We start from the raw sequence: 115343 nt of genomic DNA, 5'->3' as shown, positions 1-115343 counted from the left end.
CTGTCGCCTTTTGTGGCGGGCGTGTTGGCGCTGGCGATGAACAGCGGCGCATACGTGGCCGAAATAATCCGTTCAGGCCTGAAAGCCATTCCGCGCAGCCAGATGGAGTCCGCTTCGGCACTGGGCATGAGCAAAGGTGAAATTATGCGCCGCATCGTGTTGCCGCAGGTGTTTCGCATCGTGCTGCCGCCACTGACTAACGAAGCCATTTCAACGCTGAAAAATACTTCGCTGCTGTCGACCATTACCGTTGTCGATATCACCCTATACGCGCAAACCATCATTTCTGCCACTTTCCGCCCGTTTCAGTTTTACATTGCGGCGGCGCTGATTTATCTGCTGCTGACCACGCTGCTTACCGAGCTTTCTGACTGGCTTGAACGTCGTCAGGCACGCTTTAGCTGATTACTACGAGGTTTTTTATGAGCGTTTTACCAACAGATTCACTGGAAACTCCACGCTTTTGCGGCGTGCCAACCTTTATGCGCCTGCCAATGGCCACGGATCTTAGCCAGCTGGATGCGGCAATTATCGGGCTGCCTTCCGACTCGGGTGCGCCGTTTCGAACCGGCGCACGCTTTGGGCCGAATGCGGTGCGCGCGATGTCAATTATGCTGCGCCCGATAAATCCTTATCGTAACGATATCAACGTATTTGATGTGCTGCGCTGTGCCGACGCAGGGGATGCTGCCGTCGTGCCGGGCTATGAGGAGGAGTGCCTGGCGCGTATCGAGCAGGCGGTTTATGCCTTATCAAGTGCAGGGGTGGTCCCCTGCGGTATCGGCGGTGATCACTCCATTACCCTAGCGGAGCTGCGCGCGGTGGCTAAGGTACACGGCCCGCTGGCGCTGGTGCAGTTCGACTCGCACAGCGACACGTGGGACAAATATTTTGCCGACAAACGCTACAGCGCCGGAACGCCGTTTCGCCGCGCAGTAGAAGAGCAGCTGGTTGACCCGTCGTGTTCTATTCAGGTCGGGCTGCGCGGTTCACTGTTTCGCACCTCCGACATTACCCAGTCAATCGATCTTGGTTATGAGGTGTTTACCACCGATCAGATGTTTGAGCTGGGGCTAAAAGAGATGGCGCAGCGCATCGCCGAGCGCACTGCAGGTCGTCCGACCTTTATTACCTTTGATATGGACTTTATCGATCCGGCGTTTGCGCCGGGTGTGCAAACCCCAGAGGCCGGTGGCCCCAGCGCGCGTGAAGCGCTGCTGCTGCTGCGCGCATTGAAAGGCATCAACATGGTGGGTTGTGATGTAACCGAAATCAGCCCGATGTACGACGGACCGGGGCAAATTACCTCTTTGCTCGGTGCGACGGTAATGGCCGAACTGCTGGCGTTACTGGCCAGTGAACGTGCGGTATAAACGCGTAGTCAATATAAGCGAAGAGCCAAGCAAGGTTTTACCGCTTTAAACGCAGTTTTCGACAAGGTTTTAACAGTGTTTTTAACACTATTTTCAACACAGGCGATCTTCTTTCCATCTATAAATTGAGAGTGACATCATGAAAATTAAGCATTTTCTTAGCATTGCCACCGTTCTCGCTGCGATGGCTACACCTTGGTTTGCAACGGCTGCCGACGGCGCCGGAAAATTGGAACTGCTCACCCCGGGCAAGCTGAGCGTGGCGACCGAAGGGACCGATCCTCCGTTCAGCATGCGCGGCCCTAATGGTCAGCTCGACGGTCTGGAGATCCGCGTCATGAAAGAGGTGGCGCGTCGCCTGCATCTCGAATACACGCCGGTGATTACCAAATGGGACTCGATTCTGGTTGGGCTGCAGGCCAACCAGTTTGATATGAGCAGTGCTGCAATGGACATCACGCCTGCGCGTCAGAAGGCGATTGTCTTTTCAGATGGCTGGATTGAGTCAGGCGGCCGCATCATTATTCCTTTGAAATCAGATATAAAATCGGCCAAAGACCTGCAGGGTAAGCGCATTGGTGCACAGGTTTCTTCAACCTATGCCCAGTTGGCGGTAGACCACGGCGCGACGCTTAAAAACTATATCGACGTGACAGCCGCCGTACAGGACCTGGCCAACGGTAACATTGACGGTGTTATCAACGACTCTATCGGTAACGCCTATCTGATTAAGGATATGCATTTGCCGCTGACGCAAACGCCTGACTACGTTAGCGTTATTCAGAAAGGTTTTGCCTTCAAAAAGGGCAAACCGAATTTGGTTGCGGCGGTAAACAAGGCGCTGGCGGATATGAAGGCGGATGGCACCTATGCTAAACTCGTGACCCCGATTGTGGGCTTCGATCCGGCACCTAAAGATCCGGTACGCACGCTTGCTCAGTAAACTGTGTCATCAGCCATGGCGGGACATAGTCTGACTTTTCTCTCTGAAAGTGTTTATTTTTCAGAAACTCGTCGGGCGTGAGTTAAAGCATGGCAGGCATCCGTGCCTGCCTTTTTTATCAGTCTTGTTAATGTGAAATGACACCATGGATTCCATCAAAAGAGCCTCTGATTTGATTGGTGAGCGCGAGCAGAATCTCAGCACTAAAGCCTACGAAGTGCTGCTGAATATGCTGATTAATCGGGAGTTACCGGTCAATACCGTGCTGCAGGAGCGGCGGCTGGCGGAGCTGCTCAATATTTCACGTACGCCGGTGCGCGATGCGCTTAACCGGTTGGAAAACGAAGGGTTTATCATTCGCACCGGCGGTCGTACACCGGTGGTCAAAGAGTTTTCAATTCGTGAGCTGGTAGAAACGCTGCACGTAAGGCGCACGCTGGAGTCGGAAGCGGCCAGTCTGGCGGCCGGAAGGGTCCCTACGGCCGAACTGGATGCCATCGAAGCTGGAATTCGCAAGCTGCTGGCTGAGACTACTCCAAGCCCGCAGGAGGATTGGGAAGTTGACAGCCGCCTGCACAGTGCGTTGGCCCACTACAGCGGCAACATGCTGCTGATGCAGTACATTGAAAGCCTGCGTCTTAAAACGCGGATGTTCAACCTGCGTCAGGTTCCTGAGCGCTTTGTCAGCGGTCACCATGAACATTTGGAAATTATCGCCGCCCTGCGCAGCGGTGATGCCGACGGAGCACGCGCTGCGGCGGCAAAACATATTGATAACGTTCGCGAAAGTATCGTTCGACGTTTAAGCCAGCTGTAACCGCGTGTGAGCGTTATTGCAGCCGACGTACCGGCGCGCCGGCGATAAACGCCTGAATGTCTTCGATGGCTTCATTAAAGTAAATGCGATAGTTATCGTCTGTTACATAGCCCAGATGCGGCGTGGCGAGCACGTTGGGCAAGTGACGGTAGGGATGATTGTCGGGGAGTGGCTCAATATCAAAAACGTCCAGACCCGCACCGGCAATTTTTTGCGCGGTCAGCGCGTCAAGCAGGGCTGCCTGGTCGACCAGTGCCGAGCGCGAAGTGTTAATCAGAAACGCGCCGGGCCGCATGCAGGCCAGATCTTCTGCGCCAATAATGCCGCGACTACGATCGCTTAATACCAGATGCAACGAAACAAAGTCGCTGTGTTTCAGCAACGCCTGCTTCGACTCTGCCAAGGTTACCTTCAACTGGGCTGCGCGTTCAGCAGTAAGATTTTGACTCCAGGCAATGACTTTCATGCCAAAAGCCTGACCTATCAACGCCATTTTTTCGCCAATTTTACCTAATCCAATTAACCCTAACGTTTTACCACGCAGGCCAACGCCTAGCGTACTCTGCCACGGGCCGCGGTTACGTATTGAGCGGTTTTCAACGGTGAGATGACGCGCCAAACCAAGGATAAGCGACCAGGCTAACTCAACCGGTGCATCCGAGCCGCTGCCGGTGCCGCAAACGGTGACACCCTGCGCTGTCGCTGCCGCCAAATCAACCGAGGCGTTGCGCATTCCCGAGGTGATAAGCAGCTTGAGTTTCGGCAGTCGCGACAGTAACTGAGGAGTAATCGGCGTGCGTTCGCGCATGATTATCACAATATCGGCCTCAACCAAGGCCTCAACCAAACGCTCCTGATTCTGAATCGGATTATGCAACGCTACCGTTTCAACCTCTGGTGCCAGCACCGACCAGTTGGCCTGAGACAAAGCGACATTTTGATAATCATCGAGAATTACGCAGCGTAAAGTCATGATATTTTCCCTGAGGTTGAGACGGAAGTTCAATAAGTTAACACCAATAAATGTTATAGCAGTGTCCGCGCGAGGGGGAAAGTCGCCCGGCATTTGGAAATTGTCACATTGTATGACAATATGTGCTGGCAGAGGTTTGCATAACGCTATTTTTTACCTAATGTCTAACCGTACTGTTGGAATTACCCGCAGTTGCACGCCTGTCCCCCCTCATTCAGGCCCTTTTGAGCGGGCCTGAATGAGAGTGAGTATTAAGCTTTAGGGAAGATCCACACGTCCTTGGCCGGAAGCGTAAGGCGGCACAGCGCGGCGTCGCGCACGTCTGTTCCGTAGGCGCGAATGACAAAATCATCGGCCTGAGTGCGGAATAAATACTCCCAGCGGTCGCCGAGATACATGCTGGTCAGCAACGCAAGCTGCAGCTGATTATCCTCCGGGCCATCGGCCAACCGCACCCGCTCGACGCGAATAACTGCCGTACCCTCAGCCCCGGCCTGAACGCCTTCCCCTGCCTTACCCCACAGCACCCAGTCTTTGCCTTCGATTCGGGCCTGTCCGTCGCGCACTTCGGTGACTTTACCGTGCAGGCGGTTATTACTGCCCATAAACTCGGCGGTGAACAGGCTAGTCGGGGATCCGTACATCGACTGCGGCGTGCCTTCCTGCTCGATTTTGCCGTTGTTGAGCAGCAGAATTCGGTCAGAAATTGCCATCGCCTCGTTCTGGTCGTGGGTCACCATCAGTGCCGACAGACCCAGCTTGATGATTAGCTCGCGCAGGAACACGCGCGCTTCTTCACGCAGTTTGGCGTCAAGGTTCGACAGCGGTTCATCGAGCAAAATAACCGGCGGGTTGTAAACCAGTGCGCGGCCAATCGCCACGCGCTGTTGCTGACCGCCAGACAGCTGATGGGGATGACGTTTGCCTAAATGCCCCAAACCGAGCTGGTCGAGCACGCTTTGCACGCGTTGATTGGTCTCGCTTGAGGGGGTTTTTCGCAATTTCAGCGGATAGGCCACGTTTTCAAACACGGTTTTGTGCGGCCACAGCGCGTAAGACTGAAACACCAGACCCAGATTGCGCTCCTCTGCCGGAATTTCACTGCGCGCGGTACCGGCATATACCGTATTCTGACCGATGATAATTTTCCCCTGCGTGGGCTTTTCCAGTCCTGCTACTGCGCGCAGCAGCGTCGTTTTGCCACTGCCCGAAGGGCCGAGCAGCGAAACCACTTCACCCCGCCTCAGCTCCATCGATACCCCTTTAAGCACCGGATTGTCGCCGTACGTTAAATGCAGGTTTTCTACCTTCATTTCAATCATGTAATTTAACTCCAAAACGTAAGGCAATCCCCAGACCGAGCACTACCAGCAGAATATTGATAAACGAAAGTGCCGCGACGATATCAATCGCTCCCGCCGCCCACAGCGAAACCAGCATCGACCCGATAGTTTCCGTGCCCGGCGACAGGAGATAAACCCCGGTGGAATATTCGCGCTCGAAAATCAGGAACATCAGCAGCCAGGAGCCAATTAACCCATAGCGAGAGAGGGGAATAGTCACGTGGCGCGTAATCTGACCGCGCGTTGCACCGGTGCTGCGCGCCGCTTCCTCAAGCTCTGGCGCCACCTGCAGCAAAGTCGAAGAAATAAGCCGCAGGCCATAGGCCATCCACACCACGGTATACGCCAGCCAGACGCTAAAGATGGTGCTGCGCAGGGAACGGAGCCAGACAATAAAGTGCTCGCGCAGCCAGTCGGCCATCGGCAGCGCTGAAAACCAGCCGTCTTTGAGCGATTTGTCAAGCCACATAGGGACGAAAAGGAACACCCACAAAAACGCCAGACCGGCCAGCAGTCCCGGCACCGCGCGCGGAACCAGCACACTGTAGTCAAGAAAACGCGTGGAGCTGTCTGGCTTGCGGTGCATGGCGATACCAATAAACAGGTAACACACCACCGCCAGCGCGCCGCCGATCACCCCGATGGCCATCGAGTTGACGATCGCCCGCAGCAGGTTTGGTTGCTGCCAGATAGTGCGGAAGGTGTTTAGAGACAGCTCATCCCAGAGAGAAACGCCGACGCCCCAGTTAGAGATAAAGGCACGCAACACGACGCCAACCAGAGGTACACCGATGGTCACCGTTAACCAAAACACCACCACCGCACCGGCTACCCAGCGCCATTTGCCTAACGGCAGGGCGCGCGCCTGCGACGCTTTGCCTTTCATGGTCACAAAGCGGTTAGCCGTGCGCATCAATCGGCGCTGCAGCATCACCAGTGGAATAGTGATGCAAATAAGCACCACCGCCACCGCCGCCATCAGATGATACGAAGGCGTGCCGAGCTTGTTGGTTAGCTGATACAGGTAGGTGGCCAGCACCATGTTGCCTTCCGGGTCGCCCAATACCAGCATCAACCCAAACACTTCCAGCCCAAGGAAGAACAGCAGCACGCCCGCATAAAGAATGGAAGGGCGCACCATCGGCAGACTGACCGCGGTCATCACCTGAAGAGGAGAAGCACCGGCGGTTCTTGCTGCCTCTTCCACGTCAGAACCTACGCTGCGCAAGGCCGAAGAGATATAAAGGTAGGCATGCGGGACGTGGGTTAACCCGGCAATCACGACGATGCTGGACATCGAATAGATGTTCCACGGCACAAAGCCCAGCAGTGATTCGGCCCAAAGCGAGAAGAAGCCTACCGGTCCGGCGGCAACCACGTAACCAAAACCCAGCACCATTGGCGAGACGAAAATAGGTACCAGAATCAGCGGTTCGATAAAACGTCGTCCGGGGAGGTCGGTTCGGACCATTAAGAATGCCAGGATCCCACCCAGCGGTACGGCAATAATCACCAGTCCGAATGCCAGAATAAATCCGCTTTTCAGCGCCTTGTAAAAGTCAGGGTCGGTAAAAATAAAGGCAAACGACTCCAGACTGAACTCTTTGGAAGGCGAAAAAAAAGGGGCGGAAAGGAAACTCTGAATCACGATAAACGACAGCGGGACATAAATAGCCAGCGCCGTGATTACCACCACAATGCCACGCGGCAAGCTTTGCCACTTCCTGCTAAAACTGCTCATAACGAACCCTATATCCGCTAGAAAATCAGCCAGTTAAACCCTCCTCCCAGAACCGGAAGAAGGGGGGGGCGGGGAGCAAAAACCTTATTTCGCCGCAGCTTCACGCCACTGCTTGATGTAGTCCAGGCGTTTTTTCTGCTGCAGATATTCCAGTAGGCTTTCGTCTACCGGAATGGGCTTCAGCGCATTGCCCAGTATTTTAGTCAGGCCTTCGATGTCGTTTTTACCTTCGATATCGTTGCGAATAGAGGGGATATCTGCCTGATTCGCCAAAATGCTCTGGCCTTTTTCCGACAATACGTAGTCAAGCCACAGCTTGGCGGCGTTGGCGTTGGTCGTGTCTTTTGTGATAAAGCTTACTCGCGACAGCACTAGCGTATAGTCTTTCGGATATGAGATGCCCAGCGTAGGGTCCGTTTTGGCCCGCGCTTCGGCGTAGGAGCCGAGGATGTTGAAGCCGATGAGATTCTCACCGGATGAGACCCTTTCCATCATGGTGCCGGTGGATGACTGAACCGTCAGGCCGCCTTTGGCAATATCGGCCAGGCGTTTGAAGTACTCAGGATCGGCTTTGAAATCCTGAACCGATAGCATGAAGCCCAGGCCAGATTTTTCGATATCGTAGGTGGTGACTTTGCGTTTGAATTTATCGGTCTGGCTGGCAATCAGTTTTGCCAACGCGGCGTGAGAGTCCGGAACGTCGGCGGCGGGGATCAGACGTTTGTTATAGATAAAGACCACCGGTTCGTAGGTAGTGCCGTAGGCTTTTTCTTTCCACACCGCCCATTTTGGCAGTTGGCTTTGCTCTGGCGACGCGTATTCCTGGGCATAATCGGTGGCCAGTTTGAGTGCGGTGTCCATCGATGAACTCCACACCACGTCGCCGCTGGTGCCGCCCGCCGCCTGTTCGCTGATGTAGCGGTTATAAAGCTCGGTGCTGTTCATGTCGTTGTATTCAACTTTAACGCCTGGATAAGTCGCCTCAAAGCCTTGAATCAACGGACCCGCCGCCTTGGTGTCAGTGGTCGAATACACCACCACCTTGCCCTCTTTTTTGGCCGCCTCTACGGTTTTTTGATAATCAGCAGGATATTCTTTAGGAAACTCGGCAAAGGCCGGAGTGGAAACAACAACCGCCAAGGCAACCAGAGATACTTTGAATTTTTTTAACATGTATTTTAATCCTTGGTAACATAATGGAAACATTATGTAACTTATAGGGTATCGGATACGTGGCGCAATGACGTGACGGCGTTATCTTCTCGTTTTGTGAGGTTGGACGATTTTTCTTCGACAATCAGCGATTAAAAGTCCGAAGTAAGCTTCTCTGGTCTGGGCCGTTGAATCTTTCGCAGATCATCAGACCCTCGGAGTGATAGCAGGCAAAGAGTAATGGATACTCATTTCCCGACATAAAGGCTACGCTATTTATATGAGTAAAATTAAAATACATTATCAATAAGTGCTTCAATTTATTTTTTTAATAAGTGATGCCATGAAATCACATGAAAGTCATCTAGCCGAAATAATTAATATTATGCATGAGTTAAATAACAGCCTGAAGAGCCTGTCTTTTCTGATTTCTGAAGATACTGAAAGTGCTGTGTCGTGTAACGCCAGGCATTGTTTGTGTTTTAAAACTATCTCCCGTAGAGAGACGGAAGTAATATATTTAGTCAGCATAGGAAAAACTTATCCTGAAATCGCAATTGCTCTTGGTATTAAATTATCTACTGTGAAATTTCACATGAGGAATGTGGTGAGGAAACTGGAGGTGTCCAACGCTAAACAGGCCATCAGACGAATTGTTGAGTGGCAACTCATGGGATGTCCGTAGTTGTATTTTTTAACGTCTTTTTATTTTAAAATCCCTGAAAATAACTTTTCTGAGACGGTTTTTATCCTTCCCTTAATAAACTTAACGCTTCCGATTTCTTACAGACATTCAGAAGCGTGGGTAGGTTATCATGCCGTGATGACAGCATTATCCCATTATTTTTTCGTCAAAATCACCCTCGAAGCCTATTCTTTTATTTAACAATAATTTATGTGGGAGATAACGATGTAGATTACGACTTTCACAAAATTGACGGAAATCATCGAGATGATTGACTCCCGACCTTATATACATATTTGCCAGTCTATTTTCAATTGTTCTGGGAGAAAGATATAAGATATTGCCAATATCCTTGCTGCTCATACCCTGAAGTTTAAAGAAGATAATCTCACATTCTTTCTCTGTAAAAAAATCGTCTGGTTTAGTAAGAAGTAATGAGCCTGGCAACTTTCCTCTGATGAAATCATTAGGACTGAATACTTCTAAGTATCTGGCAGACACAGCCATGCCTATACATTCATTAGATTCATTATAGAAAGGCGTTTTTTTCGTAATATAAGGATAGTCAACAGAATCAGGATGCACTTCAAGTAATGTTAACTTTTCCTGAGTAGTTACAACATGCTTGACCTGATGTTGCCATAGCTTGGCAGCAACCTCATCTTCAAAGAGGGCCGCTTGAATCTCATTATCTAGCCGACCTATTATAGAATCAGGTGATTTTAAACCTGCCAGCTTTGCCATGGCCATGTTAGCGTAAATGTATCGGGTGCTTTTATCTCTAATCCAGAAGGGTGTCGGCAGCTGATTAAGCGTCTGCGTTAACATTTTAGGAAGTATTACAGAGTCGTTATTCATGGAAAGTATCCTCAATAACATAATGAACTATCATAGAGTAGCTTGTTATATCTTCGTTCAATAGAACGATGGACTGGCCAAACTCTTTGGCTAAGCATAAGTGCATCAGAATGGATATGATATTTAATGTCATTCCTGTGCGGAAAATACCTTAAAAGACCTTTTGATGGAATGTAAAATTTCATTCTGCAATTAAATAAAGTGTTAAATACTCATTGGTAATCGAATATATTCACCGAGAAGATAGAATATTAAAATAATATAGTTATTTTTAGTGAAAGCCCTTATCTAATAGAATGTCGTTTTGAAAGGTTAATTAATGAAAGTATTTAAAATCACGGATCAGCCACACATTTTATTCCTCTATTTGATAAATCAACCTTCCTTTGTATCTCTTACAATGGTTTATCTAAAAAGAGTGGGGTGATGCGACTTGCTGCAGCTGGCAAAATTTATAGCTTTAAAAGAAGTTGAACCAATGTTTCGTGATCATCAATCATCACATCATGTACCGCATCGAGTTCCTTATAATCCCAGCAAGGGTCGGCATGAATATGTTCTATATAACGTGTCAGTAAATCGCCAGGAGCCTGTAGTTCCCAACATCAAACGCCGTGCCATGCACCATGGACGAATAACCAGGCTGACTTGGGAAGAGGGGGTTGCGTCGTTGGCGGTGAGAATAGTTCCAGGTAAGGCTGTTTTTTAATCGCGTTTTTTTATCTTCATAAGTTGCACCCATGATTTGTGCTTTACTGACCCCGCAATCCCCGCTGCAAGCACGGCGGCATCTTGAAGGATAACCTGTAACTCATTATCATCTTTTCGCCCTGTTATTTATTTACTCAAGGAATGCTTCATGTTTGCTGGTTCAGTTGGTTATCTACGCGGATTCGTTGCCGCCAGCGTATTATTCATGTCGGCGTTCGCCCAGGCCGCCCCCATTGTTGTTACTGACATCGCTGGCCGCGAGGTTACGCTGGAGCATCCCGCCCAGCGGGTGATGCTGGCGGATTCGCGGGCCTTGCTGGCACTGAATATCATCCATCCTAAAAATCCATTGAAAGATATTGTTGCCTGGGACAACTGGCTGACCAAAAAATCAACTGACATCAAGCAAGCCTACGAAAAAAAATTCCCTGAAATTAATAAAATACCGACCTTCGATAACCCTTACACCACAGATTTTAGCGTTGAAAATGCAGTCACGGTGAAGCCGGATCTGATTATTTTCGATATCGGCTTACTGGGTAAATTGCAGGATAGCGGCACGCTGAGTTTGCTTGAGAAAGTGAAGATCCCCGTGTTGTTCATCGATTTTCGCCAAAAACCATTGGCCAATACCGTGCCGAGTATGATGCTGCTGGGTAAAGTGTTTGGCGAAGAGAAAAATGCGCAAAGCTTCATTGATTTTTATCAGCAGAGGCTAGAAACCATTCGCCAGCGCATCGCCACGCTAAAACCTGAGCAGCGTCCAAGCGTCTTTATCGAACGTCACGCCGGTTTGACGGGGGATGACTGCTGTTCAACGTTTGGCACCGGCAGCTTTGGTGAGTTTATCAACGTCGCCGGGGGCAATAATATCGGCAGCAAGCTGTTCAACGGCATGATGGGCGGGGACATTAACACCGAGCAGTTGATTGCCAGCAACCCTGATTTTTACCTTATGACGGGCGCGGATTGGAAACGAGGCGGCAAATCTTCACTGGCGGTGCCGCTGGGTTACACCACCGATGAGGCAACCGTGCAGAAAAGCCTGGCACACCTGACTCAGCGTAAAGAGTTAAGCGTACTCAGCGCGGTGAAAGAAAAGCGCGTATTGGCGCTTTACCATCAGTTCTACGACATGCCGTTCAATATTATCGCAGTGGAAGAAATTGCCAAATTCCTGCACCCGGACCTGTTTAAAGATATCGACCCACTGGCAGATATGAAGATGCTGCATCAGAAATTTACCTCAATCGACTACAGCGGAGTGTTCTGGGCAACCCCTCAGTAGTGCTACCCACAGACAAGGTGGAAGCTTTCCACCCTGTCTGACAGTAAACCGTCACTTGCCCCAAATGTTTCATTCCATTCATATTTGTCATTTTTTTGTGCCTTTTTGCTCACAATATCCTAACGTATATTTACAGTTGAAATAGTTATCATTATGATTCCGTTTCTCATAATAACGCCTGTTTACTTTCTCTAGGAAATTCTTAATGCCTCCGTTTTTTAAGGTATCTTTGCTGGCGGCCTCCGTTGCGCTAACTCTTCCTGTGCACGCTGATGACACCAAAACTCAAAATGATAAATCAGGCGATACCATTTCCGTCGTCGGGAACTGGTTGGACAATCCTGACACCAGCACAGTATTGCTCAATCATCCTGGTGCACGTTCCATCGTTACCCAAAAGCAAATTCACGAGCAGGGCGATCAGACTGTTGCGGATACGCTGCGCGGTGTACCCGGCGTTCAGGTCCGCGACAGCAACGGTACTGGCGGCAGTGACATTTCATTGAACGTTGGCGTTCGTGGTTTAACCTCGCGCTTGTCGCCACGTTCAACCATTCTTATGGACGGCGTTCCCTTAGCCGTTGCCCCTTACGGACAACCTCAGTTGTCGATGGCCCCTTTGGGCGTGGGTAACCTGCAATCGGTTGACGTCATTCGCGGCGGTGGGGCGGTACGTTACGGGCCACAAAACGTGGGGGGTGTGATCAACTTCGTCACCAAAGATATTCCAAAAGATTTTGCAGGGTCGGTCAGCGCGCAAACGCAGGGTGCCAGTCACGGTGGATTGAAAACGCTGAACAGTTTTTCACTGGGCGGCACGGCGGATAACGGCTTTGGTGCAGAGATCCTCTATTCTGGCTTGCACGGTCAGGGATATCGCGATAATAACGACAACACCGATATCGACGATTTTATGCTGAAAACGCGTTATGCGATTACCGACCATGACGAGCTGCTGGCCAATTTCCATTACTACGACGCCACGTCGGGAATGCCTGGCGGTTTGTCAGCTAAGCAGTATGCCCAAAACCCTTTCCAGTCGACGCGCCCGTGGGACCAGTTTGAAGGTCGCCGCAAAGATATGTCGTTTAAATACAAGCATCAGGAAGATGATAAACAGTTTGAGTTGTTGACTTATTTCACCGACAGCTTCCGCGGCAGCAGCATCGAATCGGTGGGGACGGGCAAAAATGCCGGACAGAATCGTTTAGCCGCCTATCCGCGCCACTACACGACCTATGCCATCGAACCTAGCTACTCGCAGCTGTTCCGCTTCTGGGATATGGCGCATGAAGTGACAGTGGGATACCGCTACCTGAATGAAACGATGGATGAAAAAGCCTTCCAGTCCGGCTGGTATGACCCATCAACCACTTTCTCGGTTCCAGACTCTGGCGAACGCTATTACCAACATACCTCGGGTGGCACGGCGGCCAATGCATTCTACATTGATGATGCAATAAACGTCGGTAACTGGACAATAACGCCAGGTATTCGCTACGAAAGTATCAAAACCCACGTTAACGACTCGTTTGCCAATATCAGCCGTGAGAAGCAGTATAGCCAGCCGCTGCCATCGCTTAACGTGATGTATCATTTGACCGATTCGTGGAATCTGTTTGCCAACGCCAACACCTCGTTTGGCAGTATGCAGTATTTCCAGTTGACCAAAGGCGGGAGTGGTAATCAGCCTGCGCCTGGCCTGACGCCGGAAAAAGCGCACACCTATGAAGTCGGTACGCGCTATGACGACACGATTATCAAAGCCGAGTTGACGGCGTTTTACATCAACTTCGACAATCAGCTCCAGTACATTGATAACACCGTTGGCTGGACTAATCTCGGTGCCACCAAGCATAAAGGTATCGAGACGGCGTTCAGCTATGACTTAAGCGGTCTGAGTCATAAATTAGACGGCGTGAGCGTCTATACCAGCTACACCTATACCAAAGCGGAAACCCAGGACGGGGCCTTTGCTGGCAAAGATTTGCCGTTCTATTCTCGTCAGGTGTTCACCGCAGGAACACGTTATGAAACCGGTAACTGGGTGTGGAATGTGGACAGCTATGCGCAGTCGAAACAGTCTTCACCGGGCACTGGAACGCAATATATTACTGATGAAAGCGCCGACGGCCAATACGGTAATATCATGGGTTACATGGTGTGGAACGCCCGTGGTGAATACCATTTTGGCAAGAAATTCTCGAATCTGACGGTTGGCGCAGGTATCAAAAACCTGTTTGACCAGCGTTACTTTACTCGCTCCAACGACAACAACTTCGGCAAGTACGTCGGTGAGCCAAGAACGTTTTATGTTCAAGGGTCTATCGACTTTTAAGCGAGGTCATAAAGCTTAAAAAGGCCCACACGGAGTCAATCCGGCGGGCTTTTTGACTCAGTACTACAACTTTTCAAAACAGTGTTCAACCACCCAGCTCACCGGCTTGATTTCTCCCTGAGGGCCAAAAACCAGCGGTCGCTGTGCCAACCTTGCTTGTGTTGTGGTAGCACCCACAAGATGCGGCCTGTCCCAAACGCCCCAGGTAATGACGGTTGACACTGCCTTGGTGGCGAGGACGGCTTCAAGATAACGTTTGTAGGTTGCCGCGACGATATCGTCACGCGCCGCGACAGAACCGGTGAGGTGACTGTCATCGACGTCCAGCTCGGTAACATACACCGCCATCCCCAGACGGTGTACGGCAAGAATGAACTTCGTCAACCCTGGGCCAAAGGTGTCTCCTGCGCGTAAATGAGACTGGATCCCCAGTCCGTGCACCGGCACACCTCGCTGCTTAAGCCCTTGTAACAGAGCCAATATCGCCGTTCGTCTACCTTCACCATAAGGCGTGTCCGTTTCCAGGCCATAGTCGTTATAGCAAAGCACGGCATCGGGGTCAGCCTTGTGCGCGGCGTGAAACGCGATGTCGAGATAATGCGGTCCGAGTACCTGATACCAAAAGGAATTACGTAGCCCACCCGGTTGACCGTCGCTGGGCTGAATAGCCTCATTAACCACGTCCCAGGAACTTATTTTTCCCCGGTAGTGGCCGGCAACGGTAGCAATATGCGCCGTCAGCACCGCCTCGGCGTTGGCGGAATTCACCGTTTTGTGAACCCATTCTGGCAGGGAGCGATGCCAACAGAATGTGTGACCGCGCATCTGCTGCTTATGTTCATCAGCAAAGTTGGCGATAGTATCGGCTGGACCAAAGTCGTAACGCTGTGGCTCAGGGTGTACCGTCTGCCATTTAAGCGCATTCTCGGGCACCAAAATACTTGCCTGACGCGCCACCACATCACGATAGGTGGCATTTGTAGTCAGCATTTTTGGGTCAATGGCGAAGCCAAACTGAACCCCTTTTTGCGTTGCAAGCTTGCGTAAGGGGATAAATGTTTCAGCGGCAAGCGCCAGTCGGCTGCCCATCAGCGGGACAACGACCAGAGCACGAATCAGTCCGGTAAGGAAAACGCGTCGGCTTGACGATTGCATGTGAACCTCAGGGCATATCTGAAGGGGAGTGTGTTAGGCAAACGGCGCCATCAAACACGCTTTTCACTTAAGCTCTGACAATCTGACAGCCTTCGTCCGTAAACGCCAAATAGAAATATGTAATTTATTATTTATGTCTAGATTATGCACTTATGTAACAGTGGCATATTTTGAAATATATTTATGAGTTCCGTAGGAGAGGTTGGTATAGATATTTATGGCGTAATGACTTTTTACGGATTAATATCTTTCTTTGACGTTAATAACCCCAGAGGATACAAGCGTGTTTATCATTAATGTGAAATACCATAGCCCAATAGACGAAATTAACGCGCATTTAGAAGCGCATCGTCAATTTCTTGACGCACAATACGATAAGGGCATTTTTATTGCTTCTGGACCACAAGTACCACGCGAAGGTGGAGTGATAATAGCCAACAGTAAAGTCACGCGTGAGGAATTGGACGTTATCCTCGCAGACGATCCGTTTAAGTCTCATGATTTGGCGAGTTATCATATAACAGAGTTCGCACCGCTGAAACACCACGCTGCCTTAGCCGATATACTTTAATAGGCGTCAATACACAAAAGCCGTATGTTGAAGAATATACGGCTTTTTTATTGTCTTTCTCATGGAGAGTCATTCGAAAAGAGTGAGTAAGGGAAGGGGGAGGGCGAACTTAATTCGTGATTTAAACAAAAAAAGCCAGCGTGCGAACACGCTGGAAATTAACGCACCAACACCAGGGAAATCGTTACGTCTTATTTGCTATATGTTTACTTTATAAACTTGGCTCGTGCAACCAGTAGACTTAATATAATACATACTGTTGCACTGGTAATAAACAATAAATTAACGGCAAGTAACAGGCTAGCATGATCAATAACCACGCCGAGTAAAATAGGGATCCAGTTGGCAATATAGGCTATAACATAGAATAAAGATATTAACCGTGCGTGACTGGCTTTAGGTGAAATCATATTCACCAGTGTCGCGCTACCGACAAAAATGGCGCCATAAGCATATCCGCCAATAATCATCCCTACGCAGGCCAGAATTACTGAGTGCAGCTCAATAGCGCCGGCAAACACTAATACAGACAATGTTTGTGCCAAACATCCGTACATCAGTGAATGGCGTGCGTTAACTTTACGACTTAGAATCTGGCTGATGCCTGCAATAGTAAGATAAGCCGCAATAACATAACCATAAACGCCACGGCTGTGAATACCCAATAGTGTTTCCGAAACACTAGGCCCTACGGCAAGAATACTCGCCGCAACTGCCCAGCAGGTAAACAGGGCAACGGAACACAAGAAGAAGTTTTTACCCGTAGCCTGCAAACCAGACAGCAGGCTGCTGTTTTTAGTGTCTGCTTGATCTTCCGATTTAGTCTGCACAATAATTGCTGGCGAAGACGGCCACTTGAGTATTACCCCCAATGCGGCAATAAATGCAATGGCCATGATAAACATGAAGGGCAGTGACGTCGTGTGGAATCCAGTTTGTAAAGCAATGCCGCTAAATATCGGCCCCAATGCCAAGCCTGACGTAAAGGATAGCGTGGCAATCAGTGCCGCCACTTTACCGCTGTCCTTGGGCCCAAAACGAACCAGAGCAATATTTGCTGCACCGGTTAAGGCACCGGTACCAATCCCGGCCAATAAACGGGCAATTAATAGCAGAGTAAATGAATCTGCTTTTGCAAATAGCAGCGCACCGCAAAAGACCATAAATAACGCCGGGACAATCATACTGCGTAAGTCCTGGACTTTGCCCGCCATGTTTCCTACGCCAAAGAGCGATATAAGAACACCCGCAGCATAGGCGCCATAAATAATGGTCAAACTCACCGCCGTAAGTCCTAACTCTTGTTGATAGAGCGGATACAAAGGCGTGGGGGCACTGCTGTTCAACAACGCAGCCATTAAGGCCAAAGCAAGAAAAAGCAAAATTGCAAAATGCGATGTGCGTGCAGGAGCTTCATTAATAGCAAGACTATCAGACATCTTTTTCTCCAGAATACTCGGTTTTCACCTTAATCATTTTATTAATAAATCTCATTCGGCCAGTCCGTTGATTATCAGAACTGGCGCTATCATAGCCGTTTGCCGCAGCGGTAAAAATCGATAAAACTGCATTGCAGTGGTTCAAAAATGCATTCATTGTTCATTGTTGATGCAAATTTATCGCATCAAGATGCCGCATCCTGGCGGGCAATGATTTTCTCTTGCGTCACTTCCACCACAGGAGCGGGTGAGCGCCTTACAATAGCGATGATGCCGGAGAGGACAATGAGTAAAATACCCAAAATTGATGTAGAAGTCAGAAGTTCGCCGAATAGGAAATAACCCAATCCGGTAGAGAAAATAATTGTGCTGTAGGAAAGAATACTGACAATGATTGCACTGCCTCTGCCGTAGGCGCGGGTCATCGAAATTTGTCCAAGACTGCCAAAAACACCAATCGCACAAACATTCATAAACGTCTTTATATTTAAAGGCGAATAGCCGTGAATGAGCAACAATGTACCACCAATGACACTACCCACCAGAGAGAAGTAGAACACCACTCGCAGCTCAGGCTCGCCTGCACGCACTAATTTACCGACATTAAAATAGGCTAATGCCGTTAATAGTCCTGAAAGTAATCCCACTGCGGCGGCACTGGTTTCATTATTTGACGTGTCGGGATGCAGGAGAACCAAGATGCCTGCAAACCCGATAAATACCGAAAGTAATAATGTTATACTGAGCTGCTTTTTATTGGTGATAAAGGTGATGATGGACTGAAATATCGGATTGGTATAGCCCAGCGTCGTGGCGGTAGCAATCGGCAAATGTATCAGTGCATAGAAGCCACTGTACATGGCGAAATTGCCAATGACCGCGCGCTTCATGTGAAGTTTGAAGTGGTTAGTTTTAAATCCTAACCTATTTATTTTAATGAAGAATAAAACAATCAGCATGTTGATAAAAGACCGATAAAAAATGATATCAATAAAGCCGACCTGATTGGCAACCAGCTTTACGCTCACGCCCATGAGGGCAAAGAACGCGCTTGCAATCAGCATCCAAAACGCAAACATAGTGACTCCATGTAGACTGCTTAGTGAGCTGAATTAACGGTTAACGGTAATTTATCTGCACAGGCAAAGAATACCAACATCTCGGCACCTGATGTTCCAGATTGCCCCTGATGCTCAATATCAACGGTATCAGTGAAAGAATCACCTTTATTAAAGGTTTTTCTCTGCCCTGTCTTTTTTAATACCAGTGTTACGTTTCCTTGAGTCATGTAAACGGCACTAATACACGGATGAGTGTGCCATTTCAAGACAGTATTGGGTTTTACTGTCACCCTCAGCATGGTTATTTGTGGCGTCCCGACGGGATAGGGGGCGTATTTTGTTCCTTCCCACGAACTGTCCGTTTTTAGCAGCGTTTCTTTAGTGATATCTTGATTATGGTTCTCTGCCGCCGTGGCAGTATTCGCTATTATTAGGCAGGCAATTAAAAATGACGCGATTTTGTACATGCTATCATTACCCTTATTATGTTTTTTATTAAAAGCCCGTTCAGAAGTTCGGGCTTATTCTCAATGAAATAGCGACTGGCTTATAAATTTGAAATTCGTTGTTCGAATTCAAAAGTACTGTCGGCATAGTATCTATTGGGTGGCGTATCGTTTCCAACTTCTATTTCAATCAGGAAAGGCCCGTCGTGGTCGTGGGCAACGTCGAGAGCCGCATCTACATCATCCAACGTGGACGCTCGTGCTGCCTTCACGCCAAGGCTGTGGGCAAAAGCCACCCAGTCATGATTAGGAAGCGCCGTATAGCCGGAGGATATGCCACGGTTGTGTAAAGTATCAATATACATTGCCCCGTGGGCGCTGTTGTTCATCACCACAAAAATGACCTTAATCCCATAGCGAGCTGCGGTTTGAATCTCCATGCCGTGCATCAGCATACAGCCGTCACCGGTGACGACCAGGCAGTCGTTTTCCGGCGCGGCCAATTTTATGCCAATACCCGCGCACACCGCCCAACCCATTGGCGCCAATGAGCTAGACGTATGATAGTCGCCACAGCCGTTAGACTGCCAATAATGCGCCATGAAAATTCGGTGAGCGCCGGAATCGACCACAACGTTGGTGTTACTCGACATACGCTGACGCAGGTGTTTAATCGCATCACCTGGATAAATATACTGTTTCTCATTGATATTTTGTGAGGGAAGTTCGCTGCGCTTGAGGATAAGCGGCAAGTTATTTATTTTTTGCAGCCATTCCTTACGCCATTCTTTTACCTCTTCCAGCCGTGTGTCGTGCTCATCAACCGCGTTCACTAAGTGTTGCAGCGCACCGTTGAGATTCGAAAAAACCTGTACATCCGGCTGATAGTGCAAACAGGACTTTTCAAAGTCTTCATCTATTAATATCAGTCTTTTATTGCCATGCAGCTTTGGCGTCCAGTTTAGACTGTCCCGCTGGCTTAAATCACAGCCAAAGACGATCAGAACATCGACATCTTCACCATTAATCGTTTCTACCGCTCGCGTATGTCCCGCGAAGCCATAAACGCCCAATGACAGCGCGTGTTCTTCAGAGAACGCACCTTTTCCCGACAGCGTAGTGGCGACGGGGATTTGATATTTTTCGGCAAGGTGATGCAGCAGTATGGCATCGCTACGGTTGTTTACGCGGTGACCGGCTAAAATAGCGACTTTAGATTTGCCTAGAATATGCAGCTTTAAGACTTTCTCTAATGCTTTAATATCTATAGGAGATTCATAGCTGTCAGTGGGTTTCAGCGGTTTCAGCTGGGGATGCTCGGTCATTTTCTTTTTTTGAATATCTACCGGCATACTTAAATATGCACGGCCTTTACGCTGGGTATTTAAGCTTATTAAACTACGCCTTAACTCATATTTAAGCGTGCTGCCATTCTTGATCTCAACAGCGGAGTTCAAGAGGGGCTTCACGATGGTTAATTCGTCTAAACCACTGTTGCTTCCGTCCTGAAAGGCACCCTGCGCTTCATGATAGGTTGAGATACCCCCTGCCAGATAAAGAACCGGGATGCGGTCTGCCTGTGCGGCAGCCATCGCGGGAATAAAGTTCATGGTTCCCGGGCCTGAGATTGCCAGACAAACGCCAAATTTTCGGCTGGCTCGCGCATAGCCATCGGCCATAAATCCGCAGGCCGTTTCATGTGCACCGACGATACCTTTTATTTCGGAGCTATCAATCGCGTTAATAAACGGATAAATAAGTTTGCCCGGCACTAAAAATATGTGCTTTATATTATGTGACACCAATTCCTGAATAATAACTTCAGAATTGTTGCTTTCAGGTTTGGGGTATTCGATAAATATAATTGCATTACTGTCATTTTCAGCTGCAGACAATGCAACGGAAGAGAGCGGTTTTTCTGCGTGAGTCTTCATGATTTATTTCCAAAAATATAAAATCAAAAATTATCAATAACAAAAGCGGACATAGATGCCCGTCATGGTCATGATAGAAACGCGCAAATAACGCATCTCTGAATCTAATGTGTGGAATATCTAACGTGTGGAATATATAACCACAAAATGTTCCAAAGTATGAAGATGCATGATCGCATCACATTGATGCATTTTTGCATCAATTACAGTTTTACATCCTGACAGCAAACCCACTATCATAACGCCGAAAATTTGCTTGCCAGGGTTGATACGCGCGCTTTATCAATAAATAACCTTATCAATGCTCTCGAAAAGGACATTCGAAAATGAACTGGGACGACGCTCGTTTTTTTCTCGCACTTGCGCGATGTGGCACCTTGCGCAAAGCAGCAGGTCAGTTGCTTGTCGATCAAGCTACGGTTGGCCGACGCATTACCGCATTAGAGGAAACTCTGGGGTCGAAACTTTTTATTCGTACGCCCAAGAATTTTTCCCTCAGCCCCTTAGGTGACGAATTACTCCCCGATGTGATTAAAATGGAAAACGCCATGCTTGCCATTCGTCGTAAAGCCTCCAACGGCGACGACAGCATGGGCGGTAATGTCAGCATCGCCACGACGGACAGCATGGCTGAGGTTTTCGTTATCCCGGCGTTGAAAAAACTTCGAGAGCAGTATCCTGAAATCACCGTGACATTATTAACCTCGGTCAATATCTCGGATATTTCATACCGAAGCGCAGATATGGCGATTCGTGGCGCAAGGCCTGAAGAGAAAACGCTGATTATCAAGCGATTAGCTACCATTGAGATGGGGCTGTACACCACCGAGGAGTATATTCAAAAAAAAGGCATGCCTATTGAGGGTACTCAACTTCAGGGGCATGATTTATTGATGTTTCCCAGAGATTTAGTTCCAAGGCATTGGGACAATTTTTGTGGAGAAAGTCTCGTTAGCCCTAACGTGGTGCTGCAGTCCAATTCGCAAATACTTCTGCGCTCGGCAACGGCTCACGGTTTGGGCATTGGTTTGCTGTCTTCATTTATGGCAGATAAGGATCCTAAGCTTATTAGAGTGTTTCCGCAAAGCAGGGACTGGGTCGATATATGGTTAGTTTTACATCCGGACCTGAAACGCTCGGCCAGAATTCGAGCCGTGATTAAAACTCTGGAGGTTGAGTTTTCTAAGCAACACGGCTGAATATCGACCCTGATTTAAAGCCCGCTCATTACTGAGGCGGGCTTGCGGGTCGAGTGATGCTGTTAGAACGAAGTCGTCACGCCGGCGTAGTAGGCTCGGCCAGGTTCGTTATAGGTTGACGCACCGTCATCTGCACGATAAATCGAGCGGTCGAACAGATTGTTGATACCGCCGCTAATGCGCAGATTCTTATTGATGGTGTAGTTGGCACCAATGCCGACAATCGAGTATCCCCCGACCACGGTTTTCGACAAACCACCGGCTTCGGTTCTACTTTCAGGCGTTCCGCGCGGTTTCTGGCGTCCGTAGGTCGTCATGTTGGTATTAAGTGCTAACTTGTCAGTGACCTGCCAGTCCAGCGAGGTATTGAGGGTGTATTTAGGAATAATTGACAGCGGGTTGCCGGTCGATTTTTGCTTGGAACGGAACATGTAGGTCGCGTTGGTATTCCAGGTCAGCAGGTCTTCCACCACGGGAACTTTCAGATTAGCTTCCAAACCGTCAATCAGCGCTTTGCCGCCGTTTTGCCACTGCAGCACGTTCGCACCCGATGCCGTTTTACCAATAACATTCTCGCCTGAGATGATTTTATTTTTATAATCATTCCGGAAATAGGTCAGGCCAGCGTTGACGCCGCTGTCGCTAAACTGAATGCCAACCTCTTTGTTAACGCTGACCTCAGCGTCCAAGTCCTGATTACCTAATAAATAGCAGCTTCCGGTTGGCACCGACAGCGGGCAGCCGTTGCCGCGCGTCTGCATCATGTAGCTAGGATTTGACTGATAAAGATTAGGCGCTTTAAATACGCGGGCGATACCGGCTTTCAGTTTGAACTTGTCACCAAGGTCCTGCTGAATATTTAGACTCGGGCTAAAGTTGTTGCCAAATTGGGTATGGTGGTCAAAGCGCAGACCGGGAATAAGCTTGGTGGCACCTCCGGCGAAGTCCATATTGTCTTCAAAATAGAGTGCGCCCAGGCTGGCGCTATTTTTACTTTTGCGCTCAGAACCTTTGGTTGAAACCCCACCCACACTCGTATCGGAGGAGGTAGTAAAGCTGGTTGATGCCGGATCCTCCAGCTCTTCACGCGTCCACTCGGTGCCGAGCGTCAGCATATTATCGGCGTAGAAATCGAACGGAATATACACTTCACCGTTGGCGCGATAATTTTGCAGTCGACTGGTGGAGTAGTTTTGCGCATCGGTAATACGACCCTCGCCGCTGCCCGCCATACCTTCATCAAGACGGGTATTATTGGTCTTCTCATACGAGAAATTAAGCTTTGACTGACCCCAGTCCCAAATGCCGTTGTGGGTGATGCCATAGTTTTGACGATACAGTCGGTTTGTTTCTGCACCCGATTGAGCCAAATTGCTTGTGGTGGCGCTGCTGGTGCTGTACTGCGTGTCCCCGGCATAAATATTGCCCTGACGGCTGTAGCCGGCTTCAAAATCGATGATTTGATTGGGGGTCATTTTCCAGGAAAATACGCTGTTGATGTCGCGGTTGCGCACGCCTTCGCGTCCCGCTGCCTGCGATCCGTTTTCTACGGTGTTGATATTCCAGCTGTCAGAATCGGTTTTATTAATATTGCCGTATAAACGCATGGTCAGGCTGTCGTCATCGCTCAGTGGGCCACTGAGGCTAAAATTGGCGCGTTTGGTGGCACCTTCTTTGTCGCTTTCAGGTTGATTGGTGAAGAGCGACAGAGAGCCGGTCCAGTCGTTGGTTGGACGTTTGGTTATAATATTCACCACGCCGCCCGCCGCACCGGAACCATAGTGAGCGGCAGCGGGGCCGCGCAGCACTTCAATGCGTTCAACCATTTCAGGCGGCACCCAGTTGGTATCGCCACGGGTATCGCGCTCGCCGCGCCAGCTGTAGCGCACGCTGTCTCGTGACCTGACCGGATTGCCGTCGATCAGAATCAACGTATTTTCCGGACCCATACCGCGAATATCAATCTGGCGGTTGTTGCCACGACTGCCCGATGCACTGTTGCCGGTGAGGTTGACGCCTGGCATTTTGCGGATGATATCCGAAAGATCGTTAACCGGCGGGGTGCGTTTTATATCCTCGGCGGTAATAATCGACGCACCGGCCTGTTGTTTAAGCTCCTGCTCGGCGGTCTCGCGAATAACGAGGATGTCTTCCCCCTCTTTTTCACGATCTTTGTCTTCATTTATATTGGCGGCGCTGGTGCTGCTTATAAAGCCCATGAGCAAAATAGCGAGAGCAGTTTTTTTATGATCTATTGAGGTATTCATTTAATTATCCGATTGAAAATAAAAAACGCATTTTAAAATTTTAATAATTATTATTTATTGCGTCGGCTGGCTTTAATAGGGGCAGGCCCTTTATAGCGCGAAGCGATTTCTCCCCAATAAAGAGGATCGTTGTGGGCTCACATTTTTTAATCACTACAGCGTTGCCCCACCAATGGCGCTGACTCGCCGCGGGTGGGGCTGTTAATGCTTACTTAAAGGTAACGCGAACCACGTCGTCCGGGCTGGTTGCCTCTTTCTGGCGGCTCGATTCCTGCTTCACGCTGACGTACAGTGTTTGGCCGTCGGGTGAAATAGCCAGACTTTGTGGATGGGTCGGCATATCCAGCGTCTCCAGTACCTTGTAGCTCTCGGCATCGATCACGCTGACTTTTCCAGCATCGCGATGGGTCACATACACTTCATTGCGTGCGGGGTTAAACAACACCGCCAGGGATCCGGGCACGGCGATTTTATGCAGCACTTTACCGTTTTGCGTATCGAGCACCAGAACATTGGCTTCTTGAGAGTCAGTAACAAACGCGCGATGTTTCGCCGTATCGAGACTGAGGTTCAGGTAGAAGTGCTCGCCCGGGTTATCGATTTTGACGCGCGATAATATTTTATTGGTTTTAGTGTCAATGGTGATGAATTCGCCATCGCCGTTGGTGACGTAAAGTCGCGATGCTTTGGTATCGATGGCCAGACCGGTGGCCATTTTGCCGACGCCTTCAAGGGTGTGGCGCAGGGTCAGGTTCTCACCGTCTACTACCCAAATCACGCTTTCTTTACCTAAACCACCGACGTAGAGCGTGTTGGTCGCTTCATCTACTACCAACTCGCGCGGCGCCAGAGGGCGCTCCTTCTCAGTGCGTGGACGGCTATCCAGCACCAACTCTTTTTTGACTTGATTAGTTTTAGCATCAATCGAGGTCACTGCGCTGCTGGTGGTATTGCCCAAGAATACGGTGTTGGTTTTATTATTGAGCGCCATGCCGAAAGGCTTAAGCGTGGTCGTAATCGACTGGTTTACCGCCAGACTTACCGGGTCAAGGCGATAAACTGCGCCCGCTTTCTCCTGACGGCCCTGCGAAGAAGCAACAAACAGGGCATTTTGACTGGCGCTGTAGGCCAATTCATAAACGCCTTTGCCGACCGCTTTTCTCTCCACTGAAATCTGACTATTCGCCAGCAGTGAGGATGAGAAAAGGAGTGAGGTCAGCAGCAGTGCTGAGGTGATTCCTGCTTTCGCCGGTGCAAAACGAGATGACATCATTTTCTCCATAAAATAATAAGCTTCCCTAACTGTCTCGAGTTTCTCTGGACGTACAAGTCGGCCGAATGGAAACCCTGTCTACTAGACAGAGGGCTGATTTTGAGCGGTAATAATTATCATTATCTGCTGCTAATGGGAAGCATTATCATTAATTTCGTGAGTAAATGTTAAATATTATTTCAAAATCACACTGTTTTATTCATAAGTTGCACCATTTTATCGCGCAGACGGGCTGGTTTTGTCGTTATATATTCATTAAAGATATATATATCCAATAAATGAAATTATAAAGACATAAGCCCATCGGTATACTGCCGATAGGAGTCACCACACACTGTTTGATTTCATCCTATGAAAGGGTTCATCGATGCGCAAAATGATTAAAAAAACCAGAACAAACTTGAATCGCGCTTTCCTGCTGGCGGCAACCACGGCCGTGCTTATCACCAGCGGCGCGCTGGCGCCTCTGTCGGTTGCACATGCGGCGGATAAAACCTCAATCAAAGTCGGCATCATGAGCGGGGAAGACGAAGACATCTGGCGTGAAGTGGTTAAAGAAGCGGCGGCCAAAGGTCTGACGGTTAAAACGGTGGTCTTTAACGATTACAACCAGCCAAATGAAGCCCTGCAGGAAGGTGAGATTGACGCCAATGCGTTCCAGCACCAGCCGTTCCTGAATAACCAAATTAAGGTCAATCACTACGACATCGTGCGCGTGGGTGACACAGCCGTTTGGCCGATTGGCCTGTATTCGAAGAAAGTGAAATCGGCGAAAGACTTTAAAGAAGGCGCAGTCATTGGCGTGCCAAACGATCCTTCCAACGAAGCGCGTGGGCTCGTTCTGCTTCAGGAAGTGGGTCTTATCAAGCTGAAACCAGGTGCCGGTATTGCGGCTACCACGGCTGACATTATCGACAACCCGCGTCATTTGAAAATCAAAGAGCTGGATTCGGGCATTATTGGCCGCTCGGTTCCTGACCTTGATGCCGCGGTTGTTAACACCGACTGGGCATTGAAAAGTGGCTTGACCGTTCAAGACCGTATTGCGCAAGAGCCGGTCAAGAACAACCCCTACACCAACTTTATTGCGGTCAAGAAAGAGAATGTGAACGCGCCGTGGGTGAAAACGCTGGTCGGTGCTTATCAGAACGATAAGGTGAAGGTCGTGTTTAACAACGTTTATAAAGGCACCGGCGTAACGACGTGGTAGACAACTCAAGGCCGTAAAGGAATAAAGTTATGACAGTAATCTCTGAGACCGAGGTGCATTTCACCGCCAACTCGTCGGATAAGAAACTCTCAACTACGACGGCGCTTCACGGCGCCGGTAGCGTGGCACGAGAAGTCTCATCCGCAGAGTCCGAAGACGTGGTACGCCTGGTGCGTGTCAATCGTCGGTTTGGCAACACGCAGGCACTCCAGGATGTGTCATTAACTGTTAAACGCGGTGAGATAGTCGGCATTATAGGCCGCAGCGGTGCAGGGAAATCGACTCTCATCCGCTGCCTGAACGGACTTGAACGTCCGGATGACGGCACTATCGAAATTGAAGGCAGCCCGATAACCGGTCTGAATGAAAAAGAGCTGCAGTCGGTGCGCAGTCGCGTCGGCATGGTTTTTCAGCATTTCAATCTGTTATCGGCCAAAACCGTTGAGCAAAATGTGGCGCTGCCGCTGAAAATCGCCGGTTATGACAAGGCAAAACGTCGGGCGCGAGTGGCAGAGCTGCTGGCGCTGGTCGGTCTGGAGGATAAAGCACAAAGTTATCCTGCGGCCTTGTCCGGTGGACAAAAGCAGCGCGTAGGGATTGCTCGCGCGCTGGCGGCAAGTCCTGCGCTGCTGCTGTGTGATGAAGCCACTTCCGCACTGGATCCAGAAACAACGCGTTCGATTTTGGCGCTATTGCAGTCCCTCAATCAGAAACTCGGTATCACCGTTTTACTGATCACTCATGAAATGGAAGTGATTAAAAAGGTCGCGCACCGCGTGGCGGTGATTAACGCCGGAGAAATCATCGAGCAGGGGCCGGTGTGGCAGGTTTTTGCCCATCCACAGGCCGAACTGACGAGAACGCTGCTGAGTGGACTGCTGCCGCAACTGCCGGAAGCACTGTCCGAACGCCTGACGCAGTTTCGCGCGGGCGAGGCCATTTATAGTGTGCATTATGCCGCTCAGGACAGTGCAGGGCAGGAGCAGCAGGGCGAGATCCTGACCCGTTTCTCCTCCGAGCTTGCTGGTCGTTTTCGTCTTATTCAGGGCGGGGTCGACCATATTCAGCACTACGCCGTAGTGCGTTTTTTCATTGCGGTGCCGGTAGACAATACCGACGCAGAGCAGACTATTTTACACTGGCTGCAGCAGCACCAGGCGCAAGTGGAGCTGATAGGTTATGTCACCCGTAATGCTTGATTTACTGATTAATGCGATTGAAGAAACGCTGCTGATGACGGCAGTTTCCGGTCTGTTTTCATTGGTGGCTGGTTTACCGCTGGGTCTGATTCTGGTGATGACCGCGCCCGGTGGGATTTCTGAAAATAGTCTGATAAACCGCTCATTGGGGTTGGTGATAAACGGCTTTCGTTCGTTGCCGTTTATCATTCTGCTGGTGGCGCTGATCCCCGTGACCCGTTTCCTGGTTGGCACCTCATTGGGTACCTGGGCGGCGATGGTGCCGCTTTCAATCACCGCCACGCCCTATTTTGCGCGCGTGGCCGAGGTTTCACTGCGCGACGTCGACCGAGGGCTGATTGATGCCGTTCGCGCAATGGGTGCCAGTAAACTGCGCATTGTGTGGGACGTGTTAATTCCCGAGGCGCTGCCGGGCATTTTATCCGGTTTTGTCGTCACGCTGGTGGCGCTGATTGGTGCCTCGGCGATGGCCGGAGCCATCGGTGCCGGTGGATTGGGTGATTTGGCTATTCGCTATGGTTATCAACGTTTTGAAACGTCGGTAATGGTGCAGGTTATTGTGGTGCTGATAATCATGGTCTGCGGTATTCAGTGGATTGGTGACCGCATCGTGGCAAAGGTCGATAAACGCCACGCCTGAGATTTTATCCTCTAAAAGTTTTTCTTACTGCCTAAACCGGTCGCCTGAAACGACCGGTTTTTTTGTATTTCTCCTGTGTGAATAACGTTATAAAAATAGATGAACAAGTAACGTGCCCAACTGCGGTAAACTCAGTGATTCATAAAAATTTTAGAATCCATCGCCATGACAACAAACCACAATCTCGCCGTGATGCACTGGGGCACCTACCGGGTTACCACGACTGAAGGAACGTTGACCGCCATCGACCCCGTTGAGTGGGACCGCAACCCGTCGGCCATTGGTCAATCGTTGGTAGGCGCAGTTGACGGGCCAAGCCGCATTCGTCGTCCCGCCGTACGTCTCGGATATTTGCAGCACGGCCGCGACTCGCGTCATGGGCGCGGCAAAGAGCCGTTTGTTGAAGTGAGCTGGGATACCGCGCTTAAACTGGTTGCCGATGAGCTGACGCGAGTGAAGAAAGCCCACGGCAATGAAGCGTTTTATGCCGGGTCCTACGGGTGGTCAAGCGCGGGTAGATTTCACCATGCCCAGAGTCAGCTGCATCGCTTCTTTAACCAATTGGGTGGCTACACCGGCAGCACCAACACCTACAGTCTGGCCGCCGCAGAGCGCCTTTTGCCGCACATTATCGGCGATCTTGACGTGTTGCAAAAACAGCATACTCACTGGCCGGTATTGGCGGAACACTGCGAGCTGTTTGTCGCGATTGGCGGGCTGCCGCTGCGTAATGCACAGGTGAACGGCGGCGGTGCCAACGACCATTCGCTCAAGCACTGGCTTGGTCAGATGCAGCAAAATGGCACCCAATTCATTAACGTCAGCCCGGTCAAGAATGACCTCTCTGGCGTGACGAATGCAGAATGGCTCTCTTTGAAACCCGGCAGCGATACGGCACTGCTGCTGGCGTTGAGCTATGTGCTGATTGAAGAATCGCTTTACAACGACGCCTTTGTAAACAGCCATACCGTAGGGTTTGCCCCTTTTAAGGCCTATCTGCTCGGTCAAAAAGACGGCGTGGCCAAAACGCCAGCGTGGGCGGCGGCGTTGACCGGCGTTGAGGAAGACACTATTCGCCAACTGGCGCGTGAAATGACGTCCAAACGCACGATGATCAATATCGCCTGGTCGCTGCAGCGCGCAAGGCAGGGTGAACAGACATTTTGGGCGACGGTTGCGCTAGCGGCGCTGATTGGCCAGATTGGCACGCCCGGCGGCGGCCTGGGTTTTGCCTATGCCTCAACCAATTTGGCAGGGGCTCAACGACGCACTTTCTCCGGTCCGCGTTTTCCCGCAGGACACAATGCGATAAGTGATAAAATCCCGGTCGCACGGCTCTCCGACATGCTGCTCAACCCCGGCGGAGCCTACCAGTTTGATGGACAGGATTGCCGCTATCCTGACATTCGCGTGGTTTATTGGGCAGGCGGCAATGCTTTTCATCATCATCAGGATTTAAATCGCCTGGTTGAGGCGTGGCGTCAGCCCGACACGGTCATTGTTCATGAGCAGTATTGGACCTCGCAGGCGAAGTTTGCCGATATCGTATTTCCTGCGACCACCTCGCTTGAGCGTGAAGACATTGGCAGCGCCAGTAACGATGGTTTCATGATAGCAATGCGCCAGCACATTGCGCCGCAGGGGGAATCTCGTGATGACTACGCCATTTTTAGCGCGCTGGCCGAGCGGCTTGGATTTGGCGAAAGCTTTACCGAAGGGCGCGACGCTGCCGCCTGGATACGCCATCTGTATGAAGGTTCAATGCCACGTGCACAGGCCGACGGTATTGAGCTGCCGCCGTTTGACGAGTTCTGGCAGCGTGGCAAACTCGAATACGCCTTGCCGGAAGAGCCGCAGATTTTCCTACAGGCGTTTCGCGAGAATCCTGTGGCCTCGCCGCTGACGACACCGTCCGGCAAAATTGAAATCTTCTCGCAAACGGTGGCCGATTTTGGTTATGAAGAGTGTCCGGGACATCCGTTTTGGTATGAGAAAGAGGAAACAGAGCAGCGCGAAATCTCCGCCCGCTGGCCTTTGCATCTTCTTTCAAGCCAGCCGCGAACCCGCTTGCACAGCCAGTACGATCATGGCAGCGTGAGTCGCAACAGTAAAGTGCAGGAGCGCGAGCCGCTGTGGCTACATCCGCACGACGCCGCGGCGCGTGGCATCATCGAGGGTAGCGTAGTGAAGGTGTTTAACCACCGTGGCGCTATTCTGGCGGGCGTTCACCTCAGTGAAGACATCAGGCCGGGCGTGGTGCAGATGGCGACCGGTGCCTGGTACGATCCTCAGGATCCGCAAAAAACCGGATCCCTCGACAAGCATGGTAATCCGAATGTACTGACTGAAGACTGCGGCAGTTCGCGATTGGGGCAGGGGTGCAGCGCACAAAGCTGTTGGGTCGATATTGCTGCGTGGAACGAGGCACTGCCGGAGGTAACCGCCTTCCAGCCACCGCAGTTTGTGACCGGTGAGATTTAAAAAAACCACGAGGGGGATTCCGCTCCCCCTCATCTACAACATCAGTCGAAATTCTCACCGTACAGCCCTATGAGTCTTCGCACAACGCCGTTGGTCCAGCCAAAGCCGTCCTGAAGCGGGTATTCACCCCCGCCCCCGGCGCGAGAGTCGTCGCCGGAAATGTGGTACTTTTCAATAAGCTTATGATGCTCTTGGTAAAAATGATTGACCGTTTTTAACCAACTGCGGGCAATCTGGTCACCCAGTGCGTCATTGCCATACATTTTAAAGCCCTGAATCGCCATCCACTGCAAAGGCGCCCAGCCGTTAGGTTTATCCCACTGTTCACCGGTTTCATATTCTGTGGCCATCACACCACCCGGCGTGAGCAGGCGGGTACGCACCGCTTCGGCCAATCTTTCAGCCTGGTGGTGGGTGGCGAGGCCGACGTAAAGTGGCACCACGCTGGCCGCTGAAAACAGCGCCATCTGCTGGCGATACCAGTCGTAGTCGCGAAAACAGCCCTGATCCTCATCCCAAAGAAAGCGGTTCATTGCAGTTCTTCTCGCCTCGGCCCGCTGGAGGAATAGCGCCTCGGTGTCCTTTTCGGCTTTCAGGGACGCGATGTTGGCAATGGTGCTTTCAAGCTTATAAAGGAAGGCGTTGAGGTCAACCGGTATAAAGTTAGTCGTGCGAATACTCGCAAGACGTCCCGCGTCACGCAGCCAGCGAGACGAATAGTCCCATCCAGACGCTGCCCCTGCGCGCAGGTCGCGGTAGACCTGATTTGCCGGGCGACTTGAGTGTTTCGCTGTTTCAACATCTTCACGCCAGGATTCGTCGCGCGGCGTATCCCTGTCGTCCCAGTAACGATTCAAAAACGCCCCATCGGGCATTCTTACAACGTGACGATAGGCCTGATTGGGCGCCAACGATTCAGAGCCATCCATCCAGAATGCGTATTCTTTAATCAGATGATCGTAATACCGACGCGCACCGCGAACGCCGTCTTCCTCAAAAAGCTCGACCATCAGGGCAAACACCGGCGGCTGGGATCGGCTTAGGTAGTAGGTGCGGTTGCCGTTGGGGATGTGGCCATAAATTTCGATCATCCATGCGAAATTATCGGCCATGGTACGTAGCAGATCGTGTCTGCCGCTCTCGGCCAGACCGAGCATGGTGAAGTAGGAATCCCAATAATACGTTTCACCAAACCGCCCGCCGGGCACGACGTAGGCCTGCGGTAGCGTAAGCAGGGAAGACCAAGGAATATGATCTTCCGGTTCTCGCGTCAGCACGGGCCACAGATTATCGATGTGTTCCTTAAGCGTGTCTCCCGGATTTGAGACGTAATCGCTGCTGCGGTGCGCGGTCAGCCAAAAGTGCTGCGCCACGAAGTTTTTCAGACTAAAGCCGGGATGCTTTTTAACCTTACGATAGCGAATAAGAATGTCGAGCGGGTCCATTTTGGGCGCGCAGTCGGGAAAGGTTTTGCTGTCTTCAAAAATGTGTGCGGACTGCACGTCCTCGAAAAGTTCGAGATAACGGTCTGCGGGGGTCAGCGCATCCGAATTGGGCAGGCCTCCGATCATTTCCGGCTCTGGCTCTGCGTCCATCATTCTTTCTAAAATCAGCTCCAGCGGCTCTAAATCGACATGGCTGTTTGGGTCTATTTCAAATTCCACTGGTTCAATAACAAGTAATTTAGAGTTGTGCATAAGCGACAAACCTCTTTATTGTGTCCTAAATTTACGGAGTGAATTCCGTGCTTATATCCTTTAATTGTAGACAATCGCGCCGTCAATTACGCCGAAAGTGTGCTCTTCGTCACGCTTTTTACAGGAGTTTACATCGGCGCTTAATTCTGAACTTCGGTAACTGACTCTTTATAGTGGGGAAAACGGACTTATTTACCCACTCGACGCTGTCTATTTAAATCCGTTTGGTTTGCAACGAGTTATTAATAGCCCGGGTTAACGGGCTATTTTAAGGGGGACAATTTTATCAGGATGCTTCGTGTGCCACGGCGTCATGGCCTTGACTGTTTAACGGGATCGCCTGCAGGTCGTCGACATAATTTTTACCCCATTGCTCAATGTCATTTTCACGCAGCAGGGCCATCATTTCGTTGTAGCGCGAAATGCGTTCCTCGAGCGGCATGGTCAGCGCCTGGTCAAGCGCCGCTGCCACTTCGTCCCTGTCATACGGGTTGACGATAAGCGCGGCGGATAACTCATTGGCTGCACCGGCAAAGCGAGACAGTACCAGCACGCCCGGATCGGCGGGATCCTGAGCTGCAACGTACTCCTTAGCCACCAGGTTCATGCCATCGCGCAGCGGGGTGACTAGCCCAACATCGGTCAAGCGGAACAGTTTCATTAACAGACGGCGGTCGAAATGCTGATTGAGATAGAACAACGGCGTGCTGTTCAGTGAGCCATATTTGCCGTTAATGCGCCCAACTTCCATTTCGAGCTGATGGCGCAGGTCCTGATAGGCCAGCACATCACCGCGCGAGGTCGGCGCGATTTGTGAATAGCGAACTTTGCCGCGATGCTGTGGAAAATTCTCGAGCAGGGCCTCGAAGGCCAGAAAACGCTCAGGCAATCCCTTGGTGTAATCGAGTCGCTCACAGGAGATAATATTTTGTACGTCACCCAGTTCGCGCTTCATTTCGGCCATTTTAGGCGGCAGTGGTCCTTCGGCCATCTCTTTAATACTGTCGGGCGCGATGCCTATTGGATAAACTTCGGTCCTGAAGGTATTGCCAAAAGCCTGATGAACTTCCCCTGCGGCTTGCGGAACTTCACTGAGCTGGCTGACGTTTTCAAGAAACGCACTGCGATCGCTTTCCGTTTGGAAACCGAGCAAATCATATTCGCACATCATTTTTAACAGCTCTTCGTGCGTAGGCAGCGCGGTGAAAATCTCTGGCGTGGGAAAAGGAATATGCAGGAAGAAACCGATACGATTGGTCACGCCCAGTTTACGCAACGCCGCCGCAAACGGCAGCAAATGATAGTCGTGGATCCACAGAATATCGTCAGGCTTAATTAGCGCCTGCAGCTGTTTGGCAAACAGATCGTTGACCCTGCAATAACCGTCCCACGCCTCACGCTGAAACTGCACAAGGTCAATTCGATAATGGAAAGCGGGCCAGATAACGGCGTTGGAAAACTGAAGATAATAAAGGTCGTAATCGTTCTGATTAAGGGGAACGGTGGCATAGGTAATGCCTTCACTTTCGACCAGACTCAGTTCGTCCTCTTCCTCACCGGAGATTTCGCTTATTTCTCCGCTCCAGCCAAACCACACGCCAGACGTATTTTTCAATGCATCCAGAATCCCTACCGCAAGCCCGCCCGCGCTGGCTTTGGACTTGTTTGGAATGGCAATACGGTTAGACACTACAACTAAACGACTCATAACCTTGACCCCTTACCCACGGTATTTTTCTTAGTACTTTGTTCAATGTTTTGTGTAAGTAGCAACAACATTTCATCCAGCCACGCGTAAACATCCGCAACCTGTTTGAGACGATAACGGGCATGGCTCTTGCCTGCGCCAACCTTCACTGAAATTCCTTTCATCGCATTTACGGCCTGAAAGCCTTTCTCATCCGTGAGATCGTCACCGATAAACACGGGCGTACGGCCAATGAAGGGCGGCTGTTGCATAAATGTCTTGATCGCCGCACCTTTGTCCGCCCCCAGCGGTTTTATCTCAACCACACATTTTCCGGGCTGGAGGGTAAGTTGAGGAAACTGTGCAATGGCAGATTCTGCCAGTGCTAACACCTGGGGCTGATAGGTCATTGCCTGGCGATAGTGCAAGGCAAAGGCCATACCTTTTGCCTCCAGCAGCGTGCCGGGCATTGCTGTCATCTCTTTTTCCAACATGGCCAGCAGCGGTGTAGCAATTTCATCCGGCAGCGTGGTGCGTTGAAGATGGCCTTGAGCATCGCGCATCTCGGCGCCGTGAACGCCTGCCATTGGCAGTGACAGCGGCGAAGCCAACTGGTCCAGCTGTTCGATCGAACGCCCAGAAACCAGCGCCACCGCACCCTCACAGGCTGTGGACAGTGTCTGCATGTTATCAAGTACGTGAGAAGGAATGGTCACATCGTCAGGCTCCGGTATCAACTCTGCCAGAGTGCCATCGACATCAAAAAAGAAGGCATATCGGCCACCTTCTAACGCGGGAAGGGGCGGTGTTTCTGCCGTATTATCCTGTGTAACAGTGGTCAAAATAGTTCTCCTGCCTGCATGGTTTACGCAAAACGAATCGTGTTACGCGAGTAATTTCTGCGAGCGTTGGCCGCAGTAGCATTCAGGGCGCGTCAAGTCAGGTTGCTGAAAGAAATATCACGGGGGGCTCGTTCACCATCGCCACAGCCAATAGCAAAGAAATAATAAATTCTGACGGCAATCACCGCAAAAATAGGTTAAAAATATACAGCGGCTTTTAATTAAATATCTGTCAGATAAATCTGTTAATAGCACGCTAACGACTTATTTTTTTAAAATAAAAACAACAACCTGAATGTGAATACCCTGAGATTTAAGTGTAGTCGATGTCGGCGTATTTTCCATTGTCCGCGTCTAAAGCAGGCACCATCGGCTGCAAAATGAGTGCAGAACACTTGATTGGAGTCTACTTACCGTGATAGTGAATAAATCATCAAACGTGAATAATCGACGGGGTGCGGACGTACTTTTAGAAACGCTGCACAGCGAGGGCGTAGAGTACATTTTCGGCAATCCCGGCACGACGGAACTGCCGTTGATGGATGCGCTTTTACGCAATCCAGCGCTGAAATATATTCTGGCACTGCAGGAGGCAAGCGCCGTTGCCATGGCGGATGGCTACGCGCAAGCCTCGGGAAAACCGGGCTTTTTGAATCTGCATACCGCAGGTGGCCTGGGGCACGGTATGGGTAATTTGCTTAATGCAAAAGTGTCGCAAACGCCGCTGGTGGTCACGGCGGGGCAGCAGGACACGCGGCATTCAATCAGTGACCCGCTGCTGTATGACGACCTGATCAGCATCGCTTCACCGGCTGTCAAATGGGCGCAGGATGTTTCAAACGCCTCACAACTGCCAGTGCTGTTACGCCGCGCTTTTCACGATGCCAACGCGGCACCGAGTGGTCCGGTATTTCTTTCGTTACCGATGGATATCATGGATCAACTGACTGACGTCGGCATCGGTGAAGGTTCTGACATTGACCGGCGAGCGATCGGCGGTTCTCTACCTCGTCTGGCCCAGATTTTAGCGCAGTGTACGCCCGGCAAGCTGGCGATTATCGCCGGAGATGAAATTCACACCAGCCACGCGACGGCTGAAACTATCGAAGTTGCCGAGCTGCTGGGTGCCCACGTTTATGGGTCATCCTGGCCCTCACGCATTCCCTATCCCACATCACATGCGCTTTGGCGCGGCAATATGCCGACCACGGCGGCCGGAATAGCCGAGATCCTCATGAACTACGAGGCAATTTTTGCGCTGGGTGGCAAGTCATTGATCACGATTTTGTATAGCGAAGGCCCTGCAGTTCCGGAGGGTTGCAGCGTTTACCAGCTTTCTGCCGATGTGAACGATTTAGGGCGATCGTATGCCACCAAGCTTTCCATCGTTGGCGATATAAAGGCGTCGCTGACCGCTTTTTTACCAGCATTAAAAGAGGTGACTGACGCCCATCGTCAACGGTATCGCGCCTTAATCAGCCAGGCAGCGGATGAGCGTAAATTTGCGCGTGAGCAGTTGGAAATCAGCGTGGCTGAAAAATTCTCTTTGCCGACCATTGCACCGATTGTTGCCGCGCATGAAGTGGTGAGGGCGATTGGGCCCGATGTGGCGATTGTTGATGAAGCGCTGTGTGTTTCACCATGGGTACGAAAATTTTTAACCAGCCACAACTCGGGGCAGTATGCGTTCATGCGTGGTGGAGCTTTGGGCTGGGGCATGCCTGCCGCCATTGGTTATTCTTTAGGGCTCGGCAAGCAGCCTGTTGTATGCCTGGTGGGCGACGGTGCGGCTCTGTATTCTCCGCAGGCAATGTGGACAGCGGCACATGAGAACCTGCCGATAACCTACGTGGTCATGAATAATCAGGAATACAATATTCTGAAAAATTTCATGCGTAATCAGGCGCATTACTCCTCGGCGCAGACCAATACTTTCATCGCGATGGATATCGTTAATCCGTGCATTAATTATTTGGCATTGGCGCAGTCAATGGGGTTGCCGGCGCAGCAGATCCGACACGCTGCTGATATCGCACCGGCTATCGAGGCAGCCATTGCCAGTGGAAGGCCGAATCTTATCGAAGTGATCGTGAGCGCCGATTGAATCAGACCGGTAGAAAGTAGAAAGCCCGCGCACTTTTTCTTGCGCGGCTAACGGAAGGTCACTCGAAAAGGGACGCTCTGCGCTGCCTAAGCTGTTTATAACGACGAAGGAGAATACAAGCCATCATGACATATTCATGATGCCTATTTCACTCGCCTTCCTTTCGGTGATATGCAGGTAACGACTGAGTAACAGGCCTATCGCCAACAGACTCATAATAGAAATCGCCACGGCGTTCCAGCCCATTGCAGCAAATACGAAGCCATTTAGATAACCGATAATCGCGCCACCGGCGTAGTAACACAGCAGATAAAGCGCAGTAGCTTGGCCTTTAGCATGCGGAGCATGAGAACTTACCCAGGTCAGTAACGTGGAATGCGATGAGAAAAAGGCCACAGAGAAGCAGATAATGCCCAAAATAAATATTGGCAGGCTGGGCGAAATAAACGTAATCAACGCGCCGCATAGCATCATTATCAACAGCAGGCTTAATGTGTTCATTGAGCCATAACGCATGGCCATTTTTGCTGAGAAGGGAGCTGCAAAAAAAGTGAGTGAGAAACTGATCGGAATAAGAGCGATCAGTGAATAAGGCAAGTGGTAGGGTTCACCATGAAGATGGAAAGCCAGGAAGTTGAATGCAGAGGTGAAAGAACCGAAAATAATAAATCCAATCATAAAGCACGCGGATATTTTACTATTCGTAAAGTGTTCCTTTCCGCCTTTTAACATCTTTGTCAGATTAAGGGAGGGAGCGGCGGAAAAATTTTTTGATGCCGGCAGAAAGATAAATACCAGCAATGCCATCAGAAGCAAAACAGTGCTGAAAAAGCAGAAAATACTTTCAACTGAAATATGCTCCATCATCAGCGTTGCCAATACACGCCCAGACATGCTTCCCAGTGAATTACCAAATATAAAATAGCCGGTAATGATCCCCGCTAACGCGGGCGAAACTTCTTCTGTAATGTAAACCGTGACGGCAGCAGTAATACCACTAACGGCAATTCCAAGCAAAGCACGATAAAAAACTAACACGTGCCATGATGACGTCGTCGCGCAAAGCAGCGTTAGAATACCTCCCGCCAGCAGTGAATAAACAATAATCTTTTTCCGTCCAAAGCGGTCTGACAAACTCCCGCTGAACAGCATAGCGAAGGCCAGAAATCCAACCTCAGCCGATAAGATTAACCCTACCTGATTTAGTGGGATATTATACACTTCGCTCAGCTTGGGTAATAAGGCCTGAACAGAGTAGAGTGAGGCAAGTTCTGCAAGGCCTGACAATGGCAAAATCAGTAATAATGGAATATAGCGCCAAAGGCTATTTTTAGCTAAGTGCTTGTTCATTTGTTTCTCCCGAGTGTTTCAGGGTTAATTATAAAATTAATAACCGGCCGCTCAACATGACATCATCAAATCCTATTTAAAAACCACCTTTTTATTATTGATATTCATCACATATTTTTTTATGTCTGTATTTAATCCGTGTTTAAATGAATTACGATCCGTGCAGTTAATTTTTGATAATTCTCGCCATAATAGAGACCGCATTAATCAATGCGGAAGTCATTATAATTAATACAAGAGGTCTTGGTCACATTTATCGATGCAAGATGTTGGAAAGAGAACATGACAAATAAAAGTCCTATTATCTATAGGGATAGAGTGTGCACGATTCGTGTTTGTTATAACTACATATGTACATCACGGTTTATATTCACTTTGTTAAAAACAGGGGTATTATCAAAATAAAGCACCTTGCCAAGGCGCTTCCTCTTTAAACAGGTACCAGGGTGAATCTCAATGTCTGCTAAAACGCTCTACGATAAAATTGTCGATTCTCATATTGTTCGTCAGTTGGATGATGAAGGGAGTGTTCTCCTTTATATCGACCGTTCGATCCTCAATGAATATACCAGTCCGCAGGCTTTTAGCGGACTCCGTGAAGCCAACAGAAAGGTATGGAAACCTTCGGCTACGCTTTTGAACGTTGATCACGTCAATCCCACACGGCCTGAAAGAACGCCTGAAATGACCGATCCCGGCGGGGAGCTTCAGGTGAGATATTTTGAAGAAAACAGTCGTGATTTTGAGATGGAACTCTTCGATGTTATGGATAAACGCCAGGGAATTGAACATGTTGTTGCTCATGAACAGGGACTGGTGATGCCGGGCATGGTGATCGCCGCAGGAGATAGTCATACGACAACCTACGGCGCTTTTGGCGCTCTGGGCTTCGGCATCGGGACGTCTGAAATTGAGCACATGCTGGCCACACAGACATTGGTATATAAAAAGCTTAAAGCGATGCGCGTGTTGGTTCAGGGAAAATTGCCTGCCGCGACCGTAGCAAAAGATATCATTATGTTGTTGATTGAACAGATAGGAGCCGATGGCGCCACGGGTTACGCTATTGAGTTTTCCGGCCAGACTATCGCCGATCTTAGCGTTGAAGGACGCATGACGATATGCAACATGGCGGTGGAGGCCGGTGCCAGAGGGGCGTTTATGGCGCCAGACGAGAAAGTATTTAGCTATATTCAGGATGCGCCGCGTGTGCCAAAAGGCGCGCTATGGGAACAGGCAGTGGATCACTGGCGGCAGCTACGCAGTGATGACGACGCGGTATTTGATAAAGAAATTACGCTGGACTGCGCCGACATGGCGCCGAAGGTGACGTGGGGAATTAGTCCAGACCAGGCGGGAAGTATTACAGACCGTGTGCCCAACCCGGCAGATGAAAAGAACCTGTCTAAAAAGCGTGATATGGAAATAGCCTTACGCTACATGGATCTAAAACCCGGTACGCCATTTACCCAAATTCCCATCACTCATGCCTTTATTGGCTCTTGTACCAATGGCCGCATTGAAGATCTCCGCGAAGTGGCTAAGGTGCTAAAGAATAAGAAAATTTCTGAACACGTGCAGGGAATTATTGTGCCTGGTTCAACTCAGGTGCGGGAAAGAGCCGAGCAGGAAGGATTAGCGAAAATCTTTATTGAGGCAGGATTTGAATGGCGGCAGTCTGGTTGTTCAATGTGTCTGGCTATGAATGAGGATGTATTAAGCCTGGGCGATCGCTGTGCATCCAGCACCAACCGCAACTTTGCCGGGCGGCAGGGCGCTGGAGCCAGAACGCACCTGATGAGTCCTGCAATGGTAGCCGCAGCGGCTATAACCGGCCACCTTGCCGATGTTCGCCAGCTTGTTAAAGAGGGTTTTTAATTATGGAACCGTTTAAAATTGTCAAAGGGCTGGTTGCCCCGATGATGTCCTCAAATATCGATACCGATGTCATCATGCCCAAGCAATTTCTGAAAGGCATCGACAGGCAGGGTCTGGACAGAGGCGTGTTCTTCGACCTGCGTTTTAAAGCCGACGGTGAACCCGATAACAATTTTATTCTGAACAAATTGGGATGGAAAAATGCCTCATTTCTCTTGGTCGGGCCTAATTTTGGCTGTGGCTCCAGTCGTGAACACGCGGTGTGGGGGCTGAAGCAGTTGGGAGTCCGTGCATTAATCGGCAGTAGCTTTGCCGGTATTTTCAACGATAACTGCCAAAGAAACGGCGTGCTCACTATCGAACTTGATGCATCTTCTATCAGTCAACTTGAAGCGATTGCCGTCAGTCCACAAAATAACCATCTGACAATAGACCTGGAACAGCAGCGTATAATTAGCGTCGAAAGTGTAATTCAGTTCAATATAGATGAATTGAAAAGGAAAATGCTCTTAGAAGGCCTGGATTTTATCGATTACACGTTGCAGTATCAAAATGATATTCGTGGGTTTGAACAAAAACATCTGTCTGCCAATCCTTGGCTAGTTTGCTGACTGTTCATGCTCTGATTAAGGTTAAGATATGAAACTGATTAACTTTCTCCATAATAACAGTGAAAAGTATGGGGTTTTAAAACCCACTGGCGTTATTGATCTTAAAAAGTTGATAGGTGATAAATACCCGACTTTATTGTCATTGTTGAAGGGAAATGCTTTATCAGTTGCCCGAGAATATCAATACAACGCCACTGACATTTCTTTTGATGACATTATTTATCTTCCTGTTATTAATAATCCAACGAAAATTATCTGCGCGGGAATGAATTATGCAGATAAGCGCATTGAGTTTAATGAATCAAATCCTGCGCCAACCCTTTTTGTGAGGTTTGCTGATAGTCAGACGGGGCATAATAACCCTGTCTTAAAGCCCTTTAATTCTTCGGAGTTCGATTATGAAGGGGAACTGGCCGTTATTATCGGTCAACACTGTTTTCATGTAAATGCCACCGATGCGCTAAATTATGTCGCGGGATATAGTTGTTATATGGACGGCTCGGTACGCGACTGGCAGCATTCGTGGTATACCGCAGGAAAAAACTGGCCTTCGACGGGGGCTTTTGGCCCCAATCTGACGACCTGTGATGAAATTCCAAACCCGCAAAGACTCAATTTACGTACCTTACTGAACGGGCGTATTGTGCAGAGTGATAATACGGCAAACATGATCCATCGGGTGGCGGATTTAATTGCTTACATCAGTACCTTCACCCCACTTTCTGCCGGAGACGTAATTCTTACTGGTTCTCCCGGTGGTGTAGGTAAAAAACAAATACCGCCATTATTTCTCCAGCCGGGTGACGTTATTGAGGTTGAAATTGAGTGCATTGGTAAATTAACCAATACGGTCAGTGAAGTCTGGCTGGTGGATGAAGTAAAAACGGTCGCCTGATGAGTTATCATCAAAGAGATAAACAGGGTATTAATATTCTTATGGATAAATCAGAAAATATCGTCGTCGTCGATAATTCCCCCTTTATTGCAGGTTTTGTTTTGCAAGACGTGACATTACCTAATGGTATCGTACTACGCGTTGCGGTGGGCGGAAAAGGCGCGCCGTTAGTTTTGCTGCATGGTCATCCTCAAAATCATGTGACCTGGCGAAAAATAGCCCCGACGCTGGCGAAAAACTTTACCGTAATACTTCCCGATCTGCGGGGCTATGGCGACAGTGATAAACCGGCGGGTGATGAGATTCATCGTAATTACTCGAAGAAAGTCATGGCCCAAGATATTGCTTTGTTGATGGATGTATTAGGGTTTGAGAAGTTTGCATTCGTAGGCCACGATCGCGGTGGGCGCGTGGGTCATCGTTTGGCTCTGGACTATCCTGAACGGGTCAATCGTTGCGTGTTTATTGATATCGCGCCGACGGCTACAATGTACGCCATGACAGAAAAGACCTTTGCGACCCAATATTTTTGGTGGTTTTTTTTGATACAACCTGCGCCACTGCCTGAAACGATGATCGGATTTGACCCAAAGCTCTTCCTTTATAAGCATCTTGATGGCCAACTAAAGACGCCGGGTGCCACTGAACCCGCTATCAGGGCTGAGTATTTACGATGCTATAGCAACCCGGCAATGTTGCATGCGGTATGTGAAGATTATCGCGCAGCCGCAACCATCGATCTGGAAGATGACGCGAATGACAGTGAACTGAGGATCTCATGTCCGTTGCAGCTGTTATGGGGCGAAAAAGGAACGGTAGGTCAGCTGTATGACGTAATACATACCTGGCAAGACAAAGCTGACAACGTCCAGGGAATGGCTTTGCCCTGTGGACATTCGCCGCATGAAGAAATACCTGATAAAATGTTAGACGCACTGCTGCCGTTTCTGAACGCCTGACGTCCATTCATCATCGTTTTCCTGTTGAAATCGATAGAGCATGGTTTGATATAAGATGAGTAACACTATGAGCGCGCAAGAAAATAAGGTAACCCACTGGCCGTTAATTGAAGATCTGCACGTTTTTTTAACTATCGCCAGAAATAAGAGTTTTTCTCGCGCGGCATCTGAACTCGGGCTTTCGCCTTCTTATATCAGTAAAAGAATCAACATACTTGAGAAACATTTAGATACGCGGCTCTTTTTCAGAAATAATAGAACGATGCGTTTAACGCCTGATGGTGAAAAAGCGCTATCCGGTGCGATGAGTGTTATCGGGAGCATGGATAAGTTTATCTCGGATTTAGCCGAATGGCGTGATTCTATCATTGGGTCAATAAATATAAGCTGTTCTTTTGGTTTCGGGTTGTCTCATATTTCCGATGCAGTTTCTGAATTATCAAAAATATATCCAGCATTAAATATTAAACTGACACTGTCAGATCGTGAAGTTGATCTGGTTGAAGAGGATGTTGATATAGAAATTCGCATCGGAGAGGATATAAAGGATCTGTACATAGCTAAGCTGTTATTTGAAAACAAAAGAATAATATGTGCGTCACCTGCGTATATCGCTACCTACGGTATGCCGGAAACGATAAGTGATTTACAAAAACATCGCTGTCTTTTTATCCAGGAACGCAACGCGTCGTTTGGGCTTTGGTCATTAACCAACGGCAGCGATATTATGCAGGTCCACGTGAAAAACAAGCTGTCCTCTAATAGCGGAGGCGTGGTGCTTAATTGGGCATTGAAAGGGCACGGGATTGCACTGCGTTCTCTCTGGGATGTGCAAAAACATCTTGAATCCGGGGAGTTAATTCATGTCCTACCGCAGTGGTATCAAAATGCGAATATTTCGGCAGTCTATTCAACGCGTCCCTCCGGGTCGGCCAGATTAAAGGTATGCATTGATTTTTTAGTGCAATATTTCAGAGAAAATCCGCCATTACATCGGTAGCATTGCCGGATGAAAGACGGTCGCGGTGTCGCTATGATACATCGGATCACTACGCCATAATCGACCTCAATGACCCCCAAATCAGACCAGCCAACCTTCTCGATGTAGAGGGGGAATTGAAAAAGCAAAAAGCCCGCGCAAGTTTCCTTGTGCGGGCTTCTCTAAATTTGGCTCCTCTGACTGGGATCGCCTTTGCCAGCAAGTGGCTAATAAGTAAGCTAAACCTGAATTCACTTGTTGTCAAGACCACCAGAATGACCACCAATAGTTTTGGGTTACATAAATCTGGTATGAGAAGTTCCACTGCATGGGGTGATCATTATAATGGGGTTCCTTGTAGGAAGCGCAGTCGGAGCGAGTAACGAGGGGCTTTCCCTGTAGTGCAACAGCTGACAGTCTGTTTATTCCGAAGCGGAAGTTTCAGACTTAACAATACGTTCAAAGATGAGGAACAGGTCATAATGAATGTGTCAGATTAAGTATGGATTCAGCATAGCTTACAAATATTTTTTTAGAACTCCCCACAGTCGGATTCACTGTCATACCCCGCAACACTGGATTAGGCAGCAGTACGCCGAGAACGGTAGCGACAGATTAGATGACTCAGCGCAGGCATCAGTGCCGGCTTGGCCCGGTGGTACCAGACCAGTATGTAGCTATACGATAATGTTTTTATAAGAATAAATAATGTATGGCACCATGAGGCAGAGAACTTCATACTTGAAGGTGTTCTCAGAAAAGATGTGTGAAAGAAAAAATATCACGTAGTTATTGAGCAGCGGAAGGACGATCGTGAAACTGTATGAAAACGTGGTGATTGGTAATTTCCTTTATGGATTGGGCGTTTCCATAGGAGGACGGCTCAAATCCGGATATCTTCCGGGGGCTGTCAGTTTGTTGCAGCAGACTCCGGAAGATAAGGCGCTAGGTGATGTCCTGCTCGATTTTCCAGGTACATTGCGTCTTATCGAGTTCAAGGCACAGGCGAACCGTTCTAAAAAGGAACTCACTCGGTACAGAAAACTATTACCGACTATACAAGAGCAGCAGGAAATGCTGAGTATTTCTCGCAGAGTCCACTGGTACGTGGAAACGGCGCCATTTCCTTTGAAAGGGGTTGAAGCATTCTTTTCTCCTTATCTTGATGCATTCGACACACAAAAACCTGCGAAAAAGCCATTTGCTTTGGAGAGGTTCATTGAATCCGTGGCGGATGACGTTATTTCGTCGAGAAACGATGAACGGGATACACAGGAGAAGGATTATCTGAAGCTTGTGCGCTGGTGCCAGGGTACGGGAGAAACAGGTTCTGGCGCACTGATCGTGGTTGTGGATTCTGGGGGCGGCATGGAATTTGTTGCGCTGGAGGATCTGATGGCGCTGAACATGTCCCATCAAAAATGGATGACGTACAGACAAGAAAGGGAATTGAAAATGGAAAGAGCACTGGAGCTGGAGCTTGAGAAAAAGGAGCTGCGAATGGAGCGAGGATGGAACTATGGGAGATAACGTGGACAAAAGCCTAACTGACCGTGATGTTCAGTTGTTCTTTGACGCAGCCGAAAAACTGCGCGAGGCAGCAGAGCGTGATGGTGAGAAAGCTAGAGAAGCAACAGTGGCTTTGGCTTCTTTTGTTAACAAGATGAATGTCAATCTACAGAAGCTGGAAGATGGTGTTCGCCACAACATAAATAGTTCAGCGGAAACAACCGCCAACAGGGCGGCGGAGCTGCTGAGTGTCAAATTTCAACAGGCAAATGATGCAGCCAAAACAGCAACAGAGCAGTATCAGAAAGCGGCAAAAAACCTCAATTTTAGGAGCTGGTGTTATATTCTCGGCACACAGTTTATATTGATGCTGGTTTTTATCGCATCCATTTTATATCTGATCCCTTCACTGGACGAGGTTCAGCAACGTCGGGCGGAACTGTCATCTCTGAATGAGCAGATCCATAATTCCCGTCTAAAATGGGTCTTCTGCGAGGAAGGTAAAAAATGTTTCCGGACAGATGAACGTGAGAATGGCGGTGAGCCGTACAGAGGCAAGAAAGATGGCAGTACCTGGCGGGTTCCCTGGAAAGAGTAACCACACTCAAAATACTTTTCGAAACAGCCTATAGTTAGGTTCACTGCTCTCCTCAGAAAAACCATACCCGGAGCAGGACCAACAGCGGGTACGAAGCAAACCTAGATTCTTTCTTGGTGGCGACTTTGTACCAGAAGTGTATATGCATAAATCTCATTTACATATCAGGAACAATCTAGCTTTAGGGGTGTCAGTCCACTTGGCTTCAGGCATATCGTCCGATTCAGACCTGACGGCTTTCCTGCCTGTCCGTTTCGTGCCAGGAGCGGAAGCTGGGGGGCCAAAGACTCTCTAAAAATTGATGGTTCGTTTTGCAGGGATACTTACAGGATAACCTACTGATAAAGTCAAAGCCACTCAGCCAAATATCGGATAATATAGAGTGCTGAGCAGATATCTTTCTGGCGTAAGGTAAAGTAAATGACAAAACAACAATCTATTAACTCTTACAAAGCTAAAGGTTATACAGCAATTTCTAATAATTTATCGGGAATATACACAGATGTTTTAGTTAAAGGTTCGACCGTTGTTCGTATTGGAGATGATCCTGGTTATCCGCACTTCGCCAGGCTTATTCTATCTACTAGCTCTGGCCTAAAAAATGTAGTTAAAATATTTCTTCATAGTGAGCCATTAGGAATTGTTAATGATTTAAACTTTAACGGAGAGTATTCAATCACAGAAACCGAACTACTAACTGCAATGTCTCAGCAAGAAAGTGAAAATTATCAAACATGGGCTTTAACAGCTTTAAATGAAATAAGACAAGGGAAAAAACCTGCAACTGATCCTTTTGGTTTGGTTAATGACATAGACATACTGTTTGTATATGCCAGGAATAACAATCTACATATTGATTTGGTTTGCCCCAAAAATGTAATGAAGCGGGGTAACGATTTTATAATACTAGATCCATTTTTTTGAATGCATAAGAGGGAGGATTTCAATACAGTCTCCCACCACTTCTTACGCTTATAGGACAGATACCCATTCCTAACATCCGCTTCTAACTCACAGTGGCCCCTTCGCTCAGTTAATGCATCCGCGTCGTGCCAAAAGCGGATGTTATAAATTTCCTTTAGGGCAATCGAAAAAAGAGGGATACGACCTATACTTGATTTGTATTTTAGATTACGCTTACATCAGTATAAATTTAACCCAAGCTTACTAATTTCTTTTCTACGCATTCCAAAAATAATATCACCACTTCTAGAAATGAATGAAGCAATGCGTCGGTCATTGTCATCTACACCTTCCCAGAAGAAAGGGACATTATTGTTCATCAGACTTTCTGCAAAGGTTAAATGTGTTAACGCCAAGAAAATCCTAACGAAATTAGATGGCTCATTGAAATCCTGATTCAGCAAATGTAGTGTCAAATGTCTATTGAAACTACCTTCATTAACACCTCCAGTTGGTTTATATATGACGTTTTTAAAAAAAGATCTGGTTGAATTAATCACATCACACTGGGGGTTTAAATGTGTGAAAAAATCCACCTCAGTTTCAATGTCATAACCTTTGCCGGGATGCCAGTCAAAATTTGGGAGCTGCCGTCTTCCCCATGTAATAATGAGTTTTCTTATTTCCTTTTCAAATCTGTCTGCACTTGTATTTGTGTTATCACCATCACAAAATTTTACAAGTAAGTTCCTCAACCCACCTTCAAAGACAGGGAAGAGCGACATTATAGATATATGATCATATCCCAAATAAAAAGCCTCTATAGCTTCAAAAATAATTGTTTTATAGTTTTTTAGTGATTCGCTCTTTATAAAATATTTGTTGAAATAAGCAATTGCAATTTCTAATGAGAAGTTTTCGAACAACCATTTATTTGAATTATCAAGTGGATTTTCACATCTTTTAATTTCATGGATTGCAGAAGAAAGAGTACCTTCTCCAATATATAGGGGTAATGCTATACCAAGTGAATTTGCATGCGACTGAATATTCGAACATCGTCCCCAATGTCTATTTAAGTACGATATTGGCCTTTCGGTAAGCAAGAAGTTTAAATCATCAATTTTAACTGCGAAAGAAGCATAACAAAGTTCACTTTTTGAAATCACTGGTTCTACGCCATGATTCCTCATGAATTGATTTGAAATTTCATTCTCAGAGAGCTTATCTAATTTAGATAAACGTTTCAAGGTTGGCAGGAATTTTTCTAAATCTGACATAATAATCCTACAAGTTAAGAATTAATCTTTATGAAAGATATCACATGACCCTTTGATTAATTATACTATTTAATGATGTTTTTATCAGCACAGAACTAAGCGTAAACGTCCGCTGATCGCTCAAAGCTGCTTCAAAGGGATTTCCTACTGTCAGCATGAAATGGACATTTCTAACACCATGGTGCGCCAATCAAGGGAAAGCAGGTCAGATTTCTTTCAATCACCAACACAGGCAAAGATTTCTGATAATGTAGGCCAAAGGAGGGGAGACGCAATGTCAGAGATTAATCCACACGATGCCGCACCGACTTTACCCCAGGATCGGGAAACGCTGTACCACTTGGTCTGGAGCGAGCCCGCGGAACGTATAACTGTGCTGTATGGCATCAGTGCTGAGTTACTGGCAAAACGATGCAGCGAAATGCGCATACCCAGGCCGCTTGCTGGTTATTGGAAAGCGCTGGCGAAAGGGACTGCGCCTGCAATTCCCGCTCTGAAAAAGGGTAAGGTGGTAAAGGTAGGTGAGAATGACAATCCATCAATGCAATCTTCTGCCATTACGGCATCAAAAGCAGCATCTTCAGTAGTCCAAAACCAAGCTTCTGTTACGAGTAATGGCTATGGATTGATAAATGATCTTAAAATGTATCTGCCAGTCTCCTCGGTTACTGAAGATGGCTATTATAAACCTGCGAAAAAGAAATTACTGGATCTCAACGTCTCTGATTCGGGATTTGATAAAGCAATTGAGTTCCTGAGTCGGTTCATTGAAGCTCTGGGAAAAAAGGGTTATCGGGTAACGCTGGGTGCTCCGGGAGAAAGGCTACATCGTACGGATATTGATATTAAGGAAGATCTAAAAGTGGGAGGATATCGCTGGGACAATTTATGGCGGCCTTATACGCCAAGTATTATTTGTGTCGGTGATATGTACTTTGGGTTTAATCTTGCTGAAATGACGGAGTATGTTCCGGCGAAAAAAGTCAAAAATCGCTATGTTCGTGACGAACAGATGGGACGGTGGATACGGGGGAAAAATATTGAGTATTTGATACACGTATCGAAACATACCCTACCTACCGGGCGATTTTTGTTGCAACTTTATTCGCCTTATTCTTCCGCAAAATGGCTGGTTCAGTTCCGGCAGACAAAACAGTGTGGGTTGATTAGCCAGATCCCTAATATGATTTCTGCGATGCAGAAGGCTGTTCCGCTAATTTCAAAGCTGCTAGAAGAGGCCAGAATCAAAGCTGAGGAGTGGTGTGTCCAGCGTGATCGGGAATTCGCCATATATCTTGAAAAGGAGCGGATAGGTCGGGAAGAGGAAGCTTACCGTGCCAGCCGTACCGAGCTGAAATCTATTATGGTTCAGTGGGCTGAAGACAAACGGCTGGAGCAGTTTTTTCACGAAGCAGAATCAGATACGGCAACGCTTGATGTACAGCAGAAGTTGCAGGTTATGGAACGGCTGCAACTGGCTCGCCAGTTCTTGTCAGAGGATTCGGCGATTGAAAGGTTGCTGAAGTGGAAAACGCCGCAAGAGCGCTTAAACAAAGAATGAACCTATTATTCAGCGGTTTACCCAGCACAAAAATGAGGGGTGTTATTCTGCGCGAAATATTACTTGGCTGACGGTTAGGTTGAAGCAGTGAGTATTTTAATGCTACCGCCTTTAGAGGTATATCTATGATCAATAATTTCACCACACTTACCATTCCACTCCTCCATCAGTCGCATATCAATAGGGCGTTTAAGTGACCGTCTGAATCCTCAGCACCAGCTCAGGCGGTTCGGATTTTAAGGTCAGCAATCAGGAACACTACAGCTATTTCCCGATGGTCGACGTTATAGGTCGCTAAATAGCCGCTTGTCTCAAAATCAGGAGGCGTCAATGCCTCGCAACCACGGTATGAGAGCGATGGTAAAATTTCATGCTCAAGCATTCTCCTGACATAATCAAGGAGGGGTTTTACATCCTGTGCATACGAGTAAATAACGTGAAAATAGATATCGCAAGTTCCGTATGCCAGCAGCTTGTCGAAATGCTTCTTGATGTTTGTCCTGTCTAACCCTTTACAAACGAGTGCTTCATAAACAGATATTTCTTGTCCCGACACCCGAATGACCGCGTCTCTCTCGCCGGGATTTCCGTTTGCCGTTATTCCACCGAGAGACTGGTCAGCAACATCCCATTTAGCTAATGCGAGGGAGGCACTTAGAATCTCTCGCACTGCACTGTTAAGGTCATTCTCGATCCTTGCTTCATCCGCTGAGTTTTTCCTGTCGCGGAGCATCCCTGCTATACGTTGAAGTGATGCCACGGCTTTGGAGACTTCTCGTATAAGATATCCACGGAAACCAAGCCCAGGTGGACCGAGAACGTCTCCGACCAGGGAAATTGGGAGCTGAGACAACTGCTGCAAGGCGGCACGTATAGATGAAACAGAGTCGACAGCAACCGTTGCAGAAGTGACACTGGATGCAGGAGTACCCGCCTGTAGGTCCTCCTTCAACAAGACAAGACGCTTGTCCGTCTCGAATTCTTTAATGGCCGTATCAAGAATTGCCATCGCCTCGTCCTGATGCCCCATCTCGTATTTTGCAAGTACGACGACCATTTCTAACTCTGAGCTTCGCACTTCACTGCGACGTTTAGCTACGCTTTCTAGGGCTGCTGCAGGCCTTTGTAGGGCGAATAAGAGATATGCACGATTGGCAAGTAATGAATTACTTGCAAGCTTGTTATCAGCAGCAACAGCGTTGTTAATTTCTCCAAGCAGACGTTCTCCGGTCAACTTGTCCGCCCCACTCAGCGGGTGAGAAGTGGGTCCAATAATCTGTTGAATAGCGACAGCAAAATAGTTATCTCTATATGTCGAACTTGCACCCGGTTGTGATGAAAGACGCTGCAGCTCAGTCCGGGCACTTGCAAGATCGCCACCAGGGCGCAAAAGCTGCGAGGTCGCTCTGTAGAAGTCAAGCTGATCATTGGCTTGCCGTGCTGTCGCCGCATCCAGCTTCGAGGGGATCGTCGTGCTATCCAGTGCAGTCCATTTCTCCTCTTTTAAAAACAGTTGTAACTCCAGAGCAAAAAGTGCAAGCCAGTACTGCTGGGGTGCCTTACCTACGTCCTGCCTGACATCCTCCAGATGTTCCCGGGCAAGCTCATATTCCCCAGCAATCAATAAGGTTTCAATACGATGGTGTAGCTCGGGCCAGGTCCAGAATACCGATGCTTCAGCTGGTTTGAGTTGCCGCAATCTTGCTTTGATTCCGGGCTTTGCTGTAGTGGGCAGGAACTGACAAAGCTCGGCGAGAAAAACGGGATCGTCAGATTGTCCGAATACCTGCAACAAGTCTCCCTGATTGCTTTTGTCCAGTTTACTCCACGCGGATGCAAGATCCTGTGCAGGTGACCCCGTTTCCCGACTCTGAGAGTGTGTGGGGCTATACCTGTCCGTAAGGGCGCCAATTCTCCCTTTTTCATCATGCTCAATAACACTGCGTGAAATAAGCTTTTTAAGGACTTCGCAGAGCACCGAAGGTAAGGTTTCGTAAGGCCAGCCCGATACAGCACGTGCGAGCAGTCGTATGTGTATTCTCATCGTCCGGGCAACAGAGGAGCGGACAGTGGGTTCCTCATCGCGCGAAGCCTCATGAATAAGCTCCATGCCGTCAAATGGAATCAGAAATGTATCACGGTCAGAAGTGGCTTGCGCAAACGCGGCTGCAACGAGGCGCCCGGCCATGTCTGACGATAACCCTGCAACGTCTGTCCAATCTAGGCGCTGCTTGCGCGCAAACACTGAGTAGAGTGCAATAACTGGCCTTATTGCAGCCTCCGTCACCAGTGGGAGGCTATTCATCCCATCCAGTACACCGGAAAAACACGCGCGGGGTATATTGTTCTCATAGGCAGCTTGGTCCACGAGGTGTCGTAACACTTCAGATTGAACTTGTTCATTTTGCTTGGCGAATATCCCCAGAAGCTGGCGCCCAACGGGCCGACGGGGATCTGCAATGGCCCGTCCCATGCCAGTGCTACTGGTATAGCACCAGGTAATCAAAGACGCGCACTCCTCAAGACTTATCGAACTTGCGTTTAAATGGTAAGCAATGACCGACAGGGAATCCTGCACCGCAAATGTTTTGGTTTGAGCTTCACGGCCTCTGTTAAGATCATTGTTGCGACCCGATTTTGGCTGCCACTCAATAGTCCATTTGGCCGCTAGGCATGCAGTTGGCCGGTATAAAAGCATATCGACCAGCAGCCCAGGATTGGAATCGACACGGAATCGGAGCTGCAACAAAGCCATAGGATGATTCACCGCGTAAGACAGAATTGCCTCAGCTGCAGCCATGATGCCTGGCCCAATATCGGTCTTTTCAAGTTCGGAACATAGCAGACCAAACGCAAAGTTGACCGTATTCGGACCGTGCCGTTGCATCATGAGCCGCTCCATCATGAGGTGTTCGACTTCGCGACTTGCAAGCCAGCCGGCCCTTGCAACTATGGTACGCGGTGGCGCCTTTCCCGCACTGCTTGCGAATCGCAGTTGGTTCAGAGGGATCGCATATGTTTCCTGCAGTACCTTTACATAACGAGCAAGATCACAGTCCCACCCGTTCCACAGCGTTTGACGAGCCAGGGCGCGGTGCGCCGCCTCACGACAGAATCGCTGCTGTGAGAGCGACCATTGACGTTCCCATTTACCATAACCTCTAATGACATGGCACCAAGCTGCCCACTCGAGGAAAGCACAGTCTACAGCGTCAGTATTGGCAGCTTTAAATGAAGCCCTATTTTCAGACACGGGCGCCTGCAATGAAGTCACATTATTTTCAGTATTAATAGGCTCGGCAGGGCAAAGTCGCTCCCATAATCGACTCAGGAACCACTCCGGATTTTCAATCGGAACGTACTGCTCAAGCCAAAACTCAGCCAGAATTTTCTTTGCGAGAGCAAGAACTGCCGTCGGTTGCTGGTCAGTCTTTGCAATAAGTCGGGGCTTGCTGAGACCCTCAAGAAAGATTTTTGTACTCGGGCTCGGGTAGTTGATGAGAGAAAGTGTTCCCAGCGGGGTTCCCTGCATGATCCAGCGGCCACCATCAAAGAAAACCCAGCCCAAGCGGACGAGTTCGTTGAAAAACGGACCATCATCAGCCTTCCGTTCTTCTGATTCGTCCCAGCTTTTTGCCAGGTCTTTCGCTTCTCCGGGATACTCCAGGCGCCAATGTTCGCACAGGCTAAGCAGATCCAGCTCATTCACCTTTTCTCCTGATCCAAGAGCGACGCGGGTGTAGTAGGGTCTGGGCAGCCATCGTACGAACGCCTGTTTAAGCTCGCTGCGAACATCTAACGGTGCAAACATTCCGTCTAACGGGGGCACTTCTTCAAATCCTTCCACAATTTTATCCTTGAGTACAAGGCTCACATACTCACGCGTCAAGTTATCCAGCAAAATGGTGGATACTCAGACAGTATTTTCCAAAAGGAACTGACTTATCAATTCATTGCCAACAAAGATTCTATAGTGTTGACCCATAGCTCACCGAGAGACCGAGAAAAACGCTAGAATATGAATCACCCGTATAGCGATTTAACCAGTGTGTTGCATTGATCATTTGAACTCAAAGCTAAAGCGAACATCGAGAACGGATCCTGATTGGTGCTGCAACATCATTCATGATGGGAAATCGATGCTATCAACGCCGGGCGTTCATCTCTATAGCTGTATTCTTGATTGTTCTGCGATACTCAAAACGTTTCATGAGGCAAAGAATGGAATTTAATGATGCCAAGTCACAATTGGCTAAGGCCTTGCGTTCATTAGACCCTGCTGGTTCGCTTGGTTTTGAAGGATTGCTTCGCGACATATTGGTCGAAGTGACTAAACTTAATTTTGGACTTGCTAAGTCTGGGCCGCAAGGCGGATCGGATGTTCGCTCGCTTGGTTTAAACCTCTTCGAAGTTGCTCTTGAAGCAAAACGTTACGGAGAAAACACAACCCTAAAAGTGGATGCTCTAAAGGCCAAGCTTTTTGAAACAAGTCGTAGCGAGAATGGAACGGATCTTTGGATACTTGCAGCAACAAGAGCAATCAGTGCTACCGATAACGAAGAGCTAACGCTAGTAGGGAAGGGGCTTGGTATCACCGTACTGATACTCGACTGGCCCGCCGAACCGGGGCAACTTCCCGACCTTGCTGTCCTGTGTATCCAGGCCAAAACTGCGCTCAACCGACACCTTAACGGTATTGATAACATCAATGAAATAACCGCGGCTATCCGATCCCACCCAGAATTTCTTGCTGCAGCAGATCGCCTCCAGTGCCGGCTAACTGCTCCTGATATCGGCTATGCAGCTGCGACTGAGGCAATGAAGCAATGGATGCTTACTGGTCTGAGCAATGACCGTAATGCCGCCAGCAGACTCGGGGGGAAGTTCAATGATGTACTCGATCCAGGTCGCGCTAGAATTCCTCGTCCTAGATATGAAGTGCAACTTGATCAATGGGTTACATCAGGTAGGCCCTCAGTGCTGCTTGGGGATGAAGGGCTGGGCAAGACTTGGCTATTTTTGTCATGGTGGCACGCACGGATCAACGCCGCGGCTGATCTTCCCTTGACTCTTTTTGTACCTGCAAAGGAGGTTGGGCAGGGTTCGCTCAGTGAATTAATTGCACAGTTTCTTGAAAAGCGTCTTAGCCATGGCAGCGTTCAGTTCTGGCAACGTCGAATAGCGCAATGGGTAAAGCTTAGAACGGACGGGCCACAGATCTTGCTGATGATTGATGGATTAAATCAGTACTGGCAAAAAAAAGATTGGGCAGACCTCATTCAGCCTGCTTTCGATGACAAGTGGAACCATCGCATCTCTATTCTGATGAGTTGTTGGCCCGACCACTGGAATGATTTGCAAAAACTCGGGTCCTTGATCCCAAGACCAAGCGAAATTCGGGTAGACCGTTTTGACGACAGTGAACTTGATGCGTTGCTCAAGGAACATGATTTAAGCAGAGAGAACTTTAGCACCGCCATGCTTTCGTTGATGAAGGTTCCGCGCTTGTCAGCTTTGGCGATTGAGCTACAGCAGGAATTGATTGCGAGTGGTGACATCACGCCGGAACGGCTTGCATTCGAAGACTGGAAACATCGTATTGAGTTGCGTGGCGCACAGTTGGCGATAAGCGATGCCGAGTTTCAAATGTTTATTACGGAACTCGGCATGCAGTTGCGTAGCTCAATCGATAATACAAGCCTTACCCGGCATAGTGTTATTGAACAGTTGGGGCGAGACAGCGGTAAAGATCGAGCAGATCTGCTATCAACGGTTGCTGAACTGATTTCTGGACAATGGCTTGTTCCCACTGGACAAGCCAACCGGTTCCAAGTCAATCCCACACTGATACCATTCGCGTTGGGGATGGCTTTGGTCCACCATCTGAAACCAACTGATGGGAATGCCACAGCCAACGATATTATCGCTGAACATATCGACCCCTTTAGTGGGCAGAGCCTTGGCGTGAAAATACTCAGAGCAGCTGTCACTACAGCCTTGCTCGACAATACTGTCTCACGTCAGGTTCGACGGGCACTGCTTAGCCGATGGATATCCGAGCAGAATTTCTCGAGTCTCGATTTTGAAGCTTTTTGGCGAATCATCGGGCTTGATGTTGAACTAGTCCTGCAAATCGTAGAGGAGATTTGGCTCGGGGAGAGCTCTGGTTCAATCGTAAAAGATGAAATTATGATCAAGGGACTGGCTAACGCTTATCAGTTCGAGGCTGTCGCACCGTTGATCGAGGCTAAAATCACATATTGGCTTGGTTTGCTCTGGAGTGACCCGCTACAAGGTACCGTCTTGGGACGTATTGATCAGACGTCGCCAAATTCGCTGCGACGGCAAGAAAAGACAGCCGCAAACCTAGATGCATGGCAGCAATTTGAGGGGCGCGAAGCTTTTCCGGCGATAGAACTTTGCGGTCCCGGTAACCCGAGTTGGCTCAGTCATCGTGTCTTCGGCATCATCTCATTATTGCCGCGGGCTCGCTTCATCGAAGCAATCGCTGCCTGGGGTATTTCGCGGGCGGTGATGGGCAGTAACAGTCATTTTGATGAGCTGGCCTGGATGTTGCGGCTTAATCGTATGGATTCGGTGGAAACACGTAATAAGATGTTAGACCTTGTCGACAGACTGCACGAGACCGGGCATCAGCTAGCGCTTGACGCTGCGCGCTGGCTTCTTGAAGCTCTCGCCGATCCACAATCTGAAAACAAGCGCCGGCAACTAAATACATCAGTAGGGCCCATTAGCAATACGTCGGGTCGACGCCCTATAATGCCAGAAGATGACATTCTTAACCCTAGGGTTGATGTTGATCCCGATAAGATCAAAGACACCGAGCACATTCGTCCTGCTGATTTTGATGTTGATGTTACCTCAAGTCGCAAATTGCTGATTCTGGCGAGAACCAATCCGAACCGGCTACGCGAGGTTGTTGGTGAGAGGGTTACTGGCGCTGAAAGAATGACAGCTGTACCTCTTCGACAGCTTTTGAGGCAAATGCGCGGTTTCCTGACAATATTGAACGATGATGAACGCAATGTACTTGAAGCAGGGATCGATTTTGTCCTAAAGGAAAATTCTCCTGAAATACATAAGGAGCTCAACTGGTGGCACGCCAGACGTCTGGATCTGCAACTTGCTAGCCGTAATGGATTGGCGCAACTGGAGTTTTTACTAAAGGAAGCGTGCGATCGGAGGCTAATGGGTAGCATCAATATTGATCTGTTAAATTTTACTCAAGATGACATTAGGTCGATCCTTGGGCGATTTGAGATTGAAAGTAACCGCGAGACGGTACTGAGTTGGCTCATGTTGTTCGAAGAGTTTGCCGATAGTAGCTCGATCGATGGGTGGTCGGAGCTCCCTGCATTGCTTTGTCATGTAGATGAGGAAATTGCAGAGTTGGCTATTGGGCTTTCCGCTTACTCCACTAATCCCGTTGTCTACAATATTATTGCAAACAGCAATTGGACGGCTAACAACGTTACCGACAGAAAGCAACGCTACAATCGATCTGTTGCCTTGTTGAATGCAAGCATGGCTCTTAAGCGCCCTGAGCTGTTGGAGCGGGCCGATAAGGAAATTATGGCGTTTTGGTTGCAACGTGAGCCAGATAATCCAGATGCTATTCGAAGCTATGAGAATTATATCCGAGGTGCAATTGACGGGCTTCACTCACCCGGAAGAAGTATAAATATTGACCCTCTGATTAATCATAAGCCTGCAGTTGCCACGTTGCTTGACCGTGTAGATGAGGACTTCTGGTGTTGGTTGGAGCAGAAGATTAAGAATGAGATTAGAGTATCCAGCGTCGACTTAATGGCTGCGTTTCCATTGCTTGTGATGGCGGAAGCATTGATGAGCCGACGCCCCGAATTGGGATTGATACTTTGGGACAACTTCAAAAAGGCAATGAAAGATGACTCTTTCAAAATAACGGGCATGGCTTGCCTGCCGTTTATAGCTTTGAACGATATAGCTGATGTGGCTCGCAATAAAGCCCTTATGGATGTTGTTAACGATCAGGATATTGCCGATCTTTTGAATCAGATTGAAGATCATGGGCAAACGGCATGGTTGGTAGACAAGGTACTTGAGCTTGTGAGTTCTGGAGATACAGAGTCACTGGCAATGTCCGCTACACTACTGGGTTTTGCCAACGAAAGTCAAAGAGTGGAGCTTGCTTGGGGGGAGGTCGAAAAGCGAATACCATGTGGTGGTTGGCTGGAAGACGTATACATAACCAGCCGCCAAAATTTCGAGCGAAATCGCTGGGCCCGACACTGGTTCAACTGTTATATCCAGGCGACTACCGATAGTGAGGCAATCGCTGCACACTTGCTATTGGGGGCAACTATGGATAAAAGAGCGAGATTGTGGCTAAAGCGATGCCGCTTGAAAGTACTTAAATTATCTTTACGCAAATACTGGGATCTGAATATGGATCTGCTTAACTCAGCGAGCAAGAAGCGACGAACAAAGCTAAAAGATTCACTTTTTTGGACTAAAACCATGAAGCAAACTCAATGGCCGTGGCTCTGATATGTAGCAAAGCAGTGCAGCCTATCCATGCCTAATGCATGGATTTTTGTGTGATTTATCGGGATCGACACATTGAAAATGTTTTGCTTACGGATCAAATTCTCACCATTGGTGATAATTGACAGGGGGATTTTGTTAATCTTAAGCATTTATAGCAGGTTGTTATTTTTGCCCTTTGCGGGGGGACAACCGCAAAGGGTACGCTCTATCGAACCAGGTGGAGAATTTTCTGACCTTTGAAAATACTGTTTCGAGCTTCTGGCTATTAACATACAGCGTGTTTCTCAGCAACTACATGTTATCTATATTACTGCCTTTGATCTCAATATCAATGAGTAGTACGCGTTCATGGTCGCTAAGGAAAAAAGGATTTAGATGTTTAACCAGAGCACTCGGTGCGTATATTGGTGTGATACGCAATAAAGTCTTAGAGTGCTGCATCTGATTTTGCGCCAAAACGAGTTGTTCAGCATAGCGATGTTCACACCACTGTCTACAAAACGTACCCCCAAGTTTTTCCGCAAACACTGTCTGATAACCCAGGAGCCACCCCCGATTTTTAAACATCTTTTTCTTTTCACTTGGCTCGCGTTTGATCTAAACCTTCTGCTGCCACGTAACTATAGAGGTGCGAAGCACCAGCTAGCCTTGACACACACGTTTGACCGAGAAACAGAAGGAAATTTTTATGCCTCCTGCCAATCCTCCAGGAACGCAGGCTCGCTATTTTCGCTATAGGGAGGTTCAAACGGTGTCTCTTCAGCCTCGATCAGCCCTATACGCTCAATGAAGGGAACTACTGAAACAGGGTACAGTTAGTGGATAAATTTAGTACGCTGTTCCAGAAACCTGATTACGTTCATTGAGTATCTCCGCTATAGATGATGCTAATTATATAGCCATTCATTAAGTGTGGTTATTGATGTCGAACATACCGTTAAACCCAAAATTATCAATGATATGAGGAGATGAATGTGTGTATTGCCAATGTCTGACATTAATTCCTTGAACGAATCGCTACCAGCTTCTGATTGCTTCTTTGGAAATCATAATTCTCGTCATCTATCTAATTGAAATTGATTAAAATTAATTGGTTATTTATCACATCAACGGACTGAATAATTTCCCAATGAGCTTTGGATTCAGATATATTTCTTGGTAAATATTCATAGTGTTTGCTGAGGGTGCATGGCCAAGAATAATCGAGATGATTTCTCTGAGCGAACCAAACTCCAGATCGCGAAGCGTGTTGGATGGTTATGCTCATTCCCTATGTGCCGTAAGTGGACAGTAGGCGCAACGTCAGATGGGGAAAGTGAAATCAACATCGGTACAGCAGCACATATATGTGCTGCTGCGCCGGGTGGGCCTCGCTATGACGGGAATATGTCACCGGAGGAGCGATCTTCTGCCAAGAACGGTATGTGGATGTGCCGCGATCACGGTAAAGCAATCGATTCAAGCGATCCAGAGTTTACCGTAGAGAAACTGCTCAAGTGGAAACGAGAGGCAGAAATAGAAGCATGGAAGAGGGTACTGCATAGCGATGTGGTTCGTGGTACTGGAGGGTGTACAGATACAGAGGTAGTGATGCGGGCTCAGGTTGCTGCCGTAAATGATCTCGAGGTATTCCGTCGAACCCATAAATGGCCAGGTTCGCCTGTGGCTCTCATGTTAGATATTCAAGGTTTAGATGAGCCAGTAATAACCAGTGCGATCGCAGGGATGGCTATAAGGCTGGATGATTTAATTCTTGTCGCCGGGCCAGGAATGGGTAAAACCACAACGCTTTTCCAGATAGCGGAAAGTATGTTGGCTACAAACCTTGGTACGCCTCTTGTCGTGTCGCTGGGGGATTGGGCTACCGAAAATACGACGATCCTCGACTCTATTCTTAAACGACCCGCTTTCCGAGATGTTTCAGAGGATGACTTGCGTAAGGTCGCTAATCACCCTGGTGTTGTATTACTACTTGATGGTTGGAACGAATTGGATGCTAGCGCACGTACCCGTGCTCGAACTCAAATCACCAGACTCAAAGCAGAGCTGCCTGAACTTAGCTTTATCATCTCGACGCGTAAGCAATCTCGGGACATTCCTTTTGAAGGAACACATGTAACACTTTTACCGCTTAATCAGGATCAGCAAATCCAGATCGCAGTTGCCTTACGCGGGAATTATGGCAAAAGGATCTTGGATCAAGCCTGGCGTACCGCTGGCCTACGTGAACTTGTAACAATACCTCTCTATCTGATGGCGTTGACCTCACTTCCAGAAAACGCCCCGGTTCCGACAACAAAAGAACAAATACTTCGGCATTTTGTTGAGGCGCATGAAAAGGAAGCAAGTCATGCCGAAGCGTTGTATTCCGGTACTTATGGATTTCAGCAAGACTACATGAAAGGGCTAGCTGAAGTTGCCACGCGGGTAGTTAACTCAACTATTGTTGACTTTAGTGCACGGAAATCGATATCCGACACGGCAACTTTGCTGGTGGACAGCGGGCAGATAGCAATCAAACCCCAACCAGAAATTGTACTTGATGTGCTCGTCAGCAATCATGTACTGATGCGTACAGGGAATACTCCTGGTTATTCGTTTCAGCATCAGCAATTTCAGGAATGGTACGCCTCTCACTTGGTTGAACGCCGGTTGATTGCGGACATCAATGCCCGGGAAACACGAGAAGCACTTAAAGCAGAGGTATTTAACTATCCCAGATGGGAAGAAGCCATACTTTTTGCCATAGAGCGTATGGCATACGGTGATGCGGAACTGCAGGTTATTTGTAGCAAGGCGATAATCGCTGCATTTGAGGTCGACCCAATTCTCGCGGCAGAGATGATTTTTCGATCAACAGAAGATGTATGGTCGCAAATATCGACTGTTATTCAGAATCTCGTGGCTCATTGGCATGCGCCAGGAACGGTGGATCGCGCTGTCCGTTTCATGATTACATCCGGCCGTCCTGAATTCCTTGATTATGTCTGGCCGTTGATCTCTGATGAAGATGAGCAGATCAGCCTTCATGCTTTACGCAATTGCAGAATATTCAGGACTTCGATTTTCGGGCAGGCGGCAGGAGAAATAATCAATACCCTGTCTCCCAGAATGCGTTCATTGCTTTTATCCGAGATAGCATCTCGCAGTGGTATCGATGGCCTCGATCTTGCTGTCTCCATTGCGAAGAATGACCCTGATTCGCAGGTCCAAGTCTCCGTCATTGATGCTTTGGTATTTCGGCGAGCAGATCTCCATGTGGCTGAAATGTTGCAAGAGGTGAATAGCACAATCTTAGATCTGATTGTGAGCAAAGGCGTTGCCGATGAGATACAGGATGAAAACGTTAGAGAAATACTCGCGACAGCACATAAGCGGCAAGAAATGCAGGCCGTATCACCCTCTAATCGGCTTCGCGCGCTGATCGCTACAGAGAATACTGAGGACGATTGCGCTGAATTAGTTGGCATCATCAGCACAATGGAGATTGAATCAAATGAAGAACAGCTGATCGATAAGCTACACCGCAGTTATCCTCAAACTGTTGCAGAAGGATTATTAGAGCGTGTAAGGGCTGGACGAGCACTTTGTACTAGTGTGGGCGGTATTCTGGCATCAGCCAGATTTACTTTAGAAGATGAAATGCTGGTGAATCTGGTGCTGGTTAACCCTGAAGACTATGATGCTCGTGCTAACGCCGCGGCCTCAGTACTTGGGCCAGGGGCTGTTGGTCATCTTATTGATGTATTGGCCGATCTTGAGTTATGTAATCAGGCCGAAGGTAAATACGAAGAGGCCAAATGGAAACGCTATCAAGGGCTGAGAACTCGTATTGGCTCTACCCAAGGTTCAAGCCTTGTTGAAGCTATTCTCAAGCGAGCTGTACCGGCCGAAGACAGGCTAATTGAATTGTTTACTGACCTGCTTTTATCCCATCCCAATGGTGAGGAATCTTATAGCAGATCTTTCGATGCAGACACTGTTCTGGTGATACAACGGTTATTTGAAGAGTGGGCTAATCGTATGCTTGCTTCGGAAAAAGCAAAGCGTAGGGTAAAAGCAAGAGTTGCAATGCTTGCGAGTCTTGCCCCATCAGTGAAACAGTTACCTCTTTTGAAACAACTGCTGGACGATAACCTCCAGCGTTACAGAGAGTTTCGAAAAGAAGCGGAGACAGCCGGGTGGAGACCATGCGAAGCGGTTAATGAGGCTAGAACCCCGATGCTCAGCGAATATCAGAGCGCTTTTCAGGCAATTCAATCTCCAGAAACAACTGCAATTATGCAGACGTATCTGTGTGACAAATATTTTGGTGCGCTAGCGGCACGAGTCCTTGCCGAACAATGGCGAACGTTAAACGCTCCATCAAGGGGAAAACGATTTTTAAGTGGTGTTGATTTCTCAAATGTGAAGGCGAAACATATGGTTCTAGCCCATTCCCCTGATGAAACATCTCTTGAAGCAGAAGCTATATTCAACGCAATTGACCAACTGATTACGCAAGACGCGACGAGCGAACAAAAACAGCTTGCTGTCGAACTGGGTATTATTGCATCGCAGTTGCCTCATGGGCGGCGTGATGATGTTATCAAAACTCTCATTGCAGTTGCACCGAGGCAAATACGAGCAGATTTGCTTACCAGCATTGTGCTATCGGGAGATGGTATAGATACAAAGGTCGTTGTTGAAAGTACCGTTGAGCTTATAGAGGAAGCAATCGCTGAACCGTGGATATTAAGCGAGGGGCAAGGGTATCAATTAAAAGCGTGGTTACGGCTTTTACCGTTTATGAAGGAGCCTGAAGAAGCCTTGAGCGTCATTCGTAGTCTGCCTGCCTCATATCGGGATCCCTATTTTTTGGAAGAGATGGTCAGAGGATTTTGCCATTCACCTTCCCCGTATGCAGAAGATGCCCTCTTCAAGTTAGCCGAAGAAAACACAAGCCTCTATGCGAACTACCACTGGAGAACCACCGCTTTACGTCTTGAAACACTATCTTCGGTGCGCCGTATCATCGACTTAACTGCTCAGGGTGTATTTGAAAGCCGATCCAGTGATAACTGGCATTTTGAGACAATACTTGGGAACCAGCTTGAGATTCATTCTGGTTTGCGTGCGTACATATACGGTTTGTTGATAGATGGACCAATCTCACCGGGCCTTGAGGCGCTCACCCGTATTATTGCGCAGAGCCCAGACGAAGAGGGAGTACTATTACTGCTCAATTTTGAGAGGAGCTTGAATCGTAGATTTATGGATTGGCGAACAATAAATAAAATGATCACCCAAGATATTCCGTCAGAAACGTGGCAAGGTACGTTTGAAATTGTACCCGTTCCGGCAGGCAGTTTGCGGATGAAATTGTTTGAATTGGTGACGGACGGAGGCCCCGATGACGTAGCTGCCTACTGGATGCGTAAGATAGACTGCAGCAGGGATGAATACGGAATTCCAGAAGATGAGCCGCGCCATCCGGACATCGCATCCGGTAGGCCGTGGCCTGTCTCCCTACCGCTGTTAGATGTGTAGTGGCACACTGATTTGGCCACCTGAATAGAAATGATATGCTCACCTCAGTACATTACAGGTACCCATTGGAAAGCAGAAATTTCAGCGCAGAGTTCAAACGCGAATTCGCTCAACTGGTTCTTGACCCAAATTCTACCGTTGCAGATGCAGCAGAGCTATGGGGGGCCTTTTCATAATGGCGCGATGGGTAAAACAGTTTCGGAATGAGCTACAGGGCAAAACGCAAAAAAACCTCCTATGACCTCGGAATAAACTGGAGTACGCCAGCTGAAGAAAAAGTTACAAGCTTTTGAAATAATAAATAATAAATAATAAATAATAAATGAAAAAAGGCTATCGAGCTCTTGATGTCAGACTCCTGAAAAGTTCTCATTAATCTGGACACTCAGGACGCGTTACCCGGCTCAAGCTGGCGAAGCGAATCCAGCAATTTCTGACGCGATATTTTCTGTTCCAGACAACCGAACCATCAATCATCTAGACACATACCTGAAAAATAGCTTTGGCAATATCGATACCTACTACTCTGATCTTGTTCATGTGATGTCACTCCGGAGTTAACGCAGTCAGTGAAAGTATGGCACTGGCTATGTTGGGAAGGGCGTCTATCACATCACTACAAAACTCAAACTCAAACTCAAACTCAAACTCAAACTCAAACTCAAACTCAAACTCAAACTCAAACTCAAACTCAAACTCAAACTCAAACTCAAACTCAAACTCAAACTCAAACTCAAACTCAAACTCAAACTCAAACTCAAACTCAAACTCAAACTCAAACTCAAACTCAAACTCAAACCCAAACCCAAACCCAAACCCAAACCCAAACCCAAACCCATTTCACCACTGCGAAGCAAGGGGCGCTATACCCGTCTATGCAGGATAAGTTTTTTCTCCCGTGTGGTTTCCGTTCCCGCGTCAGCTTCCGGTTAATCGTTTCCCAACACAACCCGTCCCGCAAGGGTAAATTGCACGCATTCTGCGCCCTTGCAGGCCGGAACGATGCCGGGAAAGCGAACCGTCAGGCGATACGAAGACGAAAATCACACCACTGACGGAGAAAAACCATGACTATTTCCCTGCATACTCAGACTAGCGCCCCTAACACCGCATCGGCAACCAGCGTATCCCCGCTGGACCCGTCAGGCTCCTCAAAAACGAAATTTTCCAAAACCAAAACTGATATTTATCAGACCGTCACTGACAGCATCATTGCGGCACTGGAAACTGGTGTTAAACCCTGGGCGTGTCCGTGGCAGCGTACCCCCGGTATGTCTGGTTTACCGTCCAATTACGCAACTGGTATGGGTTACAGTGGAATGAATATCATGTTGTTGTGGTGCAGTGCGTCAGAACAGGGATTCAATGATTCGCGCTGGATGACCTACAAACAGGCAAAAGCGGAAGGCGGGCAGGTACGTAAGGGAGAACACGGCACAACAGCCATTTTCTATACCATGCTGGAAAGGGAAAATGACGAAGGAGAAACTGACTATATTCCGATGCTTAAGACTTTCACCGTGTTTAATGTTGAGCAAATTGACGGTTTGCCTCTGAGTGATGAAGCCGTTTTCCCGGCAGAGACCTTTGAGCCGTTACCGCAGGCGGAAGCGCTTTTCCGTAACAGTAGTGCAACCATCATTGAGAAGGGGCAGAACGCCTATTTCGCACCATCAACCGACGAAATCCATTTACCGGAACGCCGTCTTTTTAGTGATGCTGCCAATTTCTACGCTACGGGTCTGCATGAGCTGGTTCACTGGAGTGGAGCCAAAAGTCGGCTGAATCGAGAAATGAAAGGGAAGTTTGGCAGTGAGGGGTATGCGTTTGAGGAGTTGATCGCCGAACTGGGAAGCGCGTTCCTGATGGCGGACCTGGGGATTGTCGGAGAGGTTCAGCATGAAAGTTATATTGCTTCCTGGCTGAAAGCACTGAAGAACGACAAACGCTATATTTTCAAGGCCGCCAGCGCGGCATCGAAAGCGCATCGTTATTTGATGGATAAAATCTGAGCAGGAAGGAGTCGCAACGGAATGCGGCTTTGTGTGTAGGGCCGCTTAAAACAGTAACGCTGTAGAGACACGAGTGAGGCGGAGCGCAGCCAGGCGAGCACCGAGCAGTCATGTCTCTACAGTGGAATAAAAAATTCACACGGACAGGGCTGATTGGACAGCTATTCTCGGTTACCAGCAACTGCCTGAAGCGCAAGTAGCCGCTGTTCCAGATTATCTAGTCTTTCTTCGAGTTCATGGCTCTGCTGCTCAATATCTTCCAGCGTTTCTGACAGAACATCACGCAGCAGCACAAAATTTGCTTGTAGGGCATACACAAAATCGTTGCCGCGAACCAGTAATGCTTCGCGCGGTATGTCGTGCAATGCGGAATGTGTCATCCATGTCACCAGCGCTTTTGCGCTCATTTCGGTCAGTACGTCCGAAAGTCGGTCAGTTTCTCTGTTCATTCTGGTGTCCTGTCTGTTCTGATTTTGGGTGAGTATTTCAAGGGGTATTATTTCAGGTCGTTACGCTGCTGGTTGGGTGGGTTGGGACTGTAAGTGATAGAGAAGAACTATATGCCGTGGTCTACATCGAGCCGTTGCAGCTCGTCGAGTGTATAGATGCGGAAGACATTCCGGTGGCGGGTTTCCAGCGGGATGTGCTGGTGGTTAACGATGACGTGCCTGATGCTGTCAAAGAGCCGTTCAAGGCCGCGCTTTTTCTGCGGGTCCGGCACGATATAAAAAACGTAAATCCAGTTCTTCCGGGTCCGGGCCAGCAAATGGCTGGCGATGATCGACTGGTAACGGGCTCTGGTTTTCAGGCGACGCTCGGTCTCAATGGCGATCACGGTGCCGCCGGGCAGGGTAATCAGCCCGTCAGGGCGGTGACTGACCTGATAACGGCTGAGGAAGGTTGTGCGATCGCCGTTTATCCATCCGGATGCGCCTTTTTGCTCAAGGATGATACGGGCGGTCTGATTATCAAGGTGATGTTCCAGCGTCCAGCCGGTAATTTTTGACGGCTCAAAGCGCGCCGGGAAAAACGCATCGTCGGGGGTTAATACGACGGCCAGTCCGTCACTGGTTATGCCCCATAATGAAATTTTCATCGTGCGCGATACCAGGACGTGCTTTTGTATTAAGCCCATGCCCTCGACTTTTGAAAGCAGGGAATACAGCGATTTATGATCCCTGAAGCCAAACAGCAGCATCAGCGTTTTAAAATCACTGTACGTTTCTTCTTTCAGGAAATTCAGTAGTCGTTGTATTTTTTCGCGGTGTCGCGTCTGGCGTTCGCTGTATGCGGTGATCAGCATCATTCCCCCTTTAAAAATCCAGCAATGATGGGTTTTCCTCTTTATCGGCGTTCGGTGTTGTTGTGTCTTCTTCGTCCGTATTATCAAAAAAAAGATCGGGTCGCGTTGTGGTGATATCCGTCTTTGATGCGGGTCCGGGGGAAGTTTCCTCCTCGTTAAAATCCAGGGTGATATTTACCGTTGCGGCGGTGGCGGCAATCGCGGGCGACACGGCACAAATCTCCAGTTCGCGTTTTTTCACCCTGATGGGCGAAATCAGAGAAGCAGACGGGAGTGCTTTTGTCGTGAAGATGAAGCTGACAAAATCGGGTAAGTTCAGGATCATATTACTGTCGGTAAAGAAACGCTCCGCCTGCCTGATGGTGCGTTCATCGTCGATAGTCTCTGTCAGCACGGCATCGGTTTTCGCTTTGCGGACCTCATCATCGACTAATATGGTGCCTGACATCCGGGCCACCCATTCAGCGGTGTCAGGATCCATGACACGATAAACCAGTTTGAATTTAGCGTTCTCAACGACTGCGCCGACAACGGCGTCGCCTTTCAAATCTGCCGGACAGTCTTTTAAATCGGCAATCGACTGGTGGTCCATAATAATATGCACGCCTTTATCGCGTGCCGCGCCTAAGCCTTCCAGCGCGGGCCTGGATAAATGGTATTTCAGTTCGGAAAGATAAATAGCAATGGGGCGGGGCACGTCTTTCACTCGCTCGCGCCTTTCTGCCAACTGGTACAGGCGAACCAGCAACATGCGTTGAGTGGTAATGATTTTGCTGTTGCGCATTGAGCCAATCACGTAGCAGCAACCGCCTTCCTCAAATATCGTATTAAGCGAAAATCCTCTCGGCGCATTAATGGCATTGAGCAAGGCCAGCTCTTCAATTTTCCCGAAAAAGGCTTTTATTTTATCTGCAATACCCTGAACGTAGTCTCCGTTATAAACATCCCGAATGGTTGAGGCTGTATTTCGGGTGACAAACTGCGCGGCTATCCGGGCCGCTTTCCGGTCGTCAATGCGATAAAAGTCTGACTCCTGACCTTTCTCTGCCAGACTGAAACCGGCAACAAAAAGCTCTTCCAGTTCATCGGCGGTGATCTCTTCAATCAGGTTAAACTGGTATTGGGGTTTTCGCAGGTCAATCAGGGCAAAAGGTTTGCCTGCATCCTCGCAGGCTTTCCGGTAAAGGTGGGGTGCCCATTCATCATCCTTGGGATCCATAACAAATACGCCTTCACCGGCAAGAATGCTTTGATAAAGCAATATCCCGGTGGCAACGCCTTTACCGGCTCCGGTGGTCCCGATGATATCCGCGTGTTGTTTTTGCCAGTCGTTTAAGGGCAGGTACATCGGGTATTTATTCCGGTCCATACCGATGAAAATACCTTTATTGAGATCAATATAATCCAGCGGGTCATAATGCAGCGTTTCCGGCAGCAGGGATTTCACCGTACGGACATCGGTGCGTAATTCCCGTTCAAGCGTTGTTTTCCTCACGAGGTGTTTCTTTATTTTGTCTAATTCAGGGGTTAATACCCTGCGCAGCAGAATATGTAAAATAAAACCCGCTACCGTAAAGGTAATCAGCACTGGCCATGCCAGAACGGGAATACTGGCGACTACTTTGTCTTTATAAAGCCACTGGAAAATCCAGATAAGTACCGGCCCCATGGTACCGGAAAGAAAACACAGCAGGGAAAATGCGATAATCAGTTTTTGCCACAACGGGGCTTTTTGCCGTTCATCGCTTTTCATCGACACGAAAAACGGCATCGTCAGCCCCGATAACAGCGCCAGCATCAGCTGGTGCTGTAGCATAAAAGCCATGAAGCTCAGCGCGCCATTCACTATCGGCGACAGTGAAACGGCCAGCTTATTCAAAATCACGATGCTTCCTTCGTCAGCAGTTCGCCCCATGATATCGCCCCATCAATTCGCCCCACGGTGTCGGGCGAAAAGGTGGGGCGACCGTCAGGGACGAAGAAGGTGGCCGCGTTGCGGCCATGTGCAGGTAAACATGCTTCCCTGCACGAAACGGCGTGCGCCAGTACATGCGGGCTGGACGCCCTTATTGCCTGTCACATGGGGGTAATGTCGCGGCTGAACGCCTCGCCAAAACCCCCGAGGTCACAGGCGGCACACCGTCGCCCGCTACGCGCGACCACCCCCTTTAAGACGGTCGCTTTCGCCTTTTTCTTCCCTTTGCTCGTTCCTCGCAGCGGGAATAAAAGGGAAGCTGACCTTTAAAGAGGGTGGTCGCGCCACGCTACCGGCTTTTGGCCGGAGACTTAGCCGCGACGGTGTGCGGGGCGATGCCCCCCAAATAAACCGCTGTCGTGGGCGACAGCTTTTCGCTCGCTGGGGCGGCGAAATTTATTCGGCTCCCCCCGGCCGGCAAAATCCGCGTGGGCGCGGCTGTTTGCCGGTGAGGCGCGGCGCCTGAACTATTTTCGCTCCTTAACCCGCGAAAATAATTCTGTCCGCTGCCTCATTTTTACGGCCCGCATTTCTTCACTCCTTAATCCGTGAAAAATGTGCTATGCCGTAAAAACCTGAAAACCACCACGCCTCAAGCCGAACTCGGCTGAAATATTTTGGCTCTATAGGAGACCTGCGAATAAAATTAAGGCAGGGGGTTAATATTGGCTCTCGCGGATTTCCCTCATGATGTTGGAATAACACTGACGACTTTCTTTAATGCTGGTTTCATTCAGCGTAAATCCACGTAGGTTAGCTTCTTCTGTCAGCGTTATTCTGTCGGTGGCGTTCAGCGTTTGCAGCAACTGCAATAACCGGCAGACAACGCGATAGTGATAAATTTCATAATAAAGGCCGCATCCGTGCATTGCCTCATTTTCAATGTGCTCAATAACACGGGCTGCGCGCATGGAATCCCCGCGCTGACGTGTCCAGGGATGCTGAATAAAACCCGGTTTGGTCATAAAGATAACCTCCGCTAATTAACCACGCATGCGGCCAAATTTACTGATAATCTGGCTGATAATTGCCGGGTCTGCCGAATCACACTCAAGTAAGAACGATTTTCTGGCATCGGCAGTATGGTCCTGCAGAAAACCGTGCTTGTTCTTTTTCACGATATTAAAGAATGCACGTTCGGCCGAATGGCATTCATTGCCGCCGCCGTTCCCGGTGGCTTTACCGTACATGCATAACACCACTTCACAGGCGTCAGCGGGCATGACGGAGGTGGAACATGACGCCATAATGCAGAGCAATAATGCGGAGGATATTGCTTTTTTCATTTCGGTCACCTTCATATTTAAACGAGGGTTGCATAATTTGATAAGTTATTTACTGGAGTCCTTTGCTGAATACACCTCTCATGTTATTGAGATGAAGTGATTTAAAATAAACATCACTCATGCGGCGTATGTCACCGTGAATATCAATGCTGACTATCACATCAATGCTCTTAAGCACCTTGCGTAACAGCACGTCGAAAGGCATGTTCCGGCAGTCAGGGTTTTCATAGCACCGGTCAATTAACCCTTCAATACATTCTTCCGGGCTGCTCGCATGCAGGGAGGTTATCAATCCCTCATGCCCGGAACCGACGATTTTCAGCGCATCCCAGGCTTCTTGTCCGCGAATTTCAGCCAGTAATATCCGGTCAGGGTTCATTCGATAATTGGCGCGTATCAGTCTGCCAGGCGTAACAATGGCATTATCCCCGGCATCCGCCGGATAAAAGAGATGGACATAATTGGTGTGGTGATAGAACCGGATTTCGGGGTTGTCCTCGATGGTGGTCAGCCTGAGGTGCCGGGGAATATAGTGCAGCAGCGTTTTCATATAGGTGGTTTTACCGGAGCCGGTTTCACCGACGATAAAAATCGTCTTGCCGTATTCCACCGCTTTTTCCATAAAGCGGGAAATATCCCCACCTTGATAATAGCGGGTCAGTTCAACATCTTTGCCTTCCGTTCGCTCCTGACCGCTTACCCGGTTATAAAATCCCGCATCAATCCATGACTGATGTGTTTTCTGCCCGAATGAGGGTTTGCGTAGCGTAATAGACACGGTATTACGCTCACAGGCCGGGGGAATAATGGCCTGAATGCGCTCGCCTGTCTCAAGCGTGGCGGAAAGGATCGGCGAGGTGTCGTCGATATTATCGTCCTGCCACGACGCCAGCGCTCTGGCAAAGGCGTAACACTGACGCAGCGTAATCGGGGCTTCATGTCTTCGCCATTTCCCCCTGGTTTTGGTATGCAGTTCACCCGGCCGGTTAACGGCAATATCCGTCAGGCCGTCCTGCGCAATAAAATCACCAAACAGCTGGTTTTTCATAAAATCCAGCGACAGGTTTTCAGCGTTCATACCACCTCTTTTTCAGTCGCAGCTGCCAGACGGATGAGAAATCAATGTCGGTGCCGGTCATGATGCCGATGACATCACCCTGATTCAGGTACAGGGTGGGCGGGATATTGATGCTGTTGTCCAGCGTCGTTTTCGCCATTTCCGCCGTGGCGGCGCGGGTGTTTTCGGTGTAGTCGGTATTGCGGTCTTTCCCCGGTGCAGCATCTGACGCCGCCGCTGCCACGTCCTGCACGGTACTGAGCATCAGTGCATTGCCGAAGCGCTCCCAGAAGTGATTGTCGATCCAGCCGGCTATCCCCGCCTCGCCGAGTGGGCCGCTGGCCTGCGTATTGTTGAGCGGGATTTGCAGGCTGCCGGGCTCAGGCGTGCGCAGCTCCGTCCACAGCACAAACATCCGGCTGCGTCCGTGTTGCAGTGCCCCGGTGCGGTAGATGCCACGGGCGACCGTTCCCGCCGGGATCAGCGTCACATGGTTGCTGGCGCTGTAAACATCTTCACTGATCAGACAGGAAATATGCCCCCCGACATCGGACACGAAGCGCCACATCATCGAACACGGGATATAGCGGTCCACCGGGATATAGAGATCAGGATCGAGACCCAACCGTCTGACGCCGGTGACACGGGCGACGTCTGGATTGTCGTTGTTACCCGTTTCCGGCGCGGCAGTCTCCGGGCAGCGCAGGCGGCCATCCTTACCTCTGGTCAGTACTGACGGACAGGATGTGTATGTCGTGGATGATGACGGACTGTCGGACGTTTCTGCGTTGCTGCGCGTTTCACCCGGGGACGTGCGTGTATTATCGCCCGGCATTGTTCGGGCGTTGTTCAACCCGTCAGCCAGCGCAACTGCCTTGTTCAGGTCGGGTGGGGCTGGTGGCAGGGTGGGTGCGGAGGAGACGGTCTGGCTGACAGGGGCTGTTCCGTCCTGTGTGTGCGGCCCGAACAGGCCAAACGGATTACTGTCCATCCCCAGATTTTGACGCTCATGAAACGTCTTCCCGGCGGAGGGCGGCGGCGCGGTGTCGGCTTCTTTCTCATTACCCCCTTTCAATGCACTGAAAAGACGATCGCCGCCGGATGCCAGGACGATCACCAGAGTCAGACTCAGCAGGCTGACGATCAGCGTGCGGCGACCGGATACCTTACGAAAACGGGTCACTTCCGGCTGGCCGGGGGGTGTTCTTTGCTCCGGCTCCTGATACGCCATTGCCGCACGGGCGCGTTCGCGGGCTTCCGCTTCCCGCTCTGCGGTGGTTTTTTCCGGTTCGTCCGGGACAGGTTTATCGGTCATTTGGCCTCCAGCGTAACGGACGGTGAAACAGTGTCGTCGCGGGTTATCGGGATGCGCCCGAATCCGTCGTTTTCGATCCCCACCACCGAAGTGCCGTAACGCAGCACCAGTTGTGGTGATGCCGGCACCACCATCACGATGTAATTACCCTGCTTAACCGTCCGGGGCGTGACTGCCTGCTCCCGTCCGTTAACCACCCGGAAAACGGAAGGCAGGGTTCTGAGGGGGGAAAAACCGATATATGCAAAATGACCATCATCCCAGGCAAAATCCGGTGCGATGGAGGTCGAACCGGCGGCTACCCGTTTGGTGTAGCGCCAGTTGCGTGGCATGCTGGCCTGTCCGAATGCTGCCGCTATCTGCTGCTTCTCCTGTCTTTCACGCTGCTGCGTCTGATGCTCGGCGCTGGCGGATTGCTGGCGAACCTCGGCCGGATAGTGGTAACGGATAACGAACGCCTGCGCGGGGGAATCGTGGTCCAGCACGTTCAGCTCCAGGCTGTAATCACGCTTTGATGTCACCACGAAGAGGTTGGTCTTCCAGTCCTTTGCCGTGGGCAAAAATACCTGGCTGACGTTGTTGCCGCTGGCGTCCGTCACCGGCTGGGTGATGGGGTTCGGGCTGACGTCCACCCGGTTATCACTTTTCGTTACCGTCCAGCCTTTGGGAAAGCCCGCTTGCGCGTCAGTCACGGTCTCATCGTCGTCAAACAGCAGCGTGGTGACGTAGCCAGGGCGGGTATTGACGACCGTGGCGTTCTGGCTGTTATACGATACGTTCTGCATCCGGCTGTCATAGGCGCTGCCGCGTGGGGTGGCGGCGCTCCATGTCGCGCATGACGCGAGTAAGCCTGTCAGGAGCAGGATGTTTTTCAGCATCATTCGCTCCTCAGTTCTTTATCGTGCTGGTAGCTGGTGACGATAAAGCCCAGCGGGTTCACTTCACGCTGACTGTCCGTCAGTTGCTGATGCGGGACATAACGATAAGTGAGGCGGATATTCCAGAAGTCCGTTTTCACTGAGTTATCAGAAATACGGCGGAGGGTACGTTTAATACGCAGTGTTGCCAGGTTATCCGGCCCGGTGGCAGGCGCATGGACATTAGAAATAATGTCGATATAGACGACATATTCGGCTTTATTAAAAATAACGTCCGGAGCCTGGTCGCCATTAAAACCGTCCAGATAATCCCGGTTCACGCTGTCGCTGTTAAATAACTGTACATCATCATAATCACGCTGGAGGGAGAAATAATTATATCCCTCACGGAGCCTGACATAGTGTGCCGCCAGTGAATGCGCCAGCGCTTTTTCAGACGCAATATCCCGCTCTTTAATGCGGGTCATATACTCATAACGACCGGTCTGTTTGTCCACCGACCACAATTCAATGTCAGTGGTTTTCAGCGGCAGCAGAATAATCATGGCCGTAATTGCCAGTGCAGCCAGAATCAGCCCGGCAGCGGCCACCCGCCAGGCAGTTTTGCGGGAACGCTCTTCCTTTTCCAGCAGGATGGATTCAAAAGAGCGCGAGACATTGATGATGCGCTGAATATCAGACATGGTGAGTCAGCTCCTGGATCATGGCGGGGGAATTCACCGGCTGGGGATCGCCGGACACCGGCGGGAGGTCGCCCTGATGCTGCGCGCAGCCCGTAAGCGCACACAGCACCAGAAGCAAGATGCTGAATTTCATGGAAGCCTCTTATCGGATAAATGCAGGAAGGCCGCACCGCTGGCAGAGGCCACGGCGTGACGGAGAAAACAAATTAGTGGTCGGGAGGATTAACGGTGACGCTGCTGATTCTGGCGTTTCATGCTTTCGATGGCGGTGGCACGTTTCTGCCAGGCGTTCCCGGCTTTGCCCGCACCAGCGGCAATGAACCTGCCGGTTGTCGCGGCTGCGGCCAGGCCACCTTTGGCGGTCAGTCGGCCCCCGGCCTTTATGCCGGGTCTGGCGACGTCGGCAGATTTGCTCACCAGCCCGCTCAGTCCGCTCATGGCTGCACCCTGTAACACGGCCTGCACGGCTGCACCGCTTAGCGCAGTGGCTATTTTCGCTGAAAAATACACCACTACGCCTGCTGCAATCCCGGCCAGCAAACATTGCGCCGCCAGGGTCACCATATTGCTTTCAGCAGACGTTGCTGTGGCGGCATCCAGTATTTTATTCAGGTAGTTGATGGCGATCCGGACAGACAGGGCAGAGAACATGATCGTTAAGATTGCGGTAAATAGTGTTTTCAGCCAGTTATCAAACATGGGTTTAAGAAAACCGTACAGCAGGCAGAAAATAAAGAGTGGGGCGGTGGTGGTCATTAACAGAATGGTGATTTCGGCGAGCAGGTTGACAAAGGTTGCAGCCAGTAACAGAAAGATTGCACCGCCCCAGACCAGCACCTCGGCAAAACCGCCATTCACTTTAACGTAGGTGGAGGTATCGAGATTAAACAGCGTTTGCCCCAGCGCTTGTGCCTTTTCCCACACCGTGTCGAGCAGTGCCCAGACATTATCATCGCCACTGATGCCGTCCTTAAGCCCTTCAATGGCCGCAATGATGGCATTCAGCCAGCCATCGCGGTTTAAAACAAAGGTGGTGATCAGCAACATGCGCCCCACATCCCAGACAACATCTTCAACCGGTGTCTGGAGTTTGCCGCCAAGCGTCTGATACCCGCGATACGTAATAAATAGGGTGAAGGAACTGACGATAATCACACTGATTAGGGTGCCGTAGGTAGAAGACTGACCTCTTAACACGGCGTTAAGTCCATCCATGATGTTTTTGTCCATACCAACAAAAATACCACCGGACATGGTGCCTCTCATTAGTCAGGAACAGACAGGGGATAAAAACAGGGAGGGATCCCTGTTTTTGTTGGCGGGGACCTTACTGAGTGACGGATTTTCTTTTTTGGGCTTCCTGCTGAAACAGCGTCTCGAATTTTTCCCTGATGCCGGGTTTCCCTGTCTGGGCAAACATTAATGCTGCCCGGTGCGCAAACTCGCAGTTGTCGCTTGCCTCACCATCCCTGAGGCATTGCATATAGACCTTATAGGTTTCACCGGGATGTTCTTTATACCAGGCTTCTGATTTCGTCTCTTTACAACCTGATAAGACGAGCATGCCTGACATGACGCACAAGGTTAATACGGGTTTTAACATGTTAACCTCCCTATAGAGAGTTCAGATCGGCAACGGGCGCAGTTAACTGCTGTTGCTGAAAGGCCTTCTGTTTTTGCTGTTCCAGCAGCACTGTTCGCTGTTCAGTCTGTTTGACTGACATCTCCCACTGGCTGGTCAGCGCGTTTAATTGTACGCTTTTGGCCGCGATGGCGTTAGCCAGGTCCTGTGACTCTTTCGAATCCTGCGCATTAGCAATACGGTCTGATAAATCTGATATATCGTCGAGCGTGCCCGTGATCTTGTTTTCAACCTCGGACGTATTTTCTATCGCTACGGCCTGATTCAGGATCATCTGTTTGCAGCTGTCCAGATAACGCTGCGAAGAGCTGGACGGGTTACAGGTATCGAACGATTTATATTTGTTATACAAGCTATTAAGTTCAGAAGAATAAGAACCGCTTTGGTTGCTCAGCAGGTCATCCAGTGAAATGCCGTTCTGACGGAGATTATCGATATCGGTTTTCAGGCTTTTTGCCTCGCGGAGAAATGCCTGAACGTCCCGCACGCCCGTTGCCGTGGCTAATTGCTGCTTGTAGGCATCCAGTTCACTTCTGTAATGGGTGACGGTTTCCTGCCACTGCTGGAGTTTCTGGATCCACTGATTCATGGATTCGGTATTCTGTACGGCGTCGAATACCGGTATTCCGGCACTCGTCGCCCGGGTGGAAATCAACAGTGATAATACCAGTATGATATCTCTGAACCGCATTTTCATTACCTCCGTCATGAATATTACAGGGCTTTTTCAAGGAAGGCGGCTTTCCAGTCCTCAGGCTGCATTCCTTCCTGATAAACGGTGTCGAACAGTTTCAGGTTGTCTTCGCTCCCGCTCAGCATTTTGGTGAGTTTCCCGAGGCCCGATAAATCCATTTTCGCCATCGCCACAAAAGGCCGGGTTTCACCTGCGCGTAACGGCGTTTTCAGGACCACCATAGAGCGCTCACCCGGATCGAGGTTTCTGACGATGTCGTACACGCTTTCCGGCACTTTCATCTTTTCCACGTAATCCGCCCGGCTGGCCTTCGGGTTGGCGAGAAAAATCTGCGTGCTGCATTGTTCAATAATTGCCGGGGCAATCGGGTGTTTGACGATTTCATCAGGCGACTGGGTGGCGGGGACGAAGATACCGTTCAGTTTGCGGATCACCTTCAGCATGTTGAGTGAGAAGCGGGAGAATTCGACATCGGCCAGCCATTTCCAGAACTCGTCCATAAACATCACCAGCCGGCGACCGTCCAGCAGGCTGGTGACGCGATAAAGCAGATAAAACGTGACGGGGCCGCGAATATCGTCATCATCGAGAAATTCCGTACCGTCGATACCCACGTTATCAATGTCGCTGATGTTGAAGGTGTCCTCCTCATTGTCGAATACCCAGCCGAACTCGCCGCCCTGCGCCCACTGTTTAAGGCGAATACGTAGCCCGTTGATGCGGGCGTCGGTGGTTGGCGGCTCCGGCAGGACTTCCAGCAGCCGGGTGATACCGAACTTGCGGTATTCAGGCGGGTAGTCGAGCATAATGGTATCTACGGCGGCACTGATCCGCTCCTCATCGCGCGGATCGAGCGGCTTGCCGTTGCGGCGGCACAGCATACGTACCAGTCGTTTGATAAAGCTGATATTCCGCCGGGTTGGGGCAAGCGAAAACGGGTTAAACCCGGTGGGAGTGCCGGTACGGATACGGAAGTAGCGTCCGCTCATCTGGCGTATTACCATCTCCGCCGCCCGGTCCTTGTCGAAATACACCGTTGTGAACCGCTGGATTGTGGCTGAGGCGGAGAACGTCGCCGGATTGCGGTACTTCTGCATCAGTTGCTGCATCATGGTCATCAGCATCGTTTTGCCTGAGCCGGTTTTACCGATAATCGCTGTGTTACCCGGCGTTTTTTCGTTGAAGTCATTCCGTCCGCTCTGGCTGTCGTGCAGGTTCAGGTAATATCCGCCGCCGCCGGGGGATTTGAGGATGGCGATGGCATCTCCCCAGGGATTGCCGTTTCGTTTGTGAGGATGAAAATTGTGCAGGCTCGCCAGGTCGGCAAAGTTCTGGCTGCTGACGGCCACCAGACGGGGGCGCAGCGTATACACCCCCGGTAGTTGCGCCAGGTACGCGGCGGGCAGCGACAGCGTGGACAGCGTTGTCATGATGCCGAGGTCGGCGAAAGGCTGCGCCAGCGCGTTGGTATCCTTCACCACCTGCTCTGGGCTGTCTGAAGATACCAGCAGGGAGAAGTGGTATTTCCCGCAGGACACATGCCCGGACTGGAGCAGGTCACGCAGGACAATCAGCTCTTCACGCTGTGAAATGGCGTCGTCATCCGCCGAATTCAGGCGCTTTTCCGCCAGACGAATATGCTTCTGCGCCTCATCGCGGGCCATGCAGGTGAAGGACTGCGTCAGCACGTACTCGCTTTCGGCATACAGCAGCGCGTCCAGCAGGCCGGTCGCGGTTTCAGGCGAATAATCTTTGATTTCCAGACTGCGGAAAAAGCGGGAGCCGCCGACTGTCTGGCACTCGGCAGTGTCGGTGGTAAAAAAGAGATCCGGCGTGCTTAACGTTTCATAAAACGGCGCACGCGTGACCGCCACCTTTTGCCACTGTCCGGTGAGCAGGCGGTGATAAAAGGACAGCTGGGCGGAATACACCCGCCCGTTGTCTTCATACATCCCCAGCGCCGTCGCCGTATAGCGGGACAGCGCCGAATCCAGCGCCTCCCGGTGTTCCAGCATCACTTTCAGGGCATCATCCAGCGCCGCTTTGCGTTTACCCGATGGCTGCGCCTTCATGGCCTGTTTCTCAAGCGGAGAGAAGGGCACATAGCAGACGGTGAAAAACAGCCGGTGCCGCCAGAACGGCTTTTCGTTGATCGGCTGGTAATACCGCCGGGTCACTTCATCAGAAAAGGGAATACCTGAATTCGCGTCAAAGCCATCGTGGTATTTCTCCCGGATACGGTGAAGATAGAAAGTGACCGGCAGACCTTCATACGCACGAATAACGTTATTGAGATGCGTCGCCATTAACGTCAGGTGGTGTTCGTCCTCGCATTCAAAAACGGTGCCCTCCAGCTCCCAAGTGGCAACCAAATCACCCTGGCGGTTTCTGATGACGTGCGGGTGAATATGGGAGGAATACGGAATGTATTTATCCAGCGTAACGCGCTCGTTTAACTTCATTTTTTCAATAAACTCCGAGACGTCGACAGCGTCATAGCGGTTTGCCAGCAGGGCATTGGCACCAAAATGTTTATTGGTGCCAAACCGGCCACGGGTTTTAAAGGCCAGCCAGAGCAGCCCGAAATAGTGAATATCGGTTCTGGCCTTTGCCTTCATCTCCAGCCAGGCGGGAATAAGCAGTAATATCAGGTAATAGCTGACATAGACCGCCAGCAGGACGATGGCCCCGCTGACCATCACGAACGGCACGAGAGGAATGCCGGCTATGGCGGCAGGCCGCGTCAGCGCTTTGTTCAGCGTAGCCATCGTTACCTCCCTTATGACGCCCAGTAGGCACCGAAACCTGACGCACCGACGATAAGGATGGCGCCAATGATGACGTTGCGCATGTCATGCAGGCTCTTGCCGTCAAATAAGACTTTGTATCCCACCCACATGGTGGCCAGCGTGATGGTGACGGCGGCCAGTCCGAGCAGGCCGGTGGAGGTGTTACTCAGCGTCTCATTGGCTTTATTAAATCCGCTGTCTGCTGCCAGCACCGGGCTTGCCATTAACAGGCAAGTGAGGACGGGCCAGTCATACTGTTTTCGTTTCATCATTGTTCCTCCTGGGGGCCGGGAATGGATAATGTGCCGCGTATCACGGCATTGGGGTAGCGCAGGGATATCAGAACTGGCGTGGCGTTATCGTTAAGCTCGCCACGCATGACGGCGGTGGGGTAATGGATTTCCGGCGCGAGCATTTCGGCGGGAGGTCGCCGCCGGTCTTCCCGCGTTGACGGCACGGCGTAGCCGATGCGCTGGATGTAGCTGGTGTGGTTAAACGCGGATTCCGGCTGTTGGCCGGTCGTGAAATTTCCCGAGTAGTAGCAACTGAGCGCACGCTTGAGGGAACCGCCGCGGCGGTAGCAGTCGGTGAGGATGCGCTCAAAAACGGACAGGTTGGTACAGGGGTTAAGAAGGTCACGGGCACTCACGCGGTAATGACGGAAATTGGTGCTGGTGATTTGCATCAGCCCGACCGAATAGCGTCGGCCCTTTGCCGCCAGACGTGCGGTGAGGCTGACCGCCTCATCCTTACTGGCGGGGAAATGTGAAGTCACGCCTTTACCACCGGGCATAATTTCGGCGATGGCATATGGATTCAAACCGGATTCGACCCGTGCCACATCAAGTGCCGTAGAAGGGTGAACGCTGGCGGCGCACTGCATCGCCAGCGTAAGAAAGGCTGTGGTGGATAGCATGGTGGCCTCTTAACAGTCAGCCCGGCGGGTGTGTACCAAGCCCCTGCCGGAGGAAGGTCAAAAGCGGATTAAGCAGAGGCGGTATCCTGCGAAATGCCGCTATCTTCTCTGGGTTCAAGCAGCACCAGCTTGCCGGAGACAGCAATACCGGGTGTCAGCATGATATTCAGGCCAGACTTACCGTTATGAGCGAACGCCACGCCAACCCTGGTCCAATACGTGTTTATTTCGCCCTGTGCATCGGGTTGACTTTCTTGGGTGACAAATACGTGATAAATGGGTTTTCGCATGAGACCTCCTCTACTAAAAACAACGATGAGTTAAATAAATGTCACATCCCAATTCTGCATTCCGGTTTTAACGGGTCAGCGAGAACATTCAGCGGCACCCTGAATTGTGGTTTCGTGACAGCCAGAACCTTATTTTTAAAGAGCAATGCCCGATCCAAGCAAATTAACGTCAATACGGGTAAATATTATGTAATGAGGTTTTCAGGATCAGATATCCGGGGCGGTATATGAACGATAAATTCAAAGTTAAAATGAGAGAGATAAATTAGCGGTGGAGGGGGATAAGCTTTGGGGTAAATAAAAGGAAGTGAAATATCTAATAAAGACAACTGTGGATTTATAGTTAATGATAGAGACATGCAGGGAAAATATTCCTGCATGTCTCTGTGACCATTATTAACGTCTTCGGCGTTCAAGTTTTTCCTGACATTCCGTGCAGGTGGTTATGCCCGGCAGTGCCAGCCGTCGCTTTTCAGGAATGGGCTTACCGCATACACGACAATGGAATAATGATGGCGTAGGCCCTGGCTTAAAACGACTCTGTTCAATCATCTCCTCCAGTCGTTGCTCATTAAATTCCTGATCGCGGTCGATCTCATCCGGCATGTGCGGCCCTCCGGTCTGACGCCTCCCGCTCGCAAAGTGCGATACGCTTCCAGACGATGGTCAGTGACAATCCTTCGACTTTCGCCAGCAGGGTTTGCGTTACCTGCATCATGGCGTCCAGCGCATCGGTTGATTCCAGACTGGCCACACGGCATTGTTGCCATTGCAGCCAGATGGCCGCATCCGTATCTTCGTCCGGCTCTGGCGTCCGGCCATAAGGCACTCGGACGCCCAGTAACCGGCGGCGAAGGCAAACTTCGTTGGAGGTGAGGCCAAAATACTTGTTGAGTAGCGCAATTGACCCCCCAAGCCGGATGGCATGATTGATACGTTGTTGCTGCAGAACCTCCTCACGGGATTTAGCCAGAAGCAGGTGTAATGCGTCGTGATGAACCGTCACAGCCAAAAACTGCGCAGACTCCCGACTGATGATAAACAGCTCGTCCAGTGATAATTGGTTGAGGGCATTCATTTCATCGAAAGTGAATCCTAGCGATTCACAGTGACGAATGTTGCCCTCCTTCAATGCATGTAGGGCATCGGTTAATACGGCGTAATTAAGTGACGGGATAATCATGGTGTTTTCTCCCTTCAGCCTATTGAACGGCGGACTAATTTAATATTGATCCATTCGTCAATTTCCGATTCGAGCCAGGCGACACTGGCCGGGCCAATCTTGATTGAGCGGGGGAAGGTACCGTCTTTCATATACAGATAGATTTGAGAACGCTTTAAGCCAGTTTTTTCTTCAACCTGTTTCAGACGTAATAACTGATGAGATGTCACGGTATTCTCCTGTGGCAGATATAGCGCTAGCCGGGAGATAACACGACAACACAAAGTAGTGGTGTGGAGAAAGTTGATGAGCCCGTATTACGGCAACTCGATCCCTTAATACGGACTGTCATAGCAAAGGGACATCATCTTACTTTTGTGTATTCATGGACGGGGGCGAGCCGCGTTCAAGGGCAGTCTTCAGTGTGTCGCCACTGAATCGTTCAGTAATGCCCTCCTCCGAAGCCCATTGTTCAAAAATGGATAATAGTTTATACGGTTGCTTGATTAACGGACTAATCGCCTGATTATTTTTACAGGCAAGCCAGAACATACGAGATAGTGGTGTCGATATACGTGTTGAGGTCGCTGTGGGTGTTTTTTTCTTAAAGAAAATATTGATTATTTTATCAAGTTCCGAATGCCGAATCACAAAACACGCATCTTGTGGTAAGTTATGTATTGGGAAGTACCCTTTTTGCTGACACCGATTTTCGTATGAAATATAAACTTCAATCTCCTGAGCGACATCCTCTGGTAGTTTCATTTTTTGCTGTTGTATCCTTTCATGCCATGTGTTTTGTTCAAATACTTGGAATAATTCCCCGTTGATACTAACGGAAATGCCATAATTCATATTATTCACTCCATTTATAGGGAGAGGGATGTTCAGTGAGTAGGCAAGTAGACGTTGCACAAGGACATATTCATATCCCAATAAGGGAGTGTCAATAATCATTTGCAGAGGGTGAATGTATTTACCTTCGGTACTGATAGTTAAATTTCGGCTGCTAATGAAACAGTGCTTTTCGAGTAGGCATAGCCTTTCAATCAGTGAATTACTTGTAGGTCTAAGATTTATTTTTTGATTCGTCACGTGAACTTTTCTTAATGCAAGAGGGGATTGGAAGTATATGGAAAGATAGATGTTCCCATATAATGCTTGGCGATAAATGTCAAAATCATTGATTCTAAATTCTGCTGTTGCGTTTATTAAATCAACAGCTTCGTGAATAGTTAACCAGTTTGGAGTCCTATTTATAAAACTTAGGTAAGAGTCATTTTCTGGCATAAAGCATCTCCTTCCGAACAATAAAACCAATCAGTGAAATTGGCCGTATTATGAGATTGATGGGCTTTATTGATTTTTAGATATAAGAAAAAACTAAATAGTGTGATGACATTTTGTTATTACGCCATAGAAATTATTCATTATACGTCTGAAGTGGTGTGCGTATAAAATTCAACCATTCTAAGGTGGAGGCCTGTATAGCATGAAGTCTGTTACTGAAGTTGAAGTAAAAGAAGAGCCGTTACTTGATCAGCGATTACTTCACAAGAATGAACAAAATGAGATTTTTTTATCTTTTTGCAATTCGTCTAACTCCACCGAATACTTAGCTCATGCCTTGTTACACGAACATCATTATTACAATGACCATGCTAGACCTCTGACTGATCTTATGAATTTGTTAGAATGTGCTAGGCAGGCTGAAACATATATTGTTCACAAATATGAAAAACAACCACTAGATACACGATTTATTTTAACTGAGTGGGCTTGCAATTTTACCGCGAACTTTATTCCTACCACTGACTTATTAAATCATTATGTTAGTTTGAAAATAGTTACAAGTAATACTCGGCGAGTAAAAGAAAAGCTTCTTTCTCAATCATATAATATTGATGTTTATCAAGACCATCTACATATAGCAGATGTGTATATGTCAGTCAAATACATGACAGACAATGCCTATTGTGTTGTGCGGAAAGAAAAAATCAAAGCTTACTCATCAAAGTCAATTACAGATTTTGATAAAACAACGAGAATAATCCCTCAAAGAGTGTTTCGCAGGGGAGAAAACAATGTTGTCGTGAACATGCCTATTTTTAATGAAAACCAAATAATTTCAAAGCTTGCTGTAAATATGGATAATACAGCTTATTTTGATCATGCTCAGGACCATTACCCAGCAATGGTGTTGATGGAGGCAGGTAAACAAAACTGCCAACTTTGGATATATGAATTTGAGGTGGGTAGATTTCCTGTTCTAATTGAAATGAAAAGTAAGTTCTTTCATTATGCAGAACTTGATAAAGATGTTGAAATTATTTCAGTAATAGCTTTAGGTGTTTCAAATAATATAATGGTATTTAATGTTCATTTGAGGCAGGGAGGAGTGGATATTGCCGAGATGCAATATTCATTCAATGTAATTGATTAGTGCAGAGGTGATAACATGGATGCGGTAAAAGATAAAGTTGTCGAGATTCTTGTAGGGAATTTTGGACTTAATGAGGAAAAGGTCAAGGAAAATAATGACCTTGAAAGCCTTGGTGTCGATTCCATTATAACGATTGAAATTCAGCTTGATTTGGAACGAGCGTTTGATATTAAAATTCCGGATGGGGATATTCTTCCTGATTTCACAGCAAAAGATATTTCAGATTATATTAAAAATAAGGGGTGAAATTATGTTGGATAACAACACCCGTATTGCTGTTACCGGGACTGGTTTAGTGTGCCCCGCTGGAATAAATGTTGCTGCAAGTTGGGATTTTTTCCTCAGTGGTAAATCAGCGGCACGAAAATGCGAGAAATTGGAAGGGCTTGAAATTGATCATGCCTGCTGCATTCCGGATTTTGATCCTGATAAATTTCTTGGACGTAGTCTGGCAAGGCGTATTGACAGATTTATTCAGTTGGCGCTAGTTGCATATCGCGAAGCAGTAGCGGATGCAGGGCTTGATCCAAAAACATGGAATGGCGCACGTGTTGGAGTGGTGGTAGGAAACTCACTTGCCGGGATTGAGCGATTACTGCATGAACAGCAGGTTCTCCAGTCAGAAGGTGATCGGATGGTGTCACCTTCTACTATCCCTGGCGCAATGATGAATATGGTTGCAGGGCAGATCGCCATTGACTGCCATGCAACTGGCCCCAGCTTACTTGTGAGCACTGCTTGTGCTTCTGGTATCACGGCTATTGATACGGCCTGTAATTGGATTAAACAGGGACTCTGCGATGTGGTAATTGCTGGTGCTTCTGAAGCTCCAATCGTTCCTTTAATCGTTAGTGGTATGAATCGTCTAGGAGCTTTGTCCAAAAATCCCGACATCGCTCATGCAAGCAGACCTTTTGACCGAGACCGCGATGGTTTTGTTATTGGTGAGGGAGCCGGTTTTGTGGTTCTGGAGTCCAAAAAACATGCTATCGCGAGGGGGCAAGAGGTACTGGCTCTTTTAAGTGGAACGGGTCTTACAACGGATGCTTACCATGTAACCACACCTCATCCTCAAGGGGTGGGATTGTCAGCAGCCATTAAGCAAGCATTGAACAACGCGGGCTTACAAGGTGAAGATATCCAGTATGTCAATGCTCATGGGACTTCCACTCGCTTGAATGATGTCACTGAGGGCCGAGTCATTGAAAAAGAAATTGGACGGCATGTCTCTGTAACGTCATTAAAGGGGGCAATCGGGCATACATTAGCAGCAGCTGGAGCTGTGGAAACAGTAATGACTATTCTTTCTGTTAAACATGGGATCATTCCACCTACAGTAAATCTCAGTTCTGTAGATCCCGAAATTAATCTTGATGTTGTTTACGGAGAATCTCGCGAACTCAAAATCCGTCATGCCTTAAAACTATCAATGGGATTTGGTGGCCATAATGGGGCACTTATCATTTCTTCTAACGAATAGGCCTGAATATGAGCATTTTCAATAAGATCAAACTCGTCGCTGTTGACGTTGATGGTGTACTTTTAACTGATACCTACAGCCCAGCAATCAGATCTTTTGTTGAACAACACGGAGGTGTTTATACACCAGAGCTGGAAAGACAGGTCTGGGGCTCTCCTCATATTGCAGGTGGGCACAATATGTCGTTAGCATGCAAACTGCCATGGTCGGCACAAAAAACTATAGAAGCGTTTTTTCAACATCATGGGAAGTATATTGAGGAAAATCCAATAGAAGTTGTGCCGGGTACGGAAAGTTTTCTTGGTCTTTTACAGGAGTTTAATGTCAGAGTAACCTCATACGGCGGACGGACAAAGGAATATATTTTTGACAAACATATGCCTTCGTTAAAAAAATATTTCGATAAAGAAAAGCCATATGTCGATACTAACTCCATTAGGCCTGGTGTCATGGAGATCACTAAAGATATATTTCATTTAGACTTTGATGAGGTCTTATTTATTGACGATATCAATAGAATGGCTGAGGTCGCAAGATACTACAGAACTGGTTTTATCGGAACTCCGGTAACAAACTATCAAAAAGAACAAATGCAGGAAACAGGAGTGAAGTATATAGCTTCATCAGTGGCCGATATTACAAGGGATATGCTAATTCAAATCGATCAGGAATTGGTTACAGAAAAACACTGGTTATGAAATTAAATAATTTAAGGTGTAATCGATTATGAAAAAAATAAAGCTTGGACATTCTACTTTGAATGTTACAGCCGAAGGTTATGGCTGCATGGGATTGTCCGAATTCTACGGTCTGACGTCAGAAATTGATGCAGAGAGAATGCTCGAGCGAGTCATTGAGAAGGGAATTAACTTTCTCGATACTGCAGATATCTATGGATATGGACATAATGAAAAACTTCTCGGTAAGGTTCTGAATAAACACCCTGAAGATGAGATTATTTTGGCGACAAAATGCGGAATAGTTAGGGATGTTAACAATCCTCTTTACCGGGAAGTAAATAACAGTAGTGATTATATTTTAAGCTGCTTTGAGAGGAGTTCTGAAAGGCTAGAAAGAAGGATTGATTTGTATTACCTGCACCGGGTTATTCAGGATCAGGATATACTCAGAGAAGCCATGACGACAATGTATCAATTAAGGTCTGATGGCAAAATTGGTGCTATCGGTCTGTCAGAAGTTAACGCCGAAACCATCAAGCTTGCGCATGAGTTGTTGCTGAAGTTGTCGGATGGTGAATTTGGTTTGAGTGCAGTTCAGACAGAATACTCATTGATGTCCCGTGATATTGAAAATAATGGTCTCCTGGAGACATGTAATAATCTGGGAATTTCTGTCGTTGCATACAGTCCTGTAAGTCGGGGATTGCTTGGAGGGAAATTACAGGATCTCAATACCCTCTCAGAAAACGACTCCCGACGTTACCTACCGCGTTTTATGGGAAGTAATCTTAAAGCAAACAATGCCATCGTTGATGAGTTTAGGACATTTGCCAAGAACAATGGAATTACTCCTGCTCAGCTTGCACTGGCCTGGATAATGAACAGCGAGCCCAAGATCATTCCAATCCCGGGAACCCGGACGCCTCAATTCCTAGATGAAAATATTCAGGCTGCTGACATAACGTTAACCCCAGAACAGATTTCAACTATCACTGATATCATATCAAGTCATGAAACTGCAGGCACACGTTATCCTGAAGAGTTCATGAAAGCCTACGGCATGATTAAATAAACGGACAAGTGCATGACTGAATTAATTAAATTGACAGATGAAAAATCGAGGTTACCCGTATTTAAACTCGGCATCATAGGCGCAGCTCTCTTCCTTTCAATTCTCACTGAGGCGCTTCCTGCAGGATTTCTTCATTCACTGGAGCTGACTTTCAGTGTAAGCGCTTCCGAAGCGGGTCAATGGGTGACTTTGTATGCCATCGGTTCACTGTTGTCGGCTATTCCTTTAACACTGGCAACACAGCACTGGTCAAGAAAAAAACTATTATTAATTACATTGGCAGGGTTTGCTTTATCAAATGCTGTCACTGCTGCAGTTGATTCGTTTATTGTTACGCTTGTCGCCCGCTTTTTGGCTGGAATCTTTGCGGGTCTCTTATGGGCACTGGCTGCGGGCTATGCTGGCAGAATGGTGGCTCCGGCTCATCAGGGTAGGGCGATAACAATTGTCATGCTAGGCGTTCCACTGGCGCTTTCTCTGGGAGTTCCTGCAGGAACATTTTTGGGAAATATTTATGGCTGGCGTACTATTTTTTATACTATGACGGTACTGGCCGGTTTGCTTTTTATTGCTGGTGCATTCACTTTACCGGATCAACCGGGAATAAGTCATGCAGAGCGTATTTCTGTTGGTAAAGCGGTATCTATACCAGGAATTAAAACAATATTATTAGCGACTTTTATTTTTTCACTCGGTCATAACATGATGTATACATATATTTCTCCGTATTTAATTACATCACTGGATAGTAAATTTATCAGTACATTTCTGTTGGTTTTTGGCGTGATGGCAGTTATCAGTATTATAATTACTGGTGTGTTTATCGACAAGCATCTTAAGTTTCTTACATTGTGCGGATTGTCTCTATTCATCATGTCGTCTTTGTTATTTTCTTTATTTCATGACAACGTTTATTTCGTTATGAGCGGTGCACTTTTATGGGGGTTGGGTTTTGGTGGCGGTGCAACATTATTTCAGACTGCATCTGCACGCACTGCTGGTAATGCTGCTGATATAGCGCAGTCTCTTATGGTAACTATCTGGAATATGGCAATTGCTGGTGGCGGTCTTGCAGGCGGTTTATTACTGGATCAGTTTGGTATTTTATCCCTTCCTGTGGTGTTAACAGCACTATTAATATTTTGTCTTTTTATTGTTAAGATAAGTAAGGCTCAAGGATTTTTACGTATATTGAACTAAAAGAGGAATATATGAATCTGTTGATCGACTTGCATATGCATACTCATGCAAGTGCACATGCCTACAGTTCAGTGTTTGAATACATCATGGAGGCTAAGCGTAAAAATATGCTGGCGATAGCAATAACGGATCATGGACCTGCTCTTGATGATTCCTCTCACAAGTGGCATTTTCTTAATATGAATGCTATCCCAGAACTAGTAGACGGGCTCCGAATTTTAAAAGGAATTGAAGCCAATATTTATAAGGACAGCAGTATTGATTGCGATAACCTGATGTCTGAAAAACTCGATTTTGTCATGGCGGGATTTCACGATGCAGTGTATCCCCCATGTTCTGATGTAACAAAAAATACAGACTGTCTTATGAAAGTGATAAATCATCCATCTGTGAAAATTATCGTTCATCCTGGCAATCCGAAGTTTCCTGTTGATTACCGGGCTATTGCCACTGAGGCTGCCAGAAATAATGTCGCACTAGAAATAAATAGTGGTTCTGCTGTTGCCCGCAAAGGGAGTTCGGCAAACTGCCGTGAGATTATCGAAGAAGTTAAGTCCGCTGGAGGATATGTTTCTGTCGGTTCGGATGCACATTACTGCTCTCAGATGGGGAATTTTGACCATGCGCTGAAACTGCTGGAAGAACAGCAGTTTCCAGAAGAGAGAGTCTTAAATTCATCTCTTATGATTACATTGTCTTTTCTTGAAATTAAGAAGTAATTATATCTATAGTTACTTCCTTTTTGAATCTAAGAGTTTGAGTTTTCACTTTGATTGTTTTCAACCACACTGTTAATGAACTCCGTACGTAGAGGAATATCTACTTTTTTATTCCATGCAAGACCTAACACCCATTCACTATGAAAGTCTGTTAAAGCTTCACACGAAAAGTTGGATTTTAAAAATGAAATTATACTGTGAGGAAGGAGCGTGACCCCCATACGTGATCCAACTAGAGCCAGCACGCTATACACATTTGTCAGATATTGAACAGGTTTCTTGTCGAGGTGACGATGTTTAAGATAATCACTGATGACGTGATAGAGTTCTGGATTACTGATTTCACTTAGTAAAATAATATTGTGCGTGTCGATTAAATCATCGATACTTTTCTTTCTGTTTTTTATATCAGGATGAGTCACAACGCATAGGTAATCGTTACCAAGTGGCATGAAAGATAAAGTATCACCTTCTGTTTTTCGCATAAAACCTAAATCAATCCGGCCTTTAAGTAACTCTTGTTCTTGTTGTACTGAAGGCATTTCAATAAGTTTTATATTAATATTTGGATATTGGTTATTGAATGCATTAATAATATTGGGGATAATATTTAGAAAAGATGAGGTATATCCAATATTAAGATTACCAGTTTTGCCTGTGCGGATTTTTTTTGCGACACATAAAAAGTGATTTATTTGTTCATCAAGCACTAGGGCATTCCGGTAAAGCATCTCCCCTTCCGCGCTCAGTCTTGCACCATGATTATCACGTTCAAAAAGAGATAAATCTAATTCTTGCTCAAGAAGGTTTATCTGCTTTGTCAGAGCAGGTTGAGTAATGAATAGTTTCTCAGCAGCTTCTCTGTAGCTCCGACTTTGAGACAGTATAATGAACGATTTCAGTAGTTTATTATCCAAACTATATAACTCCTTACTTATTCGTGCTTTAAGCAATTATCTGATTCGATTATTACAGCCCAGTAGCGATAGGGCTGAGTTGCACACTGCATACCTCAGTGCGGGACAGAAGTGCAGGGGATCTGTTCCTTTGTTGATTTACACAATCCGATGTTAAAAATTTCTTCATCAGTAATATAATGATTCTTCTTAATGATTTTTGTTTATAATTCATGAGCTTACGATGTCTCCATGTTATGTCTTCCAAAGCGAATATCAATAGTAGTAGACAATTTTCTTATCAAAGAGTAATCTACCATCTAGTAGGTTGGTGCTGAGTCGCACATACCCTACATTTAAAATTACACTACATCTTCAGGAGTTGTCATGACTAATTCAAAAAAACCTTTTGCTGACGCTAATGTTATTCGCGGTACACGAGAAGCTATTCGCCAGCAGCCAGAGCTGGGCAATCTCACCTTTAACATGAAGAGTAAATCCAACGGTGGGGTATCCGTCCGTGTGGAAACTCATGCGACTATCCAGAACGGCCAGGTTGATACCAGTCGCTCCGGAAAATTTGCTAATGTTGGCGATGAACCTGCTGATTTATCGGGTACTGATAGCGGTATGGGCCCAGCTGAGTACATTTTGCAGGCACTTGCCGGCTGTTATACCGCGACTCTGACTGTGATGGCGGCAGAAAAGGGCATTGAGCTTGATGGTATTGAACTTGACCTGAACTTCGACATTAATCTGAACGGTTTCCTGGGTCTTGACGAAAAAGTTCGCAACGGGGCGAAAGCGATCCGTGTTGGCGTTAAGCTCTCCAGTCCGACCGCCAGCCGTGAACAGCTTGAAGAAATGGTTCGTGCACTGCCAGAAAGCTCGCCGATCCACGATACGTTGGCGAACCCGGTCAATATTGATACTCGGTTGGTGTAGGTAAAGCTCAGAGAGGGAAATGCCTGAACACTGTCATTTCCCTACTGCCTGATGGCTATTAACTCCGACCAAAACGCGTTATCAGAAAGGTTAAATTACTGTTGTGAACTAATGTCCCCTTGCAGGGAACAACAGGCGCAGATAATATCTACCAACTAGTAGATTATAATTGTGAGGATTATATGTCAGTCATGACACGAGAAAGGCTTCTGAATGAAGCGGACCATCTGATGCGCGAACGGGGTTACTCTGCATTCAGCTATGCTGATTTGTCAAAGAGCATTGGTATCACTAAGGCCAGTATTCATCACCACTTCCCAACCAAAGACGTTTTGGGCGAACAAGTGGTGATTCAGGCCCATACCGATACCAAAAACCGATTTGAACAGATTGAAGCGACGGAGAATACGGTTGCGCAGATGCTTACCGCCTATGTAGAGCTTTTCATCGAAAGCTATCGCACGTCGCGTATGCCGCTGTGCTGTGCTTTGTCTTCGGAAATGGCCAATCTGCCACCGAATATCAGAGTACAGGCGACCGAATATTTCGATATGCAGATTGCCTGGTTGACCAAGATTGTCAGCCGTGGTGTTGATGCAGGGGAGCTGACTGCTGACCTGCTGCCATCAAAAATGGCTCTGCTTATTTTGAATTTATGCGAGGGCGCTAGCGTTGTTTCCCGGGCGATTAATAAGCCTGAGCTTTTCAACGATACGCTTGAACAGATCCTAATGATTGTTAAAAGAAAATAATTCTGGATATGACCCCATGTTAGATTGGAATGAATACCGCTCAGAAGTGATGCAACGTGTTGGTGATCTGGGTAAGTTGACCCCGGAAACACTAAAAGGCGTCATGGCTTTGGGCAACGCCGGCAATAAGACCAACCTCCTGGGCGCGAAAGTGCGTGAACTGATTGCACTGGCTTGTGCGGTGACGACTCGCTGTGATGGTTGCATCGCCGTCCATGCCGAAGCTGCCGTTAAAGCTGGCGCCACAGAAGAAGAAATTGCTGAAGCCCTGGGTGTGGCAATCAACCTGAATGCAGGCGCTGCCGTTGTCTATTCCGCACGTACGCTGGATGCGATTAAGCAACTGAAAGCGCAATAGTTATCGCGTTGAAAATATAAAAGGGCATGACTGCCCTTTTTTCACTTCTGACATACATTTTCATCATGCTCTCTGGCATTAGGTCTGATATGGCTTACATTGCCCTTTATCAGAACGAAAACAGACTTTATTCCTCGTTAAACACATTTCTTACCCATTCGGCCAAAGCCTGAACGCCCGGTCGGTTAAGGTTTTCTCGTGGCATAATGAGGTCATATCCTCGCCCGGCGGGTATTTCTATTTCAAAAGGGGCAATCAGTCGGCCCTCATCGAGGTAATGTCGAATGAGTCGTTTTCTGCCCATGATGATACCGCCGCCATTGAGTGCCGCTTCAATAGACATCTGACAATTGTTGAAGCTCAAAAAATTATCTTCAACAGGCAGGTTTTTGCCAGACTCCCTGCACCATTCTCGCCATTCGGAAAAAACATTCTGGGAGTCAACGGATTCAGACGTATGAATGAATGGGACTTCAGCTAACCAATGGTTTGCTTGCCTGATTTTTTTTGCAAGAGATGGAATACAGACGGGAACCAGCGTCTCTTCAGATAACCGTTCGCAGTAGAGATCGGGGTATTTCAGATTACTGTAGTAGATAGCGACATCTACTCGTTCGAGATTAAAATCTACCAGACCGGCTCTCACTCTGAAATTGATATTCAGCCCCGGCCACCGTTCGGTAAATACCGGTAAGCGCGGCATCAGCCAGAGAAAAGCGAAGGTAGGTGGAAGGCCGACAGACAAGGTTCCTCTTAGCCCCTGCACGCGAATATCTTCTATTTCATCACTGATGCGTTTAAGTGAAAACGCGAGTACGCCAAGTAAACGCTCCCCTTCATCGGTCAACTGAAGCTTTCTGGTCATTCTAATAAACAGTCTGAATCCGAGCATGGATTCAAGAGAACGAATGCGTTGGCTAACGGCCCCTTGCGTCAGATTGAGAGTAGTCGCCGCCTTAGTAAAGCTCATATGCAGTGCTGCCGTTTCAAACGTATGCAATAGTGCCAGTATGTTCTGTTGAGCGAGCATTCATCATTTTCCTTCTTAATTTTCTCTTATGCATTATTTACAGTAATGCATACCCCGGAATTGATCGTTTGTCCACTAAGCCCCTTGTCCTCTTTAATTGGCCCAACAGACGTCCTGACAACAACGATGAGGGGAATATCTAATGAAGGGTCTTAAGTTAGTGGTTATTGGAGCGGGTTCAAGCTACACACCTGAACTGATGGAAGGCATTATCAAGCGTCAAAATGAATTTCCGATTCGCGAGTTATGGCTGGTTGATATTGAGGATGGCCGTGAAAAAATGGCGATTATCGCGGGCCTCACCCGACGGATGCTGGAAAAAAATGGGCTGGATATACCGGTTTATGAAACCCTTGACCGCACAGAAGCACTGCTCGGTGCCGATTTTGTTTGTTCTCAGTTCAGGGCCGGCTGCCTGGACGCACGGATCAGCGACGAAAGGATATCGCTGAAATACGACATGATCGGTCAGGAGACCAATGGTCTGGGTGGATTTGCCAATGCATGCCGCACTATCCCGATTGCATTGGCTATAGCGAAAGAAATGGAACAACTGTGCCCGGATGCCTGGTTGCTGAACTTCACCAACCCGTCGGGAATGGTCACTGAAGCGATACTGAAACACAGCACAGTCAAAACCGTAGGGCTGTGCAACGTGCCTGTTATTATGCAAAAGGGTATTGCCAGTGCTTTAGGTGTCAGCGATATCAATGAATTTATCATGCAGGTCGCGGGACTTAATCACTTCATTTTTGCGCGCCATATTTATCATGAGGGTAAGGATAAGCTTCCTCAGGTCATTGAGCTGATTTCAGAGGGGAATGATCCGTTGGTGCCTAAAAATATTCCTCCTTTCAAATGGCCGGATCGGTTGTTGGCGAATATGGGAATGATACCTTGCCCCTACCTGCGTTATTACTACATGAGCGACGACATGTACCGTCAGGAGCTTGGCGAAGCACAAGGGGAAGGGACTCGTGGTGAGATCGTAAAGGAGCTCGAAAGAGAACTATTCGAAATTTATCGAAACCCGGAACTCGCCGAGAAACCGAAAGCGCTGGAAGGTCGGGGAGGGCAGTACTATTCGGATGCGGCATGTGAATTGATGAGCGCAATATATAACGACAAACGCATCATCATGCATGTCAATACGCGAAACGATGGTGCGATTGCGGGCCTGCCGGATGACTGTGCGGTTGAGGTCAGTTCAATGATCACCCGTTCTGGACCGATACCACTGAATGTCGAACCTTTCCCGGAAGATGTACTTCGTCTGATTCAACTGATGAAAAGCTTTGAGCAATTGACCATTGAGGCAGCCATCAGTGGTAATCGGTATACGGCATGGCGCGCTTTGGTTATTAATCCCTTGGTCAAAAGCGGCCAACTGCTTGAAAATGCATTGGATGAAGTGATCGAACATAACAAAGCGTTGATGCCGGCCTTCCAACGCTAAGCAGACTGGTCGGTTATTTTATAACAAAGCGGTTATCACTCTGAGCGAGGGGTAACCGCTTGCCGATGAGGCATCAGACCGCTAAGAGACTTTTTTAAACATAGATAAAATGGCATCACTGCCCTTTTTTCAGCTCTGACAATGCTTGCTGATAAAACCCTGCCGATTTAACACCCGGTATACGCTGGACCAACTGCCCATCCTTGAACATCAGTACGGACGGCAGTCCCCAAATTTCATATTTGGTGGTCAGTACCGGTGCCAGATCCACATTCACTTTGCCGACTTTGACGTCGCTTTCTATCTGCTCGGCAAAATGGTTAAAAATGTCTTCGCTCATCTGACAAGGTGGGCACCAGGGGGCAGAGAAACGCACCACCGCAACCCCTTCATGCCTCTCGATTTCTCTAAAATTATCTTCATTGTAAAGGGTTAATTCACGCATCATTCACTCCTGCAGGATGTAACTTGATAGTAATTCTACCTACCAGTTGGTTGGTTTGATTAACATAAAAAGCTATCATCGATAGAAAGGTGCTTAAGCGAAGACAATGCCATGTTTTATCAATGGATAAGCGTCATCTTATGTGGACGGCGTGCTGAGGATTATGATATTCACTCCATCTGAATGAGAAAACTGCCGTATTGTAAAATCGGGATTACTTTATAAAAAAGCAAGCCCATCCATAAAGTGTCGGCCTACAGGGCAGGCCTATTCCTTTTCGTAAGGCGATGATGGAAAGAACATTATCCAGTCGTATTAATGTGGGGAGTACAGCGCATGTGCTGCATACGCAGCCCCTGATGATGCGCCATATCACTATAGATGAACCCACAATCATCCTGGTCCGCCATGGCAGGAAAATAATCCGCTGGGCGCAAGAGGAGATAACGCTGGAAGCGGGGGACGCGGTGGTCATCGGGGAAGGGCACTCTTTTGATATCATCAATACACCATCACCTTTAACGGGTACGTACGAAGCATCATGGCTGAGTTTTTGTGCCGATTTCGTCCAAAACTACTGCTTCATGCATGCCCCACGTATGAGCATGAACGAAGCAAATAAAATGGCAGAGCCAGGCAACAGTTTTCGCCAGGCCTTTTATCACACTGCGGAGGCCATTACAGATACTGAAAACATACCTGAAAGTATCGTGGCCAGGCGTATGGAAGAGATGCTGAGTTGGCTGGATGAATACCGCATTTTCTTCGCGCTGAAACAACATACCGGACTGGCGATAAAAATCCGCAAACTCGTTGCAGCAGACATATCACAAGACTGGAATACTGCGCAGGTAGCAGCTGAATTTGGTATGTCGGCCACCACCCTGAGACGCCATCTGCATGCCGAAAATACGTCATTCACCCATCTGGTGACAGACATTCGCATGTGCCGCGCCCTGACACTTTTGCAGGTGACCGATCTTTCAGTCACCCGCATATCCCTGGAAGTCGGCTATGAAAATCCGTCTAAGTTCGCCGCCAGATTTCGAACCCGCTTCGGGTTCAGCCCCAGCCTGGTCCGGGTTTCCGGCCAGGCTATCGGCAACCTGGCTGCGGTTAGCGGCCCTGCGTAATCTGAAGATGCGCTTCGCCCAGTGAGTTCGCTTTTGCCATAAAGCCGACCAGGGCGGGCGTCGAGTCCGCCGTTATTCCCGGAAGTTTGTCGACACGAAGTGCCGTCAGCGTGATCTCATAACGGTGCGTTTCACCCTTCGGCGGGCAAGGGCCGCCATAACCCGGGATACCGAAATCAGTCCGGGTCTGAATAGCCCCTTGCGGGAGATTTTTGTTATCCGCCGTTATCCCAGCCGGTAACGAGTGAAGAGATGAGGGAATATTCACCACCTGCCAGTGGATCCAACCGAGGCCTGTCGGCGCATCCCTATCATAAATTTTGAGAGCGAAGCTTTGAGTTCCTGCCGGCGCGCCACTCCAGTTAAAAGAGGGGGCAAGGTTTCCACCGCTGCACCCAAATCCATAAGGTGAACTCAGGGTCTGAGCTGCAGGGAAACGGTTTTTTTCAAGCTCATGACTTGTCAGCGTAAAACTGGCTGAAAAAGCGACCTGGCTCGACAACGCCAGGCATAATGTACTGATAACAGTAAGGTGAAGTTTGGACATTTACTCTTCTCTATCGGGGTGATTAATATCCCAATGATAATGGGAGAGAAAGACTCCTCGCCGCCCTGAACCGGCCAGTCTTAGCTCCATAACGCCCAATAATGATATTTGTAATTCCCTGATTTCACAGGATGACGACCATCTCACCGACGGGAGCTCACCTTACACAGCATTCCCTGTGCCTGTCTCCGGTGACAAAAGGACAGCATGATTTGTTCTTTTATCTATTGACCAATCAACTAGTAGGTAGGTATAGTGCAGCCATACGCTTAACCGGCATCAGGAAGCGATCGTCAGCTCCCCGGCCCGCTAAGTATTAACTCCGGCCCCAGCGGGGCTTTTCTCTCTTTCGCCTTGCGAGGTATACGATGAGTAAGTTGTTCACCCCCTACAATCTGTCAGGCATGCAGTTAAAAAACCGCGTGGTCATGGCCCCGATGACCCGCACCCGCACAATGAACGACGTGCCGGATGACGTCGTTGCACTTTACTACGCCCAGCGCGCCTCTGCGGGGCTGCTTATTACCGAAGGCATGCCTGTTTCTGAAGAAGGGCGCGGCTATCTGTATACCCCGGGGATCTACAACGCTGCACACGTTCAGGGCTGGCGCAAAGTGACCGATGCGGTACATGCGAAGGGCGGTCGTATTTTTGCTCAGTTGTGGCATGTGGGCCGGATGTCTCATATCTCAATTCAGCCGGGCAACATCGCGCCAGTTTCCGCCGGTACCGTACAAGCGGTTAACACCACCGTCTTTGCACTGACCGAGTCTGGCGAACCGGGGCCTGTCGTTCCAAGCCAGCCGCGTGCGCTGGAAACCGCAGAAGTTCGACGAGTTACCGCTGACTTTGTCCATTCAGCGCGTCTGGCAATGGAGGCCGGGTTTGACGGCGTGGAAATCATGGCGGCTAACGGCTTCATTTTCGACCAGTTCCTCAGCAGTGAACTGAACCCCCGCACTGATGAATACGGTGGCTCTGTGGAAAACCGTCAGCGGTTCCTGCTGGAAACGGTTGATGCCATCTCTGCGGCTATTGGTAGCAATAAGGTAGGCTTGCGCATTTCACCGTTCGGGCGGATTTACGACCTGGCGCCTTATGAAGGTGAAGAAGAGATTTGGGCCAGTATCGCTGCGGCCCTCGGCCAACGTGAGCTGGCTTATGTGCACCTCTATTATCAACCTGTTTATACCCAGGCACCGGTACCTGCCGGTTTCAAAGCCGCGTTCCGTAAAACTCTGGGGGGCACCGTTATTGCCGCCGGCGGCTTCACCCGCGAGATTGCCGAAACCGCACTTGAGGCAGACGAACTGGATCTTGTTGCGTTTGGCGTGCCGTACATCGCCAACCCTGATCTGGTCGAAAGAATGCAGAACGGCTGGCCGCTGGCTGAAAGCGATCGCACGACGTATTACGGCGTGACGGGGTCGCCGGAAAAAGGCTACACCGATTATCCCGCCTGGGAAGCCAACTAACGCCACGAAGCCGGTGGTATTTGCGGTGCCCACATAAAGAGGCACCGCCAGACGACATTAATGGGGGATTCAGGAGCCAATATGCAAACCCTTAAGCCGATTATTACGATAGATATCTGGTCAGATCTGGTCTGCCCCTGGTGTTGGATTGCCAAAAAGCGTTTCGAACAGGGCCTTGCCGCCTTTGAACACAAGGAACAGGTCGTGGTCCGCCACCACAGTTTCCGTATTTCCGGCGACCGGCCTGCCGTGCCGTTCCGCAAAGCCCTTTACAAGAAGTTTGGCGGGGAACATGGGGCGGAACTGATGATGAATCAGGTGGGCACGGCCGGTAAGGCAGAAGGGCTCCAGTATAACTTTGACACCATGCTCTTTGGCGATACCGAAGATGCCCATACGCTGCTCGCGGCTGCACGTCACGCCAATATGGGCGACGCCATGGCAGAACGGTTTTATCGGGCCAGTGTGACTGAGGGGCGTTCCATTTTCGATCCGCAGGAGCTCATTGCGTTAGCTACAGAAGTGGGCATGTCCAGAGCCGACGCTGAAAGTGCCCTTGCCAATGAGGCCTTCCGTGCATCGGTGGCTGAAGATGAAGCCCATGCCCGGTCGATCGGGGTCAGCGGTGTCCCGCTGTTCCTGCTCAATGAAAAATATGCCATCAGCGGCGCGCAATCTGCGGACAACTTCCTGAACGCGTTGAAGCAAGTCTGGGAAGAAAAAGCGGCTGAATTGGCAAAAACCGACGGCCAGACCTGCGGCGCTGACGGTTGCAGCATCTGAAACCTGAACGAGCCGGCTGCATGACTGCCGGCAAATCTACCCTGCAAATAACGGAGTTCAAAATGAGCGATGACTTTAAAGGCAAAAAACTGCTTGTCGTGGGTGGCACCAGCGGCATGGGTCTGGAAACGGCGCGTATGGTGCTGAAAGCCGGTGGCAGCGTGGTACTGACGGGCAATAAAAAAGACAAGGCAGAAGCGGTCCGCAAAGAGCTGAGCCCACTGGGTTCCGTGTCCGTGATTGCGGCAAACCTGATGACCGAAGAGGGCATGAACGCCATTCGTCAGGAGATTAATGCTAATCATCGCGATATTAGCCTGATGGTCAATGCGGCCGGGATCTTCATGCCGAAAGGCTTTACCGAGCATTTGGAAGCCGATTACGACATGTACCTGATGTTGAACCGGGCAACCTTCTTCATCACGCAGGACGTGGTGAAGAACATGCTGGCCGACGGCCGTGAAGGGGCGATTGTGAACGTGGGCTCCATTGGCGCGCAAGCCGCACTCGGCGACTCACCGGCTTCCGCGTACTCCATGGCCAAAGCCGGTCTCCACGCCTTGACACGCAACCTGGCCATTGAGCTGGCCAGTGCGGGTATCCGCGTGAACGCGGTCTCGCCAGGGATCGTGCATACCCCGATTTATGAAGGCTTCATGGCGAAAGAAGACATTGCCGGCGCAATGCAATCGCTGAACGCTTTCCATCCGCTGGGGCGTGTCGGCACGCCGGAAGATGTGGCCAATACCATCTTCTTCCTGTTGTCCGACAAAGCCTCTTGGGTGACTGGCGCAATCTGGGATGTCGATGCCGGTATCATGGCCGTTCGCAGATAAGCTCGTCGTAACCTCGCAAAGCCGCCCCATGATGGGGCGGCTGATAGGTATCTTGCTTGTAATTCAACCATTCTGAAAGTTAACATAATGAAAAAATTGAAATTTACCTTCAAAAATGCAGAAGGTGAGGAACTTGCCGGGTTGCTTGAATTGCCAGAAAATCCAAAAGCCTTTGCCCTGTTGGCGCACTGCTTTACCTGCGGGAAGGATCTGAAAGGTGCTGCACGCATTGCCAGGAAACTGACAGAAAATTCAATTGCGGTGCTTCGCTTTGATTTCACCGGGTTAGGCAACAGCGAAGGCGATTTTTCCAATACCAATTTTTCCTCGAATATTTCTGACCTGCTGTGCGCGGTCGATTATCTTCGTCGGGAATACGAGGCTCCTTCGCTGCTGATTGGTCACAGCCTTGGCGGTTCGGCAATCCTCTCTATTGCAGCCAAAGTGCCTGAAGCCAGAGCGGTCGTAACCATAGGTTCGCCAGGCGAATTGACGCATGTACAGCGGTTGTTCAAAGACAATATCGAAGATATCAGGAACCATGGCGCTTTCCCGGTAGAGCTTGCAGGCCGGGTATTCACGCTAAAAAAGCAAATGCTGGATAACATTCAGGAGCATAAAATAGCGCAAAAGGTATTTACCATGAATAAGCCGTTGCTGATTTTTCACGCTCCCAATGATGATACCGTGCTGATTGAACAGGCAGAGAAAATTTTTAAAGCCGCCAGACACCCCAAAAGCTTTATCTCACTGGGTGAAGCAGATCATCTTCTGACGCATCCTCAGGATGCGGAATATGTTGCCGGGATTATCGTTGCCTGGAGTTCTGCTTACATTTAAAGGGCGTGTAAAGCTTCGTGAAGCTGCAGGTGCTGTCGTTGGCCACTGAATAAATGGGCGTAGCATTTTGGTTGCACATACAAGACTGCGTAGCATGCTTTCTTTACGCGAAAAAAGCCCTGCTTAGATGCAGGGCTAAGGGCATTGTTGCTATGGTTTATTTTTATAATTTCCCTGGCATTGCTCAACTTCCAGGTTTATTACCTTCAAGTTGAGATTCAATTAATTTAACTTTAACGCTCTCTTATTTTCCTGGAAAAATTGAAGTCAATTCGCGGGCGGTATCGACCAGAAGCTCACCGTTTTTGTAACTCTCGCTCACTTCTCCGTTCTTGCCGATAGCGGTTTTAGGCCGTTCAATAAACTGCCCCAGCGGAGTCGCGTTCTCATCCAGTACCACGGCAAACGGAATTTTGACTTTATCGACACCAAAGTGTGCTTTAAAGACGGCTTCGGCCTTGTCGCGGGTGATAATACCCAGACGTATTGCCGGCGTTGACGCGGCAATGGCATGGATTACAGGCAAGTTTTTATGGCAGTCGGGGCACCACATTTCAGCAGCTACCAGAATGCTGTACGAACCCGGAAGTTGCGAGAGCTTACTGATGACATCGTCAGGTAATGCCTCGTTGGCAAGCCCCTCAAAATGCCGCAATGCGTTGCGGTCTTCTTCTGCTCCGCCAACAAATTCGTTATAATCTGATGCTGCTTCGAGCAGTACGTTGAAATCTTGCATATGTTCTCCTTTGTTAGTAACGGGTCTACGGCTTCACATAAATCTGGCAATGATAAAGGCCAATGCTCCGTGCATGACCTGAAAAGGCGTACCATTTTAGTGTCTGGCTGCCATAAGTAGATATTGTCATCCTACCTACTAATTGATAGATTATCACGTAATTTGTTAATTTTGAGGCGTCACGCTGATGGGGCGGTCTGTTGGATTCAAGATAGTGATAGCAATGATGGCATTCGCAGCCAATTCCGTGCTCTGTCGGATTGCGTTGAAAGGCGAACATATTGATCCGGTGACGTTCAGTGACCTTCGCCTGATGAGCGGGGCGGTGGTCTTGTTACCACTGTTGTTGAGACGTGAGGGGAAAAAGCAGGGCGTCTGGAGCTTGAAAAGCGGGTTCTTTCTTATGGCCTACGCCCTGTGTTTCTCCCTTGCCTATATCCATTTGGATACAGGGACAGGTGCTTTGCTCTTGTTTGGCGTTGTGCAACTGGCGATGGTGGCCCATGGCCTTTTCCATGGGGAAAGGCTGTCTTTTTCCAGAGCAACGGGGCTTGGGCTGGCTGTAGCCGGCATGGCTGCTCTTCTCTTACCTGGTGCCAAAGCGCCCCCCTTGGGCAGCGCTGTTCTGATGGCGCTTTCAGGCCTTGCCTGGGCGGCTTATACCCTCTGCGGAAAGCGCTCTCCTGATGCTGCGCAGGCAACTGCGGCAAACTTCATCCTTGCTGTACCTTTTGCCCTGGTGTTGTCGCCGTTCATTAGCCAGGGAGCGCACTTCGACGGTATCGGAATTGTCCTGGCAATACTCTCTGGTGCCGGTGCTTCTGCCGGAGCCTATGTGCTGTGGTATTCACTTTTACCTCGTCTTGAGTCTGTTGCAGCCAGTACGGTTCAGTTGAGTGTGCCCTGTCTGGCGATGCTGGGAGGCGTAACATTTTTGGGCGAGTCACTGAGCCTCAGAATGGCATTTTCAACGCTGGCAGTCCTTGCGGGCATTCTGTTGGTGATCAAGGCACCGGGTCAGAAAATACGGCACTGATATCAACGTGCCAGTCATGACTTGATCACTCTGCAAATGGTTTTTCAGGTTTTAAAGCAATGGAATATCTAATCGTTAGCAAAATCAGTGACGCTGTGACCTCTTTGGACAAACTAATCGGGTAACCTCTATGAAATACGATTTTGATGAAGCAGTGGACAGGGCAGGGACAGACAGCTTAACCGTCGACGGCTGGCGTGAATATATGTTTGGTGCCCATGAAGGCCCCGCGCCGGAAGTACCGGCCAATGGTTTTATAAACCTCTGGGTAGCAGACATGGCTTTTTCCACCCCCGAGCCGGTGCTTGAAGCCATACGCTCCCGGTTAGATAAAAAAATTCTTGGCTACACCCGCATTTATGACAGGGATTACTATGAGATTTTTGGGGCCTGGTGTGAAAGGAATTACGGATACCGGTTTCAGGAAGAAAGCATTGTTTTCTCCCCCGGTATTATCCCTGCGCTTAACCGATTGGTGCCGTTACTGACCCACGAAGAAGACAGCATCCTCATCCTGACCCCTTCTTACGCACCGTTTAAAAAAGCCGGAGACTATAGCGGTCGTCGCGTCGTCGATTGCCCGCTTAGAAATAACGAAGGCCACTGGGCGGTAGATTTTGAGGCAATGGAACAAGCCCTGAGCGATGACCAGCAGCGAATTAAAGCCTTCTTTCTCTGTAACCCGCATAATCCCACCGGGCGAGTTTGGCGACGTGATGAGTTGCAGAAAATGATAGCGTTATGCCTTAAACATGATGTGTGGGTTATTTCTGATGAAATCCACTGTGATTTATCCCGCTCGGGCGTCACGCATATTCCCGCCGCGTCAATTTTTCCTGAAAATCATAAAATTATCACCTGCATGTCGACCAGCAAAACGTTCAACCTGGCGGGTAACCTGCTGGCAAACATCATGATCCCTGATGCCTCAGTGAGAGCCGAATGGCTTCGCCTGCATGATGATTTTATCTCTCCGCTGAGCCTGGTGGCTAACAAGGCCGCCTGGTCCGAGTGCGATGAGTGGTTGACTCAGGTCAGGCACTACATTGACGAGAACTTCCGTTTTCTGCAGGACTACCTGGGGACATATCATCCGCTGGCCCGTTTTATCATTCCAGAAGGGACTTATCTTGCCTGGATTGATATCTCTCGTCTGGTAGATGTCAGTAATCAGGAAGAGGTAACCCTCTTTTTTGCCAGACATGCGGGTGTATTGCTTGAAGGGGGGCAAATGTTTGTCAGTAACGGCGACGGGCACATCCGCCTTAATCTGGCTTGTCCACGCGCTATGCTTGCTGAGGGGCTCAACCGCATAAGCAAGGCATTGAGTGCCAGTTCTGGCGATGCTACCTGAACGATGACCGCAGCGATGCTGCCTGGAGAACAAAATGACGAAACACTATGACTATATCGCGATTGGTGGTGGTAGCGGTGGTATCGCCTCAATCAACCGTGCGGCGATGTATGGGCAGAAATGCGCTTTGATAGAAGCCCGGGAGTTGGGCGGGACTTGCGTCAATGTGGGGTGTGTACCGAAAAAAATAATGTGGCACGCTGCGCAAATCGCAGAGGCCATTCATCTTTATGGCCCAGACTATGGCTTCGATACCACATTAAACCGCCTCGACTGGGCTACCTTGCTAAAAAACCGCAGTGCCTATATCGATCGTATTCATACTTCATACGAAAATGTGTTAGGTAAAAACAAGGTAGATGTCATCAAAGGTTTTGCCCGGTTTGTGGACGCGCATACGGTGGAGGTCAACGGGGAAACGATTACCGCTGACCATATATTGATAGCCACCGGTGGTCGCCCTAGCCATTCCTCTATTCCGGGAGCGGAATACGGAATTGATTCAGATGGTTTTTTTGCGCTTGAGGCGCTACCGGAGCGCACTGCAGTTGTTGGTGCAGGCTACATTGCTGTTGAACTGGCAGGTGTTCTCAATGCATTGGGGTCAAAAACCCATTTGTTCGTACGTAAGCATGGGCCTTTGCGCAGTTTTGACCCGTTGCTCACAGAAACACTGGTTGAAGTCATGAACGTCGAAGGCCCAACGTTGCACACCCAAGCGATCCCCACTGCAGTGGTCAAAAACCAAGACGGCAGCCTGACACTGAAGCTGGAAGATGGTCGTGAACAAACGGTTGACTGTTTGATCTGGGCGATTGGCCGTGAGCCAGCCAATGACAAGTTGAACGTTGAGATGGCGGGTGTTGAACTCGATGAAAAAGGGTACGTCAAAGTTGATAAATATCAGAATACCAACGTGCCGGGTGTTTACGCGGTGGGTGATAATACCGGTGCGGTTGAGTTAACACCGGCAGCTGTTGCTGCGGGCCGTCGCCTTTCAGAACGCTTGTTTAACAACAAGCCGGATGAGTATCTGGATTACAACAATATCCCCACAGTCGTCTTTAGCCACCCAACAATAGGTACCGTTGGCCTGACTGAACCCCAGGCGCGTGAGGAATATGGTGATGATCAGGTGAAAGTTTATCAGTCATCTTTTACCTCCATGTACACCGGCGTGACGCGTCATCGCCAGCCATCCCGCATGAAGCTGGTATGTGTGGGGTTGGAAGAGAAAATCGTCGGTATCCACGGTATCGGTTTAGGCATGGATGAAATACTGCAAGGCTTTGCTGTTGCGCTGAAAATGGGAGCAACGAAGAGAGACTTCGACAATACCGTGGCAATTCACCCAACTGCGGCAGAAGAATTTGTCACGATGAGATAATGGTGAGTAGTGCCATTTAGCACGTGACGGGAGGGCTGGAGGTTTGTTAAACAACGGCCCGTAATGAGTACGTATTATATTGAGATAAGAATGAACAAATACATCCTCGCGTTATCTGCTGCACTTATCGGCTCGCAGGTTCAGGCAGCAACGCCCGCAGCGCTTCCCGCACCGATCAAGCAGTTGGAAAAACAAGGTATAGAAATAATCAAACCCTTCACGGCTCCCGGTGGGGTTCAGGGCTGGTTGGGAAAATATCAGGGAACGGGGGTGACAATTTATCTGACCCCCGATAAAAAACATGCCATATCAGGTTATATGTACGATGAGAATGGAAGTAACCTCAGCGAACAGGTCATAAAAGAGGAGATTTACATCCCTGCTGGCCGCGAGATGTGGAAAACACTGTCCAAAGCTGCCGGTATCACGGAAGGCAGTAATAATGCAAATTGTCAGATTGTCGTGTTTGCCGATCCTTTCTGTCCTTACTGTACAAAATTCAGACAGGAAGTGCAGCCCTATATTAAGGACAATAAAATCGCTATGAAAACGCAGTTAGTGGGTGTCATGCAGCCCGACAGTGGCCGTTACGCGGCTGCGATATTGTCTTCTGAAAACCCCGCGAAGGTCTGGCAGGATTTCGAGTTGTCGGGTGGCAAAAACAAGCCTGCACTTTTGGAGAAAACGCCGCAGCCGATTTTCTCGCAGATCCAATACAACCAGAAATTGATGGAAGATGTGGGGGCAAGCGGTACGCCAGCAATTTATTATCTTAACCACGCCAACATGCTTCAACAGATCGTCGGTCTGCCGGACCAGGAACAGATGGCCAATCTTATAGCGTGTAAATAGTTTCTGAGTCACTGGCTGCGAAATGGGTAAATTCACACATGGATGTGGGGATTTTATGAGTACACCCCTTAAAATCCTATTTTTATCTTGTGCTTATGTGGCTATCAGATCTTTTCGCTATGTGTTTTGTACTGCTTTAGAATGGCGCAGCGCAAAGTGAACGGATTGAAATGTAAATCAGCTACCCTAACTAACGAAACCCGATGCAACCTGGAGAAAAGACATGAACAGAGCTCAATTGTTTTCTTATCTTTTTTTAACGGGATTTTCCGTTATAGCGTTTGCCTGTCAGGGAGGTGAAGGCGGGAAAGGCGGAACTGGAGGAAAAGGGGGATCCGTGGTAATCGGTAATCAAAACGGTGGGGCTGGTCTTAATGGAAAAAACGGAAAATCTGGGATGAATGGTTGTCCCGGTGGAACTCAGGCCGCACCCGATGGGCATTTTTATCTGCGAGGAACACATGAGCAATGTAACCCGTTTCACGCCAAAAAACAGAAATCACAGGCCACAGCGTCACTGATTGAGAGCACATAATGTAAAGCCTTGCCACCGTCTAAAAAACTCTGGTCTCTTCACCCATTATCATCAGATGTGTCAGCTATCACACCGCCAAAAGATAAGACTCATTTGCTCATGTCAAAAGAGCAGGTAAAAGTGTAATCTTATGAGTAAATTGCAGGGGTAACAGTTTAACTCAGCTGATATTGTCTTTGGATGAAGATGGAATGCTCTATGCCTAAACGTATAAAAAACAGCCGCTGGTCAGGTTACGATCCCCGCTATATCTATTCTCTCGTCGTCCGACGTTACTTTGTTGAGATGAAGACCAAAACTGAGATTGCTGAAGAACTCGAGATTTCGAGATTTAAAGCGGCGCGTCTTATCGATGAGGCAATAAAGGAAGAGTATGTGAAGTTTCTCTTTCCAAAGCAGCAACTGCTTGACGAAGAGATCGCACTTAATCTCTGCGGAAAGTATGGTCTGCAGAAGGCAATCGTGCTTTCCGTGTCAGAATCCTGGTCCAATCAGGAAGAACTGAATGAGAAGCTGGGTGGTATCACTGCAAGTTATCTCAACAATAATCTCGCTGAGGGAATGAAGGTTGGTATTGCCTGGGGACGCGTTTTATCCAGCACAGTGAGTCAACTCACCAGCTTGCCGGCATTAGATGTTGTTCAGCTATCTGGCGTTCATCCCGGCATTGAATTTAGCCAGGGCCCGATCGACCTTATCCACAGACTGTCGACTATCTCTCAGGGCAAGGCTCATCCTATGTATGTGCCGATGTGGGTGGATGATGAAAGCCTGGCCCAAAAACTGGCCAGTGATCCGGCTGTGGTGGATACCCAACAATATTATTCTCAGCTGGATGTTGTCATCACCGGTATTGGCGCCTGGAAAACGGGCTCATCCAGTTTGTGTGATATTTTTCCCGAGTCGTGGCAAAAAAATCTGTTTGAGAAAGATATCGCTGCGGATGTCTGCATTACTCTCGTTAACAGTAAAGGCGAGATCCTTGATAGCCCGATGAGCCGTCTTGGGTTTGGTATTTCCACCGAACAATTGCGTAACACGAAAACCGTGATTGGTGTGGCGGGGGGAGAACAGAAGTATGAAGGCATCGTCGCTTCCCTCAAGTCAGGCCTTTTAGATGTGTTAATCACTGACTTCGATACTGCGGTGAAGCTTGTCAATTCCTGATTGAAATAGATCCCGGAACATCAGCAACAGGGGCGTAGCCCGCGCCCTTGATCACCTTCCTCTCAGGCATGCATTAGGCACTGCTATCAGTCATTCAGTAAACCCTCATGACTTAGATCAGAGCATGGCCAAATCCTCTGACATAGGTCAGTTCGCATATATAAACCTTCAAAAAATCTATTATCCGTCTGATTTATAATAAAAATTTTACTTCCCCTCTCCGGTTGACTTGATTGATCTAAAAGATGAATTACTCGATATTGCTCATATGAGCAATTATTTGCGTGCACTTATGCATTTATTTTGTGATCAGCTTATAACTTTTGCATGTTTTCTGTTTGCGCGGAAAATTGGCATGCTATAACTGCTCATCTGATCTATTTGGTTTGCTCTAATGAGCAAAAAAGGCGAGGTGAAAAGGTGAGTACAGTCGCTATTAATGTTGCAGATGGTGCAGCATTCAAAAATTACGATGAGGTGCTGCAGCACATCCATGAAAAGCTGTATTCAGAAGGGATAGTGAAAAAGACCTATCTGGCAGCACTGCGCGAACGCGAAGCCATGTATCCAACCGGTATTTTGCTTGATGGTTATTCTGTGGCGATCCCACATTGCGACAGCAACCAGGCCAACAGCCCGTCGATTTATATTATTCGCTTACCTGAACCGGTTCAGGTTGATCAGGCTGATGGCGACGATAAATTGTGGGTCAAACTCATTATCAATTTGGTCGTTACCGATCCGGCTAATCAGTTGCAACTGCTGAAGGCCCTTTTTAGTAATCTTCAAATGGAAGACTTTTATCAAAATTTACTTGAGCTTCCTTCCGAGAAAGCGCAGGCACTTTTTATTTCCACCGTCATGCAATAAGAGTTCAGGAGCATAATGATGATTAATATCCTCGTAGCCTGCGGGAGCGGTGTCGCAACGTCAACTATCGCTGCTGATGAAGTGAAATCCGTGTGTACAGAATATGGCATTACTCAGTTCAAAATAAATAAATGCAGTATGTCAGAACTTCCTTCTGAATTACAGAATGCTGATGTGATTTTAACCACGAATAACTACAAAGGTGATATCGGAAAACCGCATATGAGTGTGGCCGGGTTTATCACCGGGATTAATGAAGCTGTGTTACGAAAAAAACTAGGGGATTTATTAACAGAGCTGGCTAAAAACTAATAAGAAAACATAGGGGATGACAAGATGGACATGTTAAAAAACATAATGCTAACGATAACAAGCATGGGGGCAACGGCAATCCTACCACTTGTCATCTTCATTTTGGGTTTGGTTTTCCGCATGAAAGTCGGTGCTGCCATTAAGTCTGGTATCACCGTGGGTATCGGTTTCATTGGTTTAGGTTTGGTTGTTAATCTGTTGAGTACATCCCTGCAGCCGGCAATTGCCTACTATTCAAAACTGGGAAGCGGATTCACTGTGGCTGATATCGGATGGCCTGCGGTGGGAGCGGCCGCATGGGTGGCACCCTTTGCCGCTTTAGTTGTTCCAGTGGGTATTATTCTTAATTTGCTACTTGTTCGGCTTAAATTAACCAAAACGCTGAACGTTGATATCTGGAATTATATGCACTTCCTGGTTCCCGGCGCGCTGGCCTATTTCGTGTTTGACAGCTTCTTTATCGGTTTTGGCGTGGCAGTCGCACTTAGCGTTATCGCTCTGTTTATTGGCGATTTAATTGCTCCCCGTTGGCAGAAATATTATGGCCTGGAAGGGACGACCTGTACCACCATGATCCATATAGGCTGGACATTACCTTTTGCACTGCTGGTCAATAAAATTATCGACCTGATCCCCGGCCTGAACAAGCTCGACGTTGATTTGGAGAGCGTACAGAAACGTCTGGGTGTGTTTGGTGAACCCGCTATCATCGGTGTCATTGTAGGTTGTCTGCTTGGACTGCTGACTAAACAGCCTGTGACCACTATTGTCCCGATGGCAATGGGGGTGGCTGCGGTAATGGTGCTCCTGCCTAAAGTGGTGGGTGTCCTGATGGAAGGACTGTCTCCAATTGGGAAAAGTGCCAAAGAGATTATGCAAAAGCAGATGGGTAAAGACGCCGAACTGAACATCGGTATGGACTGTGCACTGGCACTGGGCGACCCAGCGACCATCACCGTCACCGTTATCACCATTCCGTTGACCATGCTTTGCGCACTGATTTTACCGGGGATCATGATTTTCCCAATCGGCGTTCTGATGTCAATCATCTACATGACAACCATGACCGTAATGGCCAGCAACGGAAACGTCATCCGCTCAATTATTTCAACCTTACTGTTCAGTATTGTCGTGATGTATTTAGGAGGGTATGTGGCTCCGGGGGCAACCCAATTCCTGCATGGCGCAGGCGTCGGCTTGCAGGGGCAGGGTACGGACTTTGTACTGACTGGCCCGTGGGAAGTATTGACGTATTGGTTGAGCACTGTATTCCATTGATTTTAAAAATGAGGTTTGCTTACCATGGCACAGATTTTACCATCAATTTTTGGCGCGAATATCTTAAGTCTGCAAGATGAGCTCCGTTTTTTAGAAGAAGAGAACACTGAAATATTGCATGTTGATTTAATGGATGGAACCTTTGTAAATAATATTGCCTTTGGGCCGAATCAAATTTCTGCAATGAAAAAAGCCAGCAAAATGACTTTCGACGTACACATGATGCTGGCTAATCCTGAAAGACATATTGATGATGTTATTAATACCGGCGCAGAAATGATCTCAGTGCATTATGAATCAACGCCGCATGTGCATTTTATTTTACAGAAAATAAAAAAGGCCGGGCGAAAAGCCGGTGTGGTCATCAATCCGGGTACGCCTGAAAGCGTTCTGGAATATTTGTTGGACGATATTGATTACATCCTGATTATGACCATTAACCCGGGGCAACCCGGGCAGACTTTCATCGAGAAAAGCCTCGAGAAAATTAAGAAAACCAGAGAAATGATTGCTGGCCGGCACATTCAAATTGAAGTCGACGGTGGCGTTAATCTGGAAATAGCGAAAAAAGTACAGGAGGCGGGTGCTGATTTAATTGTTGTCGGTGGCGCATTATTTAATGACAACCCTAAAGCAAGCTATCAGGCATTAAAGTCTGTCATGCATTAAGTATCCAACATACATTCACGCGCTCTTAATTGAGCGCGTAATCATTATGTAGATCGCAGACGTGGGGGATTTCTCTCACGTTAAGTACAAAGATTCAGGAGAACAACCGATGAGTCATTTTGAAGGTAAAGTTGCGCTAATTACCGGTGGTGCGCATGGGATTGGTAAAGGAATTGCAAAACAATTCGCCGAACGCGGTGCGCATACCGTTATTGTCGATTATAACGAGGCTAATGGCATCAAAACTGCGCAAGAACTGACCTTTGGCAATGTTAAATCGCTCTTTGTCAAAACGGACGTCTCTGATCCGCAGGCACTGGCTGAAGTGCGCAGAAAAGTTATCGAGGCTTATGGCCGTATCGACATTCTGGTTTTGAACGCAGGTGTCGCTTTTGCTAATAAAGTCAAAGACATTACTTTCGAAGAGTGGAACAAAACACTCTCAATCAACCTGACGGGTTTATTCAATACGGTCAAAGCCTTCTACGATGACTTCTTAACTAACCAGGGTTCAATCGTTTACATCTCCTCAGGTTCTGCGCTGTCAGGTACCGGCGGGGGGGTGAGCTATCCGGCCAGTAAAGCGGGGGGGGAAGGTCTTATTCGTGGTCTGGCGAAGGAGTTGGGTCCAAAAGGTGTTAACGTCAACGCTATCGCGCCGCGTCTTATCGACACCGGCGAAATGATGCGTGTTAATTACCCGACACAGGCAGATTTAGACGCAGTACTGGAGAAAATTCCGGTCCGTCGTCTGGGCACAATCGATGATGTCGCAAACCTGGCCATCTTCCTTGCTGATAAGTCAAATTCTTACATCCAGGGACAGACGATCCTCATGGATGGTGGCCGTACAATTGCCTGATCGGAGGAAAAGAAAATGGGTGTTCAAGAAAATACTGTCAGTATTCTCAGGGAACTAGAGCAAAACGCGCTCAATATCGACAATAGTCAGGCGCAGAAATTTATCGAGCAGATTAGAAATGCGAAGCATATTTTCCTGCAAGGTGCAGGGCGCAGCGGTATTGCCATCCGCGCGTTCGCTAACCGTTTATTGCATTTAGGCTTCTCGGTCAGCGTAGTCGGGGAAATTTCATCACCTCATACGAAAGCGGGTGATTTGTTAATTATTGGTTCAGGCAGTGGCGAAACAGGCAGTCTCAAGAGCCTTGCGCAGAAAGCCGTTGAGTGTGGTGTCGACGTGGCGCTGGTCACTATGAAGAAAGACTCTGCGATTGGCCAGTTGGCCAACTGCGTGCTGGTATTACCGGGAACGGTCAAAACTGAAAACGATCGCACTCCGGGCCAGTTTTCGCAGCCAATGGGTTCCTCTTTCGAGCAACTCTGCTTTATCACCTACGATGCCATCGTGCTTGAACTCATGGACCAACTGCGTGAAAACAGTGAAACCATGTTTAAACGACACGCTGATTTTGAGTAATGACACTGAGCGCTTCGCCGGAAGCGCTCATTCGCTTATAACATCACATCATTAAAAAGTGGGCAAATTACCCAGGTTATCGCGTTTGGTATCATTAGGATCGGTGGTGAGGTAAATCCCACCAATAACATGAACCATTGCCCCATAAACCCACTTGTCATTCACGTAGGTAATTGTTTGAAAGCTTGTCTTACCGGCATTTATCAACTCAGCGACAAACTGACGCGAGTTAATTGATGCGTCCTTCCCCCCATTACCGGCTTTGATGATTTTAACGTACTGAATGTGTTGCCCTGCATTGTCTCTGCGTATACCCGAGATGTAAAAGTCTGCCATTTCTCTTGCCCCTCCCATATAACCACTTTGCACAACTTAATATCTGTCCTGTTGCAAATATACCAATGACAGATTGCACCATTTTTCCACTCATTTTCCGCCAGCGCTCAGAGCCTGTATGCGGGGTAACTCACTTGATGCAATTTATTTGGGTCTTCTGCAGGAGGGCAGCTATAACGTTAATCAAATGCTGAAACAAAAACGGCCAGCTTAGCTGACCGTTGGATGCGTTCTGTTCCGGGGATTGAGTGCCCTAAGCCTGGGCTTGAGCATGCTCCCATGCGGCTTTGCGAAGATCTGCGGGTTTAAGGTCGCGTGCAGGAATGATCACACCATCGCATTTACCCTGTCGGAACACCGTAATGGTATCTGCCACGTCCAGCAATTCCTCTTCCTCACTCGATACCACGATGACGCAGCAGCCTTTATCTGCCAACTGATGGATGATGCGATAAATATCCGCTTTTGCCCCAATGTCGACGCCTTTGGTCGGCTCATCCAGCAATACCAGATTGGCGTTTTGCGCAATGACCCTGGCGAGCAGAACTTTTTGCTGATTGCCTCCGGATAGCGATTTAATCGGTCCGCTCAGCGTTCCCAGCGTATTCATCTTGCTCAGCAACTCAGCGGCGGCCTGCCGCGCAGCGCTGTGACTGACAAATCCGCCAGAACGGAATTTTTTCAGAACCGGCAGCATGGCGTTGGCATAGCTCGACATCTGAGGAATGAAGCCATCTTTTTTACGTTCTTCTGTCAGGTAAGCAATCCCCTTATCAATGGCTTTTGCCGGTGAAGAAGGATGGTATTCTTTGTGACCCAGCCGGATGTCACCACCGGTAACGGTTTCCAACCCAAACAGCGTCTGGCACAAGCGCGTTCGGCCTGCGCCGGCCAGCCCGTATATACCCAAAATTTCCCCGCGATATGCCTCAAGGTTGATGCCTTTCAGGCGATCAGTCTGCAGGTTGGTGACCGAGAGCCAGGGTTTGCCCATCGCGCCGCGGATCAGACTACGGCTGTTAGACGGCGCCTGATAAGCATTTGCATCGCCCACAATAGCGTCAATGATGGCGCTTTTGCTCAGCGTCTTTTTGCCTTCGTTATAAATCACTCGGCCGCCGCACATGACGGTTGCTTCATCACAAACACCCAACACTTCGTCTAATTTATGAGAGACCAGTACTACGCCAATCTGCTTTTCGCGTGCGATACGTTGTACTGCCTGCAGCAGTTCTTCTGCCTGCGCACCTTCCAGCGCGGTCGTCGGTTCATCGAGGAAAAGAAAACGGGCGTCGCGATCAAGGTTAGAAACCACTTCCAGCATCTGCTTTTCAGGATGTGACAGATTTTTGACCAGCGCGGTAGCGCTGAAACTCAGATGGTAATCATTTAGTACTTTCTCGGTATGCGCGATCATACTTGCATCATCTATAAAGCCACTGCCTTTACGACATTCACGTCCGAGAAAAAGGTTTTGCCAGACGCTCATGCCGGGAATGAGACGGAGTTCCTGATACACACAAGCAATACCTTTGTTGAGTGCATCCCGTGGCGAAGCAAGGTGCACCGGCGTTTCGCCGATCATCAGCTCTCCGCTATCCTGCGTGTTAACGCCCGCCAGGATTTTCAGTAGCGTTGATTTACCCGCCCCATTATGGCCAAAGAGGCCGTGGATCTCGCCAGGCTTTACGCTGAAATCCACACCGTGGAGAACCTGCACACCCGAAAAACCGATTTTGACCTGCTTCGCCACATAATTCATCATTCTTCGCCTTTCACTTAAGTCAGTATGCTGAACCTATTACCGATGCTGCGTTGTCTTTGGTGACCAGCAGCGGTGGGTTGTTGATCATGGCTGGAACCTGTTCACCGTTCAGACTCTTCCTGGCATTTTCAACCAGCAACTGAGCCAGTTTAACCGGCTCCTGAATCGCACCGGCTTTCAATATGCTGTTGTTCTGAACGGCTTTGACGCCTTCTTTATCCACAAACGCATACAGCTTCACTTTGTCACTGACCCCCAGTTGCTGGATTGCCGCCAGTGACCCGAGCGCGGAAGGTTCGGTGTCTGAGTACACGACGTTAATTTCTGGCCTGCCCTGCAGCATTTCAGTGGTGACTTTCAGGGAGGTTGTTTCTTCTACTTTGCCATTGACCAGCGCGACGAACTTAATGTTTTTGTTGGATGCCACGGCTTCCTTGAAGCCTTCATCACGTGCGTTTGCGGCAATGGATGTTGGTTCTCCCACGAT

General features: G+C 48.7%; 100 protein-coding genes and 3 pseudogenes (2 of these 103 cut by a window edge). 56 read left to right on the top strand and 47 right to left on the bottom strand.

The window, feature by feature from the left end; genetic code table 11:
• The 4 genes from GA565_RS16665 to GA565_RS16650 form a co-directional block, all read left to right on the top strand.
• Positions 1–405: the 3' portion of an amino acid ABC transporter permease gene (locus tag GA565_RS16665; RefSeq protein WP_152199467.1), read on the top strand. Its footprint begins 252 nt before the window's first position; the window shows 405 of its 657 coding nt (coding positions 253–657); its start codon lies beyond the left edge, outside the window; its stop codon occupies positions 403–405.
• A 17-nt stretch (positions 406–422) separates the two neighbouring features.
• Complete coding sequence (gene speB / locus GA565_RS16660) at positions 423–1373, top strand: agmatinase (RefSeq protein ID WP_152199465.1); 951 nt, start codon at positions 423–425, stop codon at positions 1371–1373.
• Between the two features lie 139 nt (positions 1374–1512).
• The gene (locus GA565_RS16655) at positions 1513–2316 is read left to right on the top strand and encodes a transporter substrate-binding domain-containing protein (RefSeq protein ID WP_152199464.1); all 804 of its coding nucleotides are present in this window, start codon (positions 1513–1515) and stop codon (positions 2314–2316) included.
• 145 nt (positions 2317–2461) lie between these two features.
• Positions 2462–3133, top strand: a complete 672-nt coding sequence (locus GA565_RS16650; RefSeq protein ID WP_152199462.1) for a GntR family transcriptional regulator — start codon at positions 2462–2464, stop codon at positions 3131–3133.
• A 13-nt stretch (positions 3134–3146) separates the two neighbouring features.
• Here the strand turns inward: GA565_RS16650 and GA565_RS16645 are convergent, their stop codons facing one another.
• The 4 genes from GA565_RS16645 to GA565_RS16630 form a co-directional block, all read right to left on the bottom strand.
• Complete coding sequence (locus GA565_RS16645) at positions 3147–4106, bottom strand: D-2-hydroxyacid dehydrogenase family protein (RefSeq protein ID WP_152199461.1); 960 nt, start codon at positions 4104–4106, stop codon at positions 3147–3149.
• Positions 4107–4357: 251 nt separating this feature from the next.
• Positions 4358–5428 carry an ABC transporter ATP-binding protein gene (locus tag GA565_RS16640; protein ID WP_152199460.1) on the bottom strand — a complete coding sequence of 357 codons (1071 nt, stop codon included), beginning with the start codon at positions 5426–5428 and terminating at the stop codon, positions 4358–4360.
• Positions 5421–7190, bottom strand: a complete 1770-nt coding sequence (locus tag GA565_RS16635; RefSeq protein ID WP_152199458.1) for an iron ABC transporter permease — start codon at positions 7188–7190, stop codon at positions 5421–5423. The genes GA565_RS16640 and GA565_RS16635 overlap by 8 nt, the downstream gene beginning before the upstream one ends.
• 84 nt (positions 7191–7274) lie before the next feature.
• Positions 7275–8363, bottom strand: coding sequence for an ABC transporter substrate-binding protein (locus GA565_RS16630; RefSeq protein WP_152199456.1), 1089 nt, complete (start codon positions 8361–8363; stop codon positions 7275–7277).
• A 472-nt stretch (positions 8364–8835) separates the two neighbouring features.
• On the opposite strand from GA565_RS16630, the pseudogene GA565_RS24825 reads away from it, so the two are divergent.
• Positions 8836–9027 (top strand): annotated as a pseudogene (locus tag GA565_RS24825) (response regulator transcription factor); the annotation flags it as partial.
• Positions 9028–9174: 147 nt separating this feature from the next.
• Here GA565_RS24825 and GA565_RS16620 read toward each other — a convergent pair.
• On the bottom strand, positions 9175–9885 hold the full coding sequence (locus GA565_RS16620; protein ID WP_152199453.1) for a PAS and helix-turn-helix domain-containing protein: 711 nt from the start codon (positions 9883–9885) through the stop codon (positions 9175–9177).
• A 916-nt stretch (positions 9886–10801) separates the two neighbouring features.
• On the opposite strand from GA565_RS16620, the gene GA565_RS16615 reads away from it, so the two are divergent.
• Positions 10802–11884 (top strand): ABC transporter substrate-binding protein, encoded by a 1083-nt coding sequence (locus GA565_RS16615; RefSeq protein WP_370518105.1) that lies wholly within the window; start codon positions 10802–10804, stop codon positions 11882–11884.
• A 205-nt stretch (positions 11885–12089) separates the two neighbouring features.
• The gene (locus GA565_RS16610) at positions 12090–14222 is read left to right on the top strand and encodes a TonB-dependent siderophore receptor (protein WP_152199450.1); all 2133 of its coding nucleotides are present in this window, start codon (positions 12090–12092) and stop codon (positions 14220–14222) included.
• A gap of 63 nt (positions 14223–14285) precedes the next feature.
• Here GA565_RS16610 and GA565_RS16605 read toward each other — a convergent pair whose 3' ends face one another.
• Positions 14286–15377 (bottom strand): endo-1,4-beta-xylanase, encoded by a 1092-nt coding sequence (locus GA565_RS16605; RefSeq protein ID WP_152199448.1) that lies wholly within the window; start codon positions 15375–15377, stop codon positions 14286–14288.
• Between the two features lie 283 nt (positions 15378–15660).
• Here GA565_RS16605 and GA565_RS16600 point away from each other — a divergent pair, with 283 nt between their 5' ends.
• Positions 15661–15948 (top strand): YciI family protein, encoded by a 288-nt coding sequence (locus tag GA565_RS16600; RefSeq protein WP_152199447.1) that lies wholly within the window; start codon positions 15661–15663, stop codon positions 15946–15948.
• A 206-nt stretch (positions 15949–16154) separates the two neighbouring features.
• Here GA565_RS16600 and GA565_RS16595 read toward each other — a convergent pair whose 3' ends face one another.
• The 4 genes from GA565_RS16595 to GA565_RS16580 form a co-directional block, all read right to left on the bottom strand.
• A complete protein-coding gene (locus GA565_RS16595) occupies positions 16155–17387 on the bottom strand; it encodes an MFS transporter (RefSeq protein WP_152199445.1) in 1233 nt (410 codons plus the stop codon).
• Between the two features lie 185 nt (positions 17388–17572).
• A complete protein-coding gene (locus tag GA565_RS16590; protein ID WP_152199444.1) occupies positions 17573–18466 on the bottom strand; it encodes a DMT family transporter in 894 nt (297 codons plus the stop codon).
• A 20-nt stretch (positions 18467–18486) separates the two neighbouring features.
• Positions 18487–18915, bottom strand: coding sequence for a cupin domain-containing protein (locus tag GA565_RS16585; RefSeq protein ID WP_152199442.1), 429 nt, complete (start codon positions 18913–18915; stop codon positions 18487–18489).
• An 80-nt stretch (positions 18916–18995) separates the two neighbouring features.
• Positions 18996–20828: a thiamine pyrophosphate-binding protein gene (locus GA565_RS16580; protein WP_152199441.1), complete on the bottom strand. Its 1833-nt coding sequence runs from the start codon at positions 20826–20828 to the stop codon at positions 18996–18998.
• Between the two features lie 326 nt (positions 20829–21154).
• On the opposite strand from GA565_RS16580, the gene GA565_RS16575 reads away from it, so the two are divergent.
• Positions 21155–22027: a LysR family transcriptional regulator gene (locus GA565_RS16575; RefSeq protein ID WP_152199439.1), complete on the top strand. Its 873-nt coding sequence runs from the start codon at positions 21155–21157 to the stop codon at positions 22025–22027.
• 62 nt (positions 22028–22089) lie between these two features.
• Here GA565_RS16575 and GA565_RS16570 read toward each other — a convergent pair whose 3' ends face one another.
• Both GA565_RS16570 and GA565_RS16565 read right to left on the bottom strand, forming a co-directional pair.
• Complete coding sequence (locus GA565_RS16570; protein ID WP_152199437.1) at positions 22090–24294, bottom strand: TonB-dependent siderophore receptor; 2205 nt, start codon at positions 24292–24294, stop codon at positions 22090–22092.
• Positions 24295–24502: 208 nt separating this feature from the next.
• The gene (locus tag GA565_RS16565; RefSeq protein ID WP_193311993.1) at positions 24503–25564 is read right to left on the bottom strand and encodes a YncE family protein; all 1062 of its coding nucleotides are present in this window, start codon (positions 25562–25564) and stop codon (positions 24503–24505) included.
• Positions 25565–25934: 370 nt separating this feature from the next.
• Between GA565_RS16565 and GA565_RS16560 the strand changes: the two genes are divergently transcribed.
• From GA565_RS16560 to GA565_RS16545, 4 genes are all read left to right on the top strand, one after another.
• Complete coding sequence (locus tag GA565_RS16560) at positions 25935–26777, top strand: MetQ/NlpA family ABC transporter substrate-binding protein (RefSeq protein WP_152199434.1); 843 nt, start codon at positions 25935–25937, stop codon at positions 26775–26777.
• A 29-nt stretch (positions 26778–26806) separates the two neighbouring features.
• Positions 26807–27976, top strand: coding sequence for a methionine ABC transporter ATP-binding protein (locus tag GA565_RS16555; RefSeq protein WP_152199432.1), 1170 nt, complete (start codon positions 26807–26809; stop codon positions 27974–27976).
• On the top strand, positions 27957–28616 hold the full coding sequence (locus tag GA565_RS16550) for a methionine ABC transporter permease (RefSeq protein ID WP_055783556.1): 660 nt from the start codon (positions 27957–27959) through the stop codon (positions 28614–28616). The genes GA565_RS16555 and GA565_RS16550 overlap by 20 nt, the downstream gene beginning before the upstream one ends.
• 165 nt (positions 28617–28781) lie before the next feature.
• Entirely contained in the window at positions 28782–31097 is a 2316-nt protein-coding gene (locus GA565_RS16545; RefSeq protein ID WP_152199431.1) for a molybdopterin guanine dinucleotide-containing S/N-oxide reductase, read from the top strand.
• Between the two features lie 41 nt (positions 31098–31138).
• Here the strand turns inward: GA565_RS16545 and GA565_RS16540 are convergent, their stop codons facing one another.
• The 3 genes from GA565_RS16540 to otsB form a co-directional block, all read right to left on the bottom strand.
• Complete coding sequence (locus tag GA565_RS16540) at positions 31139–32794, bottom strand: alpha,alpha-trehalase (RefSeq protein WP_152199429.1); 1656 nt, start codon at positions 32792–32794, stop codon at positions 31139–31141.
• A 286-nt stretch (positions 32795–33080) separates the two neighbouring features.
• The gene (gene otsA / locus GA565_RS16535; protein WP_152199428.1) at positions 33081–34502 is read right to left on the bottom strand and encodes an alpha,alpha-trehalose-phosphate synthase; all 1422 of its coding nucleotides are present in this window, start codon (positions 34500–34502) and stop codon (positions 33081–33083) included.
• The gene (gene otsB / locus GA565_RS16530) at positions 34499–35326 is read right to left on the bottom strand and encodes a trehalose-phosphatase (protein ID WP_370518104.1); all 828 of its coding nucleotides are present in this window, start codon (positions 35324–35326) and stop codon (positions 34499–34501) included. Before otsB ends, otsA begins: the two co-directional genes overlap by 4 nt.
• A 412-nt stretch (positions 35327–35738) precedes the next feature.
• Here otsB and GA565_RS16525 point away from each other — a divergent pair, with 412 nt between their 5' ends.
• Positions 35739–37427: a thiamine pyrophosphate-binding protein gene (locus GA565_RS16525; RefSeq protein ID WP_152199425.1), complete on the top strand. Its 1689-nt coding sequence runs from the start codon at positions 35739–35741 to the stop codon at positions 37425–37427.
• Between the two features lie 123 nt (positions 37428–37550).
• On the opposite strand, the gene GA565_RS16520 is transcribed toward GA565_RS16525, so the two are convergent.
• Positions 37551–38777 (bottom strand): MFS transporter, encoded by a 1227-nt coding sequence (locus tag GA565_RS16520; protein ID WP_152199423.1) that lies wholly within the window; start codon positions 38775–38777, stop codon positions 37551–37553.
• Between the two features lie 456 nt (positions 38778–39233).
• On the opposite strand from GA565_RS16520, the gene leuC reads away from it, so the two are divergent.
• The 8 genes from leuC (at position 39234) to GA565_RS16475 (ending at position 47130) form a co-directional block, all read left to right on the top strand.
• A complete protein-coding gene (gene leuC, locus GA565_RS16515; RefSeq protein ID WP_152199421.1) occupies positions 39234–40655 on the top strand; it encodes a 3-isopropylmalate dehydratase large subunit in 1422 nt (473 codons plus the stop codon).
• A 2-nt stretch (positions 40656–40657) separates the two neighbouring features.
• Positions 40658–41266, top strand: a complete 609-nt coding sequence (gene leuD, locus GA565_RS16510; RefSeq protein WP_152199420.1) for a 3-isopropylmalate dehydratase small subunit — start codon at positions 40658–40660, stop codon at positions 41264–41266.
• 28 nt (positions 41267–41294) lie between these two features.
• A complete protein-coding gene (locus tag GA565_RS16505; protein WP_152199418.1) occupies positions 41295–42161 on the top strand; it encodes a fumarylacetoacetate hydrolase family protein in 867 nt (288 codons plus the stop codon).
• Positions 42162–42202: 41 nt separating this feature from the next.
• Positions 42203–43120, top strand: a complete 918-nt coding sequence (locus GA565_RS16500; protein WP_152201572.1) for an alpha/beta fold hydrolase — start codon at positions 42203–42205, stop codon at positions 43118–43120.
• Positions 43121–43187: 67 nt separating this feature from the next.
• Complete coding sequence (locus GA565_RS16495) at positions 43188–44120, top strand: LysR substrate-binding domain-containing protein (RefSeq protein WP_152199416.1); 933 nt, start codon at positions 43188–43190, stop codon at positions 44118–44120.
• A gap of 792 nt (positions 44121–44912) precedes the next feature.
• Positions 44913–45629, top strand: a complete 717-nt coding sequence (locus GA565_RS16485) for a hypothetical protein (protein WP_048284353.1) — start codon at positions 44913–44915, stop codon at positions 45627–45629.
• Positions 45619–46206, top strand: a complete 588-nt coding sequence (locus tag GA565_RS16480; RefSeq protein ID WP_048284354.1) for a hypothetical protein — start codon at positions 45619–45621, stop codon at positions 46204–46206. The genes GA565_RS16485 and GA565_RS16480 overlap by 11 nt, the downstream gene beginning before the upstream one ends.
• Before the next feature lie 420 nt (positions 46207–46626).
• Positions 46627–47130 carry a hypothetical protein gene (locus GA565_RS16475; protein WP_152199415.1) on the top strand — a complete coding sequence of 168 codons (504 nt, stop codon included), beginning with the start codon at positions 46627–46629 and terminating at the stop codon, positions 47128–47130.
• Positions 47131–47348: 218 nt separating this feature from the next.
• On the opposite strand, the gene GA565_RS16470 is transcribed toward GA565_RS16475, so the two are convergent.
• A complete protein-coding gene (locus GA565_RS16470; RefSeq protein ID WP_152199413.1) occupies positions 47349–48389 on the bottom strand; it encodes a hypothetical protein in 1041 nt (346 codons plus the stop codon).
• A gap of 274 nt (positions 48390–48663) precedes the next feature.
• Here GA565_RS16470 and GA565_RS16465 point away from each other — a divergent pair, with 274 nt between their 5' ends.
• Positions 48664–49950, top strand: coding sequence for a hypothetical protein (locus GA565_RS16465; protein ID WP_048762565.1), 1287 nt, complete (start codon positions 48664–48666; stop codon positions 49948–49950).
• Between the two features lie 220 nt (positions 49951–50170).
• On the opposite strand, the gene GA565_RS16460 is transcribed toward GA565_RS16465, so the two are convergent.
• Positions 50171–53797 carry a hypothetical protein gene (locus GA565_RS16460; protein ID WP_152199412.1) on the bottom strand — a complete coding sequence of 1209 codons (3627 nt, stop codon included), beginning with the start codon at positions 53795–53797 and terminating at the stop codon, positions 50171–50173.
• A 62-nt stretch (positions 53798–53859) separates the two neighbouring features.
• Here GA565_RS16460 and GA565_RS16455 point away from each other — a divergent pair.
• The 5 genes and pseudogenes from GA565_RS16455 to GA565_RS16430 all read left to right on the top strand — a co-directional run.
• Positions 53860–53985: pseudogene (locus GA565_RS16455) on the top strand (IS30 family transposase); the annotation flags it as partial.
• 186 nt (positions 53986–54171) lie between these two features.
• On the top strand, positions 54172–58500 hold the full coding sequence (locus GA565_RS16450) for a hypothetical protein (protein ID WP_126795978.1): 4329 nt from the start codon (positions 54172–54174) through the stop codon (positions 58498–58500).
• A gap of 1188 nt (positions 58501–59688) precedes the next feature.
• A complete protein-coding gene (locus GA565_RS16445; RefSeq protein WP_152199410.1) occupies positions 59689–64029 on the top strand; it encodes an NACHT domain-containing NTPase in 4341 nt (1446 codons plus the stop codon).
• Between the two features lie 65 nt (positions 64030–64094).
• Positions 64095–64431, top strand: a pseudogene (locus GA565_RS24820) (transposase); the annotation flags it as partial.
• Positions 64432–65096: 665 nt separating this feature from the next.
• The gene (locus tag GA565_RS16430) at positions 65097–66041 is read left to right on the top strand and encodes an ArdC family protein (RefSeq protein ID WP_152199408.1); all 945 of its coding nucleotides are present in this window, start codon (positions 65097–65099) and stop codon (positions 66039–66041) included.
• A 161-nt stretch (positions 66042–66202) separates the two neighbouring features.
• Here GA565_RS16430 and GA565_RS16425 read toward each other — a convergent pair whose 3' ends face one another.
• The 21 genes from GA565_RS16425 to GA565_RS16330 all read right to left on the bottom strand — a co-directional run bounded on the left by GA565_RS16425 (position 66203) and on the right by GA565_RS16330 (position 83321).
• Positions 66203–66490, bottom strand: a complete 288-nt coding sequence (locus tag GA565_RS16425; RefSeq protein WP_152199407.1) for a hypothetical protein — start codon at positions 66488–66490, stop codon at positions 66203–66205.
• A gap of 107 nt (positions 66491–66597) precedes the next feature.
• Positions 66598–67344, bottom strand: a complete 747-nt coding sequence (gene mobC / locus GA565_RS16420) for a MobC family replication-relaxation protein (RefSeq protein WP_152201570.1) — start codon at positions 67342–67344, stop codon at positions 66598–66600.
• A 10-nt stretch (positions 67345–67354) separates the two neighbouring features.
• Positions 67355–69229 (bottom strand): type IV secretory system conjugative DNA transfer family protein, encoded by a 1875-nt coding sequence (locus GA565_RS16415; RefSeq protein ID WP_152199405.1) that lies wholly within the window; start codon positions 69227–69229, stop codon positions 67355–67357.
• A 749-nt stretch (positions 69230–69978) separates the two neighbouring features.
• Positions 69979–70284: a hypothetical protein gene (locus GA565_RS16410; RefSeq protein ID WP_032693540.1), complete on the bottom strand. Its 306-nt coding sequence runs from the start codon at positions 70282–70284 to the stop codon at positions 69979–69981.
• Positions 70285–70302: 18 nt separating this feature from the next.
• A complete protein-coding gene (locus tag GA565_RS16405) occupies positions 70303–70605 on the bottom strand; it encodes a TrbM/KikA/MpfK family conjugal transfer protein (protein ID WP_152199403.1) in 303 nt (100 codons plus the stop codon).
• A 49-nt stretch (positions 70606–70654) separates the two neighbouring features.
• Complete coding sequence (gene virB11, locus GA565_RS16400; RefSeq protein WP_152199402.1) at positions 70655–71683, bottom strand: P-type DNA transfer ATPase VirB11; 1029 nt, start codon at positions 71681–71683, stop codon at positions 70655–70657.
• Complete coding sequence (gene virB10, locus GA565_RS16395) at positions 71673–72977, bottom strand: VirB10/TraB/TrbI family type IV secretion system protein (protein WP_152199400.1); 1305 nt, start codon at positions 72975–72977, stop codon at positions 71673–71675. Before virB10 ends, virB11 begins: the two co-directional genes overlap by 11 nt.
• Positions 72974–73855 (bottom strand): P-type conjugative transfer protein VirB9, encoded by an 882-nt coding sequence (gene virB9 / locus GA565_RS16390; protein WP_152201569.1) that lies wholly within the window; start codon positions 73853–73855, stop codon positions 72974–72976. The genes virB10 and virB9 overlap by 4 nt, the downstream gene beginning before the upstream one ends.
• Positions 73855–74538, bottom strand: a complete 684-nt coding sequence (locus GA565_RS16385) for a virB8 family protein (RefSeq protein WP_152199398.1) — start codon at positions 74536–74538, stop codon at positions 73855–73857. Before GA565_RS16385 ends, virB9 begins: the two co-directional genes overlap by 1 nt.
• Positions 74531–74671: a hypothetical protein gene (locus tag GA565_RS24640; RefSeq protein WP_009635182.1), complete on the bottom strand. Its 141-nt coding sequence runs from the start codon at positions 74669–74671 to the stop codon at positions 74531–74533. The genes GA565_RS16385 and GA565_RS24640 overlap by 8 nt, the downstream gene beginning before the upstream one ends.
• Before the next feature lie 89 nt (positions 74672–74760).
• A complete protein-coding gene (locus GA565_RS16380) occupies positions 74761–75792 on the bottom strand; it encodes a type IV secretion system protein (protein ID WP_152199397.1) in 1032 nt (343 codons plus the stop codon).
• Between the two features lie 73 nt (positions 75793–75865).
• Complete coding sequence (locus tag GA565_RS16375) at positions 75866–76141, bottom strand: EexN family lipoprotein (RefSeq protein ID WP_115657485.1); 276 nt, start codon at positions 76139–76141, stop codon at positions 75866–75868.
• A gap of 10 nt (positions 76142–76151) precedes the next feature.
• A complete protein-coding gene (locus tag GA565_RS16370) occupies positions 76152–76871 on the bottom strand; it encodes a type IV secretion system protein (protein WP_152199395.1) in 720 nt (239 codons plus the stop codon).
• A gap of 23 nt (positions 76872–76894) precedes the next feature.
• Positions 76895–79642, bottom strand: a complete 2748-nt coding sequence (locus tag GA565_RS16365) for a VirB3 family type IV secretion system protein (protein WP_152199394.1) — start codon at positions 79640–79642, stop codon at positions 76895–76897.
• 11 nt (positions 79643–79653) lie between these two features.
• Positions 79654–79932, bottom strand: coding sequence for a TrbC/VirB2 family protein (locus GA565_RS16360; RefSeq protein WP_152201567.1), 279 nt, complete (start codon positions 79930–79932; stop codon positions 79654–79656).
• Positions 79932–80579, bottom strand: a complete 648-nt coding sequence (locus GA565_RS16355) for a lytic transglycosylase domain-containing protein (RefSeq protein ID WP_152199393.1) — start codon at positions 80577–80579, stop codon at positions 79932–79934. Before GA565_RS16355 ends, GA565_RS16360 begins: the two co-directional genes overlap by 1 nt.
• A 68-nt stretch (positions 80580–80647) precedes the next feature.
• On the bottom strand, positions 80648–80869 hold the full coding sequence (locus GA565_RS16350) for a hypothetical protein (protein WP_024359933.1): 222 nt from the start codon (positions 80867–80869) through the stop codon (positions 80648–80650).
• Between the two features lie 396 nt (positions 80870–81265).
• On the bottom strand, positions 81266–81475 hold the full coding sequence (locus tag GA565_RS16345; protein WP_015689816.1) for a TraR/DksA family transcriptional regulator: 210 nt from the start codon (positions 81473–81475) through the stop codon (positions 81266–81268).
• Positions 81465–82052, bottom strand: coding sequence for a DUF2857 domain-containing protein (locus GA565_RS16340; protein ID WP_152199392.1), 588 nt, complete (start codon positions 82050–82052; stop codon positions 81465–81467). The genes GA565_RS16345 and GA565_RS16340 overlap by 11 nt, the downstream gene beginning before the upstream one ends.
• A gap of 14 nt (positions 82053–82066) precedes the next feature.
• Positions 82067–82261, bottom strand: a complete 195-nt coding sequence (locus GA565_RS16335; RefSeq protein WP_009635172.1) for an AlpA family transcriptional regulator — start codon at positions 82259–82261, stop codon at positions 82067–82069.
• 139 nt (positions 82262–82400) lie between these two features.
• Positions 82401–83321, bottom strand: a complete 921-nt coding sequence (locus tag GA565_RS16330; protein ID WP_152199391.1) for a hypothetical protein — start codon at positions 83319–83321, stop codon at positions 82401–82403.
• A 202-nt stretch (positions 83322–83523) separates the two neighbouring features.
• Between GA565_RS16330 and GA565_RS16325 the strand changes: the two genes are divergently transcribed.
• From GA565_RS16325 to GA565_RS16295, 7 genes are read left to right on the top strand one after another with little or no spacing between them, the layout of a single operon-like run.
• Positions 83524–84474 carry an AfsA-related hotdog domain-containing protein gene (locus GA565_RS16325; RefSeq protein WP_152199390.1) on the top strand — a complete coding sequence of 317 codons (951 nt, stop codon included), beginning with the start codon at positions 83524–83526 and terminating at the stop codon, positions 84472–84474.
• A gap of 15 nt (positions 84475–84489) precedes the next feature.
• Entirely contained in the window at positions 84490–84720 is a 231-nt protein-coding gene (locus GA565_RS16320; RefSeq protein ID WP_152199389.1) for an acyl carrier protein, read from the top strand.
• Between the two features lie 4 nt (positions 84721–84724).
• Positions 84725–85954, top strand: a complete 1230-nt coding sequence (locus GA565_RS16315) for a beta-ketoacyl synthase (protein WP_152199388.1) — start codon at positions 84725–84727, stop codon at positions 85952–85954.
• A gap of 8 nt (positions 85955–85962) precedes the next feature.
• Positions 85963–86652 (top strand): HAD family hydrolase, encoded by a 690-nt coding sequence (locus tag GA565_RS16310; RefSeq protein WP_152199387.1) that lies wholly within the window; start codon positions 85963–85965, stop codon positions 86650–86652.
• 28 nt (positions 86653–86680) lie between these two features.
• Positions 86681–87706, top strand: a complete 1026-nt coding sequence (locus tag GA565_RS16305; RefSeq protein WP_152199385.1) for an aldo/keto reductase — start codon at positions 86681–86683, stop codon at positions 87704–87706.
• A gap of 12 nt (positions 87707–87718) precedes the next feature.
• Positions 87719–88906, top strand: coding sequence for an MFS transporter (locus tag GA565_RS16300; RefSeq protein WP_152199384.1), 1188 nt, complete (start codon positions 87719–87721; stop codon positions 88904–88906).
• 11 nt (positions 88907–88917) lie between these two features.
• Entirely contained in the window at positions 88918–89625 is a 708-nt protein-coding gene (locus tag GA565_RS16295) for a PHP domain-containing protein (protein ID WP_152199382.1), read from the top strand.
• A gap of 29 nt (positions 89626–89654) precedes the next feature.
• Here GA565_RS16295 and GA565_RS16290 read toward each other — a convergent pair whose 3' ends face one another.
• Positions 89655–90542, bottom strand: a complete 888-nt coding sequence (locus GA565_RS16290; RefSeq protein WP_152199380.1) for a LysR family transcriptional regulator — start codon at positions 90540–90542, stop codon at positions 89655–89657.
• 366 nt (positions 90543–90908) lie between these two features.
• On the opposite strand from GA565_RS16290, the gene GA565_RS16285 reads away from it, so the two are divergent.
• The 3 genes from GA565_RS16285 to GA565_RS16275 all read left to right on the top strand — a co-directional run bounded on the left by GA565_RS16285 (position 90909) and on the right by GA565_RS16275 (position 92576).
• The gene (locus GA565_RS16285) at positions 90909–91466 is read left to right on the top strand and encodes an OsmC family protein (protein WP_020439356.1); all 558 of its coding nucleotides are present in this window, start codon (positions 90909–90911) and stop codon (positions 91464–91466) included.
• Between the two features lie 182 nt (positions 91467–91648).
• A complete protein-coding gene (locus tag GA565_RS16280) occupies positions 91649–92218 on the top strand; it encodes a TetR/AcrR family transcriptional regulator (RefSeq protein ID WP_024359925.1) in 570 nt (189 codons plus the stop codon).
• Positions 92219–92234: 16 nt separating this feature from the next.
• Positions 92235–92576: a carboxymuconolactone decarboxylase family protein gene (locus GA565_RS16275; RefSeq protein ID WP_032693558.1), complete on the top strand. Its 342-nt coding sequence runs from the start codon at positions 92235–92237 to the stop codon at positions 92574–92576.
• 127 nt (positions 92577–92703) lie between these two features.
• On the opposite strand, the gene GA565_RS16270 is transcribed toward GA565_RS16275, so the two are convergent.
• Positions 92704–93606 carry a LysR substrate-binding domain-containing protein gene (locus GA565_RS16270; RefSeq protein ID WP_032693559.1) on the bottom strand — a complete coding sequence of 301 codons (903 nt, stop codon included), beginning with the start codon at positions 93604–93606 and terminating at the stop codon, positions 92704–92706.
• Positions 93607–93748: 142 nt separating this feature from the next.
• Between GA565_RS16270 and GA565_RS16265 the strand changes: the two genes are divergently transcribed.
• Entirely contained in the window at positions 93749–95062 is a 1314-nt protein-coding gene (locus tag GA565_RS16265) for a 6-phospho-beta-glucosidase (protein ID WP_103072770.1), read from the top strand.
• 115 nt (positions 95063–95177) lie between these two features.
• Here GA565_RS16265 and GA565_RS16260 read toward each other — a convergent pair whose 3' ends face one another.
• Complete coding sequence (locus GA565_RS16260) at positions 95178–95507, bottom strand: co-chaperone YbbN (RefSeq protein WP_015697014.1); 330 nt, start codon at positions 95505–95507, stop codon at positions 95178–95180.
• 287 nt (positions 95508–95794) lie between these two features.
• Between GA565_RS16260 and GA565_RS16255 the strand changes: the two genes are divergently transcribed.
• Complete coding sequence (locus GA565_RS16255; RefSeq protein ID WP_226950984.1) at positions 95795–96640, top strand: helix-turn-helix transcriptional regulator; 846 nt, start codon at positions 95795–95797, stop codon at positions 96638–96640.
• Here the strand turns inward: GA565_RS16255 and GA565_RS16250 are convergent.
• Positions 96624–97187, bottom strand: coding sequence for a YbhB/YbcL family Raf kinase inhibitor-like protein (locus GA565_RS16250; protein ID WP_152199379.1), 564 nt, complete (start codon positions 97185–97187; stop codon positions 96624–96626). The two genes, GA565_RS16255 and GA565_RS16250, sit on opposite strands and share 17 nt — an antisense overlap.
• A 368-nt stretch (positions 97188–97555) precedes the next feature.
• On the opposite strand from GA565_RS16250, the gene GA565_RS16245 reads away from it, so the two are divergent.
• From GA565_RS16245 to GA565_RS16230, 4 genes are all read left to right on the top strand, one after another.
• Positions 97556–98662, top strand: coding sequence for an alkene reductase (locus GA565_RS16245; RefSeq protein ID WP_152199377.1), 1107 nt, complete (start codon positions 97556–97558; stop codon positions 98660–98662).
• Positions 98663–98743: 81 nt separating this feature from the next.
• Entirely contained in the window at positions 98744–99445 is a 702-nt protein-coding gene (locus GA565_RS16240) for a DsbA family oxidoreductase (protein WP_032693563.1), read from the top strand.
• A gap of 62 nt (positions 99446–99507) precedes the next feature.
• Entirely contained in the window at positions 99508–100281 is a 774-nt protein-coding gene (locus GA565_RS16235) for an SDR family NAD(P)-dependent oxidoreductase (RefSeq protein WP_152199375.1), read from the top strand.
• A gap of 87 nt (positions 100282–100368) precedes the next feature.
• On the top strand, positions 100369–101121 hold the full coding sequence (locus tag GA565_RS16230; RefSeq protein WP_152199374.1) for a S9 family peptidase: 753 nt from the start codon (positions 100369–100371) through the stop codon (positions 101119–101121).
• Positions 101122–101365: 244 nt separating this feature from the next.
• Here the strand turns inward: GA565_RS16230 and GA565_RS16225 are convergent, their stop codons facing one another.
• Entirely contained in the window at positions 101366–101857 is a 492-nt protein-coding gene (locus GA565_RS16225) for a thioredoxin family protein (RefSeq protein WP_152199372.1), read from the bottom strand.
• Between the two features lie 187 nt (positions 101858–102044).
• Here GA565_RS16225 and GA565_RS16220 point away from each other — a divergent pair, with 187 nt between their 5' ends.
• From GA565_RS16220 to hxlB, 12 genes are all read left to right on the top strand, one after another.
• Positions 102045–102893, top strand: a complete 849-nt coding sequence (locus GA565_RS16220) for a DMT family transporter (RefSeq protein WP_103072764.1) — start codon at positions 102045–102047, stop codon at positions 102891–102893.
• A 130-nt stretch (positions 102894–103023) separates the two neighbouring features.
• On the top strand, positions 103024–104247 hold the full coding sequence (locus GA565_RS16215) for a MalY/PatB family protein (protein WP_049089941.1): 1224 nt from the start codon (positions 103024–103026) through the stop codon (positions 104245–104247).
• Between the two features lie 34 nt (positions 104248–104281).
• Positions 104282–105634 carry a glutathione-disulfide reductase gene (gene gorA / locus GA565_RS16210; protein WP_152199370.1) on the top strand — a complete coding sequence of 451 codons (1353 nt, stop codon included), beginning with the start codon at positions 104282–104284 and terminating at the stop codon, positions 105632–105634.
• 90 nt (positions 105635–105724) lie between these two features.
• Positions 105725–106486: a thiol:disulfide interchange protein DsbG gene (gene dsbG, locus GA565_RS16205; RefSeq protein ID WP_103072817.1), complete on the top strand. Its 762-nt coding sequence runs from the start codon at positions 105725–105727 to the stop codon at positions 106484–106486.
• A gap of 223 nt (positions 106487–106709) precedes the next feature.
• Positions 106710–107021, top strand: a complete 312-nt coding sequence (locus GA565_RS16200; RefSeq protein ID WP_071825604.1) for a hypothetical protein — start codon at positions 106710–106712, stop codon at positions 107019–107021.
• Between the two features lie 198 nt (positions 107022–107219).
• Entirely contained in the window at positions 107220–108188 is a 969-nt protein-coding gene (locus GA565_RS16195) for a sugar-binding transcriptional regulator (RefSeq protein WP_015697025.1), read from the top strand.
• Positions 108189–108608: 420 nt separating this feature from the next.
• Positions 108609–109058 (top strand): PTS galactitol transporter subunit IIA, encoded by a 450-nt coding sequence (gene gatA / locus GA565_RS16190; protein WP_047611334.1) that lies wholly within the window; start codon positions 108609–108611, stop codon positions 109056–109058.
• An 18-nt stretch (positions 109059–109076) separates the two neighbouring features.
• The gene (locus GA565_RS16185) at positions 109077–109370 is read left to right on the top strand and encodes a PTS sugar transporter subunit IIB (RefSeq protein WP_024359913.1); all 294 of its coding nucleotides are present in this window, start codon (positions 109077–109079) and stop codon (positions 109368–109370) included.
• Positions 109371–109394: 24 nt separating this feature from the next.
• A complete protein-coding gene (locus GA565_RS16180) occupies positions 109395–110648 on the top strand; it encodes a PTS transporter subunit IIC (RefSeq protein ID WP_020439340.1) in 1254 nt (417 codons plus the stop codon).
• Between the two features lie 24 nt (positions 110649–110672).
• A complete protein-coding gene (gene rpe / locus GA565_RS16175) occupies positions 110673–111317 on the top strand; it encodes a ribulose-phosphate 3-epimerase (protein ID WP_047607862.1) in 645 nt (214 codons plus the stop codon).
• 109 nt (positions 111318–111426) lie between these two features.
• Entirely contained in the window at positions 111427–112179 is a 753-nt protein-coding gene (locus GA565_RS16170; RefSeq protein ID WP_049089945.1) for an SDR family NAD(P)-dependent oxidoreductase, read from the top strand.
• 15 nt (positions 112180–112194) lie between these two features.
• Positions 112195–112755 (top strand): 6-phospho-3-hexuloisomerase, encoded by a 561-nt coding sequence (gene hxlB / locus GA565_RS16165; RefSeq protein WP_152199369.1) that lies wholly within the window; start codon positions 112195–112197, stop codon positions 112753–112755.
• A 51-nt stretch (positions 112756–112806) separates the two neighbouring features.
• Here hxlB and GA565_RS16160 read toward each other — a convergent pair whose 3' ends face one another.
• The 3 genes from GA565_RS16160 to GA565_RS16150 form a co-directional block, all read right to left on the bottom strand.
• Complete coding sequence (locus GA565_RS16160) at positions 112807–113091, bottom strand: DUF3892 domain-containing protein (protein ID WP_152199367.1); 285 nt, start codon at positions 113089–113091, stop codon at positions 112807–112809.
• A gap of 253 nt (positions 113092–113344) precedes the next feature.
• A complete protein-coding gene (locus GA565_RS16155; RefSeq protein WP_226950983.1) occupies positions 113345–114856 on the bottom strand; it encodes a sugar ABC transporter ATP-binding protein in 1512 nt (503 codons plus the stop codon).
• A 19-nt stretch (positions 114857–114875) separates the two neighbouring features.
• Positions 114876–115343, bottom strand: the 3' end of a protein-coding gene (locus GA565_RS16150; RefSeq protein ID WP_152199365.1) for a substrate-binding domain-containing protein. The gene runs 513 nt beyond the window's last position; only the last 468 of its 981 coding nucleotides appear in the window; the start codon falls outside the window, past its right edge — the gene reads right to left on this strand; its stop codon occupies positions 114876–114878.

The organism is Rouxiella sp. S1S-2 (assembly GCF_009208105.1).
Classification (GTDB): Bacteria; Pseudomonadota; Gammaproteobacteria; order Enterobacterales; family Enterobacteriaceae; genus Rouxiella.
This window is presented reverse-complemented; position numbering and strand designations above follow the sequence as displayed.

Bases quoted from the DNA above. Each gene is read 5' to 3' on its own strand.
- speB (WP_152199465.1), top strand. From the start codon at position 423: ATGAGCGTTTTACCAACAGATTCACTGGAAACTCCACGCTTTTGCGGC.
- GA565_RS16655 (WP_152199464.1), top strand. From the start codon at position 1,513: ATGAAAATTAAGCATTTTCTTAGCATTGCCACCGTTCTCGCTGCGATG.
- GA565_RS16650 (WP_152199462.1), top strand. From the start codon at position 2,462: ATGGATTCCATCAAAAGAGCCTCTGATTTGATTGGTGAGCGCGAGCAG.
- GA565_RS16645 (WP_152199461.1), bottom strand. From the start codon at position 4,106: ATGACTTTACGCTGCGTAATTCTCGATGATTATCAAAATGTCGCTTTG.
- GA565_RS16640 (WP_152199460.1), bottom strand. From the start codon at position 5,428: ATGATTGAAATGAAGGTAGAAAACCTGCATTTAACGTACGGCGACAAT.
- GA565_RS16635 (WP_152199458.1), bottom strand. From the start codon at position 7,190: ATGAGCAGTTTTAGCAGGAAGTGGCAAAGCTTGCCGCGTGGCATTGTG.
- GA565_RS16630 (WP_152199456.1), bottom strand. From the start codon at position 8,363: ATGTTAAAAAAATTCAAAGTATCTCTGGTTGCCTTGGCGGTTGTTGTT.
- GA565_RS16620 (WP_152199453.1), bottom strand. From the start codon at position 9,885: ATGAATAACGACTCTGTAATACTTCCTAAAATGTTAACGCAGACGCTT.
- GA565_RS16615 (WP_370518105.1), top strand. From the start codon at position 10,802: ATGTCGGCGTTCGCCCAGGCCGCCCCCATTGTTGTTACTGACATCGCT.
- GA565_RS16610 (WP_152199450.1), top strand. From the start codon at position 12,090: ATGCCTCCGTTTTTTAAGGTATCTTTGCTGGCGGCCTCCGTTGCGCTA.
- GA565_RS16605 (WP_152199448.1), bottom strand. From the start codon at position 15,377: ATGCAATCGTCAAGCCGACGCGTTTTCCTTACCGGACTGATTCGTGCT.
- GA565_RS16595 (WP_152199445.1), bottom strand. From the start codon at position 17,387: ATGTCTGATAGTCTTGCTATTAATGAAGCTCCTGCACGCACATCGCAT.
- GA565_RS16590 (WP_152199444.1), bottom strand. From the start codon at position 18,466: ATGTTTGCGTTTTGGATGCTGATTGCAAGCGCGTTCTTTGCCCTCATG.
- GA565_RS16585 (WP_152199442.1), bottom strand. From the start codon at position 18,915: ATGTACAAAATCGCGTCATTTTTAATTGCCTGCCTAATAATAGCGAAT.
- GA565_RS16580 (WP_152199441.1), bottom strand. From the start codon at position 20,828: ATGAAGACTCACGCAGAAAAACCGCTCTCTTCCGTTGCATTGTCTGCA.
- GA565_RS16575 (WP_152199439.1), top strand. From the start codon at position 21,155: ATGAACTGGGACGACGCTCGTTTTTTTCTCGCACTTGCGCGATGTGGC.
- GA565_RS16570 (WP_152199437.1), bottom strand. From the start codon at position 24,294: ATGAATACCTCAATAGATCATAAAAAAACTGCTCTCGCTATTTTGCTC.
- GA565_RS16565 (WP_193311993.1), bottom strand. From the start codon at position 25,564: ATGTCATCTCGTTTTGCACCGGCGAAAGCAGGAATCACCTCAGCACTG.
- GA565_RS16560 (WP_152199434.1), top strand. From the start codon at position 25,935: ATGCGCAAAATGATTAAAAAAACCAGAACAAACTTGAATCGCGCTTTC.
- GA565_RS16555 (WP_152199432.1), top strand. From the start codon at position 26,807: ATGACAGTAATCTCTGAGACCGAGGTGCATTTCACCGCCAACTCGTCG.
- GA565_RS16550 (WP_055783556.1), top strand. From the start codon at position 27,957: ATGTCACCCGTAATGCTTGATTTACTGATTAATGCGATTGAAGAAACG.
- GA565_RS16545 (WP_152199431.1), top strand. From the start codon at position 28,782: ATGACAACAAACCACAATCTCGCCGTGATGCACTGGGGCACCTACCGG.
- GA565_RS16540 (WP_152199429.1), bottom strand. From the start codon at position 32,794: ATGCACAACTCTAAATTACTTGTTATTGAACCAGTGGAATTTGAAATA.
- otsA (WP_152199428.1), bottom strand. From the start codon at position 34,502: ATGAGTCGTTTAGTTGTAGTGTCTAACCGTATTGCCATTCCAAACAAG.
- GA565_RS16520 (WP_152199423.1), bottom strand. From the start codon at position 38,777: ATGAACAAGCACTTAGCTAAAAATAGCCTTTGGCGCTATATTCCATTA.
- leuC (WP_152199421.1), top strand. From the start codon at position 39,234: ATGTCTGCTAAAACGCTCTACGATAAAATTGTCGATTCTCATATTGTT.
- leuD (WP_152199420.1), top strand. From the start codon at position 40,658: ATGGAACCGTTTAAAATTGTCAAAGGGCTGGTTGCCCCGATGATGTCC.
- GA565_RS16505 (WP_152199418.1), top strand. From the start codon at position 41,295: ATGAAACTGATTAACTTTCTCCATAATAACAGTGAAAAGTATGGGGTT.
- GA565_RS16500 (WP_152201572.1), top strand. From the start codon at position 42,203: ATGGATAAATCAGAAAATATCGTCGTCGTCGATAATTCCCCCTTTATT.
- GA565_RS16495 (WP_152199416.1), top strand. From the start codon at position 43,188: ATGAGCGCGCAAGAAAATAAGGTAACCCACTGGCCGTTAATTGAAGAT.
- GA565_RS16480 (WP_048284354.1), top strand. From the start codon at position 45,619: ATGGGAGATAACGTGGACAAAAGCCTAACTGACCGTGATGTTCAGTTG.
- GA565_RS16475 (WP_152199415.1), top strand. From the start codon at position 46,627: ATGACAAAACAACAATCTATTAACTCTTACAAAGCTAAAGGTTATACA.
- GA565_RS16470 (WP_152199413.1), bottom strand. From the start codon at position 48,389: ATGTCAGATTTAGAAAAATTCCTGCCAACCTTGAAACGTTTATCTAAA.
- GA565_RS16465 (WP_048762565.1), top strand. From the start codon at position 48,664: ATGTCAGAGATTAATCCACACGATGCCGCACCGACTTTACCCCAGGAT.
- GA565_RS16450 (WP_126795978.1), top strand. From the start codon at position 54,172: ATGGAATTTAATGATGCCAAGTCACAATTGGCTAAGGCCTTGCGTTCA.
- GA565_RS16445 (WP_152199410.1), top strand. From the start codon at position 59,689: ATGGCCAAGAATAATCGAGATGATTTCTCTGAGCGAACCAAACTCCAG.
- GA565_RS16430 (WP_152199408.1), top strand. From the start codon at position 65,097: ATGACTATTTCCCTGCATACTCAGACTAGCGCCCCTAACACCGCATCG.
- GA565_RS16425 (WP_152199407.1), bottom strand. From the start codon at position 66,490: ATGAACAGAGAAACTGACCGACTTTCGGACGTACTGACCGAAATGAGC.
- mobC (WP_152201570.1), bottom strand. From the start codon at position 67,344: ATGCTGATCACCGCATACAGCGAACGCCAGACGCGACACCGCGAAAAA.
- GA565_RS16410 (WP_032693540.1), bottom strand. From the start codon at position 70,284: ATGACCAAACCGGGTTTTATTCAGCATCCCTGGACACGTCAGCGCGGG.
- GA565_RS16405 (WP_152199403.1), bottom strand. From the start codon at position 70,605: ATGAAAAAAGCAATATCCTCCGCATTATTGCTCTGCATTATGGCGTCA.
- virB11 (WP_152199402.1), bottom strand. From the start codon at position 71,683: ATGAACGCTGAAAACCTGTCGCTGGATTTTATGAAAAACCAGCTGTTT.
- virB10 (WP_152199400.1), bottom strand. From the start codon at position 72,977: ATGACCGATAAACCTGTCCCGGACGAACCGGAAAAAACCACCGCAGAG.
- virB9 (WP_152201569.1), bottom strand. From the start codon at position 73,855: ATGCTGAAAAACATCCTGCTCCTGACAGGCTTACTCGCGTCATGCGCG.
- GA565_RS16385 (WP_152199398.1), bottom strand. From the start codon at position 74,538: ATGTCTGATATTCAGCGCATCATCAATGTCTCGCGCTCTTTTGAATCC.
- GA565_RS24640 (WP_009635182.1), bottom strand. From the start codon at position 74,671: ATGAAATTCAGCATCTTGCTTCTGGTGCTGTGTGCGCTTACGGGCTGC.
- GA565_RS16380 (WP_152199397.1), bottom strand. From the start codon at position 75,792: ATGTCCGGTGGTATTTTTGTTGGTATGGACAAAAACATCATGGATGGA.
- GA565_RS16375 (WP_115657485.1), bottom strand. From the start codon at position 76,141: ATGTTAAAACCCGTATTAACCTTGTGCGTCATGTCAGGCATGCTCGTC.
- GA565_RS16370 (WP_152199395.1), bottom strand. From the start codon at position 76,871: ATGCGGTTCAGAGATATCATACTGGTATTATCACTGTTGATTTCCACC.
- GA565_RS16365 (WP_152199394.1), bottom strand. From the start codon at position 79,642: ATGGCTACGCTGAACAAAGCGCTGACGCGGCCTGCCGCCATAGCCGGC.
- GA565_RS16360 (WP_152201567.1), bottom strand. From the start codon at position 79,932: ATGAAACGAAAACAGTATGACTGGCCCGTCCTCACTTGCCTGTTAATG.
- GA565_RS16355 (WP_152199393.1), bottom strand. From the start codon at position 80,579: ATGCTATCCACCACAGCCTTTCTTACGCTGGCGATGCAGTGCGCCGCC.
- GA565_RS16350 (WP_024359933.1), bottom strand. From the start codon at position 80,869: ATGCGAAAACCCATTTATCACGTATTTGTCACCCAAGAAAGTCAACCC.
- GA565_RS16345 (WP_015689816.1), bottom strand. From the start codon at position 81,475: ATGCCGGATGAGATCGACCGCGATCAGGAATTTAATGAGCAACGACTG.
- GA565_RS16340 (WP_152199392.1), bottom strand. From the start codon at position 82,052: ATGATTATCCCGTCACTTAATTACGCCGTATTAACCGATGCCCTACAT.
- GA565_RS16330 (WP_152199391.1), bottom strand. From the start codon at position 83,321: ATGCCAGAAAATGACTCTTACCTAAGTTTTATAAATAGGACTCCAAAC.
- GA565_RS16325 (WP_152199390.1), top strand. From the start codon at position 83,524: ATGAAGTCTGTTACTGAAGTTGAAGTAAAAGAAGAGCCGTTACTTGAT.
- GA565_RS16320 (WP_152199389.1), top strand. From the start codon at position 84,490: ATGGATGCGGTAAAAGATAAAGTTGTCGAGATTCTTGTAGGGAATTTT.
- GA565_RS16315 (WP_152199388.1), top strand. From the start codon at position 84,725: ATGTTGGATAACAACACCCGTATTGCTGTTACCGGGACTGGTTTAGTG.
- GA565_RS16310 (WP_152199387.1), top strand. From the start codon at position 85,963: ATGAGCATTTTCAATAAGATCAAACTCGTCGCTGTTGACGTTGATGGT.
- GA565_RS16305 (WP_152199385.1), top strand. From the start codon at position 86,681: ATGAAAAAAATAAAGCTTGGACATTCTACTTTGAATGTTACAGCCGAA.
- GA565_RS16300 (WP_152199384.1), top strand. From the start codon at position 87,719: ATGACTGAATTAATTAAATTGACAGATGAAAAATCGAGGTTACCCGTA.
- GA565_RS16295 (WP_152199382.1), top strand. From the start codon at position 88,918: ATGAATCTGTTGATCGACTTGCATATGCATACTCATGCAAGTGCACAT.
- GA565_RS16285 (WP_020439356.1), top strand. From the start codon at position 90,909: ATGACTAATTCAAAAAAACCTTTTGCTGACGCTAATGTTATTCGCGGT.
- GA565_RS16280 (WP_024359925.1), top strand. From the start codon at position 91,649: ATGTCAGTCATGACACGAGAAAGGCTTCTGAATGAAGCGGACCATCTG.
- GA565_RS16275 (WP_032693558.1), top strand. From the start codon at position 92,235: ATGTTAGATTGGAATGAATACCGCTCAGAAGTGATGCAACGTGTTGGT.
- GA565_RS16270 (WP_032693559.1), bottom strand. From the start codon at position 93,606: ATGCTCGCTCAACAGAACATACTGGCACTATTGCATACGTTTGAAACG.
- GA565_RS16265 (WP_103072770.1), top strand. From the start codon at position 93,749: ATGAAGGGTCTTAAGTTAGTGGTTATTGGAGCGGGTTCAAGCTACACA.
- GA565_RS16260 (WP_015697014.1), bottom strand. From the start codon at position 95,507: ATGCGTGAATTAACCCTTTACAATGAAGATAATTTTAGAGAAATCGAG.
- GA565_RS16255 (WP_226950984.1), top strand. From the start codon at position 95,795: ATGATGGAAAGAACATTATCCAGTCGTATTAATGTGGGGAGTACAGCG.
- GA565_RS16250 (WP_152199379.1), bottom strand. From the start codon at position 97,187: ATGTCCAAACTTCACCTTACTGTTATCAGTACATTATGCCTGGCGTTG.
- GA565_RS16245 (WP_152199377.1), top strand. From the start codon at position 97,556: ATGAGTAAGTTGTTCACCCCCTACAATCTGTCAGGCATGCAGTTAAAA.
- GA565_RS16240 (WP_032693563.1), top strand. From the start codon at position 98,744: ATGCAAACCCTTAAGCCGATTATTACGATAGATATCTGGTCAGATCTG.
- GA565_RS16235 (WP_152199375.1), top strand. From the start codon at position 99,508: ATGAGCGATGACTTTAAAGGCAAAAAACTGCTTGTCGTGGGTGGCACC.
- GA565_RS16230 (WP_152199374.1), top strand. From the start codon at position 100,369: ATGAAAAAATTGAAATTTACCTTCAAAAATGCAGAAGGTGAGGAACTT.
- GA565_RS16225 (WP_152199372.1), bottom strand. From the start codon at position 101,857: ATGCAAGATTTCAACGTACTGCTCGAAGCAGCATCAGATTATAACGAA.
- GA565_RS16220 (WP_103072764.1), top strand. From the start codon at position 102,045: ATGGGGCGGTCTGTTGGATTCAAGATAGTGATAGCAATGATGGCATTC.
- GA565_RS16215 (WP_049089941.1), top strand. From the start codon at position 103,024: ATGAAATACGATTTTGATGAAGCAGTGGACAGGGCAGGGACAGACAGC.
- gorA (WP_152199370.1), top strand. From the start codon at position 104,282: ATGACGAAACACTATGACTATATCGCGATTGGTGGTGGTAGCGGTGGT.
- dsbG (WP_103072817.1), top strand. From the start codon at position 105,725: ATGAACAAATACATCCTCGCGTTATCTGCTGCACTTATCGGCTCGCAG.
- GA565_RS16200 (WP_071825604.1), top strand. From the start codon at position 106,710: ATGAACAGAGCTCAATTGTTTTCTTATCTTTTTTTAACGGGATTTTCC.
- GA565_RS16195 (WP_015697025.1), top strand. From the start codon at position 107,220: ATGCCTAAACGTATAAAAAACAGCCGCTGGTCAGGTTACGATCCCCGC.
- GA565_RS16185 (WP_024359913.1), top strand. From the start codon at position 109,077: ATGATTAATATCCTCGTAGCCTGCGGGAGCGGTGTCGCAACGTCAACT.
- GA565_RS16180 (WP_020439340.1), top strand. From the start codon at position 109,395: ATGGACATGTTAAAAAACATAATGCTAACGATAACAAGCATGGGGGCA.
- rpe (WP_047607862.1), top strand. From the start codon at position 110,673: ATGGCACAGATTTTACCATCAATTTTTGGCGCGAATATCTTAAGTCTG.
- GA565_RS16170 (WP_049089945.1), top strand. From the start codon at position 111,427: ATGAGTCATTTTGAAGGTAAAGTTGCGCTAATTACCGGTGGTGCGCAT.
- hxlB (WP_152199369.1), top strand. From the start codon at position 112,195: ATGGGTGTTCAAGAAAATACTGTCAGTATTCTCAGGGAACTAGAGCAA.
- GA565_RS16160 (WP_152199367.1), bottom strand. From the start codon at position 113,091: ATGGCAGACTTTTACATCTCGGGTATACGCAGAGACAATGCAGGGCAA.
- GA565_RS16155 (WP_226950983.1), bottom strand. From the start codon at position 114,856: ATGATGAATTATGTGGCGAAGCAGGTCAAAATCGGTTTTTCGGGTGTG.